The 115,343-nt window shown below is 35.4% G+C and carries 112 protein-coding genes, 1 tRNA gene and 1 pseudogene (2 of these 114 running past the window's edge); 52 read left to right on the top strand and 62 right to left on the bottom strand.

Going from position 1 to position 115,343, the window contains the following annotated elements:
• Positions 1-373, top strand: the 3' end of a protein-coding gene (locus ACYQ3P_RS05770) for an ATP-binding protein (RefSeq protein WP_460176990.1). The gene continues 860 nt to the left of window position 1, outside the view; 373 of the gene's 1,233 nt are visible here — the last part of the coding sequence; its start codon lies off the left edge, out of view; it ends in the stop codon at positions 371-373.
• A 53-nt stretch (positions 374-426) separates the two neighbouring features.
• Here ACYQ3P_RS05770 and ACYQ3P_RS05765 read toward each other — a convergent pair whose 3' ends face one another.
• The 5 genes from ACYQ3P_RS05765 to bioA all read right to left on the bottom strand — a co-directional run bounded on the left by ACYQ3P_RS05765 (position 427) and on the right by bioA (position 6,425).
• The gene (locus tag ACYQ3P_RS05765) at positions 427-2,598 is read right to left on the bottom strand and encodes an ATP-binding protein (RefSeq protein ID WP_460176989.1); all 2,172 of its coding nucleotides are present in this window, start codon (positions 2,596-2,598) and stop codon (positions 427-429) included.
• Positions 2,595-3,434 carry a 3-deoxy-8-phosphooctulonate synthase gene (kdsA, locus tag ACYQ3P_RS05760; RefSeq protein ID WP_460176988.1) on the bottom strand — a complete coding sequence of 280 codons (840 nt, stop codon included), beginning with the start codon at positions 3,432-3,434 and terminating at the stop codon, positions 2,595-2,597. The genes ACYQ3P_RS05765 and kdsA overlap by 4 nt, the downstream gene beginning before the upstream one ends.
• A gap of 268 nt (positions 3,435-3,702) precedes the next feature.
• On the bottom strand, positions 3,703-4,746 hold the full coding sequence (locus ACYQ3P_RS05755) for an NHL repeat-containing protein (protein ID WP_460176987.1): 1,044 nt from the start codon (positions 4,744-4,746) through the stop codon (positions 3,703-3,705).
• A 4-nt stretch (positions 4,747-4,750) separates the two neighbouring features.
• Positions 4,751-5,044 (bottom strand): DUF4282 domain-containing protein, encoded by a 294-nt coding sequence (locus ACYQ3P_RS05750; RefSeq protein ID WP_460176986.1) that lies wholly within the window; start codon positions 5,042-5,044, stop codon positions 4,751-4,753.
• Between the two features lie 13 nt (positions 5,045-5,057).
• Complete coding sequence (gene bioA / locus ACYQ3P_RS05745) at positions 5,058-6,425, bottom strand: adenosylmethionine--8-amino-7-oxononanoate transaminase (RefSeq protein WP_460176985.1); 1,368 nt, start codon at positions 6,423-6,425, stop codon at positions 5,058-5,060.
• 289 nt (positions 6,426-6,714) lie between these two features.
• On the opposite strand from bioA, the gene ACYQ3P_RS05740 reads away from it, so the two are divergent.
• From ACYQ3P_RS05740 to ACYQ3P_RS05705, 8 genes are all read left to right on the top strand, one after another.
• Entirely contained in the window at positions 6,715-8,058 is a 1,344-nt protein-coding gene (locus tag ACYQ3P_RS05740; RefSeq protein WP_460176984.1) for a class II fructose-bisphosphate aldolase, read from the top strand.
• Between the two features lie 326 nt (positions 8,059-8,384).
• Positions 8,385-9,620 (top strand): diphosphate--fructose-6-phosphate 1-phosphotransferase, encoded by a 1,236-nt coding sequence (gene pfp / locus ACYQ3P_RS05735; RefSeq protein WP_460176983.1) that lies wholly within the window; start codon positions 8,385-8,387, stop codon positions 9,618-9,620.
• Positions 9,607-10,083 carry a toprim domain-containing protein gene (locus ACYQ3P_RS05730; protein WP_460176982.1) on the top strand — a complete coding sequence of 159 codons (477 nt, stop codon included), beginning with the start codon at positions 9,607-9,609 and terminating at the stop codon, positions 10,081-10,083. Before pfp ends, ACYQ3P_RS05730 begins: the two co-directional genes overlap by 14 nt.
• Positions 10,071-10,406: a YraN family protein gene (locus ACYQ3P_RS05725; protein ID WP_460176981.1), complete on the top strand. Its 336-nt coding sequence runs from the start codon at positions 10,071-10,073 to the stop codon at positions 10,404-10,406. The genes ACYQ3P_RS05730 and ACYQ3P_RS05725 overlap by 13 nt, the downstream gene beginning before the upstream one ends.
• 576 nt (positions 10,407-10,982) lie before the next feature.
• On the top strand, positions 10,983-13,796 hold the full coding sequence (locus tag ACYQ3P_RS05720; protein WP_460176980.1) for an AAA family ATPase: 2,814 nt from the start codon (positions 10,983-10,985) through the stop codon (positions 13,794-13,796).
• A 380-nt stretch (positions 13,797-14,176) separates the two neighbouring features.
• Positions 14,177-14,971 (top strand): hypothetical protein, encoded by a 795-nt coding sequence (locus ACYQ3P_RS05715; RefSeq protein ID WP_460176979.1) that lies wholly within the window; start codon positions 14,177-14,179, stop codon positions 14,969-14,971.
• Between the two features lie 14 nt (positions 14,972-14,985).
• A complete protein-coding gene (locus ACYQ3P_RS05710) occupies positions 14,986-15,732 on the top strand; it encodes a UPF0149 family protein (protein ID WP_460176978.1) in 747 nt (248 codons plus the stop codon).
• A complete protein-coding gene (locus tag ACYQ3P_RS05705; protein ID WP_460176977.1) occupies positions 15,717-16,574 on the top strand; it encodes a Clp1/GlmU family protein in 858 nt (285 codons plus the stop codon). Before ACYQ3P_RS05710 ends, ACYQ3P_RS05705 begins: the two co-directional genes overlap by 16 nt.
• Positions 16,575-16,966: 392 nt before the next feature.
• Here the strand turns inward: ACYQ3P_RS05705 and ACYQ3P_RS05700 are convergent, their stop codons facing one another.
• The 8 genes from ACYQ3P_RS05700 to lnt all read right to left on the bottom strand — a co-directional run bounded on the left by ACYQ3P_RS05700 (position 16,967) and on the right by lnt (position 27,479).
• Positions 16,967-17,242, bottom strand: coding sequence for an EscU/YscU/HrcU family type III secretion system export apparatus switch protein (locus ACYQ3P_RS05700; protein ID WP_460176976.1), 276 nt, complete (start codon positions 17,240-17,242; stop codon positions 16,967-16,969).
• Positions 17,242-18,429, bottom strand: a complete 1,188-nt coding sequence (locus ACYQ3P_RS05695) for a hypothetical protein (RefSeq protein ID WP_460176975.1) — start codon at positions 18,427-18,429, stop codon at positions 17,242-17,244. The genes ACYQ3P_RS05700 and ACYQ3P_RS05695 overlap by 1 nt, the downstream gene beginning before the upstream one ends.
• Positions 18,426-19,700 (bottom strand): serine--tRNA ligase, encoded by a 1,275-nt coding sequence (serS, locus tag ACYQ3P_RS05690; RefSeq protein ID WP_460176974.1) that lies wholly within the window; start codon positions 19,698-19,700, stop codon positions 18,426-18,428. The genes ACYQ3P_RS05695 and serS overlap by 4 nt, the downstream gene beginning before the upstream one ends.
• 12 nt (positions 19,701-19,712) lie before the next feature.
• On the bottom strand, positions 19,713-21,962 hold the full coding sequence (gene gyrB, locus ACYQ3P_RS05685) for a DNA topoisomerase (ATP-hydrolyzing) subunit B (RefSeq protein WP_460176973.1): 2,250 nt from the start codon (positions 21,960-21,962) through the stop codon (positions 19,713-19,715).
• A 73-nt stretch (positions 21,963-22,035) separates the two neighbouring features.
• Positions 22,036-23,142, bottom strand: a complete 1,107-nt coding sequence (gene dnaN / locus ACYQ3P_RS05680; protein ID WP_460176972.1) for a DNA polymerase III subunit beta — start codon at positions 23,140-23,142, stop codon at positions 22,036-22,038.
• A gap of 15 nt (positions 23,143-23,157) precedes the next feature.
• On the bottom strand, positions 23,158-24,462 hold the full coding sequence (dnaA, locus tag ACYQ3P_RS05675) for a chromosomal replication initiator protein DnaA (RefSeq protein ID WP_460176971.1): 1,305 nt from the start codon (positions 24,460-24,462) through the stop codon (positions 23,158-23,160).
• A gap of 335 nt (positions 24,463-24,797) precedes the next feature.
• A protein-coding gene (gene prfB / locus ACYQ3P_RS05670; RefSeq protein WP_460176970.1) for a peptide chain release factor 2 occupies positions 24,798-25,911 on the bottom strand; the annotation gives its coding sequence in 2 pieces (ribosomal slippage) (positions 24,798-25,835 and positions 25,837-25,911; 1,113 coding nt in all).
• Positions 25,890-27,479, bottom strand: a complete 1,590-nt coding sequence (gene lnt, locus ACYQ3P_RS05665; protein WP_460176969.1) for an apolipoprotein N-acyltransferase — start codon at positions 27,477-27,479, stop codon at positions 25,890-25,892. Before lnt ends, prfB begins: the two co-directional genes overlap by 22 nt.
• A gap of 32 nt (positions 27,480-27,511) precedes the next feature.
• On the opposite strand from lnt, the gene kdsB reads away from it, so the two are divergent.
• Positions 27,512-28,279, top strand: a complete 768-nt coding sequence (kdsB, locus tag ACYQ3P_RS05660; RefSeq protein ID WP_460176968.1) for a 3-deoxy-manno-octulosonate cytidylyltransferase — start codon at positions 27,512-27,514, stop codon at positions 28,277-28,279.
• Complete coding sequence (gene pyrG, locus ACYQ3P_RS05655) at positions 28,258-29,910, top strand: CTP synthase (protein WP_460176967.1); 1,653 nt, start codon at positions 28,258-28,260, stop codon at positions 29,908-29,910. Before kdsB ends, pyrG begins: the two co-directional genes overlap by 22 nt.
• 45 nt (positions 29,911-29,955) lie before the next feature.
• Here the strand turns inward: pyrG and dsrP are convergent, their stop codons facing one another.
• From dsrP to ACYQ3P_RS05610, 9 genes are all read right to left on the bottom strand, one after another.
• The gene (dsrP, locus tag ACYQ3P_RS05650) at positions 29,956-31,146 is read right to left on the bottom strand and encodes a sulfate reduction electron transfer complex DsrMKJOP subunit DsrP (RefSeq protein WP_460176966.1); all 1,191 of its coding nucleotides are present in this window, start codon (positions 31,144-31,146) and stop codon (positions 29,956-29,958) included.
• Between the two features lie 12 nt (positions 31,147-31,158).
• Complete coding sequence (dsrO, locus tag ACYQ3P_RS05645) at positions 31,159-31,926, bottom strand: sulfate reduction electron transfer complex DsrMKJOP subunit DsrO (RefSeq protein WP_460176965.1); 768 nt, start codon at positions 31,924-31,926, stop codon at positions 31,159-31,161.
• Complete coding sequence (gene dsrJ, locus ACYQ3P_RS05640) at positions 31,923-32,324, bottom strand: sulfate reduction electron transfer complex DsrMKJOP subunit DsrJ (RefSeq protein ID WP_460176964.1); 402 nt, start codon at positions 32,322-32,324, stop codon at positions 31,923-31,925. The genes dsrO and dsrJ overlap by 4 nt, the downstream gene beginning before the upstream one ends.
• A gap of 1 nt (position 32,325) precedes the next feature.
• Positions 32,326-33,888: a sulfate reduction electron transfer complex DsrMKJOP subunit DsrK gene (gene dsrK / locus ACYQ3P_RS05635; protein ID WP_460178051.1), complete on the bottom strand. Its 1,563-nt coding sequence runs from the start codon at positions 33,886-33,888 to the stop codon at positions 32,326-32,328.
• A 55-nt stretch (positions 33,889-33,943) separates the two neighbouring features.
• The gene (gene dsrM, locus ACYQ3P_RS05630; RefSeq protein WP_460176963.1) at positions 33,944-34,933 is read right to left on the bottom strand and encodes a sulfate reduction electron transfer complex DsrMKJOP subunit DsrM; all 990 of its coding nucleotides are present in this window, start codon (positions 34,931-34,933) and stop codon (positions 33,944-33,946) included.
• A 17-nt stretch (positions 34,934-34,950) separates the two neighbouring features.
• Positions 34,951-35,478: an RsbRD N-terminal domain-containing protein gene (locus tag ACYQ3P_RS05625; RefSeq protein WP_460176962.1), complete on the bottom strand. Its 528-nt coding sequence runs from the start codon at positions 35,476-35,478 to the stop codon at positions 34,951-34,953.
• Between the two features lie 82 nt (positions 35,479-35,560).
• Complete coding sequence (locus ACYQ3P_RS05620) at positions 35,561-35,896, bottom strand: TusE/DsrC/DsvC family sulfur relay protein (RefSeq protein ID WP_460176961.1); 336 nt, start codon at positions 35,894-35,896, stop codon at positions 35,561-35,563.
• 136 nt (positions 35,897-36,032) lie between these two features.
• Entirely contained in the window at positions 36,033-37,007 is a 975-nt protein-coding gene (locus ACYQ3P_RS05615) for a DVU0298 family protein (RefSeq protein WP_460176960.1), read from the bottom strand.
• Positions 36,997-38,376: a cobyrinic acid a,c-diamide synthase CobB gene (locus ACYQ3P_RS05610; RefSeq protein ID WP_460176959.1), complete on the bottom strand. Its 1,380-nt coding sequence runs from the start codon at positions 38,374-38,376 to the stop codon at positions 36,997-36,999. Before ACYQ3P_RS05610 ends, ACYQ3P_RS05615 begins: the two co-directional genes overlap by 11 nt.
• Positions 38,377-38,414: 38 nt before the next feature.
• Here ACYQ3P_RS05610 and ACYQ3P_RS05605 point away from each other — a divergent pair, with 38 nt between their 5' ends.
• The 10 genes and pseudogenes from ACYQ3P_RS05605 to ACYQ3P_RS05560 all read left to right on the top strand — a co-directional run.
• The gene (locus ACYQ3P_RS05605) at positions 38,415-39,272 is read left to right on the top strand and encodes a glycine--tRNA ligase subunit alpha (RefSeq protein ID WP_460176958.1); all 858 of its coding nucleotides are present in this window, start codon (positions 38,415-38,417) and stop codon (positions 39,270-39,272) included.
• Positions 39,265-41,295, top strand: a complete 2,031-nt coding sequence (gene glyS / locus ACYQ3P_RS05600; protein WP_460176957.1) for a glycine--tRNA ligase subunit beta — start codon at positions 39,265-39,267, stop codon at positions 41,293-41,295. Before ACYQ3P_RS05605 ends, glyS begins: the two co-directional genes overlap by 8 nt.
• 63 nt (positions 41,296-41,358) lie before the next feature.
• Entirely contained in the window at positions 41,359-41,916 is a 558-nt protein-coding gene (gene pal / locus ACYQ3P_RS05595) for a peptidoglycan-associated lipoprotein Pal (RefSeq protein ID WP_460176956.1), read from the top strand.
• Entirely contained in the window at positions 41,913-42,779 is an 867-nt protein-coding gene (gene ybgF / locus ACYQ3P_RS05590; RefSeq protein ID WP_460176955.1) for a tol-pal system protein YbgF, read from the top strand. Before pal ends, ybgF begins: the two co-directional genes overlap by 4 nt.
• On the top strand, positions 42,776-43,744 hold the full coding sequence (gene moaA / locus ACYQ3P_RS05585) for a GTP 3',8-cyclase MoaA (protein ID WP_460176954.1): 969 nt from the start codon (positions 42,776-42,778) through the stop codon (positions 43,742-43,744). The genes ybgF and moaA overlap by 4 nt, the downstream gene beginning before the upstream one ends.
• 47 nt (positions 43,745-43,791) lie before the next feature.
• Positions 43,792-44,547 carry a glycosyltransferase family 2 protein gene (locus ACYQ3P_RS05580; RefSeq protein WP_460176953.1) on the top strand — a complete coding sequence of 252 codons (756 nt, stop codon included), beginning with the start codon at positions 43,792-43,794 and terminating at the stop codon, positions 44,545-44,547.
• Positions 44,538-46,292: an ABC transporter ATP-binding protein gene (locus ACYQ3P_RS05575; protein WP_460176952.1), complete on the top strand. Its 1,755-nt coding sequence runs from the start codon at positions 44,538-44,540 to the stop codon at positions 46,290-46,292. The genes ACYQ3P_RS05580 and ACYQ3P_RS05575 overlap by 10 nt, the downstream gene beginning before the upstream one ends.
• 57 nt (positions 46,293-46,349) lie before the next feature.
• Positions 46,350-47,300: a tRNA modification radical SAM protein MnmL/YtqA gene (gene mnmL, locus ACYQ3P_RS05570; RefSeq protein WP_460176951.1), complete on the top strand. Its 951-nt coding sequence runs from the start codon at positions 46,350-46,352 to the stop codon at positions 47,298-47,300.
• Complete coding sequence (locus tag ACYQ3P_RS05565; RefSeq protein ID WP_460176950.1) at positions 47,233-48,756, top strand: YifB family Mg chelatase-like AAA ATPase; 1,524 nt, start codon at positions 47,233-47,235, stop codon at positions 48,754-48,756. Before mnmL ends, ACYQ3P_RS05565 begins: the two co-directional genes overlap by 68 nt.
• Before the next feature lie 429 nt (positions 48,757-49,185).
• A pseudogene (locus ACYQ3P_RS05560) lies at positions 49,186-49,857 on the top strand (IS1634 family transposase); the annotation flags it as partial.
• A gap of 22 nt (positions 49,858-49,879) precedes the next feature.
• On the opposite strand, the gene ACYQ3P_RS05555 reads toward ACYQ3P_RS05560, so the two are convergent.
• Together ACYQ3P_RS05555 and ACYQ3P_RS05550 are read right to left on the bottom strand one after the other, a co-directional pair.
• Complete coding sequence (locus ACYQ3P_RS05555) at positions 49,880-50,728, bottom strand: IS256 family transposase (protein WP_460176949.1); 849 nt, start codon at positions 50,726-50,728, stop codon at positions 49,880-49,882.
• Positions 50,729-50,768: 40 nt separating this feature from the next.
• Complete coding sequence (locus tag ACYQ3P_RS05550; protein ID WP_460176948.1) at positions 50,769-51,152, bottom strand: transposase; 384 nt, start codon at positions 51,150-51,152, stop codon at positions 50,769-50,771.
• 57 nt (positions 51,153-51,209) lie between these two features.
• On the opposite strand from ACYQ3P_RS05550, the gene ACYQ3P_RS05545 reads away from it, so the two are divergent.
• Both ACYQ3P_RS05545 and wrbA read left to right on the top strand, forming a co-directional pair.
• Complete coding sequence (locus tag ACYQ3P_RS05545) at positions 51,210-51,863, top strand: IS1634 family transposase (protein ID WP_460176947.1); 654 nt, start codon at positions 51,210-51,212, stop codon at positions 51,861-51,863.
• Between the two features lie 293 nt (positions 51,864-52,156).
• Positions 52,157-52,762, top strand: a complete 606-nt coding sequence (gene wrbA, locus ACYQ3P_RS05540; protein WP_460176946.1) for an NAD(P)H:quinone oxidoreductase — start codon at positions 52,157-52,159, stop codon at positions 52,760-52,762.
• 1 nt (position 52,763) lies between these two features.
• Here wrbA and ACYQ3P_RS05535 read toward each other — a convergent pair whose 3' ends face one another.
• Complete coding sequence (locus ACYQ3P_RS05535; RefSeq protein ID WP_460176945.1) at positions 52,764-53,573, bottom strand: ZIP family metal transporter; 810 nt, start codon at positions 53,571-53,573, stop codon at positions 52,764-52,766.
• Positions 53,574-53,594: 21 nt separating this feature from the next.
• Between ACYQ3P_RS05535 and ACYQ3P_RS05530 the strand changes: the two genes are divergently transcribed.
• Positions 53,595-54,506, top strand: a complete 912-nt coding sequence (locus ACYQ3P_RS05530) for a YbgA family protein (protein ID WP_460176944.1) — start codon at positions 53,595-53,597, stop codon at positions 54,504-54,506.
• A gap of 344 nt (positions 54,507-54,850) precedes the next feature.
• Positions 54,851-56,512, top strand: a complete 1,662-nt coding sequence (locus tag ACYQ3P_RS05525) for an IS1634 family transposase (RefSeq protein WP_460176943.1) — start codon at positions 54,851-54,853, stop codon at positions 56,510-56,512.
• Here the strand turns inward: ACYQ3P_RS05525 and ACYQ3P_RS05520 are convergent.
• The 7 genes from ACYQ3P_RS05520 to accC (ACYQ3P_RS05490) form a co-directional block, all read right to left on the bottom strand.
• A complete protein-coding gene (locus ACYQ3P_RS05520; RefSeq protein ID WP_460178095.1) occupies positions 56,509-56,736 on the bottom strand; it encodes a phospholipase D-like domain-containing protein in 228 nt (75 codons plus the stop codon). The genes ACYQ3P_RS05525 and ACYQ3P_RS05520 overlap by 4 nt on opposite strands.
• Positions 56,737-56,759: 23 nt before the next feature.
• Entirely contained in the window at positions 56,760-57,191 is a 432-nt protein-coding gene (locus tag ACYQ3P_RS05515; RefSeq protein ID WP_460176942.1) for a hypothetical protein, read from the bottom strand.
• A gap of 24 nt (positions 57,192-57,215) precedes the next feature.
• The gene (locus ACYQ3P_RS05510; RefSeq protein WP_460176941.1) at positions 57,216-57,935 is read right to left on the bottom strand and encodes a HesA/MoeB/ThiF family protein; all 720 of its coding nucleotides are present in this window, start codon (positions 57,933-57,935) and stop codon (positions 57,216-57,218) included.
• A complete protein-coding gene (trpS, locus tag ACYQ3P_RS05505; RefSeq protein ID WP_460176940.1) occupies positions 57,923-58,909 on the bottom strand; it encodes a tryptophan--tRNA ligase in 987 nt (328 codons plus the stop codon). Before trpS ends, ACYQ3P_RS05510 begins: the two co-directional genes overlap by 13 nt.
• A gap of 40 nt (positions 58,910-58,949) precedes the next feature.
• A complete protein-coding gene (locus ACYQ3P_RS05500) occupies positions 58,950-59,606 on the bottom strand; it encodes a site-2 protease family protein (protein ID WP_460176939.1) in 657 nt (218 codons plus the stop codon).
• Positions 59,606-61,438, bottom strand: a complete 1,833-nt coding sequence (gene oadA, locus ACYQ3P_RS05495) for a sodium-extruding oxaloacetate decarboxylase subunit alpha (RefSeq protein WP_460176938.1) — start codon at positions 61,436-61,438, stop codon at positions 59,606-59,608. Before oadA ends, ACYQ3P_RS05500 begins: the two co-directional genes overlap by 1 nt.
• Before the next feature lie 99 nt (positions 61,439-61,537).
• Positions 61,538-62,953: an acetyl-CoA carboxylase biotin carboxylase subunit gene (accC, locus tag ACYQ3P_RS05490; RefSeq protein ID WP_460176937.1), complete on the bottom strand. Its 1,416-nt coding sequence runs from the start codon at positions 62,951-62,953 to the stop codon at positions 61,538-61,540.
• 469 nt (positions 62,954-63,422) lie between these two features.
• Here accC (ACYQ3P_RS05490) and hisA point away from each other — a divergent pair, with 469 nt between their 5' ends.
• Genes hisA through chrA form a run of 8 tightly spaced genes read left to right on the top strand, consistent with a single transcriptional unit; the run spans position 63,423 to position 71,464 of the window.
• Positions 63,423-64,145: a 1-(5-phosphoribosyl)-5-[(5-phosphoribosylamino)methylideneamino]imidazole-4-carboxamide isomerase gene (hisA, locus tag ACYQ3P_RS05485; protein ID WP_460176936.1), complete on the top strand. Its 723-nt coding sequence runs from the start codon at positions 63,423-63,425 to the stop codon at positions 64,143-64,145.
• Positions 64,142-65,614: a TRM11 family SAM-dependent methyltransferase gene (locus tag ACYQ3P_RS05480; protein ID WP_460176935.1), complete on the top strand. Its 1,473-nt coding sequence runs from the start codon at positions 64,142-64,144 to the stop codon at positions 65,612-65,614. The genes hisA and ACYQ3P_RS05480 overlap by 4 nt, the downstream gene beginning before the upstream one ends.
• Positions 65,611-66,162: a hypothetical protein gene (locus ACYQ3P_RS05475; protein ID WP_460176934.1), complete on the top strand. Its 552-nt coding sequence runs from the start codon at positions 65,611-65,613 to the stop codon at positions 66,160-66,162. Before ACYQ3P_RS05480 ends, ACYQ3P_RS05475 begins: the two co-directional genes overlap by 4 nt.
• Positions 66,163-66,999 (top strand): imidazole glycerol phosphate synthase subunit HisF, encoded by an 837-nt coding sequence (gene hisF, locus ACYQ3P_RS05470; RefSeq protein ID WP_460176933.1) that lies wholly within the window; start codon positions 66,163-66,165, stop codon positions 66,997-66,999.
• 1 nt (position 67,000) lies between these two features.
• Complete coding sequence (locus tag ACYQ3P_RS05465) at positions 67,001-68,269, top strand: radical SAM/SPASM family putative metalloenzyme maturase (protein WP_460176932.1); 1,269 nt, start codon at positions 67,001-67,003, stop codon at positions 68,267-68,269.
• Between the two features lie 28 nt (positions 68,270-68,297).
• Entirely contained in the window at positions 68,298-70,028 is a 1,731-nt protein-coding gene (locus ACYQ3P_RS05460; RefSeq protein ID WP_460176931.1) for an aldehyde ferredoxin oxidoreductase family protein, read from the top strand.
• A gap of 60 nt (positions 70,029-70,088) precedes the next feature.
• Complete coding sequence (locus ACYQ3P_RS05455; protein ID WP_460176930.1) at positions 70,089-70,334, top strand: MoaD/ThiS family protein; 246 nt, start codon at positions 70,089-70,091, stop codon at positions 70,332-70,334.
• Entirely contained in the window at positions 70,331-71,464 is a 1,134-nt protein-coding gene (gene chrA, locus ACYQ3P_RS05450; RefSeq protein ID WP_460176929.1) for a chromate efflux transporter, read from the top strand. Before ACYQ3P_RS05455 ends, chrA begins: the two co-directional genes overlap by 4 nt.
• Here the strand turns inward: chrA and ACYQ3P_RS05445 are convergent.
• From ACYQ3P_RS05445 to ACYQ3P_RS05435, 3 genes are read right to left on the bottom strand one after another with little or no spacing between them, the layout of a single operon-like run.
• Complete coding sequence (locus tag ACYQ3P_RS05445; protein ID WP_460176928.1) at positions 71,450-72,118, bottom strand: nucleotidyl transferase AbiEii/AbiGii toxin family protein; 669 nt, start codon at positions 72,116-72,118, stop codon at positions 71,450-71,452. The two genes, chrA and ACYQ3P_RS05445, sit on opposite strands and share 15 nt — an antisense overlap.
• Positions 72,106-72,696: a type IV toxin-antitoxin system AbiEi family antitoxin domain-containing protein gene (locus ACYQ3P_RS05440; RefSeq protein ID WP_460176927.1), complete on the bottom strand. Its 591-nt coding sequence runs from the start codon at positions 72,694-72,696 to the stop codon at positions 72,106-72,108. Before ACYQ3P_RS05440 ends, ACYQ3P_RS05445 begins: the two co-directional genes overlap by 13 nt.
• A gap of 45 nt (positions 72,697-72,741) precedes the next feature.
• On the bottom strand, positions 72,742-73,209 hold the full coding sequence (locus ACYQ3P_RS05435; protein WP_460176926.1) for a Fur family transcriptional regulator: 468 nt from the start codon (positions 73,207-73,209) through the stop codon (positions 72,742-72,744).
• Between the two features lie 647 nt (positions 73,210-73,856).
• Here ACYQ3P_RS05435 and ACYQ3P_RS05430 point away from each other — a divergent pair.
• The 5 genes from ACYQ3P_RS05430 (at position 73,857) to ACYQ3P_RS05410 (ending at position 77,798) form a co-directional block, all read left to right on the top strand.
• A tRNA-Sec gene (locus ACYQ3P_RS05430) sits at positions 73,857-73,954 on the top strand.
• Positions 73,955-73,978: 24 nt separating this feature from the next.
• Positions 73,979-74,326 (top strand): Mth938-like domain-containing protein, encoded by a 348-nt coding sequence (locus ACYQ3P_RS05425; protein ID WP_460176925.1) that lies wholly within the window; start codon positions 73,979-73,981, stop codon positions 74,324-74,326.
• Positions 74,320-74,523 carry a hypothetical protein gene (locus ACYQ3P_RS05420; protein WP_460176924.1) on the top strand — a complete coding sequence of 68 codons (204 nt, stop codon included), beginning with the start codon at positions 74,320-74,322 and terminating at the stop codon, positions 74,521-74,523. The genes ACYQ3P_RS05425 and ACYQ3P_RS05420 overlap by 7 nt, the downstream gene beginning before the upstream one ends.
• A gap of 24 nt (positions 74,524-74,547) precedes the next feature.
• Positions 74,548-76,317: a formate--tetrahydrofolate ligase gene (locus tag ACYQ3P_RS05415; RefSeq protein ID WP_460176923.1), complete on the top strand. Its 1,770-nt coding sequence runs from the start codon at positions 74,548-74,550 to the stop codon at positions 76,315-76,317.
• A gap of 65 nt (positions 76,318-76,382) precedes the next feature.
• Complete coding sequence (locus tag ACYQ3P_RS05410; protein WP_460176922.1) at positions 76,383-77,798, top strand: methyl-accepting chemotaxis protein; 1,416 nt, start codon at positions 76,383-76,385, stop codon at positions 77,796-77,798.
• Positions 77,799-77,828: 30 nt separating this feature from the next.
• Here the strand turns inward: ACYQ3P_RS05410 and ACYQ3P_RS05405 are convergent, their stop codons facing one another.
• From ACYQ3P_RS05405 to ACYQ3P_RS05305, 21 genes are all read right to left on the bottom strand, one after another.
• A complete protein-coding gene (locus ACYQ3P_RS05405; RefSeq protein WP_460176921.1) occupies positions 77,829-80,078 on the bottom strand; it encodes a hybrid sensor histidine kinase/response regulator in 2,250 nt (749 codons plus the stop codon).
• A complete protein-coding gene (locus ACYQ3P_RS05400) occupies positions 80,065-80,475 on the bottom strand; it encodes a chemotaxis protein CheW (protein WP_460176920.1) in 411 nt (136 codons plus the stop codon). Before ACYQ3P_RS05400 ends, ACYQ3P_RS05405 begins: the two co-directional genes overlap by 14 nt.
• On the bottom strand, positions 80,460-80,828 hold the full coding sequence (locus ACYQ3P_RS05395; RefSeq protein ID WP_460176919.1) for a response regulator: 369 nt from the start codon (positions 80,826-80,828) through the stop codon (positions 80,460-80,462). Before ACYQ3P_RS05395 ends, ACYQ3P_RS05400 begins: the two co-directional genes overlap by 16 nt.
• A 21-nt stretch (positions 80,829-80,849) precedes the next feature.
• Positions 80,850-82,262 carry a response regulator gene (locus tag ACYQ3P_RS05390; protein WP_460176918.1) on the bottom strand — a complete coding sequence of 471 codons (1,413 nt, stop codon included), beginning with the start codon at positions 82,260-82,262 and terminating at the stop codon, positions 80,850-80,852.
• A 9-nt stretch (positions 82,263-82,271) separates the two neighbouring features.
• Positions 82,272-83,405: a cache domain-containing protein gene (locus ACYQ3P_RS05385; protein ID WP_460176917.1), complete on the bottom strand. Its 1,134-nt coding sequence runs from the start codon at positions 83,403-83,405 to the stop codon at positions 82,272-82,274.
• Complete coding sequence (locus tag ACYQ3P_RS05380) at positions 83,402-83,959, bottom strand: DUF8082 domain-containing protein (protein WP_460176916.1); 558 nt, start codon at positions 83,957-83,959, stop codon at positions 83,402-83,404. The genes ACYQ3P_RS05385 and ACYQ3P_RS05380 overlap by 4 nt, the downstream gene beginning before the upstream one ends.
• An 8-nt stretch (positions 83,960-83,967) precedes the next feature.
• Positions 83,968-84,564 (bottom strand): thiamine phosphate synthase, encoded by a 597-nt coding sequence (gene thiE / locus ACYQ3P_RS05375; protein ID WP_460176915.1) that lies wholly within the window; start codon positions 84,562-84,564, stop codon positions 83,968-83,970.
• Positions 84,551-85,906 carry an acetyl-CoA carboxylase biotin carboxylase subunit gene (gene accC / locus ACYQ3P_RS05370; protein ID WP_460176914.1) on the bottom strand — a complete coding sequence of 452 codons (1,356 nt, stop codon included), beginning with the start codon at positions 85,904-85,906 and terminating at the stop codon, positions 84,551-84,553. The genes thiE and accC (ACYQ3P_RS05370) overlap by 14 nt, the downstream gene beginning before the upstream one ends.
• Positions 85,907-86,341 (bottom strand): acetyl-CoA carboxylase biotin carboxyl carrier protein, encoded by a 435-nt coding sequence (gene accB / locus ACYQ3P_RS05365; protein ID WP_460176913.1) that lies wholly within the window; start codon positions 86,339-86,341, stop codon positions 85,907-85,909.
• Positions 86,342-86,344: 3 nt separating this feature from the next.
• A complete protein-coding gene (efp, locus tag ACYQ3P_RS05360) occupies positions 86,345-86,908 on the bottom strand; it encodes an elongation factor P (protein WP_460176912.1) in 564 nt (187 codons plus the stop codon).
• Positions 86,909-86,918: 10 nt separating this feature from the next.
• The gene (locus ACYQ3P_RS05355; protein WP_460176911.1) at positions 86,919-87,995 is read right to left on the bottom strand and encodes a M24 family metallopeptidase; all 1,077 of its coding nucleotides are present in this window, start codon (positions 87,993-87,995) and stop codon (positions 86,919-86,921) included.
• Complete coding sequence (gene coaBC, locus ACYQ3P_RS05350; protein ID WP_460176910.1) at positions 87,979-89,178, bottom strand: bifunctional phosphopantothenoylcysteine decarboxylase/phosphopantothenate--cysteine ligase CoaBC; 1,200 nt, start codon at positions 89,176-89,178, stop codon at positions 87,979-87,981. The genes ACYQ3P_RS05355 and coaBC overlap by 17 nt, the downstream gene beginning before the upstream one ends.
• Positions 89,179-89,193: 15 nt before the next feature.
• Positions 89,194-89,619, bottom strand: coding sequence for a DNA-directed RNA polymerase subunit omega (rpoZ, locus tag ACYQ3P_RS05345; RefSeq protein ID WP_460176909.1), 426 nt, complete (start codon positions 89,617-89,619; stop codon positions 89,194-89,196).
• A 10-nt stretch (positions 89,620-89,629) separates the two neighbouring features.
• On the bottom strand, positions 89,630-90,244 hold the full coding sequence (gene gmk / locus ACYQ3P_RS05340) for a guanylate kinase (protein ID WP_460176908.1): 615 nt from the start codon (positions 90,242-90,244) through the stop codon (positions 89,630-89,632).
• Entirely contained in the window at positions 90,231-90,488 is a 258-nt protein-coding gene (locus ACYQ3P_RS05335) for a DUF370 domain-containing protein (protein WP_460176907.1), read from the bottom strand. The genes gmk and ACYQ3P_RS05335 overlap by 14 nt, the downstream gene beginning before the upstream one ends.
• 2 nt (positions 90,489-90,490) lie before the next feature.
• Positions 90,491-91,342, bottom strand: coding sequence for a YicC/YloC family endoribonuclease (locus ACYQ3P_RS05330; RefSeq protein WP_460176906.1), 852 nt, complete (start codon positions 91,340-91,342; stop codon positions 90,491-90,493).
• Positions 91,339-91,602 carry a DUF167 domain-containing protein gene (locus ACYQ3P_RS05325; RefSeq protein WP_460176905.1) on the bottom strand — a complete coding sequence of 88 codons (264 nt, stop codon included), beginning with the start codon at positions 91,600-91,602 and terminating at the stop codon, positions 91,339-91,341. Before ACYQ3P_RS05325 ends, ACYQ3P_RS05330 begins: the two co-directional genes overlap by 4 nt.
• Positions 91,577-92,398, bottom strand: coding sequence for a phosphatase PAP2 family protein (locus ACYQ3P_RS05320; RefSeq protein ID WP_460176904.1), 822 nt, complete (start codon positions 92,396-92,398; stop codon positions 91,577-91,579). The genes ACYQ3P_RS05325 and ACYQ3P_RS05320 overlap by 26 nt, the downstream gene beginning before the upstream one ends.
• A gap of 56 nt (positions 92,399-92,454) precedes the next feature.
• On the bottom strand, positions 92,455-92,904 hold the full coding sequence (locus ACYQ3P_RS05315) for an NYN domain-containing protein (RefSeq protein ID WP_460176903.1): 450 nt from the start codon (positions 92,902-92,904) through the stop codon (positions 92,455-92,457).
• A 74-nt stretch (positions 92,905-92,978) separates the two neighbouring features.
• Positions 92,979-94,601, bottom strand: a complete 1,623-nt coding sequence (groL, locus tag ACYQ3P_RS05310; protein WP_460176902.1) for a chaperonin GroEL — start codon at positions 94,599-94,601, stop codon at positions 92,979-92,981.
• A 23-nt stretch (positions 94,602-94,624) separates the two neighbouring features.
• Positions 94,625-94,891 (bottom strand): co-chaperone GroES, encoded by a 267-nt coding sequence (locus ACYQ3P_RS05305; protein ID WP_460176901.1) that lies wholly within the window; start codon positions 94,889-94,891, stop codon positions 94,625-94,627.
• Positions 94,892-95,696: 805 nt separating this feature from the next.
• On the opposite strand from ACYQ3P_RS05305, the gene ACYQ3P_RS05300 reads away from it, so the two are divergent.
• Entirely contained in the window at positions 95,697-96,548 is an 852-nt protein-coding gene (locus tag ACYQ3P_RS05300) for an RpnC/YadD family protein (RefSeq protein ID WP_460176900.1), read from the top strand.
• 44 nt (positions 96,549-96,592) lie between these two features.
• Here the strand turns inward: ACYQ3P_RS05300 and ACYQ3P_RS05295 are convergent, their stop codons facing one another.
• The 5 genes from ACYQ3P_RS05295 to ACYQ3P_RS05275 form a co-directional block, all read right to left on the bottom strand.
• Positions 96,593-96,820 carry an MCP four helix bundle domain-containing protein gene (locus tag ACYQ3P_RS05295; protein ID WP_460176899.1) on the bottom strand — a complete coding sequence of 76 codons (228 nt, stop codon included), beginning with the start codon at positions 96,818-96,820 and terminating at the stop codon, positions 96,593-96,595.
• Between the two features lie 98 nt (positions 96,821-96,918).
• Positions 96,919-97,437 (bottom strand): chemotaxis protein CheW, encoded by a 519-nt coding sequence (locus tag ACYQ3P_RS05290; protein WP_460176898.1) that lies wholly within the window; start codon positions 97,435-97,437, stop codon positions 96,919-96,921.
• Between the two features lie 848 nt (positions 97,438-98,285).
• Positions 98,286-99,047 (bottom strand): YkgJ family cysteine cluster protein, encoded by a 762-nt coding sequence (locus ACYQ3P_RS05285; protein ID WP_460176897.1) that lies wholly within the window; start codon positions 99,045-99,047, stop codon positions 98,286-98,288.
• Positions 99,048-99,449: a secondary thiamine-phosphate synthase enzyme YjbQ gene (locus ACYQ3P_RS05280; RefSeq protein ID WP_460176896.1), complete on the bottom strand. Its 402-nt coding sequence runs from the start codon at positions 99,447-99,449 to the stop codon at positions 99,048-99,050.
• Entirely contained in the window at positions 99,446-100,609 is a 1,164-nt protein-coding gene (locus ACYQ3P_RS05275) for an LL-diaminopimelate aminotransferase (protein WP_460176895.1), read from the bottom strand. The genes ACYQ3P_RS05280 and ACYQ3P_RS05275 overlap by 4 nt, the downstream gene beginning before the upstream one ends.
• 556 nt (positions 100,610-101,165) lie before the next feature.
• Between ACYQ3P_RS05275 and acs the strand changes: the two genes are divergently transcribed.
• From acs to ACYQ3P_RS05230, 9 genes are read left to right on the top strand one after another with little or no spacing between them, the layout of a single operon-like run.
• The gene (gene acs / locus ACYQ3P_RS05270) at positions 101,166-103,286 is read left to right on the top strand and encodes an acetate--CoA ligase alpha subunit (RefSeq protein ID WP_460176894.1); all 2,121 of its coding nucleotides are present in this window, start codon (positions 101,166-101,168) and stop codon (positions 103,284-103,286) included.
• 22 nt (positions 103,287-103,308) lie between these two features.
• A complete protein-coding gene (locus ACYQ3P_RS05265) occupies positions 103,309-103,881 on the top strand; it encodes a 2-oxoacid:acceptor oxidoreductase family protein (RefSeq protein ID WP_460176893.1) in 573 nt (190 codons plus the stop codon).
• A complete protein-coding gene (locus ACYQ3P_RS05260) occupies positions 103,878-104,165 on the top strand; it encodes a 4Fe-4S binding protein (RefSeq protein ID WP_460176892.1) in 288 nt (95 codons plus the stop codon). Before ACYQ3P_RS05265 ends, ACYQ3P_RS05260 begins: the two co-directional genes overlap by 4 nt.
• Positions 104,165-105,346: a pyruvate ferredoxin oxidoreductase gene (gene porA, locus ACYQ3P_RS05255; RefSeq protein WP_460176891.1), complete on the top strand. Its 1,182-nt coding sequence runs from the start codon at positions 104,165-104,167 to the stop codon at positions 105,344-105,346. Before ACYQ3P_RS05260 ends, porA begins: the two co-directional genes overlap by 1 nt.
• Position 105,347: 1 nt before the next feature.
• Positions 105,348-106,331, top strand: coding sequence for a thiamine pyrophosphate-dependent enzyme (locus ACYQ3P_RS05250; RefSeq protein WP_460176890.1), 984 nt, complete (start codon positions 105,348-105,350; stop codon positions 106,329-106,331).
• Positions 106,328-107,383: a DRTGG domain-containing protein gene (locus tag ACYQ3P_RS05245; protein WP_460176889.1), complete on the top strand. Its 1,056-nt coding sequence runs from the start codon at positions 106,328-106,330 to the stop codon at positions 107,381-107,383. Before ACYQ3P_RS05250 ends, ACYQ3P_RS05245 begins: the two co-directional genes overlap by 4 nt.
• 4 nt (positions 107,384-107,387) lie before the next feature.
• Positions 107,388-109,016 carry a hydrogenase large subunit gene (locus ACYQ3P_RS05240; protein ID WP_460176888.1) on the top strand — a complete coding sequence of 543 codons (1,629 nt, stop codon included), beginning with the start codon at positions 107,388-107,390 and terminating at the stop codon, positions 109,014-109,016.
• Positions 108,998-109,480 carry a 4Fe-4S dicluster domain-containing protein gene (locus tag ACYQ3P_RS05235; protein ID WP_460176887.1) on the top strand — a complete coding sequence of 161 codons (483 nt, stop codon included), beginning with the start codon at positions 108,998-109,000 and terminating at the stop codon, positions 109,478-109,480. The genes ACYQ3P_RS05240 and ACYQ3P_RS05235 overlap by 19 nt, the downstream gene beginning before the upstream one ends.
• 17 nt (positions 109,481-109,497) lie before the next feature.
• Entirely contained in the window at positions 109,498-110,952 is a 1,455-nt protein-coding gene (locus ACYQ3P_RS05230) for a hydrogenase 4 subunit D (RefSeq protein ID WP_460176886.1), read from the top strand.
• Here the strand turns inward: ACYQ3P_RS05230 and ACYQ3P_RS05225 are convergent.
• Positions 110,949-111,209 carry a hypothetical protein gene (locus ACYQ3P_RS05225; protein WP_460176885.1) on the bottom strand — a complete coding sequence of 87 codons (261 nt, stop codon included), beginning with the start codon at positions 111,207-111,209 and terminating at the stop codon, positions 110,949-110,951. The two genes, ACYQ3P_RS05230 and ACYQ3P_RS05225, sit on opposite strands and share 4 nt — an antisense overlap.
• Here ACYQ3P_RS05225 and ACYQ3P_RS05220 point away from each other — a divergent pair.
• The 4 genes in view from ACYQ3P_RS05220 to ACYQ3P_RS05205 are tightly spaced (at most 4 nt apart) and all read left to right on the top strand, a layout consistent with a single transcriptional unit that may run on beyond the window.
• Complete coding sequence (locus ACYQ3P_RS05220; RefSeq protein ID WP_460176884.1) at positions 111,193-113,007, top strand: complex I subunit 5 family protein; 1,815 nt, start codon at positions 111,193-111,195, stop codon at positions 113,005-113,007. The two genes, ACYQ3P_RS05225 and ACYQ3P_RS05220, sit on opposite strands and share 17 nt — an antisense overlap.
• Positions 113,008-113,011: 4 nt before the next feature.
• The gene (locus tag ACYQ3P_RS05215; RefSeq protein ID WP_460176883.1) at positions 113,012-113,926 is read left to right on the top strand and encodes a respiratory chain complex I subunit 1 family protein; all 915 of its coding nucleotides are present in this window, start codon (positions 113,012-113,014) and stop codon (positions 113,924-113,926) included.
• A 1-nt stretch (position 113,927) separates the two neighbouring features.
• Entirely contained in the window at positions 113,928-114,563 is a 636-nt protein-coding gene (locus ACYQ3P_RS05210) for a hypothetical protein (protein WP_460176882.1), read from the top strand.
• A 4-nt stretch (positions 114,564-114,567) separates the two neighbouring features.
• A protein-coding gene (locus tag ACYQ3P_RS05205) for a complex I subunit 5 family protein (RefSeq protein ID WP_460176881.1) crosses the window boundary here: on the top strand, positions 114,568-115,343 show its 5' portion. Its footprint extends 775 nt past the window's final position; the window shows 776 of its 1,551 coding nt (coding positions 1-776); it begins with the start codon at positions 114,568-114,570; its stop codon lies beyond the right edge, outside the window.

Raw genomic sequence — 115,343 nt, 5'->3', positions numbered from 1 at the left:
GTTTTATGACAAAATTTTTCTAAATGATATCGGACTCAGAAATGGACTTATTGGATATATAGAGAAAGATATTAATGCTGTGCTTGAGAATATTGTATATCTACATTTAAAGACAAATGGATATGTGGTAAGCATTGGGAAGTTAAATGGTATGGAAATAGATTTTATAGCTCAAAGGCAGAATGAAACAAAGTATATCCAAGTGGCATATTTACTTACTGATGATAAAGTTATTAAAAGAGAATTCGAAAATCTATTATCAATCCCTGATAATTATGAAAAAATCGTCATTTCAATGGATAAGTTTTTTGTCAAAGATATTAAAGGAATAAAGCATAAATATATCTTAGATTTTTTGTTAGAGGAAATATAGCTTCGAAACAGGGCTTTATTTTTGGGATTTTTCTCTAAGTATTAATGATTCACTCAATCTGTCAAAGGCAAGAAAATTTTAAAAGTTGTGCCTTTAGCAAGTGTGCTTTCAACTTCTATGAAGCCTTGCAGGTCATGTACTATTCTGTAGACAATTGAAAGCCCAAGTCCTGTACCTGAAGTTCCTTTTGTTGTGAAGAATGGTTCAAAAACTCTTTTTCTTGTCTCTTCATCCATTCCTTCACCTGTATCTGAAATTGAAAGCATTGCATATTTTTTATCATGAATTTGAGAAATTTCAGTTTCTATTGTCAAAATTCCTCCATTTGGCATCGCATCCTTTGCGTTTAATATGATATTGGTCATGATTTCATTAAACGCCTCAATGTCAATGTTAACAGGAAGTTCTTTATCTAAGGTTTTTATTTCAACCTTTATGTTTTCTCCCATCAAAACTTCAATTTTTGATCTAATTGACAATAAAATTGAGTTCAAATCAACTTTATGTAACTCATATTTCCTCTCTCCAGTTAAAGTTAAAAGTTGCTTTGTAAGATATATAGCTCTTTTTGTTGCATTTAGTATTTGCTCCAATGCATTCTTTGCAAAATCTATGCTTTCTTTTGTTTGAGCCAATGTAGCAAAACCATGAATTACATTTAGTAAGTCTTTAAATCTATGGACTGCCTCACCAAGAGAGCGCTTTACTGCCTCAAACTGCTCAGCTTCACTTACTCTTTTCATCAATCTTCTCATTTCAGTCACATCATCTACAGCTATTAAAAAATGAGGTTTATCTTCAATTATTAATCTTATTCCTCTAAGTTTACATTCGCGAGTTTCTCCATTTTTATTCAAAAATTTGCAAAGAATTTCAAAGCTTTCTTGCTCTTTTATATCTGCAGAAAGGATAAAAATGTCAAAGAATGACCTCTTTTCTATTTCATTCTTTGTATAGCCTATAAGGGATAAACCTGTATGGTTTGCCTCTTCAATTTTTCCTGTTTCCCAATTAACAAGGAAAATTCCAACAGGAGCCAAGTTTGAAATTGTTTGACACTTTTTTACTGTATCAATGAGAGCGTTCTTTGTCTTTATTATTTCCAATGATACCTGCTCAATTGATTTGCTTAAGACTCCGATTTCATCTTTTCTTCTAATATGTTGTGGTAGTTTAATTTCTTTTTCTCCAAAATCCTTTATTTTTTTAGAAATTTCTATTAATGGATTTGAATACTGCCTTGCAATGTAAAGAATAATGAGAAAAGCAAAAATCATAGAGCTTAGAAGTTGATAAAAAAGGTTAACTCTTAAATCCTTTGTAATAACATAGTGAGGAAGCAAAATAGCCAAAGAAAGTTCTCTTTCACCCATATTCCACTTTTTGACTCTTAAAAGCCAATCCTGATTTTTATACCTGAATTTTTCTTTGTTTATCTTTAATGCATGATAAAGTAAAGGAAAATCCTGCTCATTTAATGTATAAATTATCCCAGGTTCAAATTTCACTATGTCAGCAATCGCAATTATTTTATTTTCGCCTGTTATTAAATAAAGCTCTGCATAAGGGTCAAGGCTTGCTTGCTTGATTTTAGTAAGATACTTGGAGAAGTCTTTAATCATTATGTCCACACCAATGACTATCTGAGCTTCACTGCATAATAGTAATGAAGCTGTTATGCCTTGGTCTTTTGTTGTTCTGAATAAATATGGCTCACTCCAAGCAATGTTTTGAGATTGAATAGCCTGTTTGTACCAAGTAGTATTTCTTGGGTCATAGTCATCCCTAACTTTTTTTGTGTTTAATATTTTTCCATCCTTGTCAAGTTCATTCCATCTGACATATCCCTTTTCATCTGCCTTTTTTATTCTATTTAAAAGTTTGCCTTCTGCATTTAAGATAAGATATCCGTTCCCTTTTCCATCACCGTAGTTTATTGAAGTTACATAGGGATACTTCTGCATAAATTCAATGAGAAATTTATTTGTTTTTTCTATATCATTAAAATTCAAAATCCCACAGCAAACAAGAGCCTGAGTGCTGTAAAGAAAACTTTCAACAGGCTTAGTTAAATTTTCCGTTTCCTTCTGAAAAAGATATGAAATATCAGTAATATGATGGTCAAGCTGTTTTTTATATGCGTGGTAGGAAAACAAATAACTGCTAAGAGTGATTGCCAAGACAAGTATAGCAATTGATATTACAAAAAGCCATCTAATACTCATTGTGATTTTAAACATTTTTTAAAATACTTTTTTGCTACATTGTAAATCTCAAGGAGTGATTGGAGAAGGTCTTTGAAATCCCTGAGAGGAACCATATTTGGTCCATCGCAGAGAGCTTTATCAGGTTCTGGATGGACTTCAAAGAATAATCCATCAACTCCACAGGCAACAGCAGCTCTTACAAGATAAGGAACATATTGCCTTTCCCCTGATGAGCATGTGCCAGAGCCACCTGGAAGCTGAACAGAATGGGTTGCATCAAAAACAACAGGAACACCCATAGAGCGAATTATTGGAAAGCTACGGAAATCAACTACAAGATTGTTATATCCAAAGCTTGCTCCCCTTTCTGTAATCATTATCTTATCATTGCCTGTGGATTTAAATTTTTCAATTATGTTTTTTACATCCCAAGGTGCAAGAAACTGTCCTTTTTTAACATTTACAGGCTTACCTGTTTTGCCTGCTTCAACAATGAGGTCTGTTTGCCTGCATAGAAAAGCAGGAATTTGAAGAAAATCAAGAACTTGACTTGCAATTTTTATTTCCTCAACAGAATGAACATCACTTAGCACCGAAAGAGCGAACTCTTCTCTTACTTTGCTTAATATCTTAAGTCCCTTTTCAATGCCCGGTCCTCTGTATGATTTTATTGATGAGCGATTTGCTTTGTCATAGGAGGATTTGAAAATAAAAGGAATATTGAGGCCTTCTGTAATTTTCTTTAATTCCTCAGCAGTTTGCATTACAATTTCTTCATTTTCAATAACACAAGGTCCAGCAATCAAAAAGAAAGTGTCAGAGTTAATTATTTTTAACCATTCACTATTCAACATTCACCACCTTTTTCCGTCATTACAAGCCTCACCGATTATTTATTTCCGTCATTGCGAGCCTCACCAAAGGTGAGGCATGGCAATCCAATAAAAAGAGAGCGATTCGCACCCTTTGGGTGCTCGCAATGACCAAGGAAGGGGTCATTGCGAGCCTGCCGACAGGCAGGCGAAGCAATCTCATAAAAAGAAAGTATAGCCTCAGAAATAAAATCTCTCGCAATGTCCATATATCTAACATACGATGACTAATTTAACCATTTACCATCTACTATTTCTTCTGTTGCAGTTCAAAAGCTTTTTTAGCTGCCTCTGCAGCTTTTCTTGCCTCTTCTGCAGCCTTTCTTGCCTCTTCAGCCCATTTCTTTGCCTCTTCCGCATCCTTTGGCTCTTCTTTTACAGTTGTTTTAACTTCAAGCTTTTTAGGAGATGCTACAGGAGTTTCAACCTTGTAAATTTTTTTATCCTCAGAAGCAAATCCCATATCCTGCACTCTGAATATTTTTCCTGCATTTCTGTCTGAAATCCAGAGATAATCGTCAACATATACCATTCCTACAGGTGAGGTAAGATGCCTTGAAGGAATAACTTCTCTTACAATTTGTCCAGTTTGTGGATCAAGCTTCACTATTTTTATAGCAGTTTGTGCGTAGGGAGATTTTGAATTTGTGCCATGCTGAAACTGAGGCTCAACTGGTTTAGCCAGTTCAGTATAATCCTCAACTTCCTTATATCCGATGATTATTACATATCTTCCATCCCATGCAATGCCTGATGGATTTTTAACTGGAGATATAAATGTCTCCAAAACTGCGCAGTCTTCTGTGGATACTTTAAATATTTTATTTCTTTTTGAGTCTGCTATCCAAAGAAATTCTCCGTCAAATGTCATATCTTCAGGATAAAAAGGCAGTTTATTGAATTTGCTGACTACATCGCCCTGTGGAGTAACCTTTAAAATTCTTTTATTTGCAGCATCTGCTACCCAAAGATAGCCTCCTCCGGGAATATTTTTAGCAGACTGCCATGCAAGAGCTGTGATAAATGGGGTATTTTCTTGGGATGTAATAGTTATCGGAAATCTGTCCAAAAAGTAGTGTCCTTCATAGTTGTAGATTGAATCAGCAGAGGCTAAATCAATGTCTTCCAAAAATACTATTAATCCTTCTTTAGCAATAATTATATTTTTTCCATCCCATGTAATCGCATCAGGACCTGTTGGCAATGTCTCGCCAACTCCTGCAACATCTGTTCTTAGTTGACCTGTGCATCCTGCAACTAAAATCAGTAAAATGATGAACGCTATCTTTTTCATACCCTTACTCCTTTTTTAAATTTTTTGTATTTTCCTCTATTTTAAACATCACCAATATAAATTCAAGTATTACTCTGGAGTAGATGATTGATAGCAAGGTGAAAACAGGAGAAAAAACAAGCAGAAAAATTCCAAATTTTGGAGATTGCTTCATTGCACTCAAGCCTCCAATCAGAATAAGAAATCCAAAGAATAAGGAAGTAATAATTGCTATAACATAAAGGAATTTTATAATCTTGACGGTTATAAAAGAGTTAAAAGAAAAATCAAAAAGTTCTTTAAAAAAATTTCCTGCCATTTTACACCTCTTTTTATTCTCTCATTACTTCAATTATACAAATTTTTATAATGTCAAGCAATCTTTCAAGATTTTCTTCTGAGATTACAAGTGGAGGCATTATTACAATGATGTCTCCAAGAGGTCTGAGCCATACTCCGTATTTTCTTGCAGCCTTTACAACTTTCCATCCCATTTGCTCTTTCCAATGAAATGGCTCTTTTGTCTGCTTATCCTTTACAAGCTCTATTCCTGCTATCATTCCCTTCTGCCTGACATCTCCAACATTGTTATGAGAAGCAATCTCTAAGAGTTTTTCATGCAGAAGCTCAATTTTTGGTGGAAGTTTCTCCAATGTTTTTTCTTTTTCAAATATTTCAAGATTTGCCAATGCAGCAGCGCATCCAAGCTGATTTCCTGTATAAGAGTGTCCGTGATAGAAGGTTTTTCTTTCTTCAAGTTCACCTAAAAAGGCATTGAATATTGTCTCATTTACTGCAGTTACAGCCAATGGCATATAACCATTTGTAATTCCTTTGCTTAGGCAGATAATGTCAGGTGTGACTTCTTCATGTTCACAGGCGAACATCTTTCCAGTTCTTCCAAATCCTGTTGCAACTTCATCAGTAATAAGTAAAACATTGTATCTACTACAAATCTCTCTTAAGCCTTTTAGATAACCGGGAGGCCATACAATTATTCCACCAGCACACTGAACGAGAGGTTCAACAATTACAGCGATTATTTTTTCCTGATTTTCTTTTATAATCTTTTCCATTTCTTTTAGACATCTGAGTTCGCAAGAGGGATAATTGAGACTAAACTCACATCTGTAGCAGTATGGAGCTGGTGCCAAAATTGAGTTAGTAAGAAGGGGTTTGTAAATTTCATGAAAAAGCTCATCTCCTCCTACACTTACTGCTCCAAGAGTGTCTCCATGATAGCCTTCTTTAAGGCTAACAAAAGTGTTTTTTCCTTTAATTCCTTTATTTACCCAATATTGATAAGCTATTTTGAGTGCAATTTCAACAGCAGTTGAGCCATTGTCTGAATAAAATATCTTTGTAAGGGGCTCTCCCCAATGAAGTCTTTCCTGAAGAAGCTCAGCAATTTTTTTTGCTAAAACCATGCTTGGAAGATTGCAAGCACCAAGTAAAGTTGAATGAGCAATTTTTTCAAGTTGAGCTTTTATTGCCTCATCTATCTCAGCTCTTCTGTGTCCGTGAATGTTTACCCAAAGGGAGGAGACTCCATCAAGATACCATTTTCCGTCAATATCCTTAAGAAAGCAATCTCTTCCTTCAACAAAAATTATAGGCTCCTCCTCCAGCCAGTACTTCATCTGAGTGAAAGGATGCCAAATATATTTTTTGTCCCATTCAATAAGTGTTTTTTTATCCATAACACCTCACCATTTTTATTATTTTACTCCTAATTTGTGTAATTCTCAAATGTCATAAAGAGCGAAGCAATCTCTTCTTTCTCTATGCAACGAAAATAGAGATCACTTCGGTACCTGACGGTGCCTCGTGATGACGAAAAAAGTGTCATTGCGAGGGGGCGTTAGCACCCGAAGCAATCTCAAAATTAGGTTCATATAAAAATCGTCAATGTAGATTATTATAAGCTGCAAAGATATACAAGTAGCAACAATTTTGGTATAATAATACAAAAACTTCTGGAGGTGGTTTATGGGTTTTGAAAAATTTATGGAAGTTTTAGATATCAAAGAGGGAAAGGTTTTTATCAAGGATAAAGAATATGTGCGAAATGCAATGGATGAATTGATTTTTGACGCTGTTTTTGAGCCGAACGAGGAAGAAAAAAAGAAAAAACTTATTATCATTAAAGAAATCGCCAAAGAAATGGGTGCAATACCATCCTCAATTCAAGGACTTTACGAAGAGATGGGAAAAAACTTTCCCGGTTTTACAGTTCCCGCAATAAACATAAGAGGTTTGACCTATGATGTTGCAAGGGCTATATTTAGAAAAGCCTTGAAAAACAATGTTGGAGCCTTCATCTTTGAAATTGCCCGCTCAGAGATTGGTTATACTAAGCAAAGACCCCTTGAGTATGCAACATGTGTATTAGCTGCTGCGGTGAAAGAAGGTTTCACAGGACCTGTTTTTATTCAAGGAGACCATTTCCAGATTGTAAGAAGACATTTTGAGAAAGACCCCGATGCAGAGCTTAATTATGTAAAGGGACTTATAAAAGAAGCAATAGAAGCAGAGTTTTACAATATTGATATTGATACTTCTACGCTTGTTGACCTAAGTAAAGAAACAATTTATGAACAGCAAAGACCAAATTTTGAAAAAACTGCCCTGCTTGCAGAGCATGTAAGGGGACTTGAACCGAAGGGAATTACAATATCTATAGGTGGTGAAATAGGCGAGATTGGTGGAAAAAACAGCACACCTGAGGAAGCAAGGGCTTATCTTACAGGATTTAGTGATGTATTCAAGGGTGGTAAAGGACTCAGTAAGCTCAGCGTTCAGACAGGAACAAAACATGGTGGAGTTGTGCTTCCAGACGGAAGCATTGCTCAGGTGAAAATAGATTTTGAAACCCTGAGAGTCTTATCTGACCTCGTAAGAAAAGAATTTGGACTAAGTGGATGCGTGCAACATGGTGCAAGCACCCTTCCAGAGGAAGCTTTTGATAAGTTTCCAGAAACAGGAACATCAGAAATACATCTTGCAACAGGATTCCAAAACATCATCTATGACAGCAAATATCTGCCTGATGATTTTAGAAAAATGATTTATGATTTTCTAAAGGAACAGTTTAAAACTGAATGGAAGGAAGGACAGACAGAGGAACAGTTCATATACAGCACTCGTAAAAAAGGCTTTGGACCATTTAAAAAAGAATGGTGGAACTTGCCAAAGGATATAAAAGAGCCGATTATGGCTGAGTTAGAGCAGAAATTTGAGCTCTTATTTGCAAAGCTGAAGGTGTTTAATACTGCAGAGATTGTCCAGAAAACAGTGGTTCCAGTTAAGGTGCCGGTAAATATTGAAATTTAATTATGCGATTAAAGCGTCATTGCGAGCAGTACGAAGGGGCGTGGCAAGACTTTGGTTGCGAGCGATACGAAGGCTTGACAATCTGCCTCTCTGTCATTGCGAGCCTGCCGACAGGCAGGCGTGGCAATCTCAAAGACGAGATTGCTTCGGGTGGTGACGCACCCTCGCAATGACGGGGATGTCTCGAAATGACAGATAAGTGGGAATCTATTTGCGAGCAGAAGGTGAGGCGAACATGCGAAATGACTAAAAAAACATTCACGATGACACATGAGAGTCGCTCAATTTAAGTAAAATTTAATTGTAACAAACTTTTGGAGGTTTTTATGGAGACTTTAGGAATTATTGTAGGAGGAGGACCTGCACCGGGAATAAACGGAACCATAAGTGCTGCGACAATAGAAGCTATAAATCAAGGCAAAAAAGTTGTAGGAATAATGGGTGGATTTAAGCCTCTTTTTGATGGCAATCTCTCATGCGCTGTGCCTCTTACAGTGGATGATGTATCAAGGATTCATACAAAGGGTGGCTCCATTCTCAGAACATCAAGGGAACATGCTGAAAGGGTAAAGGAAAGATTTCATGTTTTGATGGATACTTTGAAAAATTTAGGAATAAAATATCTCATTACCATTGGAGGAGATGGGACGCTTTTTATGGCAAATTGGATAGAGAGAGAGGCAAGAAGTGAAATCAGCGTTGTCCATGTTCCTAAAACAATTGACAATGACATTCCCTTGCCGGGTGGTGCTTCTACTTTCGGATATGAAACAGCAAGGCATTGGGGAGTGGAAATAGTAAAAAACATTATGGAAGATGCCAAAGTTGCTTCAAGATGGTATTTTCTTACAATAATGGGAAGACACACAGGACATTTGGCATTGGGAGTTGGAAAAGCAGCAGGAGCAACTCTTACTATAATTCCTGAAGAATTTCCCGAGGAAAAAGTTTCATTTAAGAAAGTTGCAGATATCCTTGCAGGAGCTATTATTAAAAGACTAAGCATGGGAAGGGATCACGGAGTTGCTATCTTAGCAGAGGGACTTTCGGAAAAATTTGATCCTGAAGAATTAAGTGAGTATGAGCAGCTTGAAAGGGATGAAACAGGCAGAGTACGTCTAAGTGAAATTCAGCTTGGCAGAATAATGAAAAACTTTGTGAAAAAAACACTTGAAGAAATTGGCATAAAAATTACAATAGTTGACAAAAACATTGGATATGAACTCAGGTCAGCTGATCCAATACCCTATGATATTGAATATACAAGAAATCTTGGGTATGGAGCAGTTCGGTATTTACTCAGAGGCGGAACTGGAGCTATGATTACATTTGAAGAAGGACATCTTCGCCCAATACCATTTGTTGAGCTTATAGATTACAGAACAGGCAAAGTAAAAATCAGAAAAGTTGACACCACATCAGAAAATTATGAAGTTGGCAGAAAATACATGATTAGACTTGAGAAAGAAGACTTTGAAGGAGAAAGACTCAAGGCACTTTCTTCTGTAGCAGGTATGACGGAGGAAAAGTTTAAGGAAAAATTTTTCTATGTCACAATATGACAGAAAAAGAAAAAATAGGAAAGAATTTGTTCCTTTAGATTGGGAACGGGCAGAAAAAATAAAGGAAACACTACATTATTTGTATGAAATAAATAAACAATTTCCAATCATTGTAGAAGGCAAAAGAGATAAAAAAGCGCTTCTAAAAATGGGGTTCGTTGGAGAAATAATAACGCTTCACAGTGGAAAAACAATATACGAGTTTACTGAAAACATAGCGAACAGATTTGAAAAAGTTATCCTGCTTTTTGACTGGGATTTAAAGGGTGAGGAACTTTTTGCAAAGGTAGGAGAAAGTCTGCAAGGTATGTGGGAAGATTTCGCATCCATAAGAGAACTCTTAAAAATTTTGTGCCAGAAAGAAATCTCTGAAATAGAACAAATTCCAACGCTTTTTGAAAGACTGGCAGGCGAAAGCCTTGATGTCACAAAGTACGATGAAGACTTACAATGGGAAAAATAGATTTAGGCAGAGAGGGCGAAAAATTAGCAGCTGAGTATTTAAATAAAAAGGGCTATAAGATACTTGAAACAAACTTCCGAACAAAATTTGGAGAAATAGACATAGTTGCAAAAAATAAAGACTTTATTGTGATTGTTGAAGTAAAAACAAGGCTTTCTGATAAATTTGGAGAACCCGAACTGGCTGTTGATTACAGAAAACAGCAGAAACTGAAAAAACTTGCCCTTTATTACTTAAAGCATATTGGCAAAGAGTACCCTGTAAGATTTGATGTAATCGCCATTAAAGGCTCTGAAATCCATCACATCGAAGATGCGTTTTAACACATCGAAGATGCGCTTTAACACATCGAAGATGCGTTTCAAAACATTGAATATCAACAAAAATAGCGATATAAATTTAAAAATTGCTAATCATTTGAATAAATATTGCGCTGTCATTGCGAGGCATTCCGCTCCTCGTCATTGCAAGGCATCCGATAGGATGCCGAAGCAATCTCAATTGTCACGCTATCGCTCGCAAAAGAGGCTCGTAGTGAAGAGTTTCTCTCTTTATTTTTCCCAAAAATAGCGATAGAAATCCAATAATTGGCATAACCATCTGAAAATTAAGTATTTCTTGCTGTCATTGCGAGCATCCGAAGGATGCGAAGCAATCTATTTGAAGGGGAAAAGGCAAGATTGCTTCCCCCTCGCTTCGCTCGGAGTCGCAATGACGAAGAGGTGTTCACCATGCACCATCCACCATCCACGAATCACCATTCACTATTCACCAATTAGGGACTGCTTCGCCCCAGATTGCCACGCTATCGCTCGCAACAGGGGGGCTCGCAGTGACGAGTGTCTATCTCTATTTTTCGGTTTTTCGGATGTAGTTAATAAATTTTGTTAAAATATTAAATGCTTATTCTTGAATACATTGGACTTAACTACTCAAGGGTTAAGCGTCAATACGAAAAAATTATTTCCTTTCTTGAAAGGGATGACTTTCGTTCTGCTCAGGTAAAAAAACTACCTGAATATGGACTTTACACTGCGAGGCTTGATGATTCAAATAGGCTTATTTTTAAGTCCATGAAATATAACGGAAAATATTATGCGGTAATTCTGGAAGTTGTTCTTAATCATGCCTATAACAAATCAAAGTTTTTAAGGGGAGCGAAAATTGATGAGTCAAAACTACCAGTGATTGATGAAATATCTAAAATGGAAGATGAAAATCTTTCAAACATCGTATATGTAAATCCTACTTCAAAGCATGTGCATATTCTTGATAAAATTATATCCTTTGATTCAGAGCAAGATGAGGTTTACAGAACCCCTCCGCCAATTATTATCATAGGTCCTGCAGGAAGTGGAAAAACAGCGCTTACCCTTGAAAAAATGAAACTCTTTCATGGACAGGGGCTTTATGTTACCCTTTCTCCATATCTCGTTGAAAACGCAAGAAATATTTATTTTGCAAACAATTATGAAAATGAAAATCAGGAACTCTCTTTCCTATCATTCAAGGAATTCTTAGAAACAATTCATGTACCTCAGGGCAAAGAAATCACATACAGAACATTTGCTTCATGGATTATGAGATTCCCAAAACAGCAGAGAGTCTCTGACCCTCATAAATTATATGAAGAATTTAAAGGCGTCATTACAGGCTCAGAAGTCAACAAACCATACTTATCTCGGGAAGAGTATCTTGCATTAGGAGTAAAACAGTCAATATTTCTTGAAAGCGAGAGGGAAAAAGTTTATGCTCTATTTGAAAAATATCTTAACTTCCTCAGAGAAAATGGGTTTTATGATCCAAATATTACAGCATTCAATTATCTTAGTCGGGTGAGCCCAACTTATGACTTTGTTGTGATAGATGAAGTCCAAGACATAACAAATGTCCAGCTCTATCTTATTCTAAAAACTCTTACAAATCCTGCAAATTTTATACTATGCGGAGATTCAAATCAGATTGTGCATCCTAATTTCTTCTCATGGAGTAAGCTCAAGTCAATGTTTTATAACAATGAAGAACTAAGGGATAGGAAAATTATCAGAATCTTACATTCAAACTTCAGAAATTCTCTTACTATTACCGAGCTTTCAAATAAGCTTATAAAAATTAAGCAAAAAAGATTTGGCTCTATTGACAGAGAAAGCACATATCTCATGAAAAGCCTATCAAGTGATTCAGGAGAGGTTTTACTTATAAGGGATAATGACAAGGTAAAAAGTGAAATCAATAAAATGATTAGACGTTCTGTAAAGTATGCCCTTATTGTGATGAGGGACGAAGATAAAGCTGCTGCAAGAAAATATTTTGACACTCCTCTTATTTTTAGCATTCATGAGGCTAAAGGCTTAGAATATGATAATGTTGTTCTTTACAATTTCGTCTCAAATGAGACGCAGAATTTTATGGAGATTATAAAAGGCATAAGTGAGGATGACCTTCAGGATGAACTCAGATATATGCGCGCCTCTGATAAGAGGGATAAATCTTTAGAAATATACAAATTTTTTATTAACTCCCTTTATGTAGCAGTTACCCGAGCTATCAAAAAGCTTTATTTAATTGAAAGCTATCCTGAGCATTCTCTTTTGAGACTTGTTGGCTTAAAAAATGCAGTTGATAAAGTTTCCTTTGAAGCACCTCAATCCACCCTTGAAGAATGGCAGGCTGAAGCAAGGAAGCTTGAACTTCAGGGCAAAACTGAGCAGGCAGAAGAAATTAGACGTTCAATACTAAAAACTGAGCCAGTTCCATGGGATGTTCTCACTCCTGAGAAAGCTGTTGCCCTTGCAAATCAGATTCGTATTGCAAAGGATAATCCTCAAAAGCCAAGAAAAACTCTATTTGACTATGCCCTTTTTTATGATGCAACTAAGATTATAGAGTTTCTCAGTCTGCAAAATTTTGACAAAGCAAGACAGATTTACATACAAAAACATGGGCAGTATATATTTAACTGGTCATTGTATGAACAGCACAGGACGAATTTTTTAATCAAAATACTTCAAAAATACTCTACAAACTTTTATACAGAGATAATAAAAAACTGTGAAAAGTACGGCGTTGACCATAAAACAGAGTTTAATGCGACACCTCTTATGTTGGCAATAAAAGCTGGAAACATTAAATTAATCAAAGATTTATTAAAATACGGAGCTGATACTGAAATAACTGATATCTTTGGAATGAATGCATGGCAGTTAGCTCTTCAAAGGACGATTCAAGATAAAAAATATGCGGAAAATGTATTTTCGGAGATTCATAAAATTTTATCTCCGTCCGGAATAAGTCTCAAAGTTGATGAAAAGCTTATAAAAATAGACAGTAAACTCGGAGAATTTCTCATTTTTCACATACTATATGTTTTAATTCCCCGTAGATTTAATGAAAGCCAAGAAGCTGCTATAACAGCAGTTGAACTATCTAAACTAATTGAAAACTTACCAGAGACAGTTGTACCAGAATACAGAAAGAAAAGACAATACATATCATCGCTTCTTTCTAAAAATGAAGTTCAAAGCACCAATCCCTATACCAGAAAAATCTTTAAACGCATCCAAAAGGGTAAATATGTTCTCAATCCTGAAATTCAAATAAAAATAAAAGATATTTGGATTGAAATATACAAGTCAGCAGGAATTGAACTTCTTAGCCATATTGTTTATGGCGATGATGCTCTTTACAAAGATTTCTTAAATAAGTTGAAATAGTCATAAATCATAGATAAAATTTAAAATAAATAGGTGATTTTTGATTGGCATCATATATTAAATACGAAAGATACAATAAGCAATGATGTTTTAAAATATGAGGAAAAGATATAATACAATTACGATTCGTCATTGCGAGGCAGACTGAAGGGATGCCGAAGCAATCTCAAAGCCTGCTTAGCTTCCTTCAGAAGCACGCAGTGACCGTATGGAGAGATGAGGTTCGCTGTAGAGGCATGGTGTTTTATCCTGCTATACTTACAACAGGGGGATAAAGTAACAATAGAAGGCAAAAAAACAAGATTGCATCGGGCTCATTCCTGGCAATAACGCTTAAGATTCATATATTTTAGTTTAAATAAAAAAGTGAGGAGAGAAAAATGAAAAAACTTAATGAAAAAGAAATGGAAAAAATATGCTTTTATTGTAATCACTTTTTCTTTGACAAAAGTAAAAAAGAAACTGAATATGGTATTTGTCTTTTAGATGAAGAGTTTGACCCATTTATTGAAGAAATTCTGGAGAAGGCGGACAAAGCCTCCTGCAGGGATTTAATTGAAAGGAAAAAATTTAAATGTGACAGAGAAGCCTGTGAAAAATTTGAGCCTGCTGAAATTATTTATATAGACGATAACACACCTATTGCAAGGGCATTAGAGAAGTTTTTGAAGAGAAAAAAAAGAGAAATATCAGATTTTGAATTTTTACTTTATGATGAAATAATGGCTGAAGAAAAGAAAAGAAAAGTTGATGACCTTATTGAAAAGCTTGAAAGTTCAAATGAGGAAGATAGAAATTCTGCCATAAAAAAACTGGGCAAATTAACTCATTTGGGAAACAATCATGCCTTTCGTGCACTTTCCAATTATCTAAGAAAACTTCCACCACCTCAGAATATTCAGGAAACACATCTAAAGATACAGATTTTAGAATATTTAAAACCACATAAAAAAAGCTCTAAAATCCTACCAATCCTGATTGATGAACTTTATAAAACACCCTCAAATAACACAACAAGACAATGGTTAAATGCCATATTTGATTTTATGAAGAGACTGCCTAAGGAAGAAATCCAATTACCCTTGCAAAGAATGCTGAATGACAAAAGATTTTCAAATAAGTTAAAAAATAAAATGATGAGTGTTTGGGAATATGTATGTAAAAGAGATGAATAAATAAGGAGAATAAAATGATAAGACTTTTTGAAATATTTAATCCTAAGCAAAAGGAACTTCTTCAGCGATTAATTTCTCTTTCTCAGAACAAAGACAAAGCTTTCACACTTCCACAGCTTGAAGGATTTCTTTACGGAATTGCAATTGTGCCTGATATGATTTTACCAAGCGAGTGGCTTGATCGACTTTTAGGTGTTCCTAAAGTAGTATTCAACAGTGAAACTGAGATGGAAGAATTGATTGGGAATCTATTTGAGGCTTATAACATAGTATTAGATCGTTTTAACGAGGGGTCATTAAAATTTCCCTATAATGTAAAAGATGCCTCTGAGGAACAGTTACAGGAAGTTAAGGAATGGTTGAATGGATTTATCAGTGGCTTGATGATGAGAAAAGAAATTTGGATAAAGGAAATTTTAGAGCTAACAAGCAAACCGGAGGATTTAAAAATCCAATTTCAAGAGCTTTTTGTTAAATCATTTTTTATTCTTTCTTGTTTCATTCATCCAAAGGAATTAGAGGAGGAATCTAAAATTTTAGAGAATGTAGATCCGTCAAAAACAAAGGATGAAATAATAAAAGAGATATTACCTGTTTCAATTAATATTATTATTGACTATGCAAAAATAATGCAGGAAAAACTTGCAGAACACTTAAGAGAAAACATTGATAATATCCCAGCCAAAAAAACCAAAGTTGGAAGAAATGATCCATGCCCATGCGGAAGTGGTAAAAAATACAAAAAATGTTGCGGGAAATAAGAAATTTTTCGCTTGATATTTTCATTGAGGAAAGCTGGAAGAAAGCCTTAGATAAAATCCTGCTTGCAAAGCGAATAATACTTCTTGGTGCAATTGACTCTGGAAAATCCACCTTTGCTAAATATGTTCTTTACAACTTTATCCAAAGGGAATCTCAAATTGCTTTTGTTGACTCAGATGTGGGACAAAGCTCAATTGCAATCCCCGGAACTATTGGAATAAAAAGAATAGCAAAATTTGAAGATATAAATTCCTTTGCAGATAGGTTTTTCTTTTTTGGCGGTATAACTCCATCGGTTTCAATCATCAGATTTTTAAAGGTATTTGAAAAGGCTATAAAAACTGCAGAAAGCTTTAATCTTCCTATTCTTGTTGATACAACAGGATTTATCACAGGCAATGGCAAACTTTTAAAGCTAAAAAAGATTGAAATTCTGAAGCCTGAACTTGTGGTGGGATTACAGAGAACAAACGAAATTGAGCATATTCTTGCGGAAATTCAGGTTCCCTATATTTTGCTTCAACCATCAAAAAATGTAAAGCCGAGAAATCCTGAAGAAAGAGCAAATTATAGAAAAAGAAAGCTTCAAGAGTACTTCAGCAATTCTGAAAGTTATCTCTTGCCTGTCAAAATGCTTCAAATTCACGATAAGAGCTTTATATATCAAAACGAAAAATACATAGGCAGGATGGCAGGATTATTTTCAGATGACGAATGCATTTCAATTGGAGTAGTTGAAGAGATAGATGAAAGCAATATAGTTATTAGAACTCCTCTGCATAAGATAGAAAACATAAGAAAAATTGTATTGGGCGAGATAACTATTCCCGAGCTTCTATAAAAGCCTGTTTTCTAAATTGTGCGATTCAAAAACGTCATTACAAAGGGTCGTCACGCCTTCTGCTTACGAAAGTTCCCGATCCTTTCGGTCATTGCGAGGGTGCGTTAGCACCCGAAGCAATCCCTAAACATCCGTAAAACGTAAGACGTGAGACGTAAAAGGCTAAAGGAGGGATTGCTTTGCAGTCCCTCGGACTGCTCGCAATGACACCCCTCCGTCATGGCGACTCCAAGCGAAGCGAGGAGGAGGCAATCTCCGTCACTGCGAGCCTCACCTTCGGTAAGGCTCGCAGTGACGGAAATAAAAACAATCGGTGAGGATCGCTATGACAGATTAAAAAAGGTTTTATAAAAAATCACTCAAATTAGATATTTATAAACCTCTGTTCGCCATCAATAGCTACCTGTTCTAATTTTTCCCTTAATTTGATACACAAAAACCAATATCTCAGCCACTGCTTTGTAAAGCTCTTCTGGTATTTCTTGATAAAGGTCCAATTTTGAAAGGGCTTCAACAAGAATATCATCTTCCTCAATAGGAACTCCGTGTTGCTTTGCAAGTTCAATTATCTTTTCAGCTATCCATCCCCTTCCCTTTGCAACAACACGGGGAGCTGAATCTTTCTTTTGTTCATATCTTAGTGCAACTGCTCTTTTACTCTTTTCCATTATACCTTCAAGCTTATACTTCCTTCTTTAACATCCCATTGTTTTATAAGTTCTTCGGTTTTTGAGACATAGTTTACAGAAGAAAGAGGCATTCCTTTAATATTAAATCTTTCCTTTAAATCGTTCTCTTGCTCTTTAATTATCTGAAGAGTTTTCAGCTGTCCTGCAAAGGTTACATAGAAGCTCTTGTTTATCATTGTGACAACAAAGGATAGAGGCTCATCTTTAAAATTAAGATTGACAAAAACAGCATGATATTCTTTTCCTTGTCTCTTTAAAGTTTTATAGGCTATGTCCGCAGAGCCTAAGTCTTTCCAAAAAATCGGTAAAAAAGTGAAGAAACTTTGAAATGTCTTTGAGAGAACCTGATAGCCTTCTATTTGTCTTAAAATCTGCTGAGCTTTTTCGCTGACTTCTTCAAAGCCCTGAGCCTTTGCATCTTTAATTATGCTATTCAGGATAACCTTTAAATCTTCCTTTACTGTCTCAATTTTTTCTGCAACAACTACTGCCTGCTTTACCTTTGCCTCAAATGAAACTCCAGAATTAAGTATAACTTGCTTTAATTTCTCTGGAGTTAACTCCTCAGGATGCTCAACAACTATAGCTTTTAGCTTTGCAATCTGGCTTTTATCAAAATTTGTTGCATCAAGCAAAGATATTAAATCCTTAATACCATCTGATACTGTAGAGCGGGAAAAAATTACCTCAAAGGCTTTCTGCAATAGAGCTGTTTTTTCTGGTTCAGAGAGATTTTCCATTGGAGTAGAAAGCAGATTTTTGATCAGTTCTGTCTGAAGATTTTTTATATCCTTCGGTTGATTGGTGACTTCGGGAAATAGGGATTCAAGAAGTTTTAAAATTTTCTCTGAAATTTCTCCCTCAGAAATAAACATTCCCTTCTGAACCTGTGCAGCTTCAGGAGGAGACAAAATTCTCAATGGAATTGTTCCGTCCTCAAGGGGTTTTTCAACTTTAACTAACACCGTATCTCCACTTTGGAGCTGTAAATCTCTCTGCATCTGAGCATTGAGCACTCTATCGTTAATCTTTACCTGAATTGTTCCTGTTGGAAGGATATCCATGATCTCTGCGGTTAGGATTTCGCCTACAATGAGTTTAATAGGCTCTGTGCTTTTCCCTTTATAGATGTTGATAATTCCAGATTGGTCAATCCGCTGAATCATCGGATTACATTAACGCCCATATAGGGCACTAAAACTTCAGGCACAACGACTGAGCCATCCTTTTGCTGGTAATTTTCAAGAATTGCTGCAACTGTTCTTCCAATTGCAAGACCTGAGCCATTGAGGGTATGAACAAACTCTGTTCCCTTTTTCCCTCTTCGGCGAAATCTTAAGTTTGCTCTTCTTGCCTGAAAATCTTCAAAATTAGAACAAGAGGAAATCTCCCTGTAACGACCTTGTCCTGGAAGCCAAACTTCTATGTCATAGGTCTTTGCAGAGGCAAACCCTAAGTCTCCTGTGCAAAGTACAATTACCCTATAAGGAAGTCCCAGCATCTGAAGTACCGCTTCAGCATCTTTTGTAAGAGTCTCAAGTTCTTCGTAGGAATCCTCAGGCTTTACAAATTTTACAAGCTCCACTTTGTTGAATTGATGCAGTCTAATAAGCCCTCTCACATCCTTTCCATGTGAGCCTGCTTCTTTACGAAAGCAAGGAGTGTATGATACATAGTAAATTGGTAAGTCATCTTCATTAAGTATCTCTTCCCTATGCAGATTTGTTACAGGGACCTCTGCTGTTGGAATAAGATAAAACTCTGGGTCAACAGTCTTAAACATCTCCTCTTCAAATTTTGGAAGCTGTCCTGTTCCTATCATTGAAGCTTTATTCACCAAAAAAGTTGGTAATACTTCCTTGTAGCCCTTTGATGTGTGCAAATCAAGCATGAAATTAATAAGTGCCCTTTCAAGTCTTGCACCTAATCCTTTCATGACTGCAAATCTACTTCCTGCGATCTTGCCTGCTCTTTCAAAATCTATAATTCCTAAAATTTCGCCTATGTCCCAATGATTTAAGGGAGTAAAATCAAATTCGCGCGGAACACCCCACCTTCTAATCTCTACATTCTCTGTTTCATCCTTTCCTACAGGCGTTGTATGGTGAGGAATATTTGGGAGAATTAAAAGAAAATTTTGAACTTTCTCTTCAATCTCCTTAAGCTTGTCCTCAATAGTTGAAAGCTCCTCGCCAAGCTCTCTCATCTCAAGAATTAGCTTATCTATTTTTTCTGCCTCAGCTTTTTCTTTTTTAAGTTTTGCAATCTCTTGAGATACTGAGTTTCTTACTGCCCTTTTTTCCTCAATTTCACGAAGTAAACTGAGTCTTTCCTGCTCTAAAGAGAGAAACTCATCAAAATTTATTTCATAGCCTCTCTTTTGTAATGCATCTATAACTTTATCTGGATTAGCCCTTACAAATTTTATATCAAGCATTGATTCCTCCTCTTATATATCAAGATTTCTTACTTCAAGGGCATGTTTTACTATGAAGTCCTTTCGCGGTTCTACTTCATCACCCATAAGAATAGTGAAAATATCATTTGCCTTCTGGGCATCTTCAATTGTTACCTGAAGAAGAGTCCTTGTCTCAGGATTCATTGTAGTGTCCCAGAGTTGATCAGGATTCATCTCTCCAAGTCCTTTATATCTTTGGATTGTAAGTCCCTTTTTAACAGCATCCATAATCTTTGTATATACTTCCCATAAAGATTTTGTCTTAATTATTTCATTTTTAATTTTCAGTTCTATTTCATTCTGAGCATTTTTAATGGAGAGACCTTCAATTTTTTCAAATATTTCCTTTAATGCTTGAAAATCTCTCACCGAAGTAATCTCTGGAGCAGTTGAATCAGAGAGCAACAAATTTTCTATGTATGAAGGTGAAAAGCCTTTTCTTTCAAAGGCTTCCAAGATTTTACCGTAATCAAAAATGAGTTTCAGTATATCTTCCACTGAAGTTTCATTATCCCTTTGAGGCATTCCTTCAGACATGAAAGAAATCTCTTCCTTTGCAATCTCCTTGAGAAAATCATAAAACTCCTCTTCTGTTTGAATATATCTTTCCCATTTACCTCTCTTTATTCTGTAAAGAGGAGGCTGGGCTATATAGAGATAACCCCTTTCAATTAATTCAAACATCTGCCTGTAAAAGAATGTCAGAAGTAATGTCCTTATGTGAGAGCCGTCAACATCCGCATCAGTCATAAGGATTATTTTGTGATATCTTACTTCTTCAAGACTAAAATTATCCTTTATACCTCCTCCAATTGCAGTAATTAGTGTTTTTATTTCCTCTGAGGTAAGCATTTTGTCTATTCTTGCTTTTTCAACATTTAAAATTTTTCCCCTCAATGGTAAAACCGCCTGATAACGTCTATCCCTTGCTTGTTTTGCAGAACCACCTGCACTGTCACCCTCAACAATAAAGAGCTCTGCCCTTGATGGGTCTTTCTCAGTACAGTCAGCAAGTTTTCCGGGAAGAGTTGTGTCTTCCAAAATCCCCTTTCTTCTTGTAAGTTCCTTTGCTTTTTTTGCAGCTTCCCTTGCCCTTGCAGCATCTTTTGCCTTTTCAACTATTTTCTTTGCATGATTTGGATTTTCCTCAAGCCATCTACTCAGCCCTTCATTCACAATTGTCTCAACTATTCCCTTAACTTCGCTGTTGCCAAGCTTCATCTTTGTCTGTCCTTCAAATTGAGGGTCAGGAACTTTAACGCTTATTACAGCTATTATGCCTTCCCTTACATCATCGCCTGAGAGAGATTCTCTGCCCTCCTTCAGCAAACCCTTTTCTATTGCATAATTATTTATCGTCCTTGTAAGAGCTGATTTAAATCCAACAAGATGCGTTCCGCCCTCACGGGTATTAATATTATTCACAAATGTAAAAATCCCTTCAGAATAGCTCTCATTATACTGAATTGCTATCTCAACCAAAACACCATCCCTTTCGCCTGTTATGTATATGGGCTTAGGATGAAGAACTCTTTTGCCTTTGTTTAAATCTTCAACAAAAGAGACTATGCCTCCCTCAGCAACAAATTCCTCAAAATAGCCGTCTCTTTCATCATGCAAAATGATTTTTAATCCTTTGTTAAGATATGCAAGCTCTTTGAATCTCTGGGCAAGTATTTCTCGTGAAAATTCAGTAACCTCAAATATTTCAGGGTCTGGTTTAAAACTAATCTTCGTTCCTGTCTCATTTGTCTCTCCGATAGTTTCAAGAGAGGTCACAGGTGTGCCGCGAGCATATCTCTGCTTCACAATTTTACCGTTTCTTCTGACCTCAACCTCAAGCCACTCAGAAAGTGCATTTACAACACTAACTCCTACACCATGAAGTCCACCACTAACCTTATAGGCTTTTGACTCAAACTTTCCACCAGCGTGCAATTCTGTAAGAACTATTTCAAGAGCAGTTCTTCCTTCAGGGTCTTCAGGATGAACACCTGTAGGAATTCCTCTTCCATTGTCAATAACTGTGCAACTTCCGTCTTTATGCAAAGTAACCTCTATTTTGTTACAAAAACCTGCCAATGCTTCATCTACGCTGTTGTCAACAACCTCATAGACAAGATGATGAAGCCCCTCTACAGATGTAGAGCCAATATACATTGCAGGACGCTTTCTTACGCCCTCAAGCCCTTTAAGAATTTTTATATCTTCAGCCTTATAGGTCTGCTCTTTGGCAACCATTTTTCCCCCTTTTTAATAAGTAAAACATTTCACTTACACTTACACTTACACTTACACTTGCACATACACCCACTTATAACCTTAATGGCATTACCACGCTTTCGTAAACAAAAGAGCCTTGTTCAACAGCATCTGTTATGTATACTGCCTTTTCAGGCTCATACATTGTTATTTTTGCTTTATCAGATGATGTATTTTCAAGGGCTTCTATTAAATATTTAGCATTAAAACCAACAATCAAAGGCTCTGCCTGATAATCTATTGTAAGCTCATCAGTTGCCTCTCCTAATTCAGGGTCATAGGCAGACACTGTTACAAGATCCTCGCTCCATTCAGTTTTGACTGCATACTGACGTTCTTTGCTTAAAACAGAAACCCTCTTAAGGGAGGCTATAAGCAATTCTTTGTCAACTGTTGCAATCTTGTCATTATGTCTTGGAATTACTGCCTCATAATCAGGATAATTTCCCTCAATCATGCGAGACAGAAAACTAATTCCATCTATTTCACACATGATATGGGTTTTACCAATATGAATTGATACATTTTCCACATCAGATAAAAATTTCTTAAGCTCATTCAAAGATTTCTTTGAAAGAATGACTTTCATTTCACTATCTATATTTAAATCTTCTATCTGCGTTCTGAAAACAGCAAGCCTGTGACCGTCTGTTCCAACTACATTAAGCTCTGATTTCGGCTTTAAATGGAAAAGAAGCCCATTTAAGAAATATCTTGCATCAGCATCTCCAGCAGCATACACAGTTTTTTCAATGGCTGTAAGAATTAAATCCCTTGAAAGAGTTATTTTTGTAGCATCGCCAATCTGTGGCCAAACAGGAAATTCTGATGGGTCTAAAGTAGCAAGCCTAAAGGTTGTTCTTCCACTCTGAATTTTAAGCCAGTTTTCTTGAAGAGAAATCTCAAAGTCCTCATCAAGCTCTTTTACTATCTCGTAAAACTTTTTTGCTGGAATACAGGCTCTACCTTCCTCTATGACTTCAATTTCAATCGGCTGCTTTACCGCAGTCTCAAGATCAGTGGCTAAAATATAACCACCTTGATGGGTTATATCCATTAAAAAGTGATTTAATACAGGCATTATACTTTTTTTCTCAACGATATTTTGAATCTTAGAGAGCTTCTCTTGTATCTCTGATTTTTTCACTTTTACATGCATGTTTTCCTCCCTTTATTATTTGTTTTCCTGAAGTTTTCTTATTATGCTATCTATTAAACCAGCAGTGCTGGGATCCTTTTCAATTTGTTTGCACGCATATATAACTGTTGCATGGTCCTTTCCAAATGCATTTCCTATTTCAGTAAGAGACATATTTGTTAGTTTCTTAGCAATATACATGGCTATTTTTCTTGCGTTAGAGATTTCCTTTGTCCTTTTCTTAGATTTAATATCTTGAAGCTTTATCCCTAAAGAATCGCATACTGCCTTTTGAATAATTTCAATTGTAATAGGCTTGTTCTCATCGGGCAGTAAATCTTTGAGAATGTGTTTTGCTACATCAAGGGTTATAGGACTATTTGTGAGGGTTGTATAAGCGCATAGTTTTATTAGTGCACCTTCCAACTCTCTAACATTGGACTTGATTCTGGATGCTATGAAATAGGCAACATCCTCTGGAAGCTTCACTCCCTCTATCTCTGCCTTTTTATAAAGAATAGCCATACGAGTTTCTATCTCAGGTGGCTGAATATCTGCTATAAGTCCCATTCCAAATCTTGAACGAAGTCTATCAGTAATATCTGAAATTTCAAGTGGTGGACGATCACTGGAGATGACAATCTGCTTTTGTTTGCTGTAAAGCTCATTAAATGTATGGAAAAACTCCTCCTGCGTTGAATCTTTCCCTGCTACAAACTGAATATCATCAACGATAAAGACATCCACTGTTCTGTATTTCTGGCGAAATTCAGGCATTTTTTCATGCCTAATAGCTGATACGAATTCTCCAGTAAACTGTTCAGTGGATATATAACAAATATTTAATTCAGGATTATTTTCTAACATAAAATTACCAATTGCAGAAATAAGATGCGTTTTTCCAAGACCAACTCCACCATATATAAAAAGCGGATTATAAGCAAAACCCGGATTCTCTGCAACCCTTAAAGCTGCTGCATGGGCAAACTGATTAGAAGGTCCGATCACGAAAGAGCTAAATGTGTATTTCGGATTTAAGTTTCCTTTTTTTACTAATTTCTTTTTTTCATTCGCTTCCTGAGGAACTTGAGATTTGCCACTTATAACATAAAGCACATTATAATCATTCCCTGTTATCTCATTTAACACTTCTTTAATCAGATTTGGAAAATTATCTTCTATCCAGTCTTTAAAAAACCTATTAGGCACTTCAACAATAGCCTCAGAGCCCTTGAGACTTATGAGCTTTATAGGTGAAAACCATAGCTCAAAGGTTGAGTCTCCAACTTTTTGAGATATTATTTCCAGTGCTTTATGCCAAATTTTTATTAACTCTTCCATTTTTCAACAACTTTTCAACATTTGTTAAAAACTTTCTTGTTAAATGCTTGTTAAATCAGATAATCCTTATTTTTTCAATAAGATATCCCACTATTGCCTTCTTGTGACCTTCTCATTATATCCTATGCTATCAACAAAGTCAAGTTTACTGTTAAAAACCTGTAAAATTCTCTAAATTTCTAACAAAATAAAATATTAACCATATCAAACTCGTTAAAATTGTTAAAATTCTCTTAAAATTTCTTACTCTGTAACCATATGATATATAAGTAAAAAATAAAAAATTTTACAAAATGCGCAAACCTACTTCAACTTCTAACAAAAAAATAAAAAAACTAAGATAAAGAAGCATATTTTTTCAAATAAGTCTCAATAAACAAATCTAAATTTCCATCTAAAACTTCATCAACATTATAAACCTCTAAGTCAGTTCTATGGTCCTTTATCATTCTATAAGGATGCAAAACATAAGACCTTATCTGACTACCCCAAGCGATATTCTTTTTCTCTCCAGTCAAAGCCTTAAGCTTATCTTCTTTCTCTTTTTCAATTAAATCATAAAGCTTAGACCTTAATATTCTCATAGCAATTTCTTTGTTTCTATGTTGAGACCTTTCTGTCTGGCATGTAACAATTATACCAGTAGGAATATGAACAATTCTTACAGCAGAGGAAACTTTATTAACATGCTGACCACCTGCTCCAGATGCCCTAAAGGTATCAATTCTCAAATCTTCTTCTTTAATCTCAACCTGAATATTATCCTCTATTTCAGGGCATACATGAACAGCAGCAAAGGAAGTGTGTCTTCTTTTATTTGCATCAAAAGGTGATACTCTAACAAGCCTATGAACACCTGCCTCAGCTTTTAAGTATCCATATACATAAGGTCCTTCAACAGTAAATGTAACATCCTTAATTCCAGCCTCTTCTCCAGGTTGTAAATCAATTATTTGAACTTTATAACCTTTTCTTTCAGCCCATCTAAAATACATACGCATTAAAATTTCAGCCCAATCCTGACTTTCTGTTCCTCCTGCTCCCGGATGAATTGAGACAATTGCATTGTTTTTATCATGCTCTCCATTAAGAAGTAGTTTAAGCTCTAATTCATTAATTTGAGACTTTAAGCTTTCTACTTCGCTTTCTAAATCTTGTATGAAAAGATATCCTTCTTCTTCTGAATCTGCTATATCAATAGCCTCTTCAAGATATAAAATTTTATCTGTTATAGCTTCAATAGGCTCTATTACATCATTAAGTCTGTTTTTTTCCCTTTGAATCTCCTTTATTTTATCCAAATCCTGCCATATTTCTTCCTTTTGAAGCTCTGCTTCTAAACTAAGTAATTTTTCCTTAAGATTGTCTATTTCAAAGACAACCTCTTAAAGAAATAATTTTTTCTTTTATTTCTTTTAATTGAGTCTTTAAATCTTCACATGTAACCATTTTTTACCTCCTATGCTTAAATTCCATAATACAAAAATCAAAGAAACAACAATGCAAATATATGCAAAAATATCTCCATATTTAGTGTAAAAACTCATTTTTTCATTCACAAAAATATCTTCAACTAAAAAAGTCCTCTCAAAAAGCCTTGTCTTTTTTACAATTCTACCTTTGCTGTCTATATATCCAGAAATACCTGAATTTGCTGCCCTAACTAAGGGCTTTCTGTTCTCTATGGCTCTAAATACTGCCATTGAAAAATGCTGATAAGGACCTGAAGTGTTTCCAAACCATCCATCATTTGTTATATTGACAATAAAATTACCACCTTTTTGATAAAATTTTCTTACCTGACTGGGAAATATGCTTTCATAGCATATTAAAGTAGAAAACTTTCCAAATGGCGTTACTGCAACATTATAGTTTTCACCAGCCTTGTAATCTCCTACTCCAACGGTAAGCTTATCAATGAAAAATAAAATTTTCCTTAGAGGAACATACTCACCAAATGGTACTAAATGTATTTTATCATAATAATAAGCAATAACTCCATTTGGATCAAGCAAAACCGAGCTATTTGTAAATTTATCGGGCTCTCTTTCCATGATGCTTCCGAATAAAAGATAAATATTTTCATTTTTTACAAAATAGATTAAATCGTTGGTATAGATTTTATGTTTATCAAAAACAAAGGGAACAGCAGTTTCTGGCCAAACAATTAGGTCAGGATTAAAGGCTTTTGCCTTTAATGTTAAATTTTTATATATATCAATTATTTCTAAGATTTTCTTATTGTCCCATTTTATATCCTGTGGAATACTACCTTGTACTATAGCAACTTTAACAGAATGGTACTCATCAATTTCATTTAATTTTTTAAATCCGTACGAAATGCAAAAAATAAAAATGACAATAACAGTAATTGTACTTGTAATGATGGGATAATACGGTAAAAGCGGAAAGTTTGTCTTTTGTCTTTTAAAAATTAAAATATCAAAGACAAAACAATTAAATAAAACAACAAGAAATGATACACCGTAAATTCCAGTTATATCTGCAATTTGTGAGATTAATAAAAATTTATACTGACTATATCCAATCAATGCCCAAGGAAATCCTGTTAAAAGATAATTTCTTAAAACTTCTAATGATACCCATATGAACGGAGCATAAAAGGAAGTAGGTAAGTTAGTTTTTAGTAATGCCTTGTAAATTAAAGCAAAAGCCATTACATATAAGGATAGATAAATGGATAAAAGAATAACTACTAAAAAACTGAATAACAAAGGTACAGAGCCATAATAATATAGGGAATGATAAATCCAATAGACATTTCCCAAAAAATAAAATGTTCCGAATATTAGTCCACCCTTTTTAACTGTCTTATAATCAGAGGCATTATATAAAAAGTAAAAGAAAGGTAAAAATGCTATCCAAGCAAGTGGAAATAAATCAAATGGAGCAAAGCTTAAAATCAAAAAAATGGCTGATACAAAACATAAAAAGTATTTTTTCAATGAAGAAATAACAGTATTTTTTATGTCGTATATAATCTCTGGTAAAAGCATTAGATATTTATGTTATCATAAATCTTAAAGTTATGGTTACTATATGTATAATTCCTGCAAGATATGCATCAACAAGATTTCCCGGCAAACCCCTTGTTCACCTCAGAAATAAGCCAATTATCCAGCATATCTATGAAAGAGCGAAAAGTGCTAATCTACTTGATGAGGTATTTGTTGCAACAGATGATATAAGAATTTATGAGACCGTGGAGTCCTTTGGCGGCAAAGCAATTATGACCTCTGCCCATCATCCCTCAGGCACAGACAGAATTGCTGAGGCAGTTGAAAAATTAATTAAAGATGGATACAATTTGAAAGAGGACTCTATAATAATTAATCTTCAAGGAGATGAACCTCTTATAAAACCAGAAATGATTGACCAACTCGTTGAACTAATGAAATCTGGCAAGGAATTTATCGGAACCCTTGTAAGACTTATTGATAATATTGAAGAATTTAATAATCCCAATGTAGTAAAGGCTGTATTTGATAAAAATGGATATGCCCTTTATTTTTCACGCTCGCCAATTCCCTATGACAGAGTCAGAGCTGAAAAATGCTCATCCTGCTATAATTTTATGTATAAACACATTGGGATTTATGGCTATAGATTGAACATTCTCAAAAAATTTGTCAGTCTTGCCCCATCTACCCTTGAAAAAATTGAAAAACTTGAGCAATTAAGGGCTCTTGAGAATGGAATTAAAATTAAAATAGCAATTACGCAATATGATTCAATTGGAATAGATACACCTGAAGATTTGGAGGTAGCAGAAAAATGCCTAAGTATATCTTTATAACTGGCGGAGTAGTTTCGGCTTTAGGAAAAGGAATTGCAGCATCAGCAATTGGTGCACTTCTTGAGGCAAAGGGATTTAAAGTGACTATTCAAAAGCTTGACCCATATATCAATGTTGACCCGGGAACTCTCAGTCCCTTTGAACATGGAGAAGTTTATGTCACTGATGATGGATGTGAGACAGATTTAGACCTTGGACACTATGAGAGATTTACCCATCTTACAACTTCCCATGTCAATAATTACACATCAGGAAAAATTTACTTCAATGTAATTTCAAAGGAAAGAAGAGGTGATTATTTAGGTCATACTGTTCAGGTTATTCCCCATGTTACAGATGAAATCAAGTCAGCAATTAAGTCCGCAGCAGGAGATAATGATTACGATATAGTTATTGTTGAAGTTGGAGGAACTGTTGGTGATATTGAAGGACTACCATTTCTTGAGGCAATAAGGCAGATTAGATACGATGTAGGAAGGGAAAATGTGCTATATATTCATCTTACCCTTGTTCCCTATATAAAGAGCGCAGGAGAGCTAAAAACAAAGCCAACCCAGCATAGTGTCAACAGTTTAAGGGCTATTGGAATTCAGCCAGACATTTTGCTTTGTAGAGCTGACAGACCCATTCCATCGGCTTTAAAGAAAAAAATAGCCCTCCACTGCAATGTTGATTTAGATGCTGTGATTTCAGCCCACGATGTTGAAACAGTATACGAAGTTCCTCTTAATTTTAAAAATGAGGGACTTGACCTTTTAATTGAAAAGAAATTATCCCTTCCTCACAGAATTGGTGACTTATCTCAATGGGAAGAAGTAGTTGATAGAATCAAAAATCCAAAGGATGAGGTTAATATAGCAGTAGTTGGAAAATATGTAGGATTAAAGGATTCTTACAAGAGTCTTACAGAGGCTTTAATTCATGGAGGAATTGCAAATAATACTAAAGTCAATATTCTTTGGGTTAATTCAGAGGATATAGAAAAAAATGGAGCAAAGGAGTATTTGGAGCACGCCCATGGAATTTTAGTTCCGGGCGGATTTGGTTCACGAGGTATAGAGGGTAAAATTGAGGCAATAAGATATGCGAGGGAAAATAAAATTCCCTTTTTTGGCATCTGTCTTGGAATGCAATGTGCTGTGATAGAGCTTAGCAGAAATCTTGCAAAACTTAATGCCAATTCAACAGAGTTTGACCCTGCTACAGAAAATCCTGTTATTTATCTGATGGAGAGATGGTTTAATCCCAGAACTGGACAATATGAAATTCGTTCAGCAGAATCACAAAAAGGTGGTACAATGAGACTTGGAGCTTATTCATGCATTATAAAGGAAGGCACAAGAGCCTATGAAGCATATAAAGTCAGAGAAATATCAGAAAGACACAGACACAGATATGAGTTTAATAATAAATATATTCCAATCCTTGAAGAAAAGGGAGTTGTCTTTAGCGGTACTTCTCCAGATGCACAGCTTGTTGAAATTATTGAGTTGAAGGAGCATCCTTGGTTTTTAGGTTGCCAGTTCCATCCTGAATTTAAATCAAAACCCTTTAAGCCTCATCCATTATTCAGAGATTTTATAAAAGCCTCTTTGAGGGAAAGAAGAACACTCTTTAGTTTTGTTGAATAAAAAAAAGCGGGGCTTTTTAGCCCCGCTTGGTCTTCTAAGTTTAGATTAATCTACAACCTGCTTCTCTCCGTACTTGTCAAATACTACCTTTTCCTTTACAGTAATAGCTATTTTGTATAGTACTGTTATAACGAAAGCTCCTACTGACCAAACTCCTGCTGCAACGAGAAATTCGTTCAAAGCAATCCATGCCTCGGTTATTCTGTCAAATGGATTTGGAACAAAACCACTCACTACAAAGGCAAATCCCTTATCCATCCAAATTGATACGAATATACATATAGCACCTATGAGTTTTGTGACATTCCATTTTCTAAGGGGTGGGAATATGAAAATCAAAAGCCCTGTAAAGGCTAAAAGTGTTGATATAGCCATCCAAGTTACCAGTCCATTGTGTCCCTCATATCCAAAATAGAGGTATTTTAATGGAACCATGTGGTCTGGTATCTGGCTGTAGAAAGCTGTAAAGAATTCAAGTCCAATGAAGAATAGGTGAATGATCAACGCATAGGTGGCAATTTCTGCAAGTTTATTAATTGCCTGCTGTCCTGGGTCAAACTTAGATATTTTTTTGATTATCATGCTGAGAATAATAAGAAGACAAGGACCTGCAGCAAATGCGGTTGCTAAAAAGTGTGCAGCCTGAAGAGCTGTCATCCAGTGGGGTCTTCCTGGAAGACCTGCATACAAGAAAGCAGTAACTGTATGGATTGAGGGAGCCCATAAAATCGCCCAGTAAATAAATGGTTTAATCCATTTTGGTGGTGGTGCCTGTTTTTTCTCTGCATGAAGAATTGTCCAACCACAGAGAAGATTAAGAGAAAGATAAGTTATAAGAACCACCATATCCCAAAATATGATTGAATGAGGTGTTGGATGAAGAATAACATTCCAAACACGAGATGGTTGTCCCATGATGACAAAGACTGAGAGCATTGCTATCAGAACGCATCCAACAGCAAGAAACTCACCCATTATAGCCATTCTTCCAAAGATTTTATAGTTATGGAAATAATATGGAAGTACTACCAGAACTGCTGAAGCGGCAACACCAACAAAGAATGTTAACTGACCAACATGAAATCCCCAAGTAACATCTCTGCTCAGTCCTGTTGTAAAGGCAGCTCCTATATGGTGTTCCCTTATCCAGCATATAAATCCTATAAGAATCATTGTGGCTAAAAATGATAGCCATATCCAGTATCTTGGTCTACCTTTTAACGCTAAATCAAGCATGTTTTACCTCCCCTAAATTATGTAGAAAACCATAGGTTGTGTGCCAAGTTCTGGTCTTCTTCTGATAACCATGTTTTCAGAAAGAACCTTTCTTATTTCTGAATTAGGGTCTGCCAAATCTCCAAAGATTATCTTTCCTTCAGATGCCTCAACACAGTATGGAAGAAGTCCCTTGTCAATCCTCTGATTGCAGAATGTGCATTTCTCAACAACTCCAAGGGTTCTTGTTGGATACTCTGGGTTAACCTCTTTTAAGTAATCTCTTGGTGGAAGGAAGTTGTAATTTCTTGCTCCATAAGGACAACCTGCCATGCAGAACTTACAACCTATACAGCGATGCATATCCTGCATTGTTATGCCATCAGCTCTTTTGAAGGTTGCTTTAACAGGACATACTCTTACACATGGTGCATTGTCACAGTGGTTGCAAAGGAGTAAAAACTTCCTTTCCTTTACTTCCTCTGAAATATAATGCTCTGCTGTACCGGGGAAGGAGTGTTCATAATCCTCTGTCCATATCCATTTTATCTCATGAAGTGGGTCTACAATTTCTGGGACATTATGGGCTTTGTGACATGCTTTAATGACTTTATCAAAGTCTTGCTGTGTTTTGAATTTTCTTGTATCAATTGCCATTGCCCATCTTTTACCCTTTAGAGCATTGATGTCCTTTAAAACCTCTTTGCCAGGTTTTTTTTCAAATGCATTGATACTTACAGCTCCTAAGCCAATAAATGATGCAAAGGCTGCTATTTTTAGAAATTCTCTTCTGTTAATCATTTTAATCCTCCCACCTTAGGCTCAATATGACAATCCCAGCAATAGGGTTTAACATTCACATAGTTGTGGCATTCATCGCAGAACTTTTCTTTATTAGAATGGCATTTCATACAGGTATTCTGGAGGCTTATATTCCACTGCTTACCATCGGAAGCTACATAAACTCTTTTGCCTTCCCTTGTTGCATAATCTTTCCATGAATAGAGAATTTTTATATGTGCCTCTCTCATATACTGTTTTGACTCAATGCACTGTTTCTTATCCATCTTCTGTATTTCTGGAGTGTCAATATTAGGCTGAGGCTTGATGTACTCTTTTCCAATACTCATTGTAAAAGGCAGAGTCACTATTATTACAAAAACTACTAAGCCAAGAGTTATTTTCCATCCATCATACATTTTACTGTTCCTCCTTTCCTGGCAGTGGCTCCATCCTTAAATTCATTGTTCTTTCTTTTTCACCTTTCATAATCATTGCATTAGCAACAAGCTCTGTAACTCCAGTAACTCTGACGCCGGGTACCCAGTAATCCATCAAAGGTGGTAGAGTTGCTCTGTCAATTGCACAAATGTTTGCGAGCATATTTACACCAAATTTTTCGTGGACATATCTTACTGCATTTGCCCTTGGGAATCCTCCTCTCATTCTGAGTTCCATTATTTCTCCTGCATTAAGCCCAGAACCACCACCACAGCAGAATGTTTGTTCTCTTATCGTTTCATCAGGCATCTCATAGAAATGGTTACATACATTTTTAATAATATATCTTGGCTCTTCAAAAATACCCATTCCTCTTGATGGATTACAGGAGTCGTGGAATGTCACTATCAGATTGTCATTGCGGGACTTGTCAAATTTTAAAACTCCATGTCTAATCAGATCAGCTGTAAACTCACTTATGTGTACAATTTTATTGGATTTTGCATTTTCAAACTTAGTCCCAGTAATAGGAGATACAGGCTCTTCAAGAAAATCTACAGGTCCATACCATGTATTGTGATACTGGTGCCAGACTCTCCACATGTGTCCGCATTCACCACCGATTATCCATTTTACCTTTAGTCTCTTTGCTTCTTCGTATATTTTTGTATGAAGCCTTTTTGCCATCTCCAATGAAGTAAAGAAACCAAAGTTTCCGCCTTCAGAGGCAAAGGTGCTCCATGTATAGTCTAAACCTATTTCGTGGAATAGCATCATGTAGCCCATAGCATTATAAATTCCCGGGTCAGCAAAAAGGTCTCCAGATGGAGTTACAAACAGAATCTCAGCACCTTTTTTATTTATTGGTGGTTCAATCTTAATTCCAGTTATTTCTTCAATATCATTGCACATGAATTCAAGGGTTGATTTCATTGTATGGGGTTCAATTCCAAGATGGTTTCCTGTTCTGTAACAGTTTGCAACAGGTCCTGATATCCAGTCAGTATTTAAGCCCAAGAGATTTAAAAGTTCTCTTGCAATGATAGTTATTTCTGCAGTATCAATTCCATAGGGGCAGAAAAGGGAACAGCGTCTACACTCTGTGCACTGATAGAAATAATACCAAAGCTCTTTAAGAACATCAAGATCAAGGTCTCTTGCTCCGGCGTATCTACCAAAAAGCTTTCCGCCTGAAGTGAAATATTTTCTATAAACAGACCTGAGAAGCTCTGCTCTTAAGACAGGCATGTTTTTAGGATCACCTGTGCCGATAAAGAAGTGGCATTTATCAGCACAAGCTCCACATCTTACACAGATATCCATAAAAACATGGAAAGTTCTGAATCTCTCAAGTCTTTGTTTGATTCCTTCAATAACTATCTTTTTCCAGTCCTCAGGAAGTTTCCAGTCTTCATCAGTTACATGAAAATCTCTCGCATTAGGGAAATCCACATAGGCAAGGTTTTTACCCTTTGCTCCATAACAGTAAAATCCTTCCTTAAACTTTACAGGTAAAGTATCCATCCACCATTTGGATGGCATTTTCTTTAAATTAACATTTGAAATTAATTCATCAGGTCTTGGAAGTCCCATGGTCTCACTCCTTTTCTACTGGTATTCCAGCTTTTTTCATTTTTTCTCTAAATTCATCTTCATATTCTTCATAATGACGATGTTTCACAGGATAGTCCCAAGGATTCACATGTCTTTCCATTCTGTTGTTGTTTGCCAGATTCCTCGTAGGGCTTAAGAAAACTCCACCCATATGCATTAACTTACTGAATGGGAAGTATGCAAAAAGAACGCTTACGAGGAACAGATGAATATAAAATAGGCTACCTACTCCTTCAGGAACTTTTGGTTTAAGATATGCTAAACCTAATGTGAGCTCTTTAATAGCTGTTATATCTACCCTTGCAAAATATCTCATCAGTATGCCTGTTGCAATAATACCGATAATGAGGAAAAGCGGGAAATAGTCTGATGGAAGAGATATGTATTTAACTTGAGCATTGAAGATTCTTCTTCCAAGTAAATAAAGCAGAGTTGCTGCTATTATGACATCTGTCATATAAAGCATAGGAAGTCCGATCTGCCAGAAAGAATCCACTGAATCAATTATAGAGATGCACCATGGAGTTTGAGATAAAAAGAACCTTAAGTGTCTGATAAGTATGATTAAGAATGAGTAATGGAAAGCAATAGCTCCCAACCATAACCACTTATTTGAACCAACATAAAGTTTTCCATTCATGATTTCAGCTTTTGTATTTCTGAAAAGGGACCTGAAAAAGAATATTTCAAAGAACATTCTCAGCGCCACACCCCAAGCGGTTGCAGGATTGTCAATTTTGCTATACTTAATCCAAGGAAGAGAAAACTGTTGTCCTGCGGTTGTTGGTATTCTGAATGGAACAGGAGACTTACCCCATTTAATTACTCTGAGTATAAAACCTATGACGAATACAATAAAGGCTACATAGGGAAAAACAACAGCGAATAAGCTGTCAAGTCCTAAAATATCCGTACCAATGTAGGCAAAAAGGATTAAACCTAATACTATTATAAAAGCTAATCCTATACCCATCTCACCCTACCTCACTTTTAATTTTTTAATTTGGTTTCTTCTGTTTTTTCACTAACTTCAGATACAATGTTCCATTTTTTGAGGACCCACCATGTTCGGTCAATCAGCTCTTTAGCTTTTAAATCGTAGATTTTTTCTCTGTACTTCATGAAAATATCAAAGGCAATTAGTGATAGAGAGTCTATTCTTGATAAAAAGTCCAATAACTGAGATGAGTTCAGCTCTTTCTCAAGCTCATCCTGAAATGCTTTTTTGATTAAAAATACGAATCCAATCGCCTGAGAAGGAGTGAATTCTTGAACTGCTCTTATTCTGATTATTTCCTCTAAAGGCAAAAGAAAACTTTCCACAGGTTCTTCATTGATTATTTTGTCCACTATCTGTTCAATAGCTTCCCTTAAAGTATATCCCACAGGATTAGTAAATTGTTTAGAATATTCTTTTAAAAAAGGTTGACTTTCTTCAGGATATGTAGCAATTGTAAGTTCAAAGGATTTGTTAATTATTTCCTTTCTTTTTTTCGAAAGAAAGTCTTTAATAGACATGCCTCTCTCCTCTAAATGTTTTTTTTTATCCCCCCTTTCCAAAAATAAGAAGGGGCAGTTTCCTGCCCCCTCTTAAATGAAATTATACGCATCCTGTTGGCTTTGGAAGTCCAGCGTATCTACATGCTTGTTTTGCTGGTCCATCTGGGAATAGGTTGTAGAGATACTTTGTATTACCCTTTTCAGGACCAAACATCTTAGCCATTTCTTTGACAAGAATTTTGATCATTGGTGCAATTTGATACTTCTGATAATAGTCTCTCAAGAAGTTAATTACTTCCCAATGTTGCTCTGTTAATGTAAGTCCGTCTTGTTGAGCCATATACTCTGCAAGCTCAGGTGACCAATCATCAAGATTTTGGATGTAACCATCCTCGTCCAGCTCAATCTGCTTTCCCTTAAACTCAATAAATGGCATTTTACTACCTCCTTTTTGTTTTTTTGCAAATATTTTACCTACTTTTATAAAAGAACTTCAAGTATAAAAGAACTTCAGGTGTAATTTACTCTAAAGTAAGCTTTACTCCAAAGTCAAATAAGTTTCGTTTATAAAGTTATAAAAATTTTTCTGCTCTTGATGCCTTAAGTTTGATTATATTGCCCTTGTTGTAGACAGAGACCATTGTGTCTAGTATTTCTTCAGCCACAGGCAATTTAATTTTAAGCTTTTGAATGAGAATAGATGTTAGCGCTTTTATTTCATCCTTGTCATGTTTAAGAAGGCTTTCTAATTCAGAGGTTTCAATTTTTATATAATCAGTAATGTTGATTTTCTTAGACAGCTTTATCATACTCCTTAAAACGCTCTCAAGAAAGCTTTCTTCTTCTCTTTGTGACCATAAAATCGGAATTATATCTTCAAAAAGTGATGGTTCTGCAAATACTATTTCTCCAATCAACTCCGCAGCTCTCCAGCCTATACCTCCAGATTCATCAGTCATTGACCAAAGAAGTTTTCTTATTGTGTTTCTCAGAGGGTCTATACTGTCTGCTTTTACATAGGCTTCTGCTATATATCCCATTGCTTTAATTGCTTTCCATGACATAGGATTTTCTTTGTCATAGGATAATGCAATAATCCAGCCAAAGACATTTGGATTTTGCAATGAAGCTGTTGCAATGGTTTCAAAATCTTCTCTTTCTAAGAGGGAAAGAAAGTCTTTTTTTGAAATTTTTATCTTTTCTTTCATTTCTTTGTTAAGTTTTCCACCCATTGCCTTTATAAAGAAAAGCTTTCCCTGAAATGGAGAATATTTTGCATAAATATATTGATGAAGCCTGTAATCATAGTCTCTTTCCCTTATTTCAAAATTTTTTCCTAAATCAATATTTTCAATTCCCGATGGTGAGGCAAGAAACATTGCGTCAACAAGAGCTTCTCCCTGATTGTGTCCTGTAGGTTCACAAACATATATTGCACCACATTCGCATTTTCCATACATTATTTCTCCAAATTCAGTATCTTTATCCTCTGGTGGATTTATTATCCTTCCGCAAAAAAGACATGTTGGCAACTCCCTATTTGCCATTTTTTACCTCCCTATAGGCTTTTGCCATTTTTAAAATACCCTTTACCCATTCCTCGCATCCAAGTGCATGGACATGAACATAAGTTCCAAGCGTATTCTTATAGCATGCACCATCTAACTTTTCTATTATTCCTTCGCCTCGCGTCATCAAAAAGCTCATCTGTGGCAATGTTTCATATTCAATTACCTTTGAATAGTGAAACTCGTGTCCCTTTATCTCAACTCCTTGTTCATAAAAGGGATTTGGCTCTGAGACTTTTGCTATAACATATCCGTGTGCCTGAGGTTTTTTAAACATCTTTAACCTAAATGGAAAAATGCCTGCCATAGGAAATTCGCCATGCTCGGTGATAAGGCTTTTGCATAAATACATAAGTCCACCGCATTCCGCATAAATAGGCAGACCCTCATCAGCTTTATTTTTTATATCTTTCATTAATTCTTGGTTGTTGCAAAGCCATTTTACATGGGTTTCAGGAAAGCCTCCACCAATGTATAAAGCATCTATTTCAGGAAGGGCTTTATCCTGCAAGGAATTGATTATCACTACTTCTGCTCCATGACGCTTAAGCTCTTCAATATTTTCCTCGTAATAAAACTGAAATACTCTATCCCTTATCACACCTATTTTTAATCCATATCCAGTAGGCTCTATTTCTGATGAATCATTGGTTGCAAAATCAATTTGAGGCGAGCTGTTTGCAATGTTTAAGATTTTTTCAATATCAAGATATTCTGAAGCTTTTTCTATAAAATGCTTTGCTTCTTCTTGCATTTCATGTTCCTGATGAGGCAAGAGTCCCATGTGTCTTTCAGGCATTTTTATATCCTTAAATCTTGGAATAGCACCAACAATTTCAACTGAACAGTATTTTGCTACAGATTCTCTTATCACCTTTTCATGCCTTGTATTTGCTATTTGATTTAATACAATGCCCTTTATTTCCACGTCTTTGTCAAAATTAACAAATCCATTAATCAATGCAGCCACTGAACGAGTCATTTTTGTGCAGTCTACAACAAGTATAACGGGGCATTTAAGAAGTTTTGCAAGCTCTGCAGAGCTAACAGAGCCTTCTGAGTCAATTCCATCAAAGAGTCCTCTGTTGCCTTCCACTACAGCGATATGTCCATTGGCTTTTTCTTTAAAGCTTTTAATAATTTTATCTTTTGGAATCATAAATGTATCAAGGTTATAACATAAATTACCAGAGAAAAGTGAGAGCCAGCCTGCGTCAATATAGTCAGGACCTTTCTTAAAAGGAAGGACATTAAAGCCCTGTCTTTTTAAGAGTGATATGGTCGCAAGAGTAACTGTTGTTTTTCCAGCTCCACCGCGGATTCCTGCTATGAGAATTCTTGGAAACATTTGACAGAAACCTCTCACCTAAAGTATCATGAAAATCTATGTATTTTCAAGAAATAATTTTTACACTCAACAAATACTGGGCAGATAAAGGATGTGTTATTCTCCAGCCCTATGACCTTGAGGTTGGAGCTGGCACATTTCATACTGCAACTTTTTTCAGGGTTTTAGGTCCTGAACATTGGAATACTGCCTATGTTCAGCCATGCAGAAGACCTACTGATGGAAGATACGGTGAAAATCCAAATAGACTTGGACAGTATTATCAGTATCAGGTAATCTTAAAACCTTCTCCTGAAAGCTCTCAGGAGCTTTATATAGAGAGTCTAAAGGCTTTGGGGATTGAGCCTTCAAAGCATGATATCAGATTTGTTGAGGATGACTGGGAGTCTCCAACTCTCGGTGCTTGGGGATTGGGATGGGAGGTATGGCTTGATGGGATGGAAATTACACAGTTTACCTATTTTCAGCAAGTTGGCGGTATTGACTTAAAGCCTGTCTCAGTTGAAATAACATACGGACTTGAGAGGATAGCCATGTATTTGCAGGAAGTTGAAAATGTTTTTGAAATAAAATGGAATAAAGAGATGACATATGGAGATATTCACAAAGTAAGCGAGATAGAGTTTTCATATTTTAATTTTGATTATTCAGATTCAGAGCTTATTAAGAAACATTTTGATGATTATGAAAGAGAAAGTCAAAGGCTTCTTAAAGTAGGACTTGTTTTTCCAGCCTATGAATTTTGTCTTAAATGCTCTCATTTATTTAATCTCCTTGATGCACGGGGAGTTCTTTCTGTGGCAGAGAGAACGAATTATATTGCTCGGGTAAGAGCCCTTGCAAAGGGTTGCGCAGAGGCTTATTTAAATAAAAAATACGGAGATATAAATGGGTAAGCTTCTTTTTGAAATAGGAGCTGAAGAGATTCCAGCAAGATTTATTCCTATGGCAATAGCCCAGCTTGAACAAAATTTGAAGAAAATTACTTCAGACAATAGAATTAATGTGCATTCAATAAAAACTTTTGCGACTCCAAGAAGAATTGCCCTATTGGCAGAGATTGCTGATGAGCAGGAATCGCAGGAAAAAACAGTATGGGGTCCGCCTGCAAATGTTGCCTTTGATGAAAATGGAAATCCAAAGCAGGCTGCATATGCCTTTGCAAATGCTCAGGGAGTTGATATAAAGGATTTGAAGGTGCTTCCTAAGGGAAAAGGGAACTATGTCTGCGTTGTTTTAAAGGAAAAGGCAAAGAAAACCGAAGAGGTTCTTCCTGATATATTAAAAAATCTTTTCTTGTCTCTTAATTTCCCTAAAATGATGCGATGGGGTTCTGGCTCTCTCAGGTTTGTCAGACCTGTCAAATGGCTTCTTTGTCTTTACGAAGATAGATTGATTTCATTTGAGATAGATGGAATAAAGTCTGATACCAAAACATCAGGACATAGATTTCTTTATGAGAGTGAACTGAACATTAAAAGACCTGAGGATTATGAAGTTAAATTGGAAGAGGCTTTTGTTATCCCTGATCAGGAAAAAAGAAAAAATATTATTGTCACACAGCTTAAGGAGCTTGCAAAAGGAGTCAATGGTGAAGTTTTCTGGGATGATGAGCTTCTTGAGGAAGTTACATATCTTGTTGAGTTTCCAAATGCAGTTCTGTGCAGTTTCTCCGAAGAGTATTTAAAATTGCCAGAAGAGTTACTAATTACCGTGATGAAGGACCATCAAAGATATTTTGCAATTACCTCATCAGGCAAACTGAAAAACTTCTTCATTGTAATAAGCAATACAAATTCTGAAAACGAAGAGAACATTAAGAAGGGTGCAGAAAGAGTAATAAGGGCAAGGTTTGAGGATGCAAGATTTTACTTTGAGGAAGACCTTAAAAAAGGTCTTGACCGTCTTCTTGAGCTTACAAAGGGTATTGTTTATCACAAAAAACTTGGAAGTTTGTATGATAAAACGCAGAGAATTATAAATATTGGCAGTAAAATTATTGAATTGATAGCTCCAGAAAAAACTGAGTCTTTTCAGATTGCAGCAAAATACTGCAAAGCTGATCTTGCAAGCGGAGTTGTTGGTGAATTCCCAGAACTTCAGGGAATAATGGGTGGATATTACGCAAAACACGCAGGTTTGCCTGAGGAGATTTGTCTTGCCATAAGGGAGCATTATCTTCCCAAAGGATTTAATGATGCCATTCCCTCAAACGAGATAGGATGTATCTTAAGCATTGCAGACAAGCTTGACCATATTTCTTCGTTTTTCTATCTTGGCGAAATACCTACAGGCACCGAGGACCCATTTGGATTAAGAAGAGCAGCAAATGGAATAATAGCGGTAATTTTAAATAAAAGATATCCTATTTCAATTCTGCAGCTTGTCAGTATGCTTGAATATGAGGATGATTTGAAGGAAAAAGTAGCTACCTTTATTGGACAAAGATTTGAAAGTTTTCTTGAAACCGTTGGATTTGATGTTAATCTGATCAGAACAGTTGCTGATATTGTTCTCACTCAACCACCCCATGAAATTGAACATAGATTAAACATTGTCAATGATTTCATTAAAAAGGAAAAATTTGAAGAGTTCTTTCTTGCTGTTAAGAGAGTTTCAAATATCATAAGGAACTATGAAAGAATGCCTCTTAATCAGTCTCTCTTTGTTACAGTTGAGGAAAAGGAGCTTTATCAAAAGATGAATGAAGTAAATGAAAAAATTAGCAAGTATATGGAAGAACATAAATTTGAGGAAGTCTTGGAAGAGCTTTTCAGCCTCACTCCAGTCATTAATAGATTTTTTGATAATGTCCTTGTAATGGACAAGGATGAAAATATAAAAATAAACAGAATTGCTCTTCTACAGCAACTTTCAGAAAAGCTGAAATCCGTTGCAGACCTTTCAAAGCTCTACTAAAAATTGCTTGCCAGAAGTTTTTGTTGTATCATATTATTATGACAAAACACTCGGAGGTTTAAAATGAGACTAAAACATTACTTTATTTTTTTATTTTGCCTCCTTTTCATTGTCTCCTGTACTGAACGGAAAGTTTACATGCCAACAGGAAAAGAATCTACAGATATAACACAAATGCAGGATAAATCTGAACAGGAAAAATTAAAAACAGAGGAAAAATTAACAGATGAAGACATGGTCAAATCTTCTAAAATGGCAGAAATTATTAAAAGACTTCAGGAAGAAATTGGAGATATTTACTTTGATTTTGATAAATATGATATAAGGCAGGATGCAATTCAAACGCTAAAGAAGGTTTCTTCAGCTTTGCAGAAGTATCCAAATCTTAGATTAATTATTGAAGGACACTGCGATGAAAGGGGAACAACGGAGTATAACTTTGCACTTGGACAAAAGAGGGCAAATGCAGCAAAGCAGTATTTAATATCGCTTGGCATTCAGTCTGCAAGAATAGATATAGTAAGTTATGGAAAAGAAAAGCCTGTTTGCACAGAGTCCAATGAGACTTGCTGGCAAAAAAATAGAAGAGCACACTTTGTGTTTATAGAGGAGGGCAAATGAAAAGATTTAAAATGATTTTATCTGGCATACTTATTTCAGCTTTTTCTGCAGGTTGTGTTTCAACTGGTGATTTTGAGCAAATGAAGGCTGATATAGCAAGACTTTATGTAGAAAATAATCAACTCAGGCAGGAAGTGTCGGAGTTAAAAACAAGAGTAGATAGAATGTCAGCAGACCTAAGCACAGCAATAGCTCTAAAAGAAGGACAGCTTACTCTTCTTTCTCAGACTCAGGATTATGTAAAGGAGCTGCAGAATTTAAAGGGAAGGTTTGAAGAGCATACATTCAATATTGATAAAAGATTTAAAGAGTTGAGTGATAAGATTGCTGAGTTGCAAACAAAGACTGTTCAACCACAGGCTCAAACTCAAGCTCAAAAAGAGCCTGAACAGGAGAAAAAAGTTGAAGCAGATGCGAAGATGCCTAAAGAATTATATGACTTAGCCCATGTTGACATTAAAGAGAAAAAGTATGCCTCTGCGAGAGATAAATTTCAGGAGATTATAAAAAAATATCCAGATTTTGAACTTATTCCAAATTGCTATTTCTGGACAGCAGAGGCCTATTACAATGAGAAAAAATATGAAGAGGCAATACTTGCTTATGAGGAGTTTTTAAAAAAATATCCAAAGCATGACAAAGCACCTGGAGCTTTGCTTAAGGAAGGAATGGCATTTTTAGAGTTAAAGGACAAAAAAACAGCAAAAGTGGTATTTGAAAGAGTAATAGAGAGATTCCCAAATTCTAAGGAAGCAGAAATTGCTCAGCAAAAGATAGCAGAAATACTAAAAAGTCAGAGTACTTCAACTAAATCAAAGCCAAGTAAGAAATCTTCAAGGACTAAAGAGAAAAAAAGCAGATGAAAGACAGTTACAAAAGAGCAATAAACTATTTAAGAATTTCGGTTATTGATAGATGCAATCTTCGTTGCATATATTGTATGCCAGAGGAAGGCATACAAAACTTGTTGCCCCACAACGAGATACTTAGTTATGAAGAGATTCTTAGAATTGTCAGAATTGCAGTAGATTTGGAAATATCAAAAATAAGAATTACAGGTGGAGAGCCTCTTTTGAGAAAAGATATTGTAGATTTTATAGCTCGACTTTCCAAGATAGAAGGAATAAAAGATATTGGAATGACAACAAATGCTATACTTCTCAAAAAATTTGCCAGACAATTGCATGAAGCGGGACTTAAAAGAGTGAATATAAGTTTGGATTCACTTGATGAGGAAAAATTCAAAAGAATAACGAGGATAGGTAACATAAAAGATGTTCTTGAAGGCATTGAAGAAGCTCAAAAAGTTGGATTAGAACCCATAAAAATAAATGTTGTTGTCATGAAAGGTATTAATGATGACGAATTGGAAAGATTTGTAAATTGGAGTATGGAAGTGCCTTATCAGATAAGGTTTATAGAATTCATGCCTGTTGGACCTAATTCATGGAAAAAGGAGCTATTTATCTCTACAGAGGAAATGAGGAAGATAATAGAAAATAAATTTGGAAAACTTGTTCCAGTTATGATTAAAAAATCAGGACCTGCAGAATACTTTACCCTTGAAGGAAACAAGGCACTTATAGGATTTATAAGCCCCCTGAGCAATCATATATGTAGCAGATGCAATAGATTAAGGCTTACTGCAGAAGGGAAATTGAGACCCTGTCTATTCTCAGACAGAGAAGTTAATTTAAAGAGTTTGTTAAGAAGTGGCGCATCCGATGATGAAATAAGAGAGATAATCATACAGACAATTCTTTCAAAACCTCAGGGTATCTCTGAAAATACAAAGCCCCAAAGAGCAATGTCCACAATAGGAGGATGATTTTTATTGGCTCGTGGATGGTGACTGGTGGTTGGTGAAATATTGTTATGAATAAGATTCCTGTTTCAGTTGCAATAATCACAAAAAATGAAGAAGACAACATCCGTGATGCCCTTGAATCAGTGAAAGACTTTGAGGAGATAGTGGTTGTAGACTCTTTTAGCACAGATAAAACTGTGGAGATTTGCAGACTCTATACAGATAAAATTTATCAGATTGAATGGAAAGGCTTTGCAGAACAGAAACAAATGGCGGTTGATAAGACTTCTTTGCAATGGGTTCTAATTCTTGATGCGGATGAAAGAGTTACAGAGGAGTTGAAGGAAGAGATTGTTGAAATTATTAAAAAGGGCGACAAAGACGGATATTTTATCCCGAGAAAAAATTTTTTCTTAGGCAAATGGATTAGACATAGTGGCTGGTGGCCAGATTATACACTAAGACTTTCTAAGAAAGACAAGGGTAGAATGGAAAATAGACTTGTGCATGAAAAAATTTCATTACAAGGTGAAGCAGGCTATTTGAAGTCACCATTGCTTCATTTTACATATAAAAGCATAGAAGAGTTTATTGAAAAAATGCAAAAATACTCCACCCTTTCAGCATTGGAAATTTTAAACAAAAAACCTTCAAAATATAAGGTGATTGTTAAACTAATTTTGTCACCCATATTTACCTTTTTTAAGATGTATCTCCTTAGGCTCGGCTTTCTTGATGGTTTAAGAGGATTTATTTTAGCCATTCTTTATAGCTTTTATTCCTTTTTAAAGTATGCTAAAGTGTGGGAAAAGGCATGGAAATAGAGAAATATTTCAAAATAAAATTTAAACAATCATGGATTGATGACCTTGCTGTTTTCTGGCGACTTCTCAAAGCTTACAGGCTAAGACTCCTTTTTGCCCTGCTGTGCAGTTTGGCAATTTCTGGGATAAATGGAGCAATTGCATGGTCTGTAAAACCAGCTATGGATCAGATTTTTGTAAAAAAATCAGAAGAATTTTTATATCTAATACCAATTCTGGTTGTTGTGCTTTTTACACTCAGGGGAATTTTTACATTTTTGAACAACTATTTAATGAATTCAATCGGTGCAAAAATAGTAAAGTTTGTCAGAGAAGCAATTTATGAAAAGCTTTTAAAACTTCCGATGTCATTTTTTTGTAAAGATACTTCTGGAAATCTGATTTCAAAGGTTCTCAATGATGTTGATTTACTTAAAGGCACGGTTTCCAATACAATCAAAGACTTTATTGTTGAAGGTCTTACAATTATAGCATTGGCATGTGTTGCTATATACAGAAGATGGGACCTTGCTTTACTTTCCTTCGTTGTAATTCCCCTTATGGTTTATTCAATGACAGAGCTTGGCAAGAGAATGAAAGATATAGGAATGAAAACAAGAATCAGAATTGCCAATGTAACATCCTTGCTGACTGAGACTTTGCATGGCATAAAGATTATAAAGGTTTTTACAATGGAAAATGACATGTTGAACAGATACAGAAAAGCTTTACAAGAGCACTACAGAAACATAATGAGGGAGGTAAGAACTGAAGAGTTTACAAATCTCCTGTCTGAGACAATTGCAGGAGTAGGTGTTGCAATAATTCTATTTTATGGTGGTTATTTAGTTGTCAATGACAAGATATCATCAGGAGATTTTTTCTCCTTTGCCACTGCAGTAGTGTTGATGTATACTCCCCTTAAGAGATTAAGCAGGGTTAATGCTTCTTTTCAAAGGGGAAGAAATGTGGTTGAGAGACTTCGTGAGATAATATTTGTTGAACATGAACCTGAGAAGGGAGTTGAAAGACAGATCAAGGGAGATATACTTTTTAAAAATGTTTACTTTAAATATTCCCTTGCAAAGGAACATACTCTTAAAAACATAAATTTTGAAATAAAAGCAGGAGAGACAGTAGCCATAGTTGGTCCCTCAGGAGCTGGCAAAACAACCATTGCAGACCTTGTAGCTGGATTTTGGTTTCCAACAGAGGGAGATATATTAATTGATGGTTTAAGCATTAAAGAGTATTCTTTACGATGTCTGAGGTCTCAGATAGCACTGGTTACACAGGATGTTATTTTATTTAACGATACAGTGACAAATAATATTAGATTCGGAAATATTCAGTCAACTCAAGAGCAGGTAGAGAGAGCAGCCAGAATGGCAGATGCCCATGATTTTATAATAAATCTTCCACAGGGTTATGCATCTTACATTGGAGAAAAAGGTGTTCTTCTTTCAGGAGGACAAAGACAGAGGATAACCATAGCAAGGGCAATATTGAGGGAGCCTAAAATTTTAATATTTGATGAGGCAACCGCATCTCTTGATACGGAGTCAGAGGAAAAAATACAAAGAGCCCTTGAACAGATGCGAAAGGGAAGAACAACAATAGTAATTGCCCACAGACTTTCAACAATTAAAAGGGCTGACAAAATTATAGTAATGGACAGAGGAGAAATAATAGAACAGGGCACTCACGAAGAACTTCTCCAAAAAGGTGGACTCTACAGTGAGCTTTGGAATTTACAACTGAAATAGAGTAATCTAAAAAATTACCTGTTTGACTATTTTGGCTGAAATATATTAGAAAAAACTATGAAGAAACATTATTATGCCTTTGGAGACTATCTTAAAGAAGTTTTTGGGAAAAAGGTTTATAAAGTCAATGTGGATGCAGGATTTACTTGCCCAAACAGGGATGGTACACTTGGAAGAACAGGCTGTATTTACTGCAATAATGCCTCCTTTAGACCAGCAAGCTGTGCTCCTTCCAAACCTCTAAAACAACAGATTGAAGATGGCATTGAATATTTAAAAGCAAGATACAAAGCCAAAGCCTTTCTTGTATATTTTCAGCCCTATACCAACACTTATGCACCTGTTGAAGTGCTTGAGAAACTTTACAGACAAGCTCTTTCCCATCCAGACGTGGTTGGACTTGCAATAGGAACAAGACCAGACTGCGTAGATGATGAAAAGCTTGAACTTCTTCAAGAGCTTAACCAGACTCATATGATTATTGTTGAATATGGTATGCAATCAATGTATGAAAAGACTTTGCAGTTTGTAAGGCGTGGGCATGACTATGCCACTTTCCTTAAGGCAGTTTATGATACCAATGAGAAGGGAATACTTGTTGGTGCGCACATAATTGTCGGAATTCCTACAGAGACCAGAGAAGAATCTCTCGCAATGGCAGATGAGATAAATCATCATCCAATCAAGTTTCTCAAAATTCATCAACTTCAGGTTGTAAAAAACACAGTTCTTGCCTCAATTTACAGCAAAGAACCTTTCCCAGTTTTTAAATATGAAGAGTATCTTGACTTTGTTGTTGACTTTATTGAAAGACTCTCTCCAGACATTGTTATTCAGAGGCTCTTTGCAACAGCACCTGAGGAGATTTTAATTGCTCCCAAATGGAACCGTTCCAAACAGCAGATTTTAAATGATATAAATAAAAAATTTGAGGAAAGAAATGCTTTCCAAGGTTCAAAGTGCACATTTGATAGGAATAGAGCCTTATGCTGTGGAAGTAGAAGTTGATATTGCAGAAAGAGGACTGCCCCAATTTAACATTGTTGGACTTCCTGATACAGCTGTAAAAGAGTCAAGGGATAGAATTAAGGCAGCCTTCAAAAATTCAGGATTTCCTTTTCCCCTAAAACAAATAACTGTCAACCTCGCACCTGCGGACTTAAAAAAAGAAGGCTCGTCTTTTGACCTTCCAATTGCAATAGGAATACTTTCTGCAGAGGGGCATATTCCTAAAGAAAGATTAAAAGATTTTTTAATACTGGGAGAGCTCTCTCTTGAGGGCAAAGTAAGACCAATAAAGGGAACGCTTTGCATTGTTTCAAGATTAAGCGAACAAAAGGGCAAAAAGGTTTTAATTCCGAAAAATAATGCCTATGAGGCAGGAGTAGTCACTTCAGTTGAAGCATATCCTGTTGAATCCCTTGCAGAGACTGTTGAGTTTTTAAAGGGAGACAGAGAAATAAAGCCATTTAAAAGCGATATTTCATATGAAAATGAAAGCTTGTATGAAGACCTTTCAGATGTGAAAGGTCAGTTTCAGGCAAAAAGGGCATTGGAGATTGTAGCTGCAGGCGGGCATAATCTTCTAATGATAGGACCACCGGGAAGCGGAAAGAGCATGCTTGCAAGAAGACTTCCCGGGATTCTGCCTCCGATGACCATTGAAGAGTCAATTGAAACAACCAAGATATACAGTGCAGCTGGGCTTCTTCCAGATGGAAAAGCATTGATTACTCAAAGACCATTCAGAAGTCCCCACAGCACAAGCAGTGATATCGCACTTATTGGCGGAGGACAAATTCCAAAGCCGGGAGAAGTATCTCTTGCCCATAACGGTGTGCTTTTTCTTGATGAATTGCCAGAATTTAAAAGAAATGTTCTGGAAGTAATGAGACAACCTCTTGAAGACGGATTTGTAACAGTTGCAAGAAGCTATGCAACAGTTGTGTTTCCAGCAAGATTTCTTCTTGTCGCAGCAATGAATCCTTGTCCATGCGGCGGATATGCAGATGAGACAAGACCTTGCACATGCACACCTGCAATGATAATGCGTTATAGGTCTAAAATTTCAGGTCCTCTGCTTGATAGAATTGACATCCACATTGAAGTGCCAAAGATTAAATACAGCGAACTCAGAGATGAAAGCTCAGGAGAGAGCTCAAAAACTGTTCGTGAAAGGGTTATTGAGGCAAGAAAAATACAGCTTCAAAGATTTAAAGGCGAGGGAGTATATTTTAATGCCCACATGAAAGCCAAACATCTGAGAAAATTTTGTAAATTAAGCGAAGACTGCCATAAACTTCTTCAAAATGCAATGGAAAAACTCGGGCTCAGTGCAAGGGCACATTCAAAGATAATAAAAGTTGCAAGAACAATTGCAGACCTTGAAGGTTCTCAAGACATTAAAATCCATCACATAGCTGAGGCGATTCAGTATCGTAGCCTTGAAAGAATGGGAATTTAAATTTATCCTTACTTGTGAGACTCTTAAATTTTATTATAAGTATCACAGTTTATTTTTTCGTTATCATAATCCTGTAGTTAGCCAGACGAGGCAATCTCTTCACTGCAAAAAGAGGCGAGATTACCTCGGGTCTAAACCTGTTGTGAGCCGAAGGGTAGCGACCACTCGCAATGTTCGCCTTTTTTTTCATCACGAGGCTTGCGAAAGCAAGCCGAAGTAGTCTCCCTTTATGCTTGATGAGATTGCTTCACCCAACTTCATCAATTTTCAGCCTTTAAAGATATCAAAAGCTTTATAATTCAATAAGTTATATCTTTTTTCATTCAATTTTGTAGTCTAATCTAATTTTATTATTTTTGCTTATTTATTCCCTTAAATATTGACTTTTTTGTCTAATTTTTGTATACTAATATAAAAAAGGAGGTAACTATGTTCGTAAAAGAATCTTGGTCAACAAAAAAAGGTAAAAAATACAAAACCTACGAAATATCTAAAGCTTACAGAGACAAAAAAACTAAAAAGGTTAGGCATGAAAAAATTGCCAATATCACTCACTTAGGTGAGCCTCTTATTTCCAAAATAAGGCAACTGCTTAAGTCACCTGAGAAAAAGGTTGTAGTGGACAAAGACAAGTTTTTTGAGGATGCAACTTCAGTAGGGCATATACTGTTACTGTTAGGATTTATGATGAAGATAGGGTTTCTGGGATGGTTAAGGCATTTTCCAAAGAAGGTAAGAGATTTGCTTTTGGCAGTAGTGCTTAACAGGATAATAGAGCCAAGGAGTAAGTATGCATCAGTGGGATGGATACGAAGAAGTGGTTTTATGGAACTGTTTGATTTAAGGGAAGAGGATATGCATGCAAATGAGATATACAGGGCAATGGACAAGTTGTATGAGAAGATGGATAATGTGTTAGATGATTTTTATAAGACGGGAGCACAAGGGACAAAGTTGTTGCTTTATGATATTACCTCAGTATACTTTGAGGGTCAAGGACCTCTGGGGCTTGCAAGATATGGATACTCAAGGGATGGGAAGCCCGATAAAAAGCAAGTATTGTTGTGTTTATGTTTGAACGAGAATAAATTTCCAGTGCATTTTGATGTTATAGAGACAGTTGTCAAGAATTTTGTGTCTCATGCGCAAATCTCATCTGAAACATTTGTTGAAGTTCATACAATACCCCACGAGATACAGCCATCGGTTTGCTCCATCTGCCTTTTCTTATTTTATCTACTATCACATATATAGCCACTGATGCAGTTTTCTCAGATTGAAAATACCCTCCAGAGTTTACCCTTAAGACTTCCAGCCTGCTATTTATATTCTCTACCGCATTCGTTGTATATATGTGCTTTCTTATCTCTTCTGGATATTTCTTGTAACAAAAATAATTCTCCTTCTTGCTATTTAGCATCTTTATATAGGCAGGATATTTCTTTTCAAATCTCTTTAGCACATCTTCAAATTCCCTGACAGTATCCTCATAATCGCCTATGTGTTTTATTCTGTTAATCTCTTCACTAAACTGCCTTGCATCAGCCTTTGACATATTTTTGTAAATATTTCTTTGCATATGAACAAGGCAAAGTTGATGGTCAGTTTGAGGAAATAAGGTCTTTACAGCCTCACTAAGCCCTGGAAAATCATCAGAGACAATTATCATTACTCTCCTCAATCCCCTGCTAATCAGATTGTTAAATATCTTGAGCCAATCTCCTTTGTTTTCTGAGCCAATAAAAACATAATACCCATACAAATCTTTCTTCATCTGTATATATATCCCTAAAACCGTATAGATGACTGCTTTACGAATTCTTCTGCTTTCATCCTTCATCTCTGTATGATATGCATCACAAAATAGGGCAAAACAATCAGAAGGCAGTTCTCGGCTTACTAATTCTTTTGCTTTACTGTATAACTCCTCTTTTAACTCCTCTATTTGCTCAGGAGAATATGGAAGATTCATGCTTTTCTGGAAGACTTTTGATTTTTGATGGAGAATAACTCTACAGAATCAGATTTAGGATGAAATCCTCAAAATCTTTGTCAAATCTTTTCCAATGAGGTGGTAGCACTGCGGAGCGAAATCTTCCCTGTCTGTGTCTTGGCACTGACAAATTTAAATTTCCAAACATACATCCGAGCTGTCTTTGATAAAACCCATTTGATTTGTTGTCAGAGTCTGCCTCTACAAAAAAATCTCTTTCTTTCTTCATCAATAAATTAAAAAGCATCTCAGCTAAAACTTTAATGCTTTCCTGAGGTGGCATCTCTGCAATTTCTTTAATAAAATTTTCAAGCCCAAACTGCCTTATCACTTCCCATTCCTCCTTTTTTAAGGTTATTCCATAAATTGTTTTTTTTGTGCTATTATTCTTTTTAGTTCCCATTTTCCTCTAATCCAAAAAATATCTGCACAATAGACACAATTTTATTATAACTTCCCATTGGAAAGTATACTTAAAAGGGGCAGGGAGGCATTGGAAAAAGTAAGGCAGATGGTAGAAAGAGGAAAGCTAAGAGACAGGGAGAAAATACTGAGGAGGGCGCAGAGGAAACTGACAAAAAGTGGAGCTGAGAATTATTATGATTTCAGATACGAAGAAGGCAGATTTCAGATAATAGCAAAGCAAGAAGCTATAAAGAAGGCATATGATATGTGTGGGAAGTATATTTTGCAGACGACATTAATGAAGGAAGAAGATGAAGAGATAGAGAGGCAGTATAAGGAATTACAGACAGTGGAGGATGCATTCAAGCAGTTAAAGGATTTTGTAGAGATAAGACCGATATATCATTATAAAGACAGGAGAGTAAGGACGCATATATTTTTATGTGTGGTAGCCCAGACAGTGTTAAACAGGCTAATGGATGAGTTGAAGGAGAAAGGATGGTTAAGGGAGAGCAAAGAAAACAGTCTGAAGAAGTGTTTGGACAAATTTTATGAGATAGGGATAGGAGGTTTTGAGATAGAGGGGGAGAAAATAAGGATTATGAGCAAAGCTAAGGAGGAACATAAAAAGATACTTAGAATATTGGGAGTAGGGGATAAGATTTTCAGAACTTACGAAAGTGCGAGAGAATTTTGTAGGCTAATCTAAAAATTATAACTCATTGATTTTAAAATTTTTTTATTCAAAAGTTGATGAAGTGGGGCTTCAGCATCCTGAAGGATGTCTTGCAATGACGAGTAGGAAGGATGGCTCTTAATAACAGATTAACAGGAAGTTTTATAAAAAATCACTCAATTTGGGTTACACTTAAGACGTAAAAAGTTAAACGTTATCACTTCTCATCTCTCACCACTCACTTTTCACATACACTTGCACATACACTCACATAATCTTTTTTTCTGGTATAATTTAATTAGTAAAAAATTTTCGAGGTGAATGCTATGAAAATCTTAATTTTATATTACAGTACCTTTGGAAATACCTATAAAATGGCAAAGTATATTGCAGAAGGTGTAAAGGAAGCTGGTGCAGAGCCGATTATAAGAAGATGTCCTGAGCTTATGTCAGAGGAGATTATCAAAGCAAGACCTGATATTCAGGCAGGAATTGAAATGCAAAAGGATGTGCCTGTGGTGAGCCTTGAAGACTTCAAGCAAGCTGATGGTTATGCATTTGGAACACCGACAAGATTTGGAAATGTTTCAGCTCAGCTTAAAAATGTGATTGACCAGCTTGGACCACTTTGGATGCAAAGAGTATTTGAGGGCAAACCTGCAGGAGTTTTTGTTTCAACAGGAACAATGCACGGAGGGCAAGAGACAACTATTTTAACATTCATGACTGTCTTATTCCATCTGGGCTGCGTTGTGGTGGGAGTTCCATACTCTGTTCCCGGATTATACTTAACAAAGGGAGGAGGCTCACCATATGGTCCTGGACATGTAGCAGAGGCTGAGAATAAAAGAGAAATTGATGAAAATGAAAAGAACATCTGCATAGCTTTTGGAAAAAGATTGGCAGAGATAGCAAAAAAGCTTAAAGGATAATTTACTTAAAAGCTACATCAAGAATCATCATTAGAGTAAAACCTGTTATCAGCCCGGCTGTTGCAAGGTCTGAATTGCCATTTCTTTGAGATTCAGGAATAAGTTCTTCTGCAGTTACAAAAATCATTGCACCTGCTGCAAAACCAAGAGCATATGGAAGAAGATTTTGCATTACTTCAACAAGCAACACTCCTATCAAAGCAAACAATGGCTCTACCAAGCCTGAAAGTTGTCCTATCATAAAGCTTTTTTTTCTACTAAAGCCTTCGCTTCTAAGTGGCATAGATATGGCAAAGCCTTCAGGAATATTTTGGATTCCTATTCCAACTGCAAGAACAACTGCAGAGAGAAGACTTACAGAGGAGGGTTCAAGTGTATGTGCTCCAAATGCTACTCCGATAGCCAGTCCTTCGGGAATATTGTGCAGAGTTACAGCTAAAACCAAAAGCGTGCTTCTTTTGAAAGTCGTTTTTATACCTTCCACTTCTGATGAAGGTGAATGAAGATGGGGAAGCACCATATCAATCAATCTCAAAAAAACTGCTCCTGTAATAAATCCAATTGAAGGTGGTAACCAAGATGGAACATCCAATTTCTGCGACATTTCAATTGATGGCTCAAGTAAAGACCAAAAACTTGCAGCAATCATAACGCCTGCAGCAAATCCAAGAGCTGTATCAAGTATCCGTCGGTTTACCTTTTTGAAAAACAATACCAACGATGCTCCCAATGCTGTTAATCCCCATGTAAAAATTCCAGCAAAAAGAGCCTGAACTGCAGAAGGAATTGATTGTGTATAGTTTTCCAACATTTTTTGATTATAATATAAATCATGGCAAAACCAAAAATACTTCTAAGCAGATGCTTTTGTGAAGCTGTAAGATACAATGGTGGAATCGTAAATGACGATTTTGTTGAAAAAATAAAGCCTTTTGTAGATTACATAACTGCCTGCCCAGAGGTTGAAATAGGGCTTGGTATTCCAAGAAAAAGGGTTATTATAGTTGAAGATAGCAATTCAAAAAAACTGATTCAGCCTGAAACAGGGCTTGATTTTACAGAACAAATGACTGAATTTATAGAAAAAAAGATTGCTTCTTTAAGCAGCATTGATGGTTTTATTCTAAAAGCAAAATCTCCTTCTTGCGGAGTTGGTTCAACCAAACTCTACAGAAATGGCTCTGTGATAGGAAAAACACACGGTTTTTTTGCTGAAGGCATCAAGAGAGCTTTCCCTAATATTCCACTGGAAGATGAAGGAAGGCTAAGAGATGAAGGAATAAGAAAGCATTTTCTTACAAGAATATTTGCCTTTTCTGAGTTTAGGGAATTTTATGGAAATCCTACTCCTAAATCTCTCGTTAATTTTCACTCTAAATATAAATATCTACTAATGACTTATAGCCAAAAGCATTTAAAGGAGCTTGGTAAAATTGTTGCAGATGGCAAGATTCCATTTGAAGAGAAAATTTTAAGATACAAGGCAATTTTTTATGATGCTTTTTTGAGAAAGCCTTCAGAAAAAAAACATGTAAACACCCTGATGCATATAATGGGACATTTTTCAAAAAAGTTAAACCAAAGGGAAAAAAGTCATCTTCTGGATTTAATAGAAAAATTCAAAAATGGAAAAGTCCAGCTAAATGTAATTACCGAGCTTTTAAAAAGCCTCTCCTATAGATTTGAAAACGAGTATATTTTGCTACAGAAATACTTGAGTCCTTACCCTGAAGAGTTAAATTAACTCAGCTTTAAAATTCAGCATCGCATCATGAGTATTCAAAACCTAAATTGAGCGATTCTTAACCGTCATTACGATAGTGCTTTATTACCCAAACTGAGCTCGCTTTTTTCCTCTCATATAACGGAAATTGCCACTCATTCTCAATGACACGCAACGGCAGATTAACCCAACTTCATCAATTTTCAGCCTTTAAAAATATCAAAAGCTTTATAATTCAATAAGTTATATCTTTTTTCATTCAATTTTGTAGTCTAATCTAATTTTATTATTTTTGCTTATTTATTCCCTTAAATATTGACTTTTTTGTCTAATTTTTGTATACTAATATAAAAAAGGAGGTAACTATGTTCGTAAAAGAATCTTGGTCAACAAAAAAAGGTAAAAAATACAAAACCTACGAAATATCTAAAGCTTACAGAGACAAAAAAACTAAAAAGGTTAGGCATGAAAAAATTGCCAATATCACTCACTTAGGTGAGCCTCTTATTTCCAAAATAAGGCAACTGCTTAAGTCACCTGAGAAAAAGGTTGTAGTGGACAAAGACAAGTTTTTTGAGGATGCAACTTCAGTAGGGCATATACTGTTACTGTTAGGATTTATGATGAAGATAGGGTTTCTGGGATGGTTAAGGCATTTTCCAAAGAAGGTAAGAGATTTGCTTTTGGCAGTAGTGCTTAACAGGATAATAGAGCCAAGGAGTAAGTATGCATCAGTGGGATGGATACGAAGAAGTGGTTTTATGGAACTGTTTGATTTAAGGGAAGAGGATATGCATGTAAATGAGATATACAGGGCAATGGACAAGTTGTATGAGAAGATGGATAATGTGTTAGATGATTTTTATAAGACGGGAGCACAAGGGACAAAGTTGTTGCTTTATGATATTACCTCAGTATACTTTGAGGGTCAAGGACCTCTGGGGCTTGCAAGATATGGATACTCAAGGGATGGGAAGCCCGATAAAAAGCAAGTATTGTTGTGTTTATGTTTGAACGAGAATAAATTTCCAGTGCATTTTGATGTTATAGAAGGCAACATATCAGATAAGGAGACAGTAAAGGGACTAATAAGTCAGTTAAAGAAGAGATACGACATCAAGGAGGCAGTATTTATAGGAGACAGGGGGATGGTGACATTACAGAATATAGAGTATCTTGAGAGAGAGGGGATAAACTACATATTAGCGATGAGATTTAGGGAAGCAAAGAAAATGGTAGTGCAGAAGGGTATACAGTTAGATATATTTCAGAAGGAGTTGCCAGTGACCATCTATATAAGTGAAGAGGAAGGGGTAAAGAGCAGATATGTACTATGTGGGTCTGAATACAGAGAAAGCCATGACAGGGAGACATTGGAAAGTATACTTAAAAGGGGCAGGGAGGCATTGGAAAAAGTAAGGCAGATGGTAGAAAGTGGAAAGCTAAGAGACAGGGAGAAAATACTGAGGAGGGCGCAGAGGAAACTGACAAAAAGTGGAGCTGAGAATTATTATGATTTCAGATACGAAGAAGGCAGATTTCAGATAATAGCAAAGCAAGAAGCTATAAAGAAGGCATATGATATGTGTGGGAAGTATATTTTGCAGACGACATTAATGAAGGAAGAAGATGAAGAAATAGAGAGGCAGTATAAGGAATTACAGACAGTGGAGGATGCATTCAAGCAGTTAAAGGATTTTGTAGAGATAAGACCGATATATCATTATAAAGACAGGAGAGTAAGGACGCATATATTTTTATGTGTGGTAGCCCAGACAGTGTTAAACAGGCTAATGGATGAGTTGAAGGAGAAAGGATGGTTAAGGGAGAGCAAAGAAAACAGTCTGAAGAAGTGTTTGGACAAATTTTATGAGATAGGGATAGGAGGTTTTGAGATAGAGGGGGAGAAAATAAGGATTATGAGCAAAGCTAAGGAGGAACATAAAAAGATACTGAGAATATTGGGAGTAGGGGATAAGATTTTCAGAACTTACGAAAGTGCGAGAGAATTTTGTAGGCTAATCTAAAAATTATAACTCATTGATTTTAAAATTTTTTTATTCAAAAGTTGATGAAGTGGGGTTAAAACATTGGGATTGTTTTTTAGTCCTTCATAAAGTTCCCGAATGCCTGAGAAATAAAAAAATCCTACAAGAAACTTAAGTTCCTCGCTTTTTTGAATTAAATCAATGAGGCGTTTTTTAAGGTTTTTGTATCCGCTGTTGGTGATAAAGTTTCTGAAGGATGACATTTTTTTATGTCACCTCATAAGCCCTAATTGTTTGATAATCTTTCAATCAAGGCATAGAGATAGTCTTGCATTTCTTGGGCAGAGAGATTGTCTGGAACAGTTTCGTTCAATATCATTGATTTGAACATTTTTCTTAAAAGCTCTGCTGGAGCTGTTTGCAGAATTTTGTCACCTATGCTTTCATTGTAATTATTGATCAGAAATGACTCTGTGTACCATAGTTCATTTGTCAATGGAATCATGCTTGAGCAGGATAGATGTTTTACTGTCTCAGGCACAGCGTTGTTGGCAATTAGGATTGCTCTTATGTCGTGGTTTAAAGATTGCAGTCCTTTAACAGCTGGATTTTGACCAAGTCTGTGCCTTCCTTTGGTAAGAGCAGAGAATCTTGTTATGTTAACGCCGGAGCAATAAATATGTTTGTTGCTATCAAGGGACTTGATTATAAAAAACATGAAATCATTTGCATATTGCATGAGCTATTCCTTTCCACAAACTTTGCAAGATGGGTCTTTTCTTGCCTTAAAGGTTTTAAATTCCTGTGTCAGTCCATTCCAGATAAGAAGTTTGTTTTCCAGAAGATTGCCAATTCCTACAAGATATTTTATTGCCTCTAAAGCTTGAAGTGTTCCGATAACTCCAGGTGTTGCTCCTACAACTGGAAATGTTTCCTTTGGTGGTGCTTCAGGGAACATGCATTTGAGACAAGGCGTTTTTGGTGAATGTATGAAACTCAGCATGCCTTGAATTCCATATATTGCGCCAAAAACAAGGGGAATCCCCTTTTTGATTGCCACTTCATTTAGGATATATCTTGTTTCAAGGTTGTCCATGCAGTCAAGTATTATTTGAGCATCTCCTACAAGTTCATATGCGTTGTCTTCAGTAATTTTCTCTGTAATCGGGATAACTTCCACATCAGGATTTAAGGCTGAAAGAGTTATTTTTGCTGAGAGGGCTTTATTAATTCCAATTCTTGAGGGACTGTGAAGGATTTGTCTGTTTAAATTTGTAATTTCAACGCTGTCAAAATCGCATATTATAATTTTTCCAACTCCTGCTACTGCAAGATAAATTGAAACAGGACTTCCAAGTCCACCTGCTCCTGCAATAAAAACTGTTGAGGATTTTAATTTTTTCTGTCCTTCCTCGCCCCAGCCTTCAATCATCATTTGTCTGTTGTATCTTAGGAAATCCAACCCATGACCTCCTTCATCTCTTTGAGCGTTTCTTCGGCGACTTTTTTTGCCTTTTTACAGCCTTCCTGCGCGATTTCAATAAGTAACGCTGGGTTGTCTATCAGCCTTTGACGGTTTTCCCATATTGGCTTTAGGGTGTCTATAACATGGTTAATCAAAATTTTTTTGCAGTCTATACAGCCGATTTTTGCGGTTTTGCAGCCTTCAGTGACTTCATTTTTTTCATCATCTGTAGAAAATATCCTGTGTAAGTCAAATACAGGACACTTTTGAGGGTCACCTGCATCACTTCTTCTTTTACGAGCTGGGTCTGTTACCATTGTTCTAAGTTTTTCAGTAACAGTTTTTTCATCATCGCTTAGATAAATTGCATTTCCATAGCTCTTTGACATTTTTCTTCCATCTGTGCCAGGAACCTTTGGAAACTGTGTAAGAAGGGCTTCCGGCTCTGGGAAGAACTCTTTTCCATAAAGATAATTGAATCTTCTTGCAACCTCCCTTGAAATTTCAAGATGGGGCACTTGGTCAACTCCTACAGGCACATATTTAGCTTTGTAGATGAGAATGTCAGCGGTCTGAAGCACAGGATAGCCTAAAAAGCCGTAAGAGTCAAGGTCCTTGTCTTTTATTTGTTCTTTTTTCTCTTTATATGTTGGCACTCTTTCAAGCCATCCAAGAGGTGTTATCATGCTTAGGAAAATGTGAAGCTCTGCATGCTGTGGAACTTGAGACTGAATAAATATGGTTGATTTTTGCGGGTCAAGTCCAGCTGCAATAAAGTTCATAAGAAGATCAAAAGTATATTCCTTTATCAGCGATGGATTTGGATAAATAGTTGTTAAAGCATGCCAGTCAGCAATAAAGAAAAAGCATTCATATTTATCCTGAATTCTTACCCAGTTTGAAAGTGCTCCGATTAAATTTCCCAGATGAAGTGGTCCGCTTGGCTGCATTCCACTTAAAACTCTATCCATATATCGCCTCCTATATCAAGCCAAAAGGCTGAATTCTTTCCTAAATCATAGACAGTATGGAATAAAAAATTTTAACAAGGGGTAATACAAAAATTCTTGTTAATCCTGTAACAATCATGAACAATACAATTATTGAACCGAAAGGTTCTATTCTCTCCATCATTTCAGCATATTTAATCGGTAGCACTCCCATAAGAATTCTTCCACCATCAAGAGGAGGAATAGGAATCAGATTAAACGCTGCAAGGATTATATTAATCATTATAGTTGCCTTTAAAATCAAAATGAGTGGTTCAAAGATAAAGTCTGGTATAATCCCCATCAAAGGAAAAGCTATCCACTTAATTAAAATTGTGCAGACTATTGCAACTAAAAGGTTTGCCATAGGTCCGCCCACTGCAGTTAAAGCCATTCCAGCACGGGGATTTTTAAAGTTGTATGGATTTACAGGAACAGGTTTGGCGTATCCGAAAACCCATTGTCCACTTGTGAGGACAAGCAACATAAATGGCATAATGATAGTGCCGAAGAGGTCTATGTGGGCAACAGGATTTAAGGTAAGACGACCAGCATATTTTGCCGTATTGTCTCCTAATTTGTATGCAATCCATCCATGTGCAAGCTCATGAAACACAATGGCTATCAGAATTGCTGGAGCTGAAATGATTATTTGTCTTATAATTCCTTCAAATTCCATTATTTTATCCTTATCATGACTTCATCTGGGTTGACCATGTCTCCCTCTTTTACATAAATTTCTTCAACAACTCCATCAACAGGTGAATGAATTTCGTTCTCCATTTTCATGGCTTCTACAATAACTACCGTATCACCAGCAGAGACTTTGTCGCCTTTTTTGACCTTTATTTTTACAACAGTACCCGGCATTGGAGATGTAATATCTCCCGGCTCGGATGCTCTTGGCCTTACAGACTCTTTTGGCTTAATCTCAACCTTACCTTCTTCGCTTGGAACAACTTCTTGAATGGATTCTACGATTACTTCTACGAGCTGATTGTTTACATAGAGATAATAAGGTCTCTTTCCATCTACCTTGTGTCCCTTTCCACCAACCTTTACATGATAAGATTCTCCATAGAGATTTATCATAAATTCCGTGGGTGCAAGGCTTGGCGTTGGTTTTGCTTCTTCCTTAGCTTCTATTTTAGCAGAAGGAAATTCCTCCTTTATGCCTTTTTCCTTAGCTTCAAGGAATTCAAGAAATACCTTTGGAAATAAGCAGTAACTTAGGACATCCTCATCTGAACGAGCTTTGTCTCTCAGTTCCTTTTTAGCTTTTTCAAACTCTGGCTCCAGTAAGTCAGCGGGTCTGCAGGTAATAAATTCTTCATCTCCAAGAATTTTTTTCCTTACCTCTTCGTTTACAGGAACAGGTGGTCTGCCATATAGTCCTTTAAAGTAGTTTTTTGTCTCAGTTGTAACCATCTTGTATCTTTCTCCTGTAAGAACATTAAGGGTTGCCTGAGTGCCAACAATCTGGCTTGAGGGCGTAACAAGGGGAGGATATCCAAAGTCTTCCCTGACACGGGGTATCTCTTCCATGACTTCCTTTATTCTGTGAAGGGAGTTTTGTTCCCTCAGTTGATTCACAAGGTTGCTGAGCATCCCTCCAGGTACTTGATAAACTATTACTTTTGGATCAGGTCCTATGTATTCGCTTTCAAGGGCTTTATATTTTTTTCTTGTTTCAAAGAAGTAATCAGCTATCTCATCAAGTAATTCCATGTTGAATTTTGGATCCCTTTCAGTGTCTTTTAGAATATGGCATACTGTTTCAAGGGGTGGTTGGGATGTACCACCAGCCATAGTTGATATTGCGCAATCTACAATGTCAACACCAGCTTCAATTGCTTTGATAGTTGTTGCAACAGCCATTCCAGCAGTGTCATGGGTATGAAGGTGAATTGGAAGGTCTATTTCTTCTTTTAGTTTTTTTATAAGATTGTAGGCGGTGTATGGATCAAGAAGTCCTGCCATATCTTTGATGCAGATTATGTGTGCTCCCATGTCCCTTAGTTTTTTTGCAAGGTCAACAAAGTAATCTATCGTGTAAATTGGACCAATCGTATAGCAAAAGGCAGCCTCAACAGTTCTTCCATATTTAAGAGTTGCTTCAATTGATTTTTCCATATTTCTTAAATCATTCAGGGCATCAAAAATTCTGAGAATATCTATTCCGTTTTCAATTGTCTTTTCAACAAATTTTTCTACAACATCATCGGGATAATGCCTGTATCCTACAAGATTTTGCCCTCTGAGTAGCATTTGTAATTTAGTGTTTTTTACAAGAGACCGAATTGTTCTCAATCTTTCCCACGGGTCCTCCCTGAGAAATCTCAAACAACTGTCAAATGTAGCTCCTCCCCAAACCTCAAGGGAATGGAAACCAACTTTATCCATCTTTTCAACAATCGGTACAATGTCTTCAAGCTTTAGTCTTGTTGCATGCAAACTTTGATGGGCATCCCTCAATGTTGTATCCATAATTTTTACTGGTGCTTTAATCATTTTACACCTCAATATCTATTGTTTATAGAGTATCTTTTGGCTATATCAAGCAGTTAGTAAACAATAATCACCGCAATAGGCGAACCACCAATTATCATTTTAAACTCTACTATGGGCAACAATGGCTGCTGAAAGTATAACGGCTAAATCAAATGGGTCTTTTTCTTCTGTATATAACAGTTTCTCAAGTCTTTCATCTATATATTTAGTGCTGAAATTTCCTTTTCGGAAATCTTCATCTTCCATTATTTTTATGTAAAGGGGGATTGTTGTCTTGACTCCTCTTATGATATATTCACTCAAAGCTCTATGCATTCTTCTTACAACCTCATCCCATGTTCTTCCCCATGCAACCAGCTTTGCAAGCAAAGAATCGTAGTATGGCGGGACATTGTATCCCTCAGTAACATGTCCATCAATTCTTATTCCAAATCCTCCGGGTGAATAGTAGGCTGTTACAACGCCGGTGGATGGCAGGAAATCGTTTAAAGGGTCTTCTGCGTTTATTCTGCATTCTATGGCATAACCATCAAGCCTTATGTCACTTTGCTTGATTGTGAGAGTTTCTCCTGAGGCTATTCTTATCATAGTTTGCACAAGGTCTATACCTGTTACTTCTTCAGTAATTGTGTGCTCCACCTGAATTCTTGTGTTCATTTCAAGGAAGTAGAAATTTAATTTCTCATCCACCAGAAATTCAACTGTGCCAACATTATCATATCCAACTGCCTTTGCAATTTTTATAGCTGCCTCCCCCATCTTTTGTCTGACTTCTTCGGTTAATAAAAGAGATGGTGCAATTTCAATAAGTTTCTGATGTCTTCTCTGTATTGAGCAGTCCCTTTCTCCAAGATGGATTATGTTTCCGTATTTGTCAGCTACTAACTGAATTTCAATATGATGAGGTCTTTCAAGAAACTTTTCAATAAAAATTCTTTCGTCTCCAAAGGCTTTCTTTGCCTCTGACATTGCAATGGATATCTGTCTACGAAGACTTTCCTCATCATAGCAGACTCTAAGTCCCCTTCCACCTCCTCCTGCTACTGCTTTGATCATCACAGGAAAACCGATTTCTTTTGCACATTTAACAGCTTCTTCTAAATCGCTTAATGGAGGAGTGCCGGGTAAAAGAGGAATTCCGAGTTCTCTGGCAATGTTTCTTGCTTCATTCTTAAGTCCCATTTTCCTGATAGCCTCTGGATTGGGACCAATAAATGTTATACCTGCTTGCAGACAAGCCTCAGCAAACTGAGGATTTTCAGCCAAAAAACCATATCCGGGATGTATGGCATCGCAGCCTACATTTTTTGCAAGTTCTACAATTCCATATATATTGAGATATCCTCTCAGTGGTCCTGGAGTGACGAGATAGGCTTCATCAGCCTTTTTGACATATCTTGCAGTTGCATCTGGCTCACAATAGATAGCTACAGTTCTAATTCCAAGCTCTTTACAAGCTCTGATAATTCTGAGTGCAATTTCTCCCCTGTTGGCAATTAAAACTTTCTTAAACACTTTTCACCTGTAAACAAGGATTTTAAGAATTAAATTATATTATAAAAATTTTTTATTTTTTTTGCAATAAAATATGGGTTATTGTTCCCTTATTTTTTCCTTTTGTCAAAAATGGCGATAGAAATTTAAAAATAACTAAAACCTTTTGAAAATGGACATTTTTTACTGTCATCGTATGTTAAATATATGGACATTGCGAGAGAATTTATTTCTGAGGCTATACTTTCTTTTTATGAGATTGCTTCGGGACTTTGTCCCTCGCAATGACAGAGAGGTGTTCACCATGCACCATCCACCAACCACTATCCACTAATCAGAGGCTGCCTCACCCCATTGAGGGGGTCTTGCGGTGACGCTTTGGGTAATTGCTACGCTATGCTCGCAACAAGGGGGCTCTCAGTGAAGCTTGGCTTTCTTTATTTTTGGGTTTTGTCAACTCTGCCTTTAGTAAGTTATGTTATACTAAAAAATGTATATCATACCAGCAATTGACCTAAAAGACAGCAAATGCGTAAGACTTCGTCAAGGAAGATTTGATGATGTAACTGTCTATTATGAAAATCCTGCGGATGCAGCTAAAAAATGGCAGGATGAAGGAGCAGAGGTTCTCCATGTTGTTGATCTTGACGGAGCAAAGGATGGAAAAATCAGCAATCTTCCCTCAATTCAAAAAATAAGAAAGACATTCAAAGGCAAAATAGAAGTTGGCGGAGGAATAAGAAGATTTGATGATATTAAGCTTTTAATTGAGGCAGGAGTAGACAGGGTAATACTTGGAACAGTTGCTGTTCAGAGTCCTGATTTTATAAAACAAGCCTGCGAAATGTTTCCATCCCGAATAATAGTTGGCATAGATGCAAAGGATGGATATGTTGCGGTTAAAGGCTGGGTAGAAGTTACAAAAGTCAAGGCAACTGAGCTTGCGCTCAAGCTTCAGGACTATGGCATCTGGGGAGTAATTTACACTGATATCTCAAGGGATGGAATGCTTGTTGGTCCAAATATAAAAGCAACTGAGAAGTTGGTTAATACTCTTAAAGTTCCAGTAATTGCCTCTGGTGGAGTTTCCTCACTTGATGACATTTTAAATCTTAAAAAAGTAAAAGGACTCTGGGGCGTCATTACTGGTAAAGCTCTTTATGAAGGTAAAATTAATTTAAGAGAGGCAATTTTGGCAGTGAAGAGAGAATGAAGAGTTTATTGAAAAAGCAGGATATAATTGAGCAGATAGTCATAGATAAAAAAAGAGGACTGTCTGATATTGATATCGGGAAAAAATATGGAGTTAATTATAAACAAATTGAACAGGCAATCATCAAGTCAACTGGAGTCTCTGTAAGTTCTCTCAGTAAAAATAAAAAAATAAGAGCTCTTGCCCCGAAAGATTTTAAGGAAGAGACAACTACCGTCTGGAGCTTTAAAAACAGAGGAAATTGGGCAACCCACTCAGGAGAATACAGAGGAAATTGGTCTCCCTATATACCAAGAAATGTGATTTTGAAATATTCAAATATAGGAGACTTGGTTTTAGACCAATTTTGTGGTGCAGGAACAACTGCAGTTGAATGTAAACTTCTTGGAAGGCGTTGTATTGGTTTGGATATAAATGAAAAGGCAATTGAACTTGCAAAAAAGAATATTGATTTCAAAGTGCCTTCAATTTTTGGAGAAATTTATGAACCTGAGCTTTTAGTTGGTGATGCAAGAAATTTGAATTTTTTAAAAGACAACTCAATAGATTTAATATGTACTCATCCTCCTTATGCAAATATTATCCATTATACAGACAACAAAGAAGGAGATTTGTCTTACTGCAATATTGAAGAATTTTTGAAACAAATGCAAATTGTTGCAAGAGAATGTTTCAGAGTTTTAAAGCCAAATAAAAAATGTGCGATTTTAATTGGAGATATAAGAAAAAATAAATACATAGTGCCTCTTGGCTTTAGGCTTCTTAAGGTTTTTTTAGAAAGCGGATTTAAACTTAAGGAGCTCGTAATAAAAAGACAACATAATTGTAAAACAACAGGCTTTTGGTATGAAAGAAGTTTCAAATTCAACTTTCTCCTGCTTGCCCATGAATATCTTTTCATTTTTGAAAAACCTCAAGACCGCCTTTGCTTAGAGGAACAGGCTTTTGGTTATGAAATCAATGAACAAACATTTAAAATTGAGACACCCCCTGAAAAATTTGAAACAACAACTGTGTGGATATTTCCTGAAAAAAATTATGAGAATCTCATTTATTGGAATTTGATAAATCGTTATTGCAAAAATGGTAACTGCAAAGTTATTGATACTTTATCTGTTTATAAAAAACAAAGAAAGACCGCACAAGACTCTCAATTAGAACTTTTATATCTTAATTTTTCGCTTAAAGAATTAAATAATTTTTTTGAAGAACTCAAACGAATAATAGGGTTTTATCTGCCAAAAATAAAGGAAAATGGATATATTGCCATAAGAACTCAAGATAGAAAATCATATGGATATACAATTCCTTTAGCAAAAATGCTTATTGATGAAATAGTTTTTACTGAACTTAAACTAAAAGAAATTGTGATTCTTACGAAGGAAGAGAGCTCTAAAGACTTTTTCCTATTGGACAATGGCTTAAGTATAGTTCATGAATACTTATTACTGTATGAAAAGATAAAATGAACAAGCGAAAAAACATTTATCAACATTCAATAGAGTTAAAAGAACTAAAAATTAAAAACATGCCAAGAGAAGAATTTAGAAAAGAGCTTGAAAAAATTGAATACAGAGGTTATAAAGTTGAAGGCATATCTGATGGAAGAGCTATTGTAATAACTAAACCAGGCGGAAAATTTACTTATGGTAAAATTCGTCGTGAAGATTTTATGGTTTGGGTTTATAATCCCCAAGACTCAACTCTTTGGCTTATTTCCCATAAAGATATCTGGCAAGATTTAGAGGAAAAGGGAAAGAAAAATCCTCAAGAGACATTAAAAATTATTAATGCTCTTAAAAAAGTTTTTATTGGACATGAGCCAGATGAGGTGCTTAAAATGTTAGAAATTAACGAAAATGATTTGCCGGGTGAAAAAACAGAAGTTCTTCTTAAGGCTTACAAGTGGATTTGGGGACAGGAAGACTGCAATTATCCTGATGGAAAAGGAAGAGATATGTCTATGGAAGAAATTTTAAAATTAAAGGAAAAACTTCAGGAATACCTTGGAGGATAAATGCTTGCAAAAAGGATAATTCCATGTCTTGATGTTAAGGATGGAAGGGTTGTAAAGGGTGTAAATTTTCTTAATTTGAGGGATGCAGGGGATCCTGTTGAAAATGCAATGTATTATGATGAGGAAGAGGCTGATGAGCTTGTTTTCCTTGATGTTACCGCATCCCACGAAAAAAGAAAAATAATCATTGATGTTGTTGAACGCACTGCCTCTGTTGTTTTCATGCCTTTGACAGTTGGTGGAGGTATTAAAACATTGGATGATATAAGAGACCTTCTTAATGCTGGTGCAGACAAGGTTTCAATTAATACAACTGCAGTTAAAGATCCTTATTTTATTCAGAAAGCCTCAAGCCGTTTTGGCTCTCAGTGCATTGTAATTGCAATTGATGCTAAAAGGGTTGATAAAAGCTTTAATCCAAAAGCATATCAGCCTGAGGCATGGTTTGATGATGTTGAGCTTAAGGATGTTCTTTACAATGACAATACTCGTTTTGTCCTTTCAACTCATGGTGGTAGGCTTATGAGACCGATTGATGCAGTCCTATGGGCAAAGAAAATGGAAGAATTTGGTGCAGGTGAAATTCTGCTTACGAGCATGGACAGAGATGGCACTAAAGAAGGATATGATATAGAGCTTACTCGAGCAATTGCTGACGCTGTAAGCATACCTGTTATAGCATCTGGAGGTGCTGGAACACTTGAGCATCTTTATGAGGCATTTGCCTATGCAAAGGCTGATGCAGCACTGGCAGCATCAATATTTCACTTTAGGGAATACTCAGTGAGGGAGGCAAAGATGTACCTTAAAGAAAGAGGGATTCCAATGAGGCTTTAAAATGTATCCAGAAAGATTAATTGTTGAAACAACTACAAGATGTAATCTTCATTGTGCAATCTGTCCTAAACAAAGTCCCAATTATCATCAACCTGAAATGGATATGGATTTTGAAACTTTCAAAAAGCTTTCTCCCCTTTTTCCATACTTAAAAAGTCTTGTCTTAAGCGGAATCGGAGAACCGCTTTTGCATCCTGCTCTTGAAGATTTTATCTCCTATGCAAAACAAAGAATGCCAAAGAATGCTTCAATAGGCTTTCAGACAAACGGAGTTTTACTTACCCAAGAGCGAATGAATGAGCTTATAAAAGCTGGACTTAATAAAATCTGCGTTTCAATTGATAGTTTAGTGCCTGTTTCAGGACTTCATGATCCGGAGTTTGCAAAAAGAGCTCTTGAAATTGTAGCAAGCACAAGGACAAATGGCAAAAAACCTCTTCACTCAGGGATAGAGATTGTTATAACAAAAGATAATCTTGATCAGATAATACCAACAATAATTGAAGCAGCAAAATATAATATAGGCTTTGTTATTTTGTCTCATCTTATTCCATACTCACCAGAGGCAACACAAAAAGTAGCATATGAGACAAACAATAAAGAAGCAGTACGGATATTTAAAAAATGGTATGCAAGGCTTTTAAAAAAGGGATATTCTACTGATGACTGGCTTGAGCAGATAAAAAAGAAGGCACTTCCTGAGTTTCATCCTAAGGATAGTGAACCGATTAGACTTTTCAAAGCTATGTATAACGAGGCAGAGAAAAAAGGAATAACTCTACATTTAAATAATCTCATAGGTAGAGATGAAGAAGTTCTTAATGGAGTTGAAAAAGTTCTTAAAGAAGTTGCAAATCTTAAGCAAAAGTTGAATTTGAAAATAAAACTTCCTCGCACAAATCCTCATCCAAAAAGAAACTGCGATTTTCTTGAAGAAAAATGCATGTTCATAGGAGTAGATGGAGAAGTATCTCCCTGCTATTTTCTCTGGCATAGTTTTACTTGCTATATTTCTGGGCTGAAAAAATCTATAAAAAGATGGTCCTTTGGAAATTTAAATGAAAAGAATCCGATTGAGATTTTTAATTCTAAGCCATATCAGCATTTTATGGAATCTGTTTTAAGATATGATTTCCCTTATTGCTATGACTGCAACTTTGCATTGTGTGACCTTATGGAGCTTGAAGAATTTATCTATGATTGCTATACAAATGATGTGCCTTGTGGCGCATGCCTTTGGTGTGGCGGTTTGTTTTATTGTTTGATATAATTAAAAAAAAGCATTTTGGAGGTGGGATATGAAAATTTTAAGAATCAACATGAGTACTGATGAACCAACTGTAAAAGTTGAAGATTTAGGCGAGTATGAAGGATTGGCTGGAAGAGCACTCACATCAGCAATCATCTCAAAAGAAGTTGATCCACTATGCCATCCATTAAGTGCTGACAACAAAATAGTTTTTGCCTGTGGACTTTTAGGTGGAACAGCAGCGGCTATGTCTGGAAGACTTTCTGTTGGATGCAAAAGTCCGCTAACAGGTGGTATTAAAGAGGCAAACGCAGGTGGACAGGCTGGACAGGTTATGGGAAGACTTGGATATGCAGCAATTGTTCTTGAAGGAAAGCCTAAGGGAGATGATACATATAAAATTTACATAAACAAAGACGGAGTTAGAGTAATTAAAGACAACTCAATCAAGATGCTTCCAAACTATGATTTGATTGAAAAAATTAAACAAGAGTTTGGGGAAAAAATTGCATGCATATCAGTTGGACCTGCAGGAGAGATGAAAATGAGTGCTGCCTCTGTTGCAGTGACAGATATGGAGTTAAGACCAACTCGTCACGCTGGACGGGGTGGAGTTGGAGCTGTTATGGGTTCAAAGGGAGTTAAAGTAATTGTGCTTGATGATGCAGGCACAACTATAAGACAGCCAAAAGATCCAGAGGCATTCAAGGATGCAAATAAAAGATTTGTTGCTGGACTTCAGAAACATCCAGTTACAGGGCAAGGTCTTCCAGCATATGGAACAAATGTTTTAACAAATATAATTAATGAAGTTGGAGCATATCCAACATATAACTTCAAAGAAGGAAGATTTGCAGGTGCAAGAAAGATAAGTGGAGAGGTTGAGGCAGAGCTTGAAAAACAAAGGGGTGGAAATCCAACTCATGGATGCCATCGTGGATGCGTTATTCGTTGTTCTGGAATTTATCATGACAAAGACGGACACTATCTTACAAAACAGCCAGAGTATGAGACAGTATGGGCACTTGGTGGAAACTGTGGAATTGACGATTTAGATAAAATTGCAATGATGGACTTCCTTTGTGACAACTATGGAGTTGATACAATAGAGATGGGAGCTACAATTGGAGTTGCAATGGAGGCAGGACTTCTCAAATTTGGAGATGCAGATGGTGCAATAAATCTTTTGCATGAGGTTGGAAAAGGAACGCATCTTGGAAGAATTATTGGAAACGGTGCAGCATTTACAGGAAAGGCATTTGGAGTTGAGAGAGTTCCAGTTGTAAAAGGACAGGCACTTCCAGCCTATGATCCAAGAGCAGTTCAAGGAGTTGGTGTAACCTATGCAACAAGCCCAATGGGTGCAGACCATACTGCTGGATACTCAATTGCACTGAATGTTTTGAAGACAGGAGGATTTGTTGATCCACTTAAACCTGAAGGACAGGTTGACTTATCAAGAAATCTCCAGATTGCAACAGCCTTCATTGATTCAACAGGTATGTGTCTTTTCATTGCTTTTGCACTGCTTGACCAGCCAGAAACAAATCAAGCACTTTTAGATATGATAAACAGCTTCTATGGATGGAGCATGACAGACAAGGAAGTAGTTGAGTATGGCAAAAAAGTTCTTAAATTTGAGAGAGATTTTAATGCTCGTGCAGGATTTACAAAACAGCATGACAGGCTTCCGAGATTCTTCTACAAAGAGCCATTTCCTCCTCACAATGTAGTCTTCATGGTTAAAGATGAGGAGCTTGACCAACTCTTTAATTGGTAATTAGATAAAAAGTGCAAGTGCAGGCTCTTACCTGCACTTGCACATACATATGCACTTAAGATGAAAGTAATAGTTAAACTTTTTGGTGGACTTACAACATTAAAGGATTTTCAAAAAACTGAAGAGGGAGATATAATTTTTGAAACATCTGAGCCCCTCACATTAGGAGATTTAATTACATCTTTAAGCCTTAATAAAAAGCCCTTTATAATTATCTTAAACGGAATAATTCAAAACGAACTTTCAGTTTCCTTAAAAGATGGAGATGAAATAAGTCTTTTCCCGCCAATTGCAGGAGGAAAATGATTTTACAGCTATTTCTCTCTTTTCTTAAGCTCGGACTTACTGCATTCGGTGGTCCTGCTATGGTTGCATACATAAAGGAGCTTGCAGTTGACAAAAAGGGATGGCTTGACAAAAAGACCTTTCAAGAAGGAGTTGCTCTTGCTCAAGCAATTCCCGGTGCAACTGCAGTTCAAGTAGCAGGATATGTTGGACTAAAAAAGGCAGGGATTTTAGGAGGACTTGCAAGCTTTTCTGCTTTTGCTCTTCCTGCCTTCATTCTAATGCTTATCTTATCAGCCCTTTATGCAAAAACCCATTCAACTCAAGAGGCAATTGCAATTTTTACAGGACTTCAGGTTATTGTTGTTGCAATTGTTGCAAATGCATTTATCAGCTTTACAAGACCAATAATAAAATCAAAGGGGGAGATTTTCATTGCATTTCTTGCCTTTGTCCTTTTTCTTATAAAAATAAACCCATTTCTAATAATTGTTGTTTGTGCCTTTGTATCTCAAATTATTTTTAAAGATAAATCAACTGAACTTAGCAATGAAACTAAGCCTTTTGCCTTGAAAGGACTTACTTTTCTTTTTGTTTTGGTTATATTAGGCTTAATTATCCTTTATTTTTTAGATAAAACGCTTTTTAATTTATCAATTACCATGATGAAAATTGACCTCTTTGCCTTTGGAGGCGGATATGCCTCACTACCACTTATGCTTCATGAGTTTGTTGAAAGACTTGATTGGATTGATGGAAAAACTTTTATGGATGGAATTGCGCTTGGGCAGGTAACACCTGGACCTATTGTTATTACAGCTACATTTGTTGGATATTTAATGAAAGGGTTTGTTGGTGCCACAGTAGCTACAGTTTCTGTTTTTGCTCCATCTTTTTTAATTCTATCGCTGGCAACAGAACTTTCAGAAAAAATAAAACATTCTAAACTATTTTTAAGAGCAAAAAAAGGACTTCTTGCATCATTTTCAGGACTTCTTCTTTTCGCACTGTTTAAGTTCATACAAAGTGTTGACTGGAGTCTTATTAAAATTGCCATAGCGGTTGTATGCTTTATTGCTTTATACGGAAAAATCAACATCTTATATGTGGTTACAGTAGGAAGCCTGCTTTCTTTTTTAATTTTTCGTTAGTCTTTCGTAAATTTTATTAAGTAAAATTTTGAAGTTCTCATTCACATAGTATTTTCTAAATTCAGGCTCTACAATTGAACCAAGCTTTACTGAATAATCTTTTCTGCTGAGACCCTTTATCATTTTCACCATTTTTTCAAGTTTTTCCTTTTCCGCATCTATCTCAATTCCTTTTTTAACTAAAAATTCAATGTCAAAGACATCTCTTATTTCACCCCTACTTAGAAATGCTTCTATTTTGTTTTTCATAACTTCCTTTAAAGTTGGTGTTCTTACGAGAACTTGAATATTTGAATACTTGCTGTAGGCAATTGCAAATTCAGTTTGAATGTTCTTAATCTCTTTTCTTATCTCAATTTTCAGGTTTCTTGGATATGTCTCTGCCTTTATTTCAAAGAGAATCGTGTAATATTTATTTTCTGCATCCTTAATTTCATATTGATGTTGTAGAAAATTTTTAAGTTTATAAAAAAAATCTTCAACCTCAATTTTCTTAAAAAACCAAAAATCTAAGTCAACTGAAAATCTATTGAGTTCATAGCATAACCTTAGCATTGTTCCACCAGTAAATATGAGATAATTAAGAAATCTTCCACTTTTAAGTTTATCTAACACTTCCAATTCAAATTTTTCTTGTAAAATTAAATCTTGCATATTTCCTTTAGCTTTTTTTGAGTTTTTACTGGATATTTGCTTACGATTTCATCAATTTTTTTTGCATCTAACTTTTCCAAATCAATTGATTCTAAATCAAAGGAGTATTTTCCAAAACTGCTTAGATAAACTGCATCAATAAAAGCCTTTTCTTTTGTTGCAATAAAAAAATCATCATATTTTACAAAATCAAAATAAAGCTCCCGTTTAATTTTATAGAAGTAGAGAGTTTTATCCTTCAATTCATACTTTTTAGTTCTCTTTAAACAAACAGATTCATAAATACCTTTTTGAACCTGAGTTGTAATGCCATAAAAAGAAAGTGCTGTCATAAGAGAAATATAAGAGGGAACTTGGAGAAAATTTGCTATTTTAAAAAAGTCTAAATTAGAAAAAGACTGCCATTTCTCAAAAAAGATATAGAAATCCTTTTTTACTCTTATAATTAATCCCTTCTTTACATATCTTGTGCATAATACTCGTGCGGAATTTTCTTTAATGTTGAGTACTTGAGAAATATCTCTTAAAGTGAAAAAGTTTTTGCTATTAAGTTTTTCTCTAAGTTCAAAAAGTTTCATTAAATATATTTTGTTAACATTTTTGTTAACAATGTCAACTTACAATTATTTTTCTGTTAATTTTTTGCAGTTTTCGCAAAGACCAAAAAATTGGATATCAGACCTTTCAATATAAAAATTGAATTTTTCTGAAAGAGTTTTTTTAAGCTCCAGAAGGGGGTCTTTTTCTTTACTTTTGTCTATTTCGTAATCAATCACTTTTCCACAGATTCTGCAAATAAGATGATAATGCTCAACATTTTCTTTTCCCACAATAAATTCGTATCTGGCTCTTCCATCTTTAAAGTCAAATTCTCTTACTATTCCAATCTCTTTGAGAAGTTCCAAAGTTCTGTAAACTGTTGCAAGACCGATTCCCGGAAGGGTTTTCTTTACTTCAAGAAAAATTTCCTCAGCACTTAGATGCCCACCTTTAGAGGAGAGAATATCAATAATTGCTTGTCTTGCTTGAGTCCATTTAAATCCGCATTCTTTAAATCTTCCTTTACATCCACACCCTTTTCCAAAATACATGAAAACACCTCAATTTTTTTATTATAACATCTAAAGCGAGCGATTTTTCTCTAACGCATAAAACATGTGTAAGCCTGTGATTGGAAATACAGTGAAGCGAACTTTTTTGAGATTGCTTCGGATACTAAACCTGACCCAAGCCGAAGCCATGCGAGCAATCGCAATAATACTTGGGAATGGGCTAATTTAGACTATAACCCTAAAATGGCGATAAGGATAATAAAAAAATAAGAAAGCTCCTTTGTGTATAATAGTAAAAAATTCACCCATTGGGTGAAAGATTATACAAAAAGGAGCATATCAATACGATAAAGCAAAAGCTTCTAATTTTCAAGCCCAAAAGAACAGTAGGACAAAAGTATTAAGTGAGAGCATAGGCATAGAGAGAGTCCCATCAAGCTCTGCAATAGCATTTAATAGTTAACAAAGATAAAAAGGGATTGGACGATAGAGTGACAAAGAAGGCTGATATATTCTAAAAAAGCAGGTTTGTTACGAAAGGGAAGAAATCGGAGGAGATAGAGGATAATTTTCATAAAAAATTGACTTAAATAGGGTCAAACATCTTTTGATAATTGTCTATCTCTATTTTGGGAAATAATCAAGGCTTTGCAAAAATCTTTAGAATTTCTGTAAAATTCAATATCGGGAGTGTATGGGGCTCTGGTGTCCCTCCTGGACTTCAAATCCAGTGTTGCCTGTGAGGAGCGGGCAAGGTGGGTTCGATTCCCACACACTCCCGCCAAATAGGAGAATTTTAGGAGGTATTATGGTGCGCATTACACATTACTCCTTTGGAAAGATGATTATAGATAACAACGAATATACAGCTGATTTAATAGTTTTTCCTGATAGCATCTTTCCATCATGGTGGAGGAAACAAGGACATGCTTTATGTATGGATGACCTTAATGAAGTTTTAAAGAGAGATATAGAAATTCTGGTTGTTGGCACAGGAGCATATGGAAGAATGATGGTACAAGATAGCCTTATTAAGCAGTTGAGAGAAAAGAAAATAGAGACATATGTAGCTGAAACTGATAAAGCTGTTTCTTTGTTTAATGAATTTATTGAACAAGGGAAAAAAGTAGCGGGTGCTTTTCATTTAACATGTTAAAAAAGGGGGGAGCAAGAATGGAAGAAAAAAGACCTTTACCTGAGAGAGTTATGATAGTAAGAATGTTGCCAAGAGAAATTAAAGAAAAAATGACTGTGGAAGAAATGAATGCGTTACTATATGATGAAATTTTACCAGATTCCTTGATGGAAAAATTAAAGGATTATCTTGGAGATGTAGAAAACCCAACAGAATAAAAATAAAAATTACACGGAGTCTTTATGTTGCCCAATCCTAATGCTTCTCCTGACTGGCTGATTGCTCAAGAAGCTGAAAAGAATATGAAAACCATATTTCAGCTTGCTGAGGAACTTGGCATACAAAAAGAAGAATTAATTCCTTATGGATATTACATTGGGAAAATAGACTATGCCAAAATTTACCAAAGAATAAAAAACGATCCTAATGGTAAATATATTATTGTAACTGCAATCACTCCAACTCCCTTTGGAGAAGGTAAATCAACAACAACGATTGGTTTGACTCAAGCTTTAGGAAGATTAGGAAAAAAAGTTACCTGCGCTATAAGGCAACCTTCAATGGGTCCTCTAATGAATATAAAGGGAACAGCAGCGGGTGGCGGGCTTTCGCAGTGCATTCCAAGAACTGAGTTTTCTCTTGGATTTACAGGCGATATAAATGCAATTATTAATGCCCATAATCTTGCAATGGTTGCCCTGACATCGCGAATGCTTCATGAAGCAAACTACTCTGATGAAGCTCTCAAAAGAAGAGGTTTAAATCGTCTTGATATTGATCCCAAAAGAGTCCAAACGGGGTGGGTTATTGATTTTTGCGCACAGGCTTTACGAAAAATTGTTATTGGGTTAGGTGGAAAAAAAGACGGAGTTACAATGGAATCAAGATTTGACATAGCCACCTCATCGGAGTTAATGGCAATCTTAAGTTTATCAAAGGATTTGAAAGACCTAAGAGAAAGAATAAACAAAATTGTAGTTGCTTACTCTAAAACGGGAAAGCCTATTACAACAGAAGACCTTGAAATCTCTGGAGCTATGACCGCATTGATGCTTCCCACTATAAATCCAAATCTAATTCAAACTATTGAAGGACAACCAGTATTTGTCCATGCAGCACCTTTTGCAAATATAGCAATTGGTCAGTCATCAATTATTGCTGACCTTGTTGCTTTAAAGCTAAGTGATTATCATATTACAGAGGCTGGATTTGGTGCTGACATTGGATTTGAGAAATTCTGGAATATTAAATGTAGAGTTTCTGGACTAAAACCAGATGTTGCAGTTATAGTCGCGACAGTTAGAGCTTTAAAATATCACGGAGCAGACAAAAATGCACCTAAAATTATTCCAGGTAATCCTATACCAAAGGAATACTTTGAAAAAAACATACAGTGGCTTGAAAGAGGAATTGAAAATCTTTTGCATCATGTAACAATAGTTAAAAAATCTGGAATACAGATAGTTGTTTGCATAAATAAATTTAATTCTGACACTAAAGAGGAGCTTGAATTTATAAAAAAATACTGTAGTGATATGGGAATACATGTAGCGATTTCAGAACATTGGGAAAAAGGCGGAGAAGGAGCTTTAGAGCTTGCAGATATTATAGTTGATGTAAGTAAAAAAAGTTCAGATTTTCGTTTTCTCTATGAAAACAATTTGCCCCTTATTTCCAGAATTGAGCTTATTGCAAGAGAAATATACGGAGCAGATTCTGTAGAATTCTCCCCTGCAGCACTTGAAAAACTTCAGTCTATCAATTCTCATAAAGAGTTTGCGGATTTTTCAATATGCATAGCTAAAACTCATTTAAGTATTTCGGATAATCCCTCATTAAGGGGAGTGCCTAAGGGATGGCAGTTATACATAAAAGATGTTTTAATATTTTATGGAGCAAAACTTATTGTTCCAATTGCAGGAGAAATAAGCTTAATGCCAGGAACAGCATCGAGTCCAAATTTTAGAACAATAGATGTGGATTTAAAAACAGGTAAGGTAATAGGGATATAAGGGATTGACAAAATTATATTTTTTTATTCATAGTTTTATAATTAGAATTTTTAGGAGGATGAACTATGCCTACAAAAGTCGTGAAAGCTCCAAAGGGACTTTACAGAAAATTCCTAATAGTATTTAATGTTTCAGTAATCGTGTCATCATTGTTTATTTTAGGTGGATTACATGTGGCAGGCTCTATTATTTATGGTGAGGATTATATTGTCAAAAAAATAGGACTGCTTAATACTCTCATTCAATTTGGTCCTGTTTTTGCTATCCTTTTGTTAGTATTAATAGCTATATCAACTTTTAATGTTTTTTGGTTTAGAAATAATGTAGTGTCTCCTTTATCAACAATGGAAGAAGTTATGGAGGAAATAAGAAAGGGTAATGTTGAAAAAAGAATCAAGCTAAAAACAGGTGATGAATTTGAAAAAATTTCTGAAGTTTTTAATCAAATGATGGATAAAATTTCAACAATTGTTCAAACTGAAGAGGAAAAAAGAGAGATGCAAAATAATATAATGAAATTTCTACAAATTATGACAGCAGCCTCTGAGGGAGACCTTACCAAAAGAGCAGAAGTCACACCTGATATATTTGGTTCTATGGCAGATGCCTTTAATCTAATGACAGAAGGATTGAGCGAACTTGTGAAGGAAATAAAAAAATCTGCTAAAGACTTAGGTGAAAAAAGTATCTTTTTGAATGATATTATTCAAAAATTGCAAGAAGGTTCTGAAATACAGAAGGATGAAATACAGAAGCTAGTATTGCTGATTCAAGAGGCAGAAAAAATTGCTACTGAAACAAGTGAAAAGACTAATACTGCAACAGAAATATCGCAGGAAGCTTTTGATGCGATTATTAAGGGAAATGAAATAGTAACCGAAACTATTAACAGTATGCAACTTATTAGAACAGCAGTTATGGGAATAAATAAAAGAATGAAATTATTCTCAGAAAGGTTAATGGAAATCGGAACAATTACCACTTTAATTAGTGAAATTGCAAATAGGACAAATCTTTTGGCACTTAACGCATCCATTGAGGCTGCCAGAGCAGGAGAGCAAGGAAAAGGCTTTGTTGTTATAGCTGATGAAATTAGAGGGCTTTCTGAAAAAACAGCTAAGTCATCTCAGAATATTGCAAATATTATTGCAGGAATTCAGGAAGAAGCAATGATAGTTACTAAAAATCTTGAAGAAGAAACTAATTATGTTGAAACAGGAACACAGATGGTTGGTCAAACTACAGAAATTTTTGAAAAAATTGACTCTATAATAAAAAGAATTGGACAGATTATTGTTGAAATTAACGAATCAGCTCAAAAACAGAAAGAAATTACAGAAGCTGAGGTTGTATCTGTTCAAGGAGTTCAGACTGTTATTGAAAACACCGCTAAAATTGCTGCTGAACTTACAGAATTGTCCAAAACTCTATCAGATACATCACAAGAATTAGTAGAGGTATCGGAAAGATTTAAGGCATAATTAAAGGGTAAAAACAAAGAAATTAAAAAGTTAGAAATTTAGTTCGTTTTTTATTAGACCAAATTTTAGAAGTACATTAGATATTGTTTTTTCGTCAAATGGCTTTACAATATATCCATCTGCACCAAGAGCAAAAGCTTTTTCTTCATGTTTTTTTGTACCCCTTGAAGTAAGAACTATAATTGGTAAATCTTTAAATCTTGCATCTTTTCTTATTCTGCTTATTAGTTCATAGCCATGCATTATAGGCATTTCAAGATCAGTTATCACAAGATCAACAGATTTTTGTTCAAGATGTTTTAATGCTTCTGTACCGTCCTTTGCTGTGATAACTTTTACTTTTTTGGCTTCTAAAATGTTTTGCAATGATTTTCTCACGCTTATTGAATCATCAACTATAAGAACAGCTCCTGTATGTGGTATAGATTTTTCAAAGAATTTATCATACATTGTTGTAAAAATAAATTCTTCTTCGAATAACTTAAGAGGGTCAATCACATACCGAGGAATTCCTTTTCCTGAGATGAAATATCCAAGATACTGAGTTAAACCTTCAAGGAATTTTCCAAAGTTTTTTACAATTGCTTCTTCAAACCCTAAAATATCTTCCACAATAAGTCCTTTTCTAATACCTGAAAAATTAAATACAATTATGAATCCCTTTTTAGGTTTTTTACCATTTGTGGATGTAAAAATTTCTGAAAATACTTTAACTTGAATATTCCTGTTTTTATAATTAATTGTCCTATTTTTCCATATTTCAGGATAATCTTCCAATGCTAATATTTCTTCAACATAATTAAGAGGAATTGAATATTCCAAGTTAGATGAACGAAATACTAAAAGACTACTTATACTTAAAGATTGAGGCACTTTAATTAAGAATGTTGTTCCTTTGTCTATATCTGAGAAAACTTCTATACTTCCTTTAAGTTTAGAAATTGCTGTCTTTACTATATTTAATCCCATACCTCTGCCACTTATAAAATCAATTTGATTGGCAGTTGAAAAACCTGGAGAGAATATATATGATAACCATTCTTCTTTAGACAGCGATGATATTTTGTCTTCTTGTATTAGTCCATCTTCTAAAGCTTTTTCTTTAATTTTTTCAATATCAATTCCCCTTCCATCGTCAGTTATTGCGATGTTTATATTTTTCCCTTCTTTAGACACTTTAATCTGGATATGACCAATCTTGTCTTTGCCTTTTTCTATCCTTTCATCTGGAGCTTCTATGCCGTGTTGAACCGCATTTCTTAATATATGAATTAAAGGTTCATATAGAGCATCAAAAATAGGTTTATCAAGTTTTATTTCAGAGCCTTTAATTTCAATATCAACAAGTTTTTCAATGTCATCAACCATATCTTTAACTGCCTCAGAAAGTCTATGTAACAGTTTTCCAGCAGGTATCATTCTTATTTCAATTAGATTATCCCGTAAGTAATTGATTTCTTGGGTAATTGCTTTAAAATGAGATGACAAATTTTCTGAAAAATTGATTAAGGATTTAATTCCCTCAGTGATGTCATTACTTATTTCCTGTATTTTTCTTAATAATATGTGATATTCATCATAGCGATCAAATTGAAGGTCGCTGAAATCAGCAAAAAAGCTATCTGTAATTTTTTGACTTTTATCTTTAGATGTTAACCAGTATCTATCTGAAAAATCTGTTATTTCAGTTAGAAGTCTTTTTCCACTATTAGATATTTCTTCTATTATTTCTATTAAATCTCTTTCTTTATCCGTAATAGCATTTTTCTGTATAAGAACTTCACCTAAGGAGTTAAGAATATTTTCTATTATTCCAAGATCAATTCTTACAGTATTTATTACAGGCAGAACGCTAAATGTTTCTGAAACTTCTTGTGTTGTCGGTATTTGTTTTGTTTGAAGAATATTATCAATAATCTCAAGAAGTTCTGGATCAAGCTCGCTTACTTCGTGATTATTCTTAGATACTTCATTTATTAAAGTTACGAGAGAATTAATTATTCTTTTAATGTATTGAATAAAGGTGTTATTGTATTCTATTTCGTCGTGCAGTAAAGCTTCAAAAAAATCTTCAAGCTTATGAGAGAGTTTGGTTATGTTTTCCAGTTTGACAAGTGAAGCAGAACCTTTTAGTGTATGTGTTACTCTAAAAAGCGACTGTATTGTTTCCCTATTATAACCTTTTGCTTCAAGTTCTTCAATACCCTCAATTAAGGTGTTTATATAATCTTCGGCTTCCAGAAGAAAATATTTTATGAGTTCATCACTACTTATTGTCATTGTTTTTGTTAGACTTTGACTCTACCTTTAGTTTTTCAAATAATTTATCAGGATCAATAAAATCTTCTACTACTATATCTTGCTCAAAGCTTACAAAGAAAGGAGTCATGTCCGATAGGATTCCTATTTTTTCTCCTTTCACCTCAATTACCAATAATTTATTATCAGAATATGTTAATCTTTCAATGTTATAAATTTTAGTTAAATCTACTGCGGGAATTATTTTACCCTTTACCGGTATAGCCCCAACGATATAGTCAGGAGCGCCAGGAATAGGAAATATTTTTGTTATATCAAGAATTTGAACTACAGAATCTTTTGGAACAAGAAACTCTCTTTCTCCAACTCCAAAGACACAGTAATATCTCTCTTTTTCTTTTTTTATTTCTTCAGACATTTCTTTATTGCCATTAAAAGATCAATTGGTTCGTATGGTTTGGTTACATACTCATCAGCACCCTGCATTTTTCCCCACATTTTGTCGGTTTCTTCCTTTTTTGAAGTGACTAGAATAACAGGAATATCTTTCATTTTTTCATTTTTTTTGATTTCCCGACAAAGTTGATATCCGTTTTTCTTTGGCATAACCACATCTAAAATTATTAGATCAAAATTTTCTTGTTTTAAAAGGTTTTCAGCCTCTTCGCCATCATTAGCGAAATAAAGCTCGTTATAACCTGCATCTCTTAATATAGATTCAATGTACTTAGCATCTGTAATTGAGTCTTCTGCAATTAGAATTTTAGCCATTTTCACTCCCCAATTTTTTAATTATACATTATTAAAAAAATTTTGTAAATCATATCGTTTTTTTGATACTAAATCATTTAAATCTTCCATGTTTTTCAATTCAAAAATAAAAGTTCCTTTTATACCCTTTGTTAAAAATTTTATATTCTCTCTTATTAAATTTTCAATTTCTTCATCTGAAAGATTAATAAATAATCTATTTCCTATTTTTTGTTTTTGCAATGATGATATGCTATAAACTATTTTGCCTTCAACTAAGAGAAATTCATAAGATATGCCTTTTGTAAAAATAGAAATGAGTCCTGTAAGATTTTTGGAGGTAATCAGCCTAAAAATCTCATTAACCCCAAAAAATTCAATAAGTCCACTTATTATTTTCCCTGACTCCTTAATTAAATCATATTTTTTTAAGATACTTTCTATTGAATTTTCTATAGTAGATGAAATCATTAATATAAAACTTTCAAGTTTATCATTTATTATCTTTTCAATGTTAGGAATAGAAATAGAAGGTTCTGAGATGATTTTTGATTGCTCTGATTTTGCTTCTTCTGTTGTAGCTTTTGTTATTAATTCTTTAATTTCAGGAATTTCAGGTTGAATAGAAAATCTCTCTAAAATTTCATCTGATGTCATGTTTTTAGTTTCCATTTCCCTTCCAAGTTCAGGTTCTGGCATTTGTATTTGATATTCCTCTATTTTTTTATCTTCTGATTCTAAGCTCTCGGGTATTTCTAATTTTTCTATTTCAAATTCTTCTTCAATGCTAAAGGATGGAATATTAGATATTTCTTGTAATTCCTCAAGTGATATTGATTCTTCAGGTTCTACTATTTCTATTTGTTCTTCCTCATCTTTTTGTTCTCCTTCAATGTGATCTAAAGACATTTCAAAAGAAATATCACTAAAAGGCAATTCTTCTATTTTCTCTTCAGTTGATACAACTTCTTTCTCTGGCTGTAAAAGTAATTCTTCAGGCTGAGAAATTATTTCCTCCGTTTTACTTGTTTCTAAGATAGACTCCTCCATAAAAGTTTCTGGAATTTCTGTTTCTTTTTTTTCAGTTTTTCCTATAATTGAGTTCACTTTTGATAGAAGATCCTCAGACTTAAAAGGTTTAATAAAATAATCAAGAACTCCATATTTTTCAATAAAAGTTTGACCTACAGTTTCACCCTTACCTGTAATTAAAATCACTGGAATATCTTTTAAATCTTCATTTTCTCTTAGGAACTTACAAAATTGGGAGCCCGTCATTTTAGGCATTATAAAATCAACTAATATTAAATCTGGTTTAACATCTCTAGCTATTCTTAATCCTTCTTCTCCATCTTCTGCTGTATAAACTTCATAATCGTTTTCAACAAGGGAGACTTCTGCTAATTTTCTTACAAGTGGACTATCATCAACGACTAAAATTTTGCCCTTTGGCATTTTTTCTCCTTATTCAAGTAATTTTTTCATTGTTATTCTCATTCTTTCAATTGCCTTTGCGAGTACAGCGATTTCTCCTTTTGCATCTTTAACTTCTACTTTCTCAGCAGTTTTACCCATTGAGATATCATCAGCTAATTTTGTTAATGTAACAACTGGATTTATAACATATTTATTCATACCATAACCTATTAACAAAGCAACTAATATAAGGATTGCCAAATAAGCTAATAAATTAATGATGAGATTTGTGAAGACTTTAGATGAAGCCAAAACTCTTTCTTTAATCAAATAAAGAAAGCCAATATTTTTACCTGAAAAATCTTTCAGAGGGATATAAGCAACGAAGAAATCTTTTCCACGTTGAGAGACAAAGTCAGTATAATAAGTTTCTTGGTTTTGAGAAGCTTTTTTTAGTGCACTTTCAAAAATAAAAGGCTTTATATCTTGTATTGTAGAATAAAGAGGAATAAACTCTCCTATATTAAATTTTACATCTTTCAACCCACTCCAGCCCTCAAGAGCAGATTTATAAAATATTACTCCTACCTCTCCTGAAATGGCTTTTTTAATGATGTGCAATTCCTTTTCAAATCCGCCGCCAAAATCTACACTACCAACATAATTGTTTTTATAAAAAATCGGCTCTATTCCTCTAATTCCAACACCCCCAACTCCAATTTCTATTCCTTTTGTTCCTTTTTTATTTGTCTCAACATACACAACTGCTTTACGAGTTTGCGATAAATCATCTCCATACTGAGCAAGATTGTGAAGTCTTAAAAGCGAAATAGCAGGTGGTACATGAAAATGAAATTGGGAAACGCCAAAATTTTCTTTTAGGTAATTAAAGGAAGGTAAAAATTTATCAATTAATTTGTTTCTGTCTTTTTTATTGACTATCTCTTGGACATCTGGCATGTTTGCTACAAATCCAGCCATTTGCTGATAATGAAGAGCAGTAATTTCAAGGAAAGCTTTAGCTGTATTAACAGCTGTTTTGATGCTTACTTCTTCTCTGTCTTTAAATTCTTTCATTGTATTCACATAGTTAAATAGAAATAATAAAGTCAGACCAATAATTAACGTCCCTAAAAGTGGTAAAGCTATACCTGTTTTTAAACCAAGTTCAAATTTTTTCATTTATATACCTCCAATAATTTATTTACTTCAGCAAGAAACTCTCTTTTTGATAAAGGGTCTTCAATTTCGTCTTTTAACATTTCAACAAGCCTTAAAATATCATCTTTTGTAAGAGGATTAGAAGGAGTCCATTTCTCAACTATATATTTTTCTAATATTTTTCCTCCTATTGGTCCAATTTGCCTTATCAAAGCTATTTTAATAGAATCTTTAATTTTTTGAAATTCTAACGATTTAATTGAGAAAGGTTCTTCAGCAGACACTTGTTTATTTAAATTTTTTATATATTCAATAATTTTTTCTGTGGTTGGTAAATCATTGCTTTTAATATCTATTGTTATATTAGACACAAAATTATATGAAGTTGGTTCTTTCTTTTCTATTTCTTTTAAACATGGATTCCCTTTTTTTAATCCAAACGAAACGTGATAAATTTCACCATCTTTAAAGTAAAATTTAAATAAATTACTCTCTTCAGCAAAAGCTAATGATAACACACCTGTTTCTTTGTTATTAAATATTTTTGTCATAATTTCAAACAAATTTTTTTTCATGTTATAATTTAAAAAAATTTAAAAAATTTTTCAACATTTTTTACCACATCCCCTTCTAAAATTCCTGAACTTACTGCTACATAACTGCACCCAATCTCTTTTAGTTCCCCTAAATTTTCGCTCTTTATTCCACCAATTGCTAAAACAGGTATTTTTACATTTGTTAGAATAAAAGATAGCATATCAAGCCCTCTGGGTGCAAGAGCTTCTTTTTTAGTCTTTGTATAAAAAATTGGACCAAATCCAATGTAATCAACTCCTTTTTGCTGTGCATCAATTGCTTCTTCAATATTATGAGTTGACAATCCAATTATACCAGAAAAAATTTTTTTCGCAACCTCTACGGGTAAATCATCTTGACCAACATGAACTCCATCAGCCTTTACCGCAATGGCAATATCAGTATAGTCATTTATTGTTAAAAGACAATTGTACTTTGAAGTTATATCTCTTAACTGATAGGCATATTGTAAAATTTCTTTTCTTGATAAATCTTTTTCGCGGAACTGAATCCAGCGAATGCCTGCTTTTAGGGCTATCTCTATTTTGGGGAAATCCTTTGATGAGGCAATGAGGCAAATTGAAGGTAGTTTATGATTTTTCATTGTTATTCATATTTTGAATAAAGTTAGTAAAGAATTTCCCTTTGATAAAATCTGGATGCTGTAGCAATTTTAAAAAAAACGGAATATTTGTTTTTATACCACTTATAATTGTTTCTTCAAGAGCTCTTTTCATTCTTACTATGGCTTCTTGTCTGTTTGTTCCTTTTGCTATAACTTTTGCAACAAGCGAGTCGTAATAAGGAGAAACCTTGCATCCATCATAGAGATAGCTATCCACTCTTATGCCAGGTCCTCCGGGAAGATGAAGAAACTCTATTATTCCCGGTGAAGGGGTAAATTTCTCAGGATCCTCAGCATTTATTCTGCATTCTATAGCATGTCCTTTAAACTTAATCTGAGACTGCTTAATTGAAAGAGGAAGTCCCTTAGCTATTTTGATTTGCTCTTTTATTATATCAATATCTGTAATTTCCTCTGTTACAGGATGCTCAACTTGCACTCTTGTATTTATTTCTATAAAATATGGATTAAGTTCGTCATCTACAATAAATTCAAAAGTTCCTGCATTTTTATATTTTAAGGCTTTAGCTGCTTTTGTTGCGTATTCACCAATTTTTTTCCTTAATTTTTCGTTCAAAACAGGAGAAGGAGCTTCCTCAAGAAGTTTCTGGTGCCTCCTTTGAATTGTACAGTCCCTTTCCCCAAGATGGATTATGTTACCTTGTTTGTCAGAGAGGATTTGAATTTCAATGTGTCTGACCTTTGGAAAATATTTTTCAATGTAAAGCTCTCCATTTCCGAAAGCTGCCAAAGCTTCTCTTTGAGCCATAAAAAATGCCTGTTCTATGTCCTTTTCTTCTGTAACTATTCTCATGCCTCTGCCACCACCTCCAGCAGAAGCCTTAAGTATTACAGGCAAACCGATTTTTTTGATTACTTTCATACAAGTTTCCTCTGAGGTAACAGGTCCGTCACTTCCGGGAACAACAGGCACGCCTTTTTTCTTCAATATCTGTCTTGCCTTAATTTTATCTCCACCTATACGGATGTTTTCAGGTGTGGGACCGATAAAAGTTATTCCTGAATTGATGCATGCCTCTGCAAACTGAGCATTTTCCGACAAAAACCCATATCCCGGATGAATTGCTTCTGCATCTGTTATGTCTGCAGCAGACAAAATTGCTGTAATGTTCAAATAGCTTTGAGCAGGATTTGCAGGACCTATACATATTGCTTCATCAGCAAGCTTAACATGAAGAGAGTCTTTGTCAGCTTCTGAATAAACCACAACTGTTTTAATGCCGAGTTCTCTGCATGCACGGATAATTCTAACAGCGATTTCTCCTCTGTTGGCAATAAGAATTTTTTTGAAAAGCTCCATTTATCCAACCTCAATTAAAAATAAAGGTTCACCGTACTCTACAGGTTGTCCATTTTCAACTAAAATTTTCTTCACAATTCCGGATACATCACTTTCAATTTCATTCATTATTTTCATTGCCTCTATTATACATAAAACTTGACCTTTTTCAACTCTTGTACCAATTTCAACAAAAGGTGGTGAATCGGGCGAGGGAGTTCTATAAAAAGTTCCAACTAAAGGAGAGGTGATTGTATGAAGATGTTCTTCTTCTTTTTTTGCCTCTTGAGATAGAGGAACTTCTTCTGATGTTTTTATTGTTTTTGTAATCTCAACAGGACCATATATGTAGCCCCGTTTTATTCTTATTTTAAAGCCTTCTTTCTCTATGTTTAACTCTGTAACATCCGTATCCTTGAGAAAGGATATGATATCTTTTATATCTTCAAGTTCCATCACTTACTCCTTTACTTTCTCTATGTATTCTCCTGTCCTTGTATCTATTTTTAATAGGTCTCCTACCTGAATATGAAAAGGAACTTTTACAACAAGCCCTGTTTCAAGTTTTGCAGGCTTAGTGCCTCCTGAAGCTGTATCTCCTCTGAAAGCAGGTTCTGTTTCTGCTACTCTTAATTCAACAAACATTGGAGGCTCAATAACAAGGGGCTCGCCTTTGTAATAAAGCACATCAACAATCATTTCTTCTTTTATGTAGTATATTGCTTCTCCTATTCTCTCCTTAGGGATTGAGATTTGATCAAAGGTTTCCATGTCCATAAAAACATAAGAATCTCCCTGTGCGTAAAGATATTGCATTTTTTTCTCTTCAGTTTCAGGCTTTTCAAATTTTTCACCAGCAGGAAAATTCTCCTCAAGCACTCTTCCTGTTTTCAGACTTTTGATTTTTGTCCTTACAATCGGAGCCCTTTGTTGCATTTTAACATGTTGAAAGTCAATGATTTCATATGGCTCTCCTTTGTATTCAATTTTTAACCCCTTTTTAAACTCATTAGTTGAAATCATTTCCCACCTCCTATAAAATTTCTAATTCCCTTGAGATATTTGTAAGAACCTCTATAGAATTTTTTCTTACAAGCACCATGTCTTCTATTCTCACTCCTCCGAATCCTTCAATGTAAATTCCGGGCTCAATTGTAAAAATCATACCACATTCAAGCAAATTTTCTGAAGTAGTGCTTATTTTGGGTAACTCGTGCACATCCAAACCAACTCCATGTCCTGTTGAATGTCCAAAAATTTCCCCATATCCTGCATCTTTTATAAAATCTCTTGCAACTTCATCAATTTTTTTTGCTTTAATGTCTGTTTTGCAAGCTTCAATTGCCTTTTTTCTTGCCTCATTGACAATATTGTAAATTTCTATTTGCTTTTTGTTTGGCTGTCCAATTACAAATGTTCTTGTCATGTCTGAAAAATAGCCATTGTATTCTGCTCCCCAGTCAATTATCACAAAGTCTCCTTTTTTAAGTTTTCTTTCGGAGTTTCTCCAATGAGGCATCGCTGAGTTTTCTCCGGAGGCAACTATCACAGGAAAAGGTAAAATCTGAGTGCCAAGCTTTCTTATTGAATGCTCAAGTCTTAATGCAATCTCTCTCTCGGTTTTTCCTTCTTTTATGTAAGGTTTTACTCTTAAAAAAGCCTTTTCAGCTATTTTTACAGCTTTTTTTATGCATAAAATCTCATCTGAATCTTTTATAGCTCTAACTTCTTCAACTGCATATTCAACAGGCACAAGCTCAATGTTCTCAAGATTTTTTTTAAGCAAATTATACATATCATAAGTGCATGTGACTTCAAAGCCAAGTTTTTTTATTGCATTTTCCGAGCAAATTTTTTTAATAGCATCAAACCATTTTTGCGAAAAATCAAGAAGGATTATTTGAGAATTTGTCTCTTTTTTTGCCTGTTCAAAATACCTAAAATCAACAATCAAAATGTCTTTTTCTTTTGTAAGAAGCAGTAAGGCAAAGCTTCCAGTAAAACCTGTTAAATACCTGATATTTTTTATATTTGTGATTAAAAAACCATCAATTCCTGAAAAATATTTATCTAATATCTTTTTTTGGCGAATTTTATATCTGCTTTTCAACTTTTAACTCCTTAATTTTTGAGAGAATTACATCGGCGAGCTCTTGTTTTGAAAGTAATTCTGTTTTCTCTTCATAAAATTCATTATTTTTTTTGTAAATAATTATTGCCTGATTAGTTTCTGAGCCCATGGCTCCATTTTCGCCAAGTATGTTGTTAAGAACAATCATGTCAAGTTTTTTATCTTTAAACTTCTTTTTAGCTCTCTCAATATTTAATCCTGCCTCTGCGGCAAATCCTACAGTAAAAGGTTTTGTTCTGAGTTGAGCAACTTCTTTTAAAATGTCGGGGCATAGCTTAAGAGAAATTGACTTTAAAGCTTTTTTATCCACTTTAGTTTTATGGTATTTTTCTGGTTCAAAGTCAAGGGGAGCTGCTGCCATTATAAGAATTGTTGAAGACTTGATTTCTTGCATAACTGCTTTTAACATTTCATTGGTTGTCTCTACATATACAAGTTTGTCAACAATTGGTGGTTGTATTGATGTAGGTCCACTAATTAATGTTACTTTTGCTCCTCTCCGATATGCTGCTTTAGCTAAAGCATATCCCATTTTGCCTGAAGATTTGTTTGTAATAAATCTTATCGGATCAATATACTGTCTTGTAGGGCCAGAGGTAACGAGAATTTGCTCATTTTTTAAATCTTTATCTGTAAAAACATTTATAACTGCCTCAAAAATTTTATCTATTGATGCAAGCCTTCCTTTCCCTTCCTCACCACAGGCAAGAGAGCCTTCTTCAGGCTCTACAAAATTAACACCTATGCTTCTAAGGTATGTTATGTTTTTTTGAGTCTGGGCTGCCTGATACATTCTCCAATTCATTGCTGGCGCGATAATTACAGGACCTCTGCATGCCAGAGAGGCTGTTAAAAGCAGGTCATCTGCTATACCACAGGCGTATTTATTTATAAAATTTGCTGTTGCTGGAGCTATGACAAACACATCTGCCTCTTTGGCAAGCTCAATATGAGACATCAGAGTTTCAAACATATCACTTAGCACTTTATTGCCACAAGCAATTTCTATGCTTAATGGTGTAACAAAATATGAAGCATTTTTTGTCATCACAGGAATAATATCAGCTCCAGCATCTTTAAAAAGTTTGATAAGTTCAAATATTTTATAAGCAGCTATACTCCCTGTGATTCCAAGAACAATTTTTTTATTTTTAAGTAACATACTGTTTCAGATTAATTATTCATTTTGCTCGGAATTTTCTGCTGCATTGTCTGATTCTTCCCCAAAAAGCTCTTCTAACATTTTTTCAGCAGATTCTTTGCCATGAAGATACACTTTAAGATCCTTTTCAAGTTCTGATATATCAGGAATAGCTCTTCTTTTTTCCTCCAGCATCTTCTTAATGTCAATTTTGTCTATCTTTTCTTTTATGTGGAGAGCTTCATCCCCTGTTAGATAACTTATTTTTCCAGATAAAACTTCCAGAATTGCTGTGGTTGTGACCTTTTTAGCTTTTTGCTCAATCTTAGGGTCAGCTCCTAAGGAAAGTTCTGCTGCTCTTTGGGCTGCTACTCTGGCAAGCCTATATCTGCTGTCAATTACCTTCCTGTCAAGCTCTATTGGCAGCGATATAATGTCCATAAAAGTGTCTTTTTTCTGCATGTTAACCCCCTTATTTTTGTAAGATTTTTTCTATTTTAGATTTATCTATTCTACTGACTTTCAATTTTTCCGCATTTATTATACTTAAAACTTCATCTGTTGCTATTTCAAGATTATCATTTATTACTGCGTAATCATAAAATTCATATTGGGCAATTTCATCTGCAGCCTTAGATAATCTTTTTTTGATTGTTTCTGAATCTTCGTTTCTGTTCTTTAATCTCCTTTCAAGTTCTTCAACAGATGGAGGAAGAATAAAAATTAATACACTATCTGGATAGAGCTTTTTTATATTTTTTGCTCCCTGTGTGTCAATGTCAAGTAATATGTCTACGCCCTTATTTATTAAATCATTAATCATTTTTTTTGAAGTCCCGTAAAGGTTTCCATATACCTCAGCCCATTCAACAAATTCGTCATTTTGTATCATTTTCTCAAACTGCTCTCTATTAACAAAAAAATAATGCACCCCGTCTTTTTCATCTTGACGAGGACTTCTTGTTGTATGTGAAATGCTCATTTTTAAATTTGGCAAAGTCTTGAGCAATCTTTCACATATCTTAGTTTTTCCAGTTCCAGATGGTGCAGAAATTACAAATAAAATTCCTTTTCTATAACCTGTCATCTTCAGACCTGCTTAATTCATTTATTCTTTGCAGGATAGTTTCAACCTGCAAGGCACTAAGAATAACATGATCACTATCTGTAATAATAATAGAGCGAGTTTTTCTTCCTTCAGTCGCATCAATAAGTTTACCTCTTTGCTTTGCCTCATCTTTCATTCTTTTTATCGGTGAAGAGTTGGGATTTACAATAGCAACTATTCTTGAGAGAAAAACAATATTTCCAAAACCAATATTAACAAGCATGGTCACTGGATATTTTGAATTTGTTCTTTTAATCTTTCTGTTTGAGTTTTTATCTCAATAGCCAGATTTTTTACATTTATATCTTCAGATTTCGCAAGTACTGTATTTGTTTCTCTGTTGATTTCTTGAAGTAGAAAATCTAATTTTTTCCCCACCACTCCACCTTTTAAAATTGTTTCTTTAAACTGAGTAAGATGACTTTTTAACCTATCCACTTCTTCCTTTATGTCTACCTTCTGAGCATATATAATAATCTGCTCAAAGACTCTTTTTTCATCAAGATTATTCTGCTCTATTAACTCTGTCACTCTATCTTTTAAAGTGCTTATGTAATTATTATAACTTATGTCAACAAGTCTTTCTAATTCCATTGCGTTCTTTTCAAGATTTTCCAATATTTCTATCAAACTGCCTTTTATGATCTCACCTTCTTTTATCCTCATCTGCTTTAGTCCATCAAGGGCTTCATTTACTGCAAGCATCAAAGTACTAACATCAGGGGATTCTTCCTCATAAATAAATAGTTCCTTGAAATTAGAGAATATTGAAAGATCAATTGAACCAAGAATGCTCAGGTCTTTTTTTAAATCAATGAATGCAGAATACAGTTGAGCAGCAAGTTCCTTATTAAGATAGACTTTGCCAATCCTTTCTTTCTGATTAATGGAAACAATTATATCAATCTTTCCCCTTTGAAAATTCTCCTTTGCTAAATTTCTAATGTCTATCTCGTGTTTAGATAGTACAGTAGGTAGTTTGACATTAATCTCAAGAAAACGATGATTGAGTGATTTTGCCTCTACCCTAAAAATTCCCTTTTCAGATGCTCCGTATCCAGTAAGGCTTTCTATCAAGATATTTCTCCTTTTATCCTTATAATTTTATGCTTGGATGTTTTTCCCCTTGCAATTTCAATTTTGGATTTTGGCACACTTAAAAATTCAGCCAAAACTTCTAAGAGTTCTTTATTTGCAAGTCCATCATGAGGCTGTGATCTTACTTTGATTTTGATTGTATCTCCTTCAATTTCCTCTATACCTGAAGTTTTTGCCCCTGGTTTAACAAAAATTTTCAAAAAATAACCATCCTTATCTTTTAAAAAAGGAACTTCCATTTTTCACCAACCAAAAATTATAGTATAAATTACCAATTAATAAAGTTACAACTGTTAAGGCAAAACCCCCTAAAACATCAACAAAATAGTGATATCTGCAATATACAGTTGAGGCTATGAGAAGCGTTACAGGGAGCAAAAATATATAAAAAAGCTTTTTACTGTTTTTCCACATAATGTGCAGAACCACAAGAGATATTGCAACATGACCACTCGGGAATGCATCCCTTTTAATTCCTTCAAGGTAGTTAAGGAAGCTGTTGATATTTTCTGCAAATAACAAACCCTTAAGTGGTTTTAAACCATCGGCAAGGATGAATCTTGGTCCTAATGCAGGGAATAAAATATATCCAATGTATGATAAATAATAACATAAAAGTAGAAGAAATAGGGCTCTGTGAAATTCTGCCTTGTCCTTTTTTATTAAAAGATAAATGCCGATTGTAAAAGGCATAATATAATAAACGCAATAAGACATCTGCATGATTTCCGTTATAATTGGAGATTGTATTTGTTGCAACGAAAGATATGGATAAAACCCAAGAATCTTATAATCAAGCTCAAGCAGAATATGGTCAATATCTCCTGGATTTATCAAAGGCACAAGTTCTCCTATAGTGTCAAAGGCTACAAGAACAGAAAATGTTGGGAAATATATATTTTTTATAAAAGAGATAAAGGGAGTATTGGGAATTTTAGATAAAAAGACTTGACCCACTGCCATAGATGCATAAAGAACAAAAAAATTTGTCCAAGATGGCACTTTTGAGGAAAAAATCATTACTAAAAACGCCATCCCTGCAAAAAAAATTGTATTGATTTGAAATGCTGGTGGTAATTTAAAAAATGACATCATATTAATTTCATTATTGTTCTTTGAATAGCTTTTTGTCTTTTTGACAGTGTTATTCCCTTTGGTTTTTCAAAATAATATTCTTCTCCGTTTAGTATATCCCAAAAAATATCAGAACTAACTGGCACGCAGTTTTCCTTCCATGCTGATTTTTCTATTTCCCTATCTGAACTTATGACGATCCAGAAACTTTTATCTTCCTTCATAATCCTTTTAATAACATCATCAGCCCTTTCTCCAGCACCTGTATAGATAACTCTTACACCGTTCAATACTTCCGAAGTCTCTCTGCCATGTCCTTCTTTATAACCGTCAAAAACTACAACTATGTCATGTCCTTTTTTCTTTTTGTATTCTATTAGATTAAGTATTAGTTCTTGTCTTGCTTTTTTTAGGTCTCTATGGGCGATTCCGATAAGATTGTATCCGTCAATCAAAATTTTGCTCATTTTTTATTCTATAAAAATGAAAGGGGCAGACTCAAATGCCTGCCCCTTTTTGGAAGAAGTTTTGTATCTAATTATTAATACATGTCAGGTGAGGGCATTGGAGGCTTTTTTTCTTCCTCTGGAATCTCAGCTACAAGAACTTCTGTTGTAAGCATAAGTCCTGCAACGGATGCAGCGTTCTGGAGAGCTGTTCTTGTAACTTTTGTTGGATCAATAATTCCAGCCTCCATCATATCAACAAATTTCTCTGCGTATGCATCGTATCCGTAATTTACATTCTTATTTTCCTTGACCTTCTCAACAATTAATGTTGCCTCAACGCCTGCATTGGCAATAATTTGTTTGATTGGCTCTTCAAGTGCTTTTTTAACTATCTCAACGCCAAGCTGCTGGTCATGGTTGTCAAGTTTTAAATTCTTAAGAGCTTTCTGGCATCTTAAAAGTGCTACTCCACCACCCGGAACAATTCCTTCTTCAACTGCAGCTCTTGTTGCATTCAATGCATCCTCAACTCTTGCTTTCTTTTCTTTCATCTCTGCTTCAGTTGCAGCTCCAACGTTAATTCTTGCAACACCGCCTGCAAGTTTTGCAAGTCTTTCCTGAAGTTTTTCTCTATCATAATCGGATGTGGTTTCCTCAATTTGTACCTTTATCTGCTTAATTCTTCCCTGAATCTGCTGTGGCTCTCCAGCACCTTCAACAATTGTTGTGTTGTCCTTATCAACAATAATCTTTTTGGCTCTTCCGAGATCCTCAATCTTTGTATTTTCAAGCTTCATTCCAACTTCCTCTGAAATAACCTGTCCACCTGTGAGGATTGCTATATCCTGTAGCATTGCCTTTCTTCTCTCGCCAAAACCGGGTGCTTTAACAGCACAAACCTGAAGCACTCCGCGAAGTTTGTTTACTACAAGTGTTGCAAGTGCTTCACCTTCTACATCCTCTGCAATAATGAGAAGAGGTTTGCCCATTCTTGCAATCTGCTCAAGAAGTGGTAAGAGGTCCTTCATGCCAGATATTTTTTTGTCGTGGATTAAAATGTAAGCATCTTCAAGTACGCATTCTAATCTTTCAGGATCAGTTATAAAATATGGTGAAATATATCCACGATCAAACTGCATTCCTTCAACTATATCAAGGGTGGTTGCCATTCCTTTAGCTTCCTCAACAGTGATGACTCCATCTTTTCCAACTTTGTCCATAGCCTCTGCTATGAGTTCACCGATGGAAGAGTCATTATTTGCAGAGATTGTTCCTACCTGCGCAATCTCTTTTTTATCAACAACAGGTTTTGATATTCTTTTAAGCTCCTCAACTACAACCTCAACAGCTTTATCAATTCCTCTCTTTAAATCCATTGAATTTGCACCAGCGGATACATATTTAAGCCCTTCTTTGTAGATTGCATAGGCAAGAACAGTAGCTGTTGTTGTTCCATCACCTGCTACATCAGAGGTTTTAGATGCTACCTCACGAACGAGTTGAGCGCCCATATTCTCAAATGGGTCTTTTAAGTCTATTTCCTTTGCAACTGTTACACCATCCTTTGTTACATTGGGAGAACCAAATTTTCTTTCAATAACAACATTTCTTCCTCTTGGACCTAATGTTGCTTTGACTGCGTCTGTAAGTATTGTTACGCCTTTAAGTATAGCTTGTCTTGCTGCATCGCCAAATATTAACTGTTTTGCTGCCATATCATTCCCTCCTTATCAAATTTTTATTTTTCTACAATTCCGAGAATTTCTTCTTCCTTGATAATCAAGTACTCAACATCATCAACCTTAATTTTTGAACCTGCGTACTTATCAAAAAGAACAGTATCACCTACTTTGACTTCTTTAACTTCTGACCCAACCTCAATAACAACTCCTTTCTGCGGTTTTTCCTTTGCTACATCTGGAACATAGATTCCGCCCGGGGTTTTTTCAAGTTCCTCAGAGGAGTACTTTACTACTACTCTGTCTTTAAGTGGTTTAATCTTCATATCCTACCTCCTTTTATTAATTTTTTATTAGCAACTAACTCTATCGAGTGCTAATATAACTTGAAATTAACATTTCAATCAAGGCTAAATAACTTACTTTTTTGCTAATTTTTGCTCTTTTTTGCCAAATATTGCTTTTTTTTGTTAAATTTCTCTTTTTTTGTTCAAATTGTTTAATTATCCTAAATTCCGCATAAATTAGCCACTATCAAATTATTTCCAAATTTCAATATTTAGTAACTTCCCAATATATAACTCTTTTCCTAAAAATAGAGATAGAAAGCCAATAATTGGTATAACCATTTGAAAATTAGGTATTTTTTGCTGTCATTGCGAGCATCCGAAGGATGCGAAGCAATCTCTACTTTATTTTTCAGTAAAGCCTTATTAGAGACTGCTTCGCCTCCTTCGGAGGCTCGCAGTGACGATGTTGCGGATTGCCACGCTATCGCTCGCAACAGGGGGCTCGCAGTGACGAGTGTCTATCTTTTTTTTCGGTCTTTCAAAATAGCGAGCTAAATTTTTGAAAATTTGATATAATCAATAAAAACCTTGTTCATTGACAAGGCTGAGATTCTCGGCTATTGAAAAATAAGGATTTGTGAGGGGTCACTGCCTAAAAAATAGGCAATTTTGATAAAAATTTAGTGAAACTGGGGGAGATTCTCGCAGCCGGGGTTTAAAAGGATTTAAAATCAATAATTTACAAGGCAACTGTTGCAATGGTCCTTCAGCTGAAGGGGGTCTTTTTTTGTCATTGCGAGCACCGAAGGTGCGAAGCAATCTCTATATGTTATAATTACTCATGTCAAACGAAGCTTTTCAATATGACAGAACAATAAGGGAACTTATACAGTCAATTCCCTTAAGATTCACTGAAATTCTTACTGGAATGAAAGTTACAGAGATTCTTGATACAACCTTTCCTAAAGTTGATGAAAGAGTTGCTGACTTCATTGGAAGGCTTGAGGATGGAACAATAATTCACATTGAGCTTCAGGTTCAGAATGACCCAAATTTACCTGAAAGGATGATTAATTATTTTTTAAGGATAAGGACAAGATATGGACAAAATCCTTGGCAGATGATACTATGGCTTGCAGATGGAAAGTGTCCATATGAAGAGCATATTCAGATTGGACCGTTAAGCTTCAGCTATACAGTGAAGGACATAAAAGAGATAGACTGCAGAGTTCTTCTTGAAAGTGAAGACCCAAATGACAACATTTTAGCTGTTTTATGCAGAAGGGGAGAGGGATTTTGGGAAAGGCTAATTGAGAAACTGAGGGAGTTACCAGAGGGCAAAAGAAGGAGCTATATACAAAAGCTGTTGTATTTGATAAAATTAAGAAAGGACATACTTCAAGAGTATGCGACCTTGCTCAAGGAGGTGAATAAAATGCCACTACCAATAGTAATACCAAAGGAGCAAGACCCTTTCTATATTGAGGGAATAGAGAGAGGAATACAGAAGGGCTTAATACTTGATGCACAGGAGCTTGTTATTGAGGCATTGGAGGAGAGATTTGGATTTGTGGGAGGGACATTGAAGGAGAAGATAAAATCAATACAGGAAAGGGATGTGCTAAAGAGACTTCATAGGTTAGCAATAAGAGCAAGTAGTATTGAAGAATTTGAAGAAAAGATGGATTTTTAAGTGGGGAAGGCATTAGATTTTAGCCTTCCCCCAATCACTTAGAGTTATACTCTAAACCTTCCTATCGCAGAATTAAGTTCTCCGCCCAATCTTGCAATATCTGATATGGTTGCCGCAGAATCGATTTTGTCTATCCTTTCTTTAAGTTCGCTTGTGTTGTTAACAATCCCGTAAAGCTGTAAAACTGTGAATGCAGAGACTGCTATCATAAGAAATAAAACCACTCCAAAAGCAATATAAAACTTTTTCCCAATCGTTAAATTTTTAAACATACTCACCCCCCCTTTTTAGGTTTTTGATTAAACGTAAGACGTTACACGTAAAAAGTTCTCATCTCACCTCTCACTTTTCACATACACATACACCCTCTTTACCCAATTGCCTGCACAGGCTCAGAAGTAACTGAAGCCTGCTCTTCTGCACCAAACATTGCTGCTGTTTCTTTGCCTACAAGTCTGTCCATGTCAAGCAAAATAATCAACCTGTCCTCAAGCTTTGCTATCCCAGAGATAAAGTCACTGTCAACTGAACATGTCATTGGTGGTGCTGGCTCAACCACAGAGGTTGGTATCCTAAGCACTTCTGATACTGTGTCTACCACTACTCCTATGGTTATTCCGTGTATGTCAAGTATCATTATCTTCTGCTGGGCTACATCATCTGCCTCTGGAAGTCCAAACATCTTGCGAAGACTTACAACAGGGATAACCTTTCCACGCAGATTAATAACTCCTTCTACATAAAAAGGTGCATTTGGTACTTTTGTGATTTCCTTCATTCTGTTTATCTCTTGCACTTTGAGAATATCCACTGCATACTCCTCTCCACCAAGATGAAATGTGACAAGCTGTAGCATGTCACTGCCTTTTACAACCTTACTTTCCCTCATCCCTTCAACCCTCCTTTCTTAGACATACAAAAGTATGTTTTTTTTATAAATTCTTATAAGTCTAAATTAATTTAATTTTTCATTATACCAAAAATATCACGATTTTCAAAGGTCATTGATAGGTATTTTTATCGGGCGAAAAAGACGAGATTGCTTCGGCATCCTAATGGATGCCTCGCAATGACTTCCCTACCCGTCATCACGAGGCTTGCGAAGCAAGCCGAAGTGATCTCCCTTTAGGAGAGAAGAAAAACGAGATTGCCACGCCTCACCTTCGGTGAGGCTCGCAATGACACTTTTTCGTTACTGCGAGCCTTCTGTTGTGAGCGATAGTGTGGCAATCTGGGGCGAAGCAGTCTCTAATAAGGCTTTATTGAAAAACAAAGTAGAGATTGCTTCGGCATCCTAATGGATGCCGAAGCAATGACGGTGTAGTGTGTCACTGCGAGCCTCTGAAGGAGGCGAAGCAGTCTCTGATTAGTGCTTGGTGGATGGTGAATTTTGGATTGTTTTAATTGTAGATTATTTCCTATCATGACGAATCCTATTTTTGTATTTGGGAAGGGCTTTAGTCTCAAGCAATTTTGCTTGTTTACTACCACAAAAATAGACCAGATTGCCACGCCTGCCTTTTGACAGGCGTGGCAATGAGCAAAAATAAAAATTTGATGCTCGCAATGAAGAAAAAATAAAAGAATGCCACGCAATGACACAAGAAATTTAATTTTCACATGATTATAGCAATTACTGGATTTCTATCGCTATATTGTGGAGAATGTTCATAAAAAAGACCTCTAATTAACAATTAGAGGTCTTTAGAAAGTATTAGTCATCTCAAGTCAGATGAGCTATTTTTTCAACTTAAGTGTCTCTTTGATCATGAGCAAGAATTTTACATAATCAAAGGCAAACTTCATTAGTTCGGTTTCATCCTTTTTCATTTTTTCAATCTGTTCATCTGAGACATCAAAAACATCAAGAAATCTGCTTTCAAAAACAAAGTCTCTAAAGGCATCTATGTTATAACAAGCCATATAGAAAGCTTTTTGCTTTTTTTCGTCAAGCTTTTCTGCTCGCATGTTTTTCGTAAAAAATAACTCTCTCCACCCTCTGTTCATATCATCATACAGGTCAACGCCCTGGTCCTTTCTCCATTCTTCAACTGTCCATTCTTTGTCTTCCTCAAATCCCTTACAATGAGTCTCACGGACAAAAAAGTAATGTTCCTCTGTAATTCCGTCTGTCAAATCAAATTTTTTAAGAGATGCCTGTCCTATTGGATAGTATCTACAGGTTGCCGGTCTGTCCTCATACACAGAGCATCCAGCATCACAAAGAAACGGACATGTTTTTTCTTCATCGTCATTCTTATTAAGAAAGACAAAAGGATAGCCGCTTTTGGGCTCTATAAAAACATAAGCATACTTCATTAAAAATTCTCCAGATGAAATGCCAAATCTGTTTTTTAATCTCATGATATCATACGGAGTAAGCATGATATCTATGTTTTTACAGCAGCTTTTGAAACACGAAATACCAGGATAACAGCGAAACTTAAATTTTGACTCCAGAGTTAGCTCCTCAGGAGCAATTGCATTAATGTTTAACATTTATTCCTCCCCTTTGATTATTTTTAGATAAACTTTTCTTGTTCTTGGTCCGTCAAATTCACAGAAAAAAATACTCTGCCATGTGCCAAGTAATGGCTTGCCGTTTTCAATTAATACATTTACCGATGAGCCAACAAGAGTTGTTTTTATATGACTGTCTGCATTCCCTTCCATGTGTGAATATCCCGCGCCATAGGGAGCTATCTTTTTAAGGGCATTGATTATATCTTTTTTCACGGAAGGGTCAGCTCCTTCATTAATAGTAATCCCAGCTGTGGTGTGAGGAACATACAGATAGCAAACACCGCTTTTTATTCCTGATTCTTTAATAGCATTCTCAACCTCATCGGTTATATCAATAAATTCTTCCCTTGAAGATGTCTTGACAGTAATTGTTTTCATATTTTAAGTCTCCTTATTCTTTCAACCGCTTCTATTATTCTTTCCTTTGGCTGGGTAAGGGCAAACCTTATATAACCCTCTCCGTATTCACCAAATCCAACTCCCGGCGTGCATAGAACTTCTGCCTCCTTTAAAAGCTTTGCCACAAAGTCTATAGAATTTGTTCCACGTGGAACATTTACCCATAGATAGAATGTGGCGTTCGGTTTTTTAGCTTCAAATCCAGCAGATTTTAGCCCTTCATAGAGAATATCTCTTCTTTCCTTATAAATATCTCTAATCTCTTTTAAAATGCTGTCATCTGTTTCAAGAGCAACGATAGATGCTTCCTGAATTGCCTGAAAGACTCCAGAGTCAAGATTTGTTTTGACCTTTCCAAGTCCTGCAAGGATATCTTTATTTCCGACAGCATAACCTATTCTCCAGCCTGTCATATTGTATGTCTTTGAAAGAGAGTGAAACTCAATGCCAACTTCTTTTGCACCATCAATCTGCATAAAACTGATGGGCTTTTCTTCAAAGTATATTTCTGAATAAGCAGCATCATGGCAAACTATTATGTTATATTTTTTAGCAAAATCTATGACTTCTTTGTAAAAATCTTCTGTAGCATCAGCAGAAGTTGGGTTGTTAGGATAATTTATGAACATAAGTTTTGCTTTGTGGCAGATATCTTCTGGAATTACTTTTAAATCCGGTAAGAAATTATTTTCCTCGCGAAGGGGCATAAAATATGGAATGCCTCCTGCGAATTTTGTGCCAACAGGATAAACTGGATATCCCGGCGAAGGAACAAGAACTATATCTCCGGGATCAATAAATGCAAGGGGAATGTGCCCTATTCCTTCCTTTGAGCCTATCAGAGAGAGAACTTCTTTTTCAGGGTCAAGCTCTACATTAAATCTTCTTTTATACCATCCGGCTACGGCTTCTCTGTAAGAAAGCATTCCTTCATAGCTTGGATATCTGTGATGTTCAGGTTTTTCAACAGCCTTTTTCATGGCTTCTACAATATGATTGGGGGTTGGAATATCAGGGTCACCAATGCTCAAGTCAATTAAATCAGCACCTTTTGAAAGGGCTTCTCTTTTCATTTGATCAATGGCAGCAAAAAGATAAGGTGGTAAAGTTTTGATTCTCTCAGCATATTGAATCTGCATTTGCTCCTCCATAAAATAGTATATTAATTAAAGTTTACTAAAACTTACAGATTATTTCCAAATTTAAATTAAGCAAGCTTTTATATAAAAAGTTTGCACTTCCTTGTTATTGCGAGTCTGCATTTTTTACGAGCCTGCTGCCAGTTTGTGTGGCAATCTCTCAGTAGAAATAATCAGATTGCTTCGGGCACGGAGTGCCCTCGCAATGACCGAAAAAAGAATGCCTCGCAATTACGGAAAAGAAAGTGCTCTGAATGATAAGGAAGGAAGATGCCTTGCATTGATGATTAAAGGAAGACGATTTGCATTGAAGAGGAAGGAGAATGCTACGGAATGACGAAGAGGAAAATGCTTCGCAATGGCACGCTAATTTTTGTATAAAAAGCGATAAATTTACAATTATTTATTGATTTTAAGCGAGCCTTACAATAGTAAATAAAACAGACAAGCAAAGATGTAAGAATGTTCTTACTCTGTGTAAGATTTTTCTGATTTACAATTTGTTACGAGAAGTGTATAATTTAAAAAACTATTTTTATAATTGAGGAGAGTGAAAATGGCTGAAAATTCTCCGCAAATAAACCTTATTGACTGTATATTTAATCCTTCTGCAATTGCTGTCATTGGTGCTACTTCTGAGGAGACTAAAGTTGGATATGCTGTCTTGAAAAATCTCATTGATGGCTATTCTGGTAAGATTTATCCTGTTAATCCTAAAAGAAGTGAAATTTTATCATTAAAATGTTATCCCTCTGTATCAGCTATTCCAGATAAAGTTGACCTTGCAATTATTGTTATTCCTGCTAAAGCAGTAGCAGATGCTTTAAGAGACTGTGCACAAGCAGGTGTTAAAGGAGTAGTTGTTATTACAGCAGGTTTTAAGGAAGTTGGAGGTGAAGGGGTTGCAAGAGAAAGAGAAATAGTTGAAATAGTAAGAAGTGCAGGAATAAGAATGGTCGGACCTAATTGTCTTGGTGTTATGAATACTAAAAATAGGATGAATGCATCCTTTGCTGCAGAACTTCCACCGGCAGGAAGAATAGCTTTTTTCTCCCAGTCTGGTGCTTTAGGTGTGGCAATAATAGATTGGGCTATTGAGAATAATTTTGGATTTTCAAAATTTGTAAGTTTTGGTAATAAAGCTGATTTAAATGAGACAGATTTTATTGAATACTTTGCAAATGACCCAGATACGGATGTAATATTAGGTTACATAGAAGATATTATTGATGGTAAAAGATTTCTTAGAGTTGCAACAGAGGTTACAAAAATAAAACCTGTAATTCTCATTAAATCTGGAGCAACTGAAGCTGGAGCAAGGGCTGCCTCTTCACACACTGGTGCTTTGGCAGGTTCTGACAGGGCATTCACTGAGGCATTCAAAAAATCAGGAATTATAAGGGCATATAGTATTGAAGAACTCTTTGAAATAGCTGAAATGTTTTTATCTAAAAAATTTCCTAAGGGAAGAAATCTTCTTATAGTAACCAATGCAGGAGGACCTGGTATAATTGCAGCGGATACAGCGGACAAACTTGGAATAAAATTACCTCCCATGAGCAGGGAATCAATAGATGAAATTGCGGAGAAACTTCCTCCTACAGCTTCTCTTTACAATCCTGTTGATGTTATTGGAGATGCTACTTCGGAAAGATATAAAGTTGTACTTGAGCAGGCAATAAAAGACAAAGTAGCAGAGGGAATTTGTGTTTTACTTACTCCTCAAGCAATGACAGACGTTGACAATATAGCAGATGTTGTTATCTCAGCTTCAAAAGATACAGAAAAGCCAGTGTTTGCATCTTTTATTGGAGGTATAAGAGTAAAAAACGGAATAAAAAAACTAAAATCTTCAAATATACCATGCTTTACAGACCCTACAGTGGCAATCAATTCCTATAGTAGACTAATAAATTATGTGGAAATAAAAAATAAATCTGAATTTGAAATTTCACAGCTTGAAATACCATCTGAAAACATCAAAAGGGCTCAAGAAATAATTTTACAAATGAAAGAGAAAGGACTTTATGAACTTGGCGGAGAGGAGGCGATGCAGGTTCTCTCCCTGTATGGATTTTCCTTTCCAGAAAGAGCACTTGCAAAAACACCTATGGAAGCAGTAGCAATTGCAGAAAGAATTGGATATCCTGTTGTTATGAAAATCTCATCTCCCCATATATTGCACAAGACAGATGTTGGCGGAGTAAAGCTTAATCTTACCAATGAAAAGGCTGTTTACAACGCATTTGTAGAAATAACCACGAATGTGAAAAGACTCATGCCAGAGGCATACATTGAAGGTGTAATGATTTATGAGATGGTTACAGGAGGAAAAGAGATAATTCTTGGAGTAACCTACGATAGAACATTCGGACATATGATAATGTTTGGACTTGGGGGAATATATGTAGAAGTTCTCAAAGATGTTTCATTCAGAATAGTTCCTGTCACAGAGCAAGAAGCCTTTGACATGATTTCAGAGATAAGGGGTAGCAGAATATTAGATGGAGTGAGAGGAGAAAAACCTTACGATAAAAACGAAATTGTAAAATGTATAAGAAGACTTTCAAAACTTGTTCAGGATATTCCTATGATTAGGGAAGTAGATATTAATCCTTACCTTATCATGTATAACGGTGGAATTGGACTTGATGCAAGAATAATAATCTCAGATTAAAAAATTTTTTAAGGGGTGTAATATGGAAAAAGTAGAGATAAGGTGGCATGGAAGGGGAGGGCAGGGAACAGTGACTGCTGCTAAAGTATTTGCTGATGCGTGTTTAAGTGGAGGCAGACATGTTCAGGCATTTCCCGAGTATGGACCAGAGAGGGCAGGTGCACCACTTAGGGCATACAACAGAATAAGTTCAAAGGAACTAAGGATGCATTGTCCTGTGGCAAATCCTGATGTAGTAGTTGTAGTAGATCCCACACTCATAGAGAGCATAGATGTTACAGAAGGAGCAAAGGATGATGCAATTTTTGTTGTAAACTCATCAAAGGAGCCACAGGAGCTAAGGGAAAAGCTAAAGCTTAAGCCAACGCAGAAGCTTTATGTAGTTGATGCAACAAAGATAGCAATTGAGTGTTTTGGTAGACCAATGCCTAACTCACCGATGGTAGGAGCATTAAACAGGGCAACAGGGCTTGTTGAATTAGAGACATTGCTTGAGGATGTAAGGAAGAGTTTTGGGAAGAAATTTGCACAAAAAATAATAGACGGTAACCTTCTTGCAGTCAAGAGAGGTTACGAGGAGGTAAAGCAGGGATGATGAGCTGGAAAGAAATACCTGAAGGAATGGTAATACTTGAGGCAGGAAGTGCCTTAAAATTCAAGACAGGCTCATGGAGGACATTCAAGCCTGTTTGGATAAAGGAAAACTGTATCCATTGTCTGCTTTGCTGGCTTTACTGTCCAGACAATGCAGTAAAAGTAAAGGATGGAAAAAGGGAAGAATTTGACTATGACTACTGCAAGGGCTGTGGAATTTGTGCATTGGAGTGTCCCGGCAAGAAAGGCAACAAGGCAATAGTAATGCAGGAGGAGGTAAAGTAATGACGAAGATAGTAGCAGTAACAGGAAACGAGGCAGTAGCCAATGCATTTCGTCAGATAAATCCAGATGTATGTGCAGCATATCCGATAACACCTCAGACAGAGCTAATGCAGAGATTTGCCTCCTTTGTATCAAATGGGCAAGTAAAGACAGAGCTAATACTGGTTGAGAGTGAGCATTCAGCAATGAGTGCCTGTGTTGGTGCAGCAGCTGCAGGAGGCAGGGTTGCAACAGCAACATCATCACAGGGATTGGCACTCATGTGGGAGATACTATTTATAGCCTCAGGCTTAAGGCTTCCCATAGTAATGCCAGTTGTAAACAGGGCATTGTCTGCCCCGATAAACATACACTGTGACCATTCAGATGCAATGGGAGCAAGGGACAGTGGATGGATACAACTGTGGAGTGAGAACGCACAGGAAGCCTATGACAACACAATACAGGCATTCAGAATAGCAGAGCACATGGAAATAAGACTTCCAGTCATGGTATGCTATGACGGCTTCATAATAAGCCACTCAATAGAAAGAATAGAGTATCTTGATGACGAAGTAGTACAAAAATTTGTAGGAGAATACAAGCCTCTTTATCCACTGCTTGATATAGACAAACCAAAAAGTTACGGACCACTAATACTGCCTGATCTTTACATGGAAGTAAGAAGGGCAAATTCGGAAGTCTACAAAAAAGTTCCCCAAGTAGTGCTTCAAGTAGCAAAAGAATTTGAAAAAATATCAGGCAGAGCCTATGGACTATTTGAATCATACAGACTCAATGATGCAGAGATAGCACTTGTAATACTTAACTCAGCAGCAGGAACAGCAAAGGATGTTGTTGATGAGTACAGAGACAGAGGAATAAAAGTAGGACTACTTAAACCCAGACTTTACAGACCATTTCCGTATGAAGAGATAGCACAAGCCTTAAAGCATCTTAAAGCAGTATGTGTGCTTGACAGAGCAGATGCATTTGGAGGCTCAATGGGACCTCTTTATCTTGATATAGCAACAAGCTTGATAAACCACAAAGAAAAACCATTGCTTATAAACAGAATATATGGACTGGGTGGAAGGGACTTTATGCCAGAGCATGCAGCAGAAGTTATTGAGGAGCTTAAAGAGATAGCAGAGACAGGGAAAATAAAGACAACAAAAGAATACATAGGAGTGAGGGAATAGCATGGCAACACCGATTAACTTAAAAGAACTATCAAAGCAAGAACTAAGATTTACAGCAGGGCATAGGCTTTGTGCAGGATGTGGAGCACCCATAGTGGTGAAGATGGTACTACTTGCAGCATGTGACTATCCGGTAGTAGCGGCGAGCTCAACAGGATGTCTTGAAGTCTCCTCCTGTATATCCACATACACAGCATGGAAAGTGCCATGGATACACAATGCCTTTGAAAATGTAGCTGCCACCTTGTCTGGAGTAGAGGCGATGTATAAATCATTAAAGAAGCAAGGCAAAATAGACAAAGAGATAAAATTTATTGCCTTTGGAGGAGATGGAGGAACATATGACATAGGATTTCAGGCTTTATCGGGAGCAATGGAAAGATGGCATAACATGCTTTACATCTGCTATGACAACGGAGCATACATGAACACAGGAATACAGCGTTCAGGTGCAACACCAACCTTTGCAGACACAACAACATGTCCAGTAGGTTCAGCAATACCCGGGAAGCCTCAGCAGAGGAAGGACCTCACACGGATAATGGCAGCACATGGAATACCATATGTAGCGCAGGCATCACCAAGTCATTGGGCAGACTTAATGAAGAAAGTAAGGAAAGCACTTGAGATACAGGGGCCGAAGTTTATAAACATATTCTCCCCGTGTAATCGTGGATGGAGGTCAAGGACAGATGATGCCATACTGCTAAGCAGACTGGCAGTTGAGACATGCTTTTGGCCTCTGTATGAAGTAGAAGAGGGACAGACAAGGGTTACATTCAAGCCAAGAGAGAAAAAGCCAGTGGTAGAATTTTTAAAAGCACAGGGAAGATTTAAACATCTTTTTGAGCCGGGAAAAGAAAAGCTGATTGAACAATTTCAGGAAACAATAGATAAGAATTGGAATAGGCTTTTAAAGGAAGAACAGATGTTTTTAGATCCCTCATCAACAAAATCTGAGGAGAATATGGAGGAGAAAAAATGATACCAATTTTTATAATTTCAAATCGTCCATTTACAGGGAAGAACTTTTTTGCTATAGGTTTAGCTTTGACTCTTAAAGAAAAGGGCTATAAAATTGGATATGTAAGACCTCTTGGAAAAATTCCCTTAAGAAAGGGAGAAGAAATTTTTGATGAAGAAGCGGTATTTATAAAGGAAATATTAGGACTTGAAGAACCTTTAAGCATAATTTCTCCTTTTGTATTTACCTATGAAACTCAATACAAGCTTTTGGAAGGTGCAGACTTAAAAGTAAAGGAGAAGGTATTAAATTCGTTCAGTAGCTTATCTGATAAAGATTTTGTAATAGTCGTTGGTGCAAATAACATATTTGAAGGGTATACACTTGGCATAAGTTCTATAAATCTCGCAAATGAAACAAATGGAAAGGTTATTGCTATTCAGCATTGGGATAGTGAGCTTGCTATGGATGATATATTCGGAATTAAAGAGATAACAAAAGATAAATTCATTGGAGCTGTTATAAATAAAATTGCACCAGAGCAGTATCACCATATAAAAGAGAAGGTAATTCCTTTTATGGAATCAAATGGGATTAATGTGCTTGGAGCATTTAAAAAAGATAAGTTCCTTGAAGCAGTTACAGTAAGAAGGCTTATGGAAGCTGTAAATGGAGGCGTTGTCTGCTGCGAAGATAAACTTGATGAAATTGTTGAAAACATCTCAATAGGTGCAATGGATCCAGAAACAGCTCTATCATATTTCTTAAGAATTCCTAACAAAGCAGTAATCACAGGTGTTTACAGGACAGATATTCAGATAGTTGCTATGGAGACATCAACAAAATGTTTAATTCTTACAGGTGGAATGCATGTTAGTGCCACAGTAACTGGAATTGCTAAGGCTAAGGGAATACCAATAATTGTAACTTCAATGGACACATTTACAGCGGTTGACAGAATGGAAAAACTAATGGGAAAGGCAGTAATAAGAGAAAAAGAAAAGGCTATGAAAGCAAAGGAAATTGTGGGAAGAGATTTTGATATAGAAAGTTTTTTAAGAAAAGTCAAATAAAATTATGATGAACACAGAAATTTCTTCTATAGCAAAAGTAGAGACAGTAAAAGAAAATTTAGTTGTTTTTGCCTCTCCATATCAGATAAAAGAAGTTGCGAGACTTATTGTTCAACAAGGTGCAAGATTTGTTCATTTAACTGCAATAGATTTTCCTGAAAAAAGTAAAATTCAGCTTAACTACTTTTTTCTTCTTTTAAAAGATGGATTTAATATTATTGTTAAAACTGATTTGGAAGCTTCCTCTCCCACAATCTCTTCAGTTTCAGATATAATTCCGGGAGTTATATGGGCTGAAAGGGAGTGCAAAGACCTTTTTGGAGTTGATTTTGAAGGACATCCTGATCCAAGAAGGCTTGTTCTTTCTGATGATTGGCCCGAAGGGGTATATCCTTTAAGAAAAAACTTTTCATATAACACTAAGCCTCCTATCCAATCAGAGAGCAAAGTTGAGTTAAAAAAACCAAGTGAAGGAAGAACAGTTATTCCAATTGGACCATTTTATCCATCCCTTGAAGAGCCTGCTTACTTTAGACTCATCGTTGAAGGAGAGGAAATTGTTGATTTTGACTATAGAGGCTTTTATGTTCATAGAGGGATTGAAAAACTTGCTGAGAGTGCCCTGAATTATCAGCAAGTTCCTTTTCTTGCAGAAAGAATTTGTGGAATTTGCGGCTTTGTTCATTCAACAGCCTATTGTCAGGCAGTTGAAAAGGCTGCAGATATAGAAATTCCAATGAGGGCAAAATTTATACGAAGCATGTTCCTTGAACTTGAAAGAATTCACAGCCATCTTCTATGGGTGGGTCTTGCAGCACATATTGTTGGTTTTGACACTTTGTTCATGGAAGCATGGAGAATTCGCGAGCCTGTTATGTATTTATGTGAAATGATAACAGGTAACAGAAAGACCTTTGGAATAAACATAGTTGGTGGAGTAACAATAGATGTTCTCCCGCAGCATTTAAAGGATATGGAAAATGTTATTACTGAAATTGAAAAAGATGTTAAACAATTAAGGGACATTATTATTGATGATGAAGTTATTCAGTTAAGATTTAAAAATGTTGGAATTCTAACTGAAGAAGATGCGAAAAAATATTTTGTTGGTGGACCTGTTGCAAGAGCTTCAAATATAAGGATTGATATGAGAAAGAATATGCCCTATGCTGCTTATCCTAATTTGGAATTCATAATGCCTATACAAAAAGAAGGAGACATATGGGCAAGAACTTTAGTAAGATTGGAGGAAATTTTTATATCAATAAATATGTTAAAGCAAATAATAGAAAATATGCCTGAAGGTCCAACTTCTGTAAAAATTTCAAAAATAGAGCATTGGAAAGAGGCTATATCCTATGTAGAGGCACCGAGAGGACAACTTTTTCATTATGTAATGACAGGACCTGAAGGAAGACCCTACAGATGGAGTGTGAGAGCACCTTCTTATCAAAACTATCAGGCTCTTTCAGTTCTTCTAAAAGGTGAAACAATAGCTGATGCACCTTTGATTATTGCAAGCATTGATCCTTGTTTTTCATGTACAGAAAGGCTTGAAGCAGTGGATTTAAAAAACAAAAAAGTAAAGGTATATACTGCAGAGGAATTGCGAAGATGCTCAAGGGCAAAATAAAGGCTTTGCTACTTTTTTCAAGGCATAAAAAAATTACAAGACCTTACTCCTTTGTGCCTATAAAACCACCTGAAAATTTAAGGGGAAGACTGAAGGTTGATCCGAACAAATGCATTGGATGCGGAATGTGTGTGAGGACTTGTCCTTCAAGGCTTATAGAAATTAAAGATTTGGGTGATGCTAAAATTGTGCATTTTTCAGCTGGCAGATGTATTTACTGTGGCAGATGTGCCAATGCTTGTCCTGAAAAGGCTATTCAGATTACCAATGAATTTGAACTCGCAACAGATAACAAGCAGGATTTGGAAATAATGATAAAAATAAGTATGGTTAAGTGTCTGCTTTGCGGAAAGCCATTTATGACTTACAATATGTTTAAAAAACAGGTTGAAAAACTTCAAGAAAAAAGCGAAGAAAATATCAATAAGCTTAAAATTTGTCCAGCATGTAAAAGAAAACAATAGGAGAATGGTAATTAACAATGGATTTTTTACTTTTAACATTGATAATGCCTTTTACAGGAGCTTTAATATCTTATTTCTTTAAAGATAAAAATTCAGGAATTTTTGCTGTTTTTTTTGCACTTATTACTCTTTGTTTTAGCATGTTAAATGTTTTTAGTGAAGTGTTTTATTTCCCAAAAGTAACATATAATTTAATTTCTTTTAACTGGCTCAATTCAGATTTTGTCTTTAGCCTTCAAAATGATGCTTTAACTTCAATAATGTTAATTCTTATAACTGTTATTGGCTTTTTTGTTGTTCTTTACTCCTATGGATATATGTCACCTAAGAATGCTGATCATCCATTTCATGAACCTTATGGAAGTTATTATTTTCTTATACTTCTTTTTATTGGAGCAATGGTTGGAATTGTATCAGCAACAAATCTTCTTCAGGTTTTTTTCTTCTGGGAAATAACAACTCTGTGCTCTTGGGCTTTAATTTCATATACAAAGGACCAGACAGCTACTTTTTCAGGTTTAAAGGCATTTATTATGACACACATAGGAGGGATATGTTTTTTAATTGCCCTTGCTATGCTTTATACTCAGAGCAAATCCTTTGATTTTTCAGCTATTTCATCTTTACCACAGTCAAGCAAATTTATAGTTTTTGCTCTTTTATTCTTTGCAGCATCAGCAAAATCAGCACAGGTTCCCCTTTTTACATGGCTTCCTGATGCAATGGTTGCTCCAACTCCAGTAAGTGCCTATCTACATGCTGCTGCAATGGTAAAGGCAGGAGTTTATTTGGTTGCAAGGCTTTATCTGTCAAATCCTGATTTGTCAAATTATTGTGCAGTGCTTGTTGGTGTGGTCTCAGTGCTTACAATGATAATTTCTGTTATTCTCTATTATTTTCAGTATGATTTAAAGAAAATTCTTGCTTATTCAACAATTGGACATTTAGGTTACATTTTATTGGGAGTTTCCATTGGAATCTTTGGCTCAAAAACGGGTGCAATGGGTGGAATATTTCACATAATAAATCATGGTTTTGCCAAAGGATTACTTTTCCTTTCTGTAGGTGCAATTGCTTATGCAACAGGTTCAAAGAGTATTCAAGAGTTGGGTGGACTGTCAAGTAAATTTCCTCTTTTGTCAGCATGTTTTCTTGTAGGAATGTTTTCAATTGTTGGAGTTCCGCCATTTTCAGGATTTTGGAGTAAATTTATGATTTTTACTGGAGCCTTTGAAAATATTAATACTGTTGTTTTTGGTGTGATTGCAATTTTAGAAAGTATTCTTGCATTCTGCTGGTATATCTTTGTTGGACAGAAGGTTTTCTTTGGAACACCAACTCAAAAGGTTGTTTTAGCAAAAAATGAAATACCTTTTTCAATAAAATTGAGCTTGATTTCTCTTTTAATTCTTAGTTTAGTTTCGCCTTTGATTGGTTATCCCTTTGTAAAGGCTTTATTTGGAGGTTTTTAAATGGTGTATTTGTATATATCATTTTTGGCTTTGCTGAGCGGGGCTTTAATTACATCCTTTATTCGCAATAAATTTGTTTCAGGATTTATAAATTTCTTACTTACTGCCTTGTCTTCTGTGTGCTTAATATATGTTTGCGCAGATATTTTTATTGAAAATAAAACATTAGAGGACAAACTTCTTTCCCTAACTCCGCTCTTAAATTCGTCATTTTTAATTAGTTTAGATGCCTTATCAGCTTTGTTTCTGTTAATCATAGCAATTGTTTCTTTTTGTGTTTCTGTGTTTTCATGGAAATATTTGAATGCCTATGAAAAGCATTCACCTACAAAATTTTATCCATCTCTTATGTTGCTTTTTCTTTCATGTATTGGACTTGTAAGTGTGAAGGACTTGCTTTTCTTTATAATTTTTTGGGAGTTTATGACATTAACTTCTTGGTATATTGTTGTTTTTGATAAAGAGAAAAAGGAAGCATTGAAAGGAGGGCTACAGTATTTTATTACCACCCATGTGGCAGCTGTTTTCTTAATATTAGCAGCAGTGATATTGTATTCTTATAGCAAAGACTTCAGCTTCTATGAAATAAAGAAAGCTTTACAGTTTATTGTAGAAAATAATTCTGTCCTTGCTCATTTTGTTTTATTTTGCATATTTATAGCCTTTGTAACAAAAGCTGGAATTCTTCCATTTGGATTTTGGCTACCAAATACTTATCCACAGCCACCTTCTTCTGCCTCTTCTTTCTTTGGTGGAGTAATGTCAAAACTTGCTGTTTACGCTCTTGTTAGATTTTTCCTATCTGTTGTTCCTTTGTCATTTCATACTCAAGTATGGGGATTTATAGTAGCTACCTTTGGCGTGATATCAATATTTGTAGGAACATTGGCAGCCCTTGCACAGGATGAGGCAAAAAGACTTATGTCCTTTCATGCAATTGGTCAGGTTGGCTATATGTTGCTTGGAATAGGAGTAGGACTTTACTTTATCAATATTAATCCTTTCTTAGGATTAGTGGCACTGATTGGAGGGCTTTTTCATGTTTTTAACAATGCAATATACAAAAGTCTTTTATTCCTTAATGCTGGAGCAATTTTTTATAAGACAGGAACAACTGATTTAAATAAAGTTTCTGGATTGCTTAAAGTTATGCCTGCTGTGGCAGTAACAGCGATAGTAGGCTCTCTTTCAATTGCAGGAGTTCCGCCGTTTAATGGATTTTTATCTAAACTTCTCATTTTTGAAAGTTCAATATGGGCATCACAAGTTAATGAGTGCAATTTTATTGTAAAATTTGCATTTATAATTTTTGGAATAATATCTGTTTTTATTTCTGCTATTACTTTGGCTTCATTCCTTAAATTTGTAAACTCTGCTTTTATGGGAAAACTAAGGGGAGTAATTGATGATAAAAGAGATGTTCCATTTTCAATAAGTTTCCCTCAAATGATTCTTGCTATTGTATGTCTTTTAGCAGGAGTGTTGCCGTTTATTCCTCTGAAAATCATTTATTTAGCAGTATCATCTTCTTTGGATATTTCAGTTCCAGCGTTTTCAACTGTATTTTCAACCAATTTTGCAGGAGTAAGCATAACTTTCAGTGAAGGGATAAGTACTGGTGCATGGTTTCCGATTTATGTCATGATTTTTGTCTTAATACTTTCGCTTATAATTCTTGGCTTTGAGAAATATGCAAAGTCACCAAAGAGAGAAGTTGAGACATGGTATGGTGGTAAGGAGCATCTTCCTGAAGAAGTCGTTTATACTGGACACAGTTTTTATCAGCCATTTAAGAAGATGTTGAGTTTTAAAATTGGCTCAATAAAGTTTGTAGCTTTTTATCCTGTAAATCTGCCTTCTATTAAAATTTCTTTGCCCTATTTTTTTATAAAGTTATTGCATCCTGATTTATGGCTTTATTATCCTTTAGCAAAAAAGATTGAGAATTTTATTGATTTTTTGGGAAATCTTTATCAGAAGCTGACTAAAAAACCGACTCTCTGGCTGATTGGCGGGATTGTTTTATTAATGCTGATAATTTTTTATTTGAGGTAAACTTATGAAGACAGATTGGATTATTCTTACTGCAATAGTGAACATAATTTTTGTTCTGTTTATTTCACCATTCTTTGATGGAGTTACAAGGAAGATAAGAGCAATTCTGCAGAGCAGAGTAGGACCACCGCTACTACAGTCTTACTACGATATTGTAAAACTTATGGGAAAGGAAGACTTAATCTCTACAGTAAATCCTCTCTTTAGGATTTCACCGTATTTAACCGTGATAACTTTGGGAGTTGCTGCACTTTTAGTTCCTATTGCAGAGCTAAATCCACCTTTTAGTTTCTGGGGAGATATTTTTCTTTTTATTTACATAATCACTGTTGTAGGAATAGCAATAATTATGACAGCAGCTGCATCTGAAAATCCCTTTGCTTATGTGGGAGCTTCAAGAAAAATCATGCTTCATCTTTCTGTGGAACCAATCCTTGCAATAGCACTAATAACAGGAGCTATTAATGCTGGTTCTTTCAAAATAGGAGAAATTGTTACATGGTACTATCAAAATGGACCAAATCTATCAATGATTTTGGCTACGGTGTGTGTTTTTCTTGCTCTTCAGGCACTTATTGGAAAAATTCCCTTTGATATATCTGAGGCTGAACAGGAAATTGCAGAGGGAGTGTTGATTGAATTAAGTGGTCCTAAGTATGCATGCATAAAATGGGCAAATATGTCAAAACAGGTGCTGATTTGTCTTGTTTTTGCACAGATTTTTATTCCCTGGACAATGACTTCAAATTTCTTAATAAATATTATCATAGCCTTTTTTAAGGTTGCAGTTATTATTCTTATCAGCACACTGATTGAGGCACTAAATCCAAGACTTAGAATAGACCAAGCACTTAAATATAATTTAACGCTTGCAGGATTTTCACTTACATCAATATTTTTAGCACTTTTAGGAGTGTAATATGGAGGTAATTTATGTTTTGATTTTATTCTTTGCATTTATTTCTGGAGAGTCAAAAAACTTAAGAATTTCCTCATATTTTCTTATTCCACAGGGTTTACTTATTAGTATTTCTTTATTTATGCTCGGATACTCTCATGAAATGCCCTCACTTTATTTGATTGGGATTTTAGATTTAATTGTTAGAGCAACGGTTTTGCCTTTTATTCTGATACAGGTTTTTAAAAACATAGAAGTGGAAAGAAAACCTTCAATTATATTGCCCCTTTCAATTCCAGTATCAATTGTTTTGCTGGCTGTAGGTTATCACTTTGCCTTAGAATTAAAAAACATTATTTTGCCTCAATTTCTATCTTGTTTTCCTTCAGGGCTAACCCTTTTTATCTTTGGCTTATTTTTAATTGTTTCAAAGGCTGATATTTTGAAGATGACTGTAAGTTTTTTCATCATAGAAAATGGAATTCATTTAATTCTCATAGGCATACTTCCTCATATGCCTAAAACCTTTGAGATTGCTCTAACTTTTAACTTTATCCTTGCAATGACTCTGTTTATTTATATAGGAATGAGATGGAAGATTTTGATTATGCAAGAGAAAAGATATGGTATAAAAACTTCTGATGATTTAAGGGGTTAAAAGTATGGAGCTTGAAAAATTAATTTACTTAAGTTTTGTTGCTCCAATATTTGCAGGTCTTTTACTTCTTGTTCTTCGTAAAAATTTGCTTTTACAAGTTGGATTGTCTGGTTTTTCAGTTTTACTTTCAGCAGTTGGAACATTTTTGGGATGGCTAAAAATAAATCAGTGCGAACCCCTTTCTGTCATTGCGAGGAGCTTCAGCGACGAAGCAATCTCTTCATTACCACGCCTTACCTTCGGTGACATTCACAATGCAGGACAGGTAATGTCGGATTTAAAACCATTTCAAGCTGCTGAAAATTTCTATTTTGATGGATTTAGTATTTTTATGCAATTTATGGCTGAATTTATTACTTTTTTTGCAATTATCTATTCCTACAAGGAACTGCAGAGATTTTTTGAGCACAGAAAAGAAAGTTTTAATTTATACTTTAGCGTGATATTGCTCTCCCTTGGCTTTTCAAATTTGTGTTTTTCTCTGAATAGTATTTTGTTTGTCTACATTACCCTTGAAATAAGTAGCATAATTTGTGCTTATTTAATCTGCTTTAGACAAAGTAAAGAGTCTCTTAAGGCAGGATTTAAGTATCTTCTTATTGTAAACATAGGAATACTTTTCAGCCTTCTTGGTATTGTTTTACTTTCTTATTTCTCCCATGAGGAAGTTTTAATTAGCAATATTTCAAAGAATGTAGCACTTCTTTCAAGGGATATAGCACTACTTTGTGCAGGTCTTTTGACAATAGGATTCTTTACAAAAGCTGGACTTATGCCATT

Source organism: Thermodesulfovibrio hydrogeniphilus (assembly GCF_054657355.1).
This window is presented reverse-complemented; position numbering and strand designations above follow the sequence as displayed.

Excerpts from the sequence above, each read along its gene's own strand:
- ACYQ3P_RS05245 (WP_460176889.1), top strand. The coding sequence starts at position 106,328 with ATGATACCAATTTTTATAATTTCAAATCGTCCATTTACAGGGAAGAAC.
- ACYQ3P_RS05315 (WP_460176903.1), bottom strand. The coding sequence starts at position 92,904 with ATGAGCAAAATTTTGATTGACGGATACAATCTTATCGGAATCGCCCAT.
- efp (WP_460176912.1), bottom strand. The coding sequence starts at position 86,908 with ATGATTTCAACTAATGAGTTTAAAAAGGGGTTAAAAATTGAATACAAA.
- ACYQ3P_RS05575 (WP_460176952.1), top strand. The coding sequence starts at position 44,538 with ATGGAAATAGAGAAATATTTCAAAATAAAATTTAAACAATCATGGATT.
- hisA (WP_460176936.1), top strand. The coding sequence starts at position 63,423 with ATGTATATCATACCAGCAATTGACCTAAAAGACAGCAAATGCGTAAGA.
- mnmL (WP_460176951.1), top strand. The coding sequence starts at position 46,350 with ATGAAGAAACATTATTATGCCTTTGGAGACTATCTTAAAGAAGTTTTT.
- gmk (WP_460176908.1), bottom strand. The coding sequence starts at position 90,244 with ATGACAGGTTATAGAAAAGGAATTTTATTTGTAATTTCTGCACCATCT.
- ACYQ3P_RS05615 (WP_460176960.1), bottom strand. The coding sequence starts at position 37,007 with ATGGCAAATAGGGAGTTGCCAACATGTCTTTTTTGCGGAAGGATAATA.
- ACYQ3P_RS05415 (WP_460176923.1), top strand. The coding sequence starts at position 74,548 with ATGTTGCCCAATCCTAATGCTTCTCCTGACTGGCTGATTGCTCAAGAA.
- ACYQ3P_RS05765 (WP_460176989.1), bottom strand. The coding sequence starts at position 2,598 with ATGAGTATTAGATGGCTTTTTGTAATATCAATTGCTATACTTGTCTTG.
- ACYQ3P_RS05425 (WP_460176925.1), top strand. The coding sequence starts at position 73,979 with ATGGTGCGCATTACACATTACTCCTTTGGAAAGATGATTATAGATAAC.
- ACYQ3P_RS05400 (WP_460176920.1), bottom strand. The coding sequence starts at position 80,475 with ATGTCTGAAGAAATAAAAAAAGAAAAAGAGAGATATTACTGTGTCTTT.
- ACYQ3P_RS05465 (WP_460176932.1), top strand. The coding sequence starts at position 67,001 with ATGTATCCAGAAAGATTAATTGTTGAAACAACTACAAGATGTAATCTT.
- ACYQ3P_RS05740 (WP_460176984.1), top strand. The coding sequence starts at position 6,715 with ATGGGTTTTGAAAAATTTATGGAAGTTTTAGATATCAAAGAGGGAAAG.
- ACYQ3P_RS05705 (WP_460176977.1), top strand. The coding sequence starts at position 15,717 with ATGTTGCGGGAAATAAGAAATTTTTCGCTTGATATTTTCATTGAGGAA.
- dnaN (WP_460176972.1), bottom strand. The coding sequence starts at position 23,142 with ATGCATGTAAAAGTGAAAAAATCAGAGATACAAGAGAAGCTCTCTAAG.
- ACYQ3P_RS05235 (WP_460176887.1), top strand. The coding sequence starts at position 108,998 with ATGCTCAAGGGCAAAATAAAGGCTTTGCTACTTTTTTCAAGGCATAAA.
- ACYQ3P_RS05525 (WP_460176943.1), top strand. The coding sequence starts at position 54,851 with ATGTTCGTAAAAGAATCTTGGTCAACAAAAAAAGGTAAAAAATACAAA.
- ACYQ3P_RS05475 (WP_460176934.1), top strand. The coding sequence starts at position 65,611 with ATGAACAAGCGAAAAAACATTTATCAACATTCAATAGAGTTAAAAGAA.
- ACYQ3P_RS05565 (WP_460176950.1), top strand. The coding sequence starts at position 47,233 with ATGCTTTCCAAGGTTCAAAGTGCACATTTGATAGGAATAGAGCCTTAT.
- ACYQ3P_RS05260 (WP_460176892.1), top strand. The coding sequence starts at position 103,878 with ATGATGAGCTGGAAAGAAATACCTGAAGGAATGGTAATACTTGAGGCA.
- ACYQ3P_RS05755 (WP_460176987.1), bottom strand. The coding sequence starts at position 4,746 with ATGAAAAAGATAGCGTTCATCATTTTACTGATTTTAGTTGCAGGATGC.
- ACYQ3P_RS05290 (WP_460176898.1), bottom strand. The coding sequence starts at position 97,437 with ATGAGGGAAAGTAAGGTTGTAAAAGGCAGTGACATGCTACAGCTTGTC.
- ybgF (WP_460176955.1), top strand. The coding sequence starts at position 41,913 with ATGAAAAGATTTAAAATGATTTTATCTGGCATACTTATTTCAGCTTTT.
- ACYQ3P_RS05605 (WP_460176958.1), top strand. The coding sequence starts at position 38,415 with ATGTATTTTCAAGAAATAATTTTTACACTCAACAAATACTGGGCAGAT.
- gyrB (WP_460176973.1), bottom strand. The coding sequence starts at position 21,962 with ATGGTTGCCAAAGAGCAGACCTATAAGGCTGAAGATATAAAAATTCTT.
- moaA (WP_460176954.1), top strand. The coding sequence starts at position 42,776 with ATGAAAGACAGTTACAAAAGAGCAATAAACTATTTAAGAATTTCGGTT.
- ACYQ3P_RS05555 (WP_460176949.1), bottom strand. The coding sequence starts at position 50,728 with ATGAATCTTCCATATTCTCCTGAGCAAATAGAGGAGTTAAAAGAGGAG.
- ACYQ3P_RS05280 (WP_460176896.1), bottom strand. The coding sequence starts at position 99,449 with ATGAAAACAATTACTGTCAAGACATCTTCAAGGGAAGAATTTATTGAT.
- ACYQ3P_RS05480 (WP_460176935.1), top strand. The coding sequence starts at position 64,142 with ATGAAGAGTTTATTGAAAAAGCAGGATATAATTGAGCAGATAGTCATA.
- ACYQ3P_RS05700 (WP_460176976.1), bottom strand. The coding sequence starts at position 17,242 with ATGGAAAAGAGTAAAAGAGCAGTTGCACTAAGATATGAACAAAAGAAA.
- ACYQ3P_RS05720 (WP_460176980.1), top strand. The coding sequence starts at position 10,983 with ATGCTTATTCTTGAATACATTGGACTTAACTACTCAAGGGTTAAGCGT.
- ACYQ3P_RS05250 (WP_460176890.1), top strand. The coding sequence starts at position 105,348 with ATGGCAACACCGATTAACTTAAAAGAACTATCAAAGCAAGAACTAAGA.
- chrA (WP_460176929.1), top strand. The coding sequence starts at position 70,331 with ATGATTTTACAGCTATTTCTCTCTTTTCTTAAGCTCGGACTTACTGCA.
- pfp (WP_460176983.1), top strand. The coding sequence starts at position 8,385 with ATGGAGACTTTAGGAATTATTGTAGGAGGAGGACCTGCACCGGGAATA.
- ACYQ3P_RS05230 (WP_460176886.1), top strand. The coding sequence starts at position 109,498 with ATGGATTTTTTACTTTTAACATTGATAATGCCTTTTACAGGAGCTTTA.
- lnt (WP_460176969.1), bottom strand. The coding sequence starts at position 27,479 with ATGCTTTTACCAGAGATTATATACGACATAAAAAATACTGTTATTTCT.
- ACYQ3P_RS05435 (WP_460176926.1), bottom strand. The coding sequence starts at position 73,209 with ATGTATTTTGGAAAAGGGTGTGGATGTAAAGGAAGATTTAAAGAATGC.
- dsrM (WP_460176963.1), bottom strand. The coding sequence starts at position 34,933 with ATGGGTATAGGATTAGCTTTTATAATAGTATTAGGTTTAATCCTTTTT.
- ACYQ3P_RS05710 (WP_460176978.1), top strand. The coding sequence starts at position 14,986 with ATGATAAGACTTTTTGAAATATTTAATCCTAAGCAAAAGGAACTTCTT.
- dsrO (WP_460176965.1), bottom strand. The coding sequence starts at position 31,926 with ATGATTAACAGAAGAGAATTTCTAAAAATAGCAGCCTTTGCATCATTT.
- ACYQ3P_RS05445 (WP_460176928.1), bottom strand. The coding sequence starts at position 72,118 with ATGCAAGATTTAATTTTACAAGAAAAATTTGAATTGGAAGTGTTAGAT.
- ACYQ3P_RS05215 (WP_460176883.1), top strand. The coding sequence starts at position 113,012 with ATGAAGACAGATTGGATTATTCTTACTGCAATAGTGAACATAATTTTT.
- serS (WP_460176974.1), bottom strand. The coding sequence starts at position 19,700 with ATGCTTGATATAAAATTTGTAAGGGCTAATCCAGATAAAGTTATAGAT.
- ACYQ3P_RS05285 (WP_460176897.1), bottom strand. The coding sequence starts at position 99,047 with ATGTTAAACATTAATGCAATTGCTCCTGAGGAGCTAACTCTGGAGTCA.
- rpoZ (WP_460176909.1), bottom strand. The coding sequence starts at position 89,619 with ATGCAGAAAAAAGACACTTTTATGGACATTATATCGCTGCCAATAGAG.
- ACYQ3P_RS05695 (WP_460176975.1), bottom strand. The coding sequence starts at position 18,429 with ATGATTCAGCGGATTGACCAATCTGGAATTATCAACATCTATAAAGGG.
- ACYQ3P_RS05225 (WP_460176885.1), bottom strand. The coding sequence starts at position 111,209 with ATGATTAACAGAAACAAAGCTGATAAGGCATCTAAACTAATTAAAAAT.
- ACYQ3P_RS05750 (WP_460176986.1), bottom strand. The coding sequence starts at position 5,044 with ATGGCAGGAAATTTTTTTAAAGAACTTTTTGATTTTTCTTTTAACTCT.
- ACYQ3P_RS05395 (WP_460176919.1), bottom strand. The coding sequence starts at position 80,828 with ATGGCTAAAATTCTAATTGCAGAAGACTCAATTACAGATGCTAAGTAC.
- thiE (WP_460176915.1), bottom strand. The coding sequence starts at position 84,564 with ATGAAAAATCATAAACTACCTTCAATTTGCCTCATTGCCTCATCAAAG.
- pyrG (WP_460176967.1), top strand. The coding sequence starts at position 28,258 with ATGCCTAAGTATATCTTTATAACTGGCGGAGTAGTTTCGGCTTTAGGA.
- ACYQ3P_RS05455 (WP_460176930.1), top strand. The coding sequence starts at position 70,089 with ATGAAAGTAATAGTTAAACTTTTTGGTGGACTTACAACATTAAAGGAT.
- ACYQ3P_RS05335 (WP_460176907.1), bottom strand. The coding sequence starts at position 90,488 with ATGCTTGTTAATATTGGTTTTGGAAATATTGTTTTTCTCTCAAGAATA.
- ACYQ3P_RS05715 (WP_460176979.1), top strand. The coding sequence starts at position 14,177 with ATGAAAAAACTTAATGAAAAAGAAATGGAAAAAATATGCTTTTATTGT.
- ACYQ3P_RS05530 (WP_460176944.1), top strand. The coding sequence starts at position 53,595 with ATGGCAAAACCAAAAATACTTCTAAGCAGATGCTTTTGTGAAGCTGTA.
- ACYQ3P_RS05500 (WP_460176939.1), bottom strand. The coding sequence starts at position 59,606 with ATGGAATTTGAAGGAATTATAAGACAAATAATCATTTCAGCTCCAGCA.
- ACYQ3P_RS05625 (WP_460176962.1), bottom strand. The coding sequence starts at position 35,478 with ATGTCTATTAAAGACTTTCTTTCGAAAAAAAGAAAGGAAATAATTAAC.
- oadA (WP_460176938.1), bottom strand. The coding sequence starts at position 61,438 with ATGATTAAAGCACCAGTAAAAATTATGGATACAACATTGAGGGATGCC.
- ACYQ3P_RS05410 (WP_460176922.1), top strand. The coding sequence starts at position 76,383 with ATGCCTACAAAAGTCGTGAAAGCTCCAAAGGGACTTTACAGAAAATTC.
- ACYQ3P_RS05385 (WP_460176917.1), bottom strand. The coding sequence starts at position 83,405 with ATGAAAAAATTTGAACTTGGTTTAAAAACAGGTATAGCTTTACCACTT.
- ACYQ3P_RS05610 (WP_460176959.1), bottom strand. The coding sequence starts at position 38,376 with ATGTTTCCAAGAATTCTCATAGCAGGAATCCGCGGTGGAGCTGGAAAA.
- ACYQ3P_RS05405 (WP_460176921.1), bottom strand. The coding sequence starts at position 80,078 with ATGACAATAAGTAGTGATGAACTCATAAAATATTTTCTTCTGGAAGCC.
- groL (WP_460176902.1), bottom strand. The coding sequence starts at position 94,601 with ATGGCAGCAAAACAGTTAATATTTGGCGATGCAGCAAGACAAGCTATA.
- ACYQ3P_RS05275 (WP_460176895.1), bottom strand. The coding sequence starts at position 100,609 with ATGCAGATTCAATATGCTGAGAGAATCAAAACTTTACCACCTTATCTT.
- coaBC (WP_460176910.1), bottom strand. The coding sequence starts at position 89,178 with ATGTTACTTAAAAATAAAAAAATTGTTCTTGGAATCACAGGGAGTATA.
- hisF (WP_460176933.1), top strand. The coding sequence starts at position 66,163 with ATGCTTGCAAAAAGGATAATTCCATGTCTTGATGTTAAGGATGGAAGG.
- kdsB (WP_460176968.1), top strand. The coding sequence starts at position 27,512 with ATGGTTACTATATGTATAATTCCTGCAAGATATGCATCAACAAGATTT.
- kdsA (WP_460176988.1), bottom strand. The coding sequence starts at position 3,434 with ATGTTGAATAGTGAATGGTTAAAAATAATTAACTCTGACACTTTCTTT.
- porA (WP_460176891.1), top strand. The coding sequence starts at position 104,165 with ATGACGAAGATAGTAGCAGTAACAGGAAACGAGGCAGTAGCCAATGCA.
- ACYQ3P_RS05460 (WP_460176931.1), top strand. The coding sequence starts at position 68,298 with ATGAAAATTTTAAGAATCAACATGAGTACTGATGAACCAACTGTAAAA.
- dsrK (WP_460178051.1), bottom strand. The coding sequence starts at position 33,888 with ATGCCATCCAAATGGTGGATGGATACTTTACCTGTAAAGTTTAAGGAA.
- ACYQ3P_RS05550 (WP_460176948.1), bottom strand. The coding sequence starts at position 51,152 with ATGGGAACTAAAAAGAATAATAGCACAAAAAAAACAATTTATGGAATA.
- ACYQ3P_RS05295 (WP_460176899.1), bottom strand. The coding sequence starts at position 96,820 with ATGTTTAAAAATTTAACGATTGGGAAAAAGTTTTATATTGCTTTTGGA.
- ACYQ3P_RS05730 (WP_460176982.1), top strand. The coding sequence starts at position 9,607 with ATGTCACAATATGACAGAAAAAGAAAAAATAGGAAAGAATTTGTTCCT.
- ACYQ3P_RS05240 (WP_460176888.1), top strand. The coding sequence starts at position 107,388 with ATGATGAACACAGAAATTTCTTCTATAGCAAAAGTAGAGACAGTAAAA.
- trpS (WP_460176940.1), bottom strand. The coding sequence starts at position 58,909 with ATGGATAGAGTTTTAAGTGGAATGCAGCCAAGCGGACCACTTCATCTG.
- accC (WP_460176914.1), bottom strand. The coding sequence starts at position 85,906 with ATGGAGCTTTTCAAAAAAATTCTTATTGCCAACAGAGGAGAAATCGCT.
- ACYQ3P_RS05305 (WP_460176901.1), bottom strand. The coding sequence starts at position 94,891 with ATGAAGATTAAACCACTTAAAGACAGAGTAGTAGTAAAGTACTCCTCT.
- ACYQ3P_RS05380 (WP_460176916.1), bottom strand. The coding sequence starts at position 83,959 with ATGAAAAAAAATTTGTTTGAAATTATGACAAAAATATTTAATAACAAA.
- pal (WP_460176956.1), top strand. The coding sequence starts at position 41,359 with ATGAGACTAAAACATTACTTTATTTTTTTATTTTGCCTCCTTTTCATT.
- ACYQ3P_RS05725 (WP_460176981.1), top strand. The coding sequence starts at position 10,071 with ATGGGAAAAATAGATTTAGGCAGAGAGGGCGAAAAATTAGCAGCTGAG.
- ACYQ3P_RS05325 (WP_460176905.1), bottom strand. The coding sequence starts at position 91,602 with ATGGAAGTTCCTTTTTTAAAAGATAAGGATGGTTATTTTTTGAAAATT.
- dsrP (WP_460176966.1), bottom strand. The coding sequence starts at position 31,146 with ATGCTTGATTTAGCGTTAAAAGGTAGACCAAGATACTGGATATGGCTA.
- accB (WP_460176913.1), bottom strand. The coding sequence starts at position 86,341 with ATGGAACTTGAAGATATAAAAGATATCATATCCTTTCTCAAGGATACG.
- wrbA (WP_460176946.1), top strand. The coding sequence starts at position 52,157 with ATGAAAATCTTAATTTTATATTACAGTACCTTTGGAAATACCTATAAA.
- ACYQ3P_RS05300 (WP_460176900.1), top strand. The coding sequence starts at position 95,697 with ATGTCAAACGAAGCTTTTCAATATGACAGAACAATAAGGGAACTTATA.
- ACYQ3P_RS05515 (WP_460176942.1), bottom strand. The coding sequence starts at position 57,191 with ATGTTTTTTATAATCAAGTCCCTTGATAGCAACAAACATATTTATTGC.
- ACYQ3P_RS05440 (WP_460176927.1), bottom strand. The coding sequence starts at position 72,696 with ATGAAACTTTTTGAACTTAGAGAAAAACTTAATAGCAAAAACTTTTTC.
- bioA (WP_460176985.1), bottom strand. The coding sequence starts at position 6,425 with ATGGATAAAAAAACACTTATTGAATGGGACAAAAAATATATTTGGCAT.
- acs (WP_460176894.1), top strand. The coding sequence starts at position 101,166 with ATGGCTGAAAATTCTCCGCAAATAAACCTTATTGACTGTATATTTAAT.
- ACYQ3P_RS05320 (WP_460176904.1), bottom strand. The coding sequence starts at position 92,398 with ATGGCGTTTTTAGTAATGATTTTTTCCTCAAAAGTGCCATCTTGGACA.
- ACYQ3P_RS05520 (WP_460178095.1), bottom strand. The coding sequence starts at position 56,736 with ATGTCATCCTTCAGAAACTTTATCACCAACAGCGGATACAAAAACCTT.
- ACYQ3P_RS05620 (WP_460176961.1), bottom strand. The coding sequence starts at position 35,896 with ATGCCATTTATTGAGTTTAAGGGAAAGCAGATTGAGCTGGACGAGGAT.
- ACYQ3P_RS05535 (WP_460176945.1), bottom strand. The coding sequence starts at position 53,573 with ATGTTGGAAAACTATACACAATCAATTCCTTCTGCAGTTCAGGCTCTT.
- ACYQ3P_RS05420 (WP_460176924.1), top strand. The coding sequence starts at position 74,320 with ATGTTAAAAAAGGGGGGAGCAAGAATGGAAGAAAAAAGACCTTTACCT.
- dsrJ (WP_460176964.1), bottom strand. The coding sequence starts at position 32,324 with ATGTATGATGGATGGAAAATAACTCTTGGCTTAGTAGTTTTTGTAATA.
- ACYQ3P_RS05265 (WP_460176893.1), top strand. The coding sequence starts at position 103,309 with ATGGAAAAAGTAGAGATAAGGTGGCATGGAAGGGGAGGGCAGGGAACA.
- glyS (WP_460176957.1), top strand. The coding sequence starts at position 39,265 with ATGGGTAAGCTTCTTTTTGAAATAGGAGCTGAAGAGATTCCAGCAAGA.
- ACYQ3P_RS05580 (WP_460176953.1), top strand. The coding sequence starts at position 43,792 with ATGAATAAGATTCCTGTTTCAGTTGCAATAATCACAAAAAATGAAGAA.
- dnaA (WP_460176971.1), bottom strand. The coding sequence starts at position 24,462 with ATGGAAGAGTTAATAAAAATTTGGCATAAAGCACTGGAAATAATATCT.
- ACYQ3P_RS05390 (WP_460176918.1), bottom strand. The coding sequence starts at position 82,262 with ATGCCAAAGGGCAAAATTTTAGTCGTTGATGATAGTCCACTTGTAAGA.
- ACYQ3P_RS05210 (WP_460176882.1), top strand. The coding sequence starts at position 113,928 with ATGGAGGTAATTTATGTTTTGATTTTATTCTTTGCATTTATTTCTGGA.